This window comes from Streptomyces sp. NPDC047706 (genome assembly GCF_043204795.1).
Taxonomy (GTDB): Bacteria; Actinomycetota; Actinomycetes; order Streptomycetales; family Streptomycetaceae; genus Streptomyces.
This window is the reverse complement of sequence record NZ_JBIDCW010000001.1, coordinates 1-113136: the sequence shown is the minus strand read 5'-3', so window position 1 is coordinate 113136 and position 113136 is coordinate 1. Positions and strand designations below refer to the sequence as shown.

Here is a 113136-nt window from a genome sequence, read left to right as displayed (position 1 = left end):
ACCTGGAGGAGACCAAGTACGAGGGCCCGACGGGCATCGTCGGCGTCCTCCAGGAGGCGTGCACGCACGCGGGCGTACCGGCGGTGTCGCTCTGGGCGGCCGTGCCGCACTACGTCTCGCAGCCGCCCAACCCGAAGGCCACGCTGGCCCTGCTCAACCGCCTGGAGGACCTGATCGACGTCCGCATCCCGCTGGGCGAGCTGCCCGAGGACGCGCGTGCCTGGCAGGTGGGGGTGGACCAGCTGGCCGCCGAGGACAGCGAGGTGGCGGAGTACGTGCAGACCCTGGAGGAGGCCCGGGACACCGCGGAGCTGCCGGAGGCCTCCGGCGAGGCGATCGCCCGGGAGTTCGAGCGGTATCTGCGGCGCCGGGACGGCGGCGGCACCCCACCCGGCGGCCACGCCACCGACGGCGGGGACGGGCCGCCGTATCTGCGGGACAAACGGCCGCCGAAGGCCGGCAACGACGACGAGGACCCGTCCGAGGACTGAGCACGGCGGTGGGCCACTTCCTCCCGTGGGGGAAGCGGCCCACCTTCGTCTTCCTACAGGGCCACGCCGAGCAGGGCGTCCACGGCACGGCTGACGACGCCGGGGGCGCCCGGGTCCGTACCGCCGCGCTCCCGCTGCTCCGCGGCCCAGCGGTCCACGGCGGCCAGCGCGGCCGGGGAGTTCAGGTCGTCGGCGAGGGCCTCACGAAGCTCCCCGACGAGCCGGTCCGCGCCCGGCCCGTCGGGCCGGGAGACGGCGGCGCGCCAGCGGTCGAGCCGGTCCACCGCGTCCTGGAGCACCTGGTCGGTCCACTCCCAGTCGGCCCGGTAGTGGTGGGCGAGCAGGGCGAGCCGGATCGCGGCCGGGTCGACGCCGTCACGGCGCAGCTGGGAGACGAAGACCAGGTTGCCCTTGGACTTGGACATCTTCTCGCCGTGCAGCGCCACCATCCCGGCGTGCACATAGGCCTTGGCCATGGGGAACTCGCCGGTCAGCACCTGGGCGTGGGAGGCGCCCATCTCGTGGTGCGGGAAGGCGAGGTCGGAGCCGCCGCCCTGGACGTCGAAGCCCATCCCGAGGTGGTCGAGGGCGATGGCGACGCACTCGACGTGCCAGCCGGGCCGGCCACGGCCGAGCGAACCGCCGTCCCAGCTCGGCTCGCCCTCGCGGGCCGCCGTCCACAGCATCGGGTCGACGGGGTTCTTCTTGCCCGGACGGTCCGGGTCGCCGCCCCGCTCGGCGCAGAGCAGCCGCATCGCGGCGGCGTCCAGGTGGGACACCTGGCCGAAGTGGGGGTCGGCCTCGACGGAGAAGTAGATGTCGCCGTCGAGTTCGTAGGCCGCGCCGAGGTCGCGCAGCCGTTCCACCAGCGGCACGATGCCGGGTATCGCCTCGACGGCGCCGATGTAGTGCTTCGGGGGCAGCATCCGCAGGGCGGTCATGTCCTCGCGGAACAGCGCGGTCTCACGCTCGGCGAGCGCGACCCAGTCGATGCCGTCGCGGTCCGCCCGCTGCAGGAGCGGGTCGTCGACGTCCGTGACGTTCTGGACGTAATGGACCTGCCGCTTCGTGTCGAGCCACACGCGCTGCACGAGGTCGAACGCGTTGTAGGTCGCCGCGTGACCGATGTGGGTCGCGTCGTACGGGGTGATGCCGCAGACGTAGATACGGGCGACGGGACCGGGGTCGACGGTGACGAGGCCACCGGTCGCGGTGTCGTGGATCCTCAGGTCGCGGCCCTTGCCAGGCAGGGCGGGGACCTCGGAAGCGGGCCAGGCATGCATGTCATGAGCCTAACCGGACTGGAGTTCCGTATACGAACCGGAGCAGGCCGGATGGCCGGTAAGGCCCTCTTGCGCGAGGGGCCCCGGATGTGCCGCCCGTCACCTCGACGGCCGTGCCGTCACACCGGCGGCCACGGAATCGCCGGCCAGTCCCCGTTGGGCTCCGGGTGCACCCCCGCGGCCAGCAGTGCCCCGACTCGCGCGCGCGTGGCGTCGATCTCGGCGTCCGTGATCAGCGTGCCCAGGCGCTCGGCGAGCGCCCCGCCCGCCTTCAGCTCCCCCTGGATCCGTCGGAGGACCTCCACGGCCTCGGCGGTGAGCGGCTCGCCGGCCCAGCCCCACAGGAGCGTGCGCAGTTTGTTCTCGACGTTGAAGGTGACCCCGTGGTCGATGCCGTAGAGATGGCCGTCCGCGGTCGGGAGCAGGTGGCCGCCCTTGCGGTCGGCGTTGTTGATCACGGCGTCGAGCACGGCGAGCCGCCGCAGCCGCTCGTCGTCGGCGTGCACCAGCAGCGCGGTCCTGCCGTCGCCGACCTCGGCGAACCCGATCGCCTTCCAGCCCGGGGCGGGCTCCTCGGCGTCGACGAGGGCGAGCAACCCGGCGTCCGGGCGCGCCTCGATCCACAGCTGGCACATCCCCTCGCCGTACGGCCCCTCGCGCAGCACGGTGGGCGGGACCAGGCCCCAGCCGGTCGCCTCGGAGACCGCGTACGCGGCGACCTCGCGCCCGGCGAGCGTGCCGTCGGGGAAGTCCCACAGGGGCCGCTCCCCGGCGACGGGTTTGTAGACGCAGGTGGCCTCCTGGCCGTCGTGCGTGATCGTGCAGTACAGCGCCGCGTTGGAGGCGTCACGGATGCGTCCGCGCACGCTCAGCTCGCCGGTGGCGAGCAGTTCCCCGGAGGTCATGCTCCGCGGCGGTATCCGTTCTGGCGCGGGCATACGTGTCCTTCCGGGTCGAGCGGCAGACTGCACAGCGGGCACGGCGGCCGGCCGGCGTTGACGACGTCGAGGGCGCGCTTGGCGAAGGCGCGGGCCTGCGCGCCGGTGAGCCGGACCCGCAGCATCGGGGGCCCGTTCTCCTCGTCCTGAAGGAGCCGCTCCTCGGCCTCGGCGAGGTCCTCGTCGGTGTCGGCGTCGAGCTCCACCAGCGCCTGTGCCTCGACGATCATGCGCTGCTCCTCGCCGTCCCAGGCGAGAGCCATGGTGCCGACGCGGAACTCCTCCTCGATGGGGGTCTCCAGCGGGGCGCTGTCGGCGACCTCGCTGGGTGCCACGGCCGGTACGGCGGCGCTGCCGCCGCTGCGCCGCACCACTTCGTCGAGCAGTTCGTCCATGCGCTCGGCGAGCGCTGCGACCTGCGTCTTCTCCAGCGCCACGCTGGTCACCCGGGGGCCCGCGGTGGCCTGGAGGAAGAAGGTACGGCGCCCGGGCAGTCCGACCGTACCGGCCACGAAACGCTCCGGGGGGTCGTAGAGGAACACCTGACGGGACACGTCCTGTCTCCATTGATCGTGGGTCGACATCGACTTCGTTGACCGACCGGCCGCCGTGCGGTCGCTCGGCTGCGGACAAGTACGGCGTTACTGCGACCGCTTCACCCTACTGCGGGCGACGATCACGGTGCGCCCGCACCGCCTCCCACCGGGGCGTCCCCGCCCGGGGGCTCCTCGCGGGGCACCAGGGACGCGAAGTCGCCGGTGTCTCCGAGGCGTACGAGAAACGGCCTGAGACGGGTGTAACGGATCGCGGTGATGGAACACGGTTCTACGGAGATCCGCTGGAAGAGGTCGAGATGAAGTCCGAGTGCGTCGGCGACGAGAGACTTGATGACGTCCCCGTGCGAGCACATCAGGTACACGGCGCCGGCGCCGTGGTCGCGCTCGACGCGCGCGTTCCACTCCCGTACCGCCTCGGCGGCCCGGTGCTGCATCGCCCGCATCGACTCGCCGCCCGGGAAGGCGGCCGCCGTCGGGTGGGCCTGGACCACCTCCATCAAGGGCTCGTCCCTGAGTTCGGCGAGCTTGCGGCCGGACCAGTCGCCGTAGTCGCACTCGCCGATCCGCTCGTCGGTGTGCGCGCGCAGCCCGGGGCGGGCGTCGAGCAGCGGCCGGACGGTCTCCTGGCAGCGTTGCAGGGGGCTGGTGACGACCTCGGAGACCGGCAGTCCGGCGAGCCGGCCGGGCAGTGCGGCGGCCTGCGCGGTGCCGCGCTCGTCGAGGGCGACGCCGGGCGTCCAGCCGGCGAGCAGTCCCTCGGTGTTTGCGGTGGAACGTCCGTGCCGGACGAGGATCAGCGTGGGCATGCGGCCCAGGGTAGGCGCAGGCCCGGGTGCGACGTCCGTGCGGTGACGGGAGAACACGCTCTGTGATCGTCGACTGTGCCATCTACCGTGACGGACACCGGACGGAGGGACCCGAGGACCTCTCGGACGCCCTGGCCGGGGCACGGGCGGTCGGCGGATTCGTGTGGATCGGCCTGCACGAGCCGAGCGAGCGGGAGTTCGAGCTGGTCACCGAGGAGTTCGCGCTGCATCCGTTGTCCGTCGAGGACGCCCTCAAGGCGCACCAGCGGCCCAAGCTGGAGGTGTACGACGACTCGCTCTTCGTGGTCCTGAAGCCGGTCGTCTACGAGCCGGAGAGCGACGCCGTCACCACCGGGGAGGTCATGATCTTCCTCGGTGACGCCTTCGTGGTGACCGTCCGGCACGGTGTGGGCTCCCCGCTGGCCGCCGTGCGCCGACGACTGGAGCAGGAGCCGGAGCTGCTCGGGAAAGGCCCCACCTCGGTGCTGTACGCGATCGCCGACGCGACGGTGGACCACTACGTGGAGGTGTCGGCCGAGTTGCAGAACGACCTGGAGGAGCTGGAGGCGGACGTCTTCTCACCGGAGAGCGGAGGCTCGCGGCACTCGGCGTCCCGCGTCTACGGCTTCAAGCGGCAGATCATGGAGTTCCGCCGGGCCACCGGGCCGCTGGCGGTGCCGCTGACCCGGCTCGCCGGCGTGGGAACGCTCGGCGGTTCCGTGCCCTTCGTCGACGACAAGGCGCGGCCGTTCTTCCGCGACGTCCACGACCATCTCACGCGGGTGAACGAGTCGGTGGAGGGCCTGGACCGGCTGGTGTCGGATGTGCTGTCGGCGCATCTGGCGCAGATGAGCGTGCGGCAGAACGACGACATGCGGAAGATCTCCGCGTGGGCGGCCATGGCGGCCGTCCCGACGATGATCGCCGGGGTCTACGGCATGAACTTCGAGCACATGCCGGAGCTCCGCTGGGTGTGGGCCTATCCGGCGGTGCTCGCGGTCATGGCCGCCCTGGAGGTGGTGCTCTACCGGACGTTCAAGCGGCGGGGCTGGATGTGAGGGACTCGGTCGTCAGGCGAACTCGGGGGCGGTGCCGGCCGGGCCGCCGAGGGCGTCGCGGCGTTCCGGCATCTTCAGGCTCACCATGCGCCGCCAGCCGCCGAGCCGCTCGTAGCCGTACACGGCGTGGATCCCGAACGCGAGCACCGCGGCCTTCCGGCGGGACCAGCCGAGGATGCGGCCCATGCGTGCCATGACCGCGAGGCTCACGTCCCGGTGGACGCGGATCTCGGCGAGCGCGCACTCGCGCAGGGTGCGCCGGATGTCCCGGCCGTGCCCGGCGGCGGCCAGGCGCAGCAGCTCCTCGTGGGTGTACGCGAGATGGTCGTCCTCGTCCGCGGAGATCATCCGGACCGCCCTGCCGAGCACCGGGTGGTCCGTGAAGTGCTTCGTCAGCATCATCATCTGTTCGGCGGCGCGCTGTTCGGTGACGCGGCTGTGGGCGAGGTAGGTGATGATGTCCCGCACGGTGAGCGGCTGATCCGCCTTCAGCTTCTCGTGCGCCAGGCCGATGCCCCGCTTCTCGAGCAGCATCGTGTAGTCGGTCTCCGGCGGGACCTCGACGGGTTCGAGGCCGCGCTTCTTCAGCAGCGCGTTGAAGATCCGCCCGTGCTTGTCCTCGTCCGCCCCATGGCGGGTGATCTTGGGGGCGAGGGCGCGCTCGCTCGCGGGCACGAGCGCGGCGATGCGGGCGTTCTCCCAGCCGCCCTGCGCCTCACCGCTGGCCGCGATGGAGCAGAACAGCCTGAACGACTGGTCGTTGTCGAGGATCTCCTGGAACAGACTCCTGGCCGAAAGCATCTGAGAGCACCTCTCTGCAGAATTCCGCAAAGAACGAGTCAAATGCCCCTGCGGCCCCAGGGCAACAGCTTTGCCGGACAACTCCACCGAAAGACGGACCGACGGGCGGGCGTCGGGAGCGTAACCGCGCGTGGGCAGGCGCGTTGTTCCCCGTGACGGCCGTGGCGGGGAAGACCCCCGAGCCCCCACCACGGCCGTAGAGACGTCCCGCGCGGGTACGGCGCGTTACGCGAGTCCCGCCAGCTCCAGCGCCTCGGAACCCGCCCGCAGCGAGGCGAGCCGCTCCTCCAGGGTGAAGCCCGCGGGCGCCAGCGACAGCGTCGTGACCCCGGCCGCCGCGTAGGCCTTCATACGGTCGGCGATGCGCTCCACCGAGCCGAGCAGCGTGGTCTGGTCGATCAGTTCGTTCGGTACGGCGGCCGCGGCGCCCTGCTTGTCGCCGGAGAGGTACTTCTCCTGGATCTCGGCGGCCTGCCGCTCGTAGCCCATGCGCCGGGCGAGCTGGTTGTAGAAGTTCTGCTTGGGGCTGCCCATGCCGCCCACGTAGAGGGCGGTGTAGGGGCGGAAGGTGTCGGCGAGGGCGGTCACGTCCTTGTCGTCACCGACGGCGAGGGGGAGGGTCGGGCAGACGTCGAAGCCGTCCATGGTCCTGCCCGCCTTCTCACGCCCGGCGCGCAGGTGCCTGATCGCGGTGTCCTCCAGGTGCTCGGCGGACGGGAAGATCAGCAGGGCGCCGTCGGCGATCTCGCCGGTCTGCTCGAGGTTCTTGGGACCGATCGCGGCGATGTACAGCGGGATGTGCTCGCGCTGCGGGTGGACGGTGAGCTTGATCGGCTTGCCGGGGCCGCCGGGCAGGGGCAGCGTCCAGTGCACGCCGTCGTAGCTGAGCCGTTCGCGGGTCATGGCCTTGCGGACGATCTCGACGTACTCGCGCGTACGGGCCAGCGGCTTGTCGAACTCGACGCCGTACCAGCCCTCGGAGACCTGCGGGCCGGAGACGCCGAGGCCGAGGCGGAAGCGTCCGCCGGACAGCGAGTCCAGGGTCGCGGCGGTCATCGCGGTCATCGCGGGCTGGCGGGCCGGGATCTGGAAGATGGCCGAGCCGACGTCGATGCGCTCCGTCTGGGCGGCGACCCAGCTGAGCACGGTGGCGGCGTCGGAGCCGTAGGCCTCGGCCGCCCAGCAGACGGCGTACCCGAGGCGGTCGGCCTCCTGGGCCACGGCGAGATTGTCCGCGTCCATTCCGGCGCCCCAGTAGCCGAGGTTGATCCCGAGCTGCATGGCCTTCCCCTTACTCATCAGTAACGTCCCTTGTGGCGTCGACACTAGCGTGGGCGCGGGGGCTCGCCCAGGCCACGGGTGGAGTCACGGGCGCGCCGTCCGGGAACAGGGGCCCCGATCACGTGAATCGGTTGTCCACAGGCAACCCACGGCACCAGTTCTGGCCAGTAATCTCGGCGGACATGGAGCAGAGGCATCTCGGCCGTACCGGCCTGCGTGTGTCCCGGATCGGACTCGGCACCCTGACCTGGGGGCGGGACACCGACGAACATGATGCCGCGGACCTGCTGAAGACCTTCTGGGAGGCGGGCGGGACGCTCGTCGACACGGCGGACGTCTACGGGAACGGGGAGTCCGAGTATCTCCTCGGCCGGCTGATGGAAGGGCTCGTGCCGCGACGGGACCTGGTGCTGTCGACCAAGGCCGGAAGCGTGCCGGACCCGGACCGGCGGTTCGACGGGTCACGGGGGCATCTGCTGGCCGCGCTGGACGCCTCGCTCTCCCGGCTCGGCACGGACTACGTCGACCTGTGGCACATCCACGCCTTCGATCCGCAGACCCCGCTGGAGGAGACGCTCCAGGCGCTGGACCTCGCCGTGGGCAGCGGACGGGCACGGTACGCGGGCGTCTCCAACTTCTGCGGCTGGCAGCTCGCCAAGGCGGCCACCTGGCAGCTGGCGGCGCCCGGGACGCGCACCCGGCTGGCGAGTACGCAGATGGAGTACTCGCTGCTGCAGCGCGGCGTCGAGCGTGAGGTGCTGCCGGCCGCGCTGGACCTGGGCATAGGGCTGCTGCCGTCGTCGCCGCTGGGGCGTGGGGTGCTGACCGGGAAGTACCGGGGCAACGCCCTGCCGCCGGACTCCCGGGGCGGCTCGGACCATCTGGCGCCCTTCGTCGAGCCGTACCTCGACGACACCGCGAGCCGCATCGTGGACGCCGTGGCGACGGCGGCCGACGGGCTGGCGGTCACACCGCTCCAGGTCGCCCTCGCATGGGTGCGGGACCGGCCCGCGGTGGCCGCGCCGATCGTCGGCGCGCGCACCGCGCAGCAGCTCACGGCGGCGTTGTCGGTGGAGGCCCTTAGTCTTCCTGACGAGATCTGCCGGGCGCTGGACGATGTGTCGGCGCCCGTGCACCGCTATCCCGATCACGACTGGAGCACGCTGTGAGCACGGAGCCGGAGACCACCGGGGACGCCGAGCCGAGGAAGCCGGACGCCACGGAGACCGAGTCTGCGACGGCCGAGCCGGCGAAGGGCGAGGGCGGGCAGCCGTCCCGGACGGTGGAGGCCGGGGGCGGTGAGACCGCCGGGGCGTCGGGGGCCGGGGCCGGTGAGATGGCTGAGGCGGCGGGAGCCGGGGGCGGTGAGACCGCCGGGGCGTCGGGGGCCGACGGTGAGTCCCCTGAGGCGGCAGAGGCTGAGGCGGCGGGGGCCGGGGACGAGACTGCCGGAGCGGTGGAGACCGCGGCCGGTGACACCCCTGGGGCGGCGGGAGCCGGGGGGCGTGAGGTGGATGAGGCCGCGGCCGAGCTGGCTGCTCAGCGAGTGGAGCGGGAGCGGATCGAGCGGCGCAAGGCGGAGAAGCAGGCGCCCGTCGACGCGGGCGCGAAGCTCAGCGGGAAGGCGGCAGAACTGCTGGCGGCGGTGCGTGCGGTGGAGAGCGGGGCGAAGCCGCCCGCGACGGTGTTCCAGGAGCCGCCGCCGCGGCGCCAGACCCCGGAGCCGGTACGGCGGACGCAGCCGGTGGTGCCGGTCGCGGTGGGCGCGCCAGCGCCCGAGGCCGTCGAGGGCGTGCGGCGGGTGCTGAGCGACGGAGGTGCTCCTGAGACGCTCGCCGTGCAGGCAGCCGCCGTCCTGGGTGAGGGAGCGGACGAGCGGCTGCGCGCCGACCCCTGGCAGCTGCTGAGGGTCGCTGGGGTGCGGCCGGAGCAGGCCGACGGTTTCGCGCGGGCGCTGCTGGGGCCGGAGTGCGGGCCCGGCGACGAGCGGCGGGGGCGTGCGGTCACGGTGTGGCTCCTGCAGCAGGCGGCACTCGCCGGGCACACCGCGCTGGAGATGCCCGTACTGACCACGGCGCTGGCTCAGCGGGGGGTGCCGGATCCGGCGGAGGCGGTGCAGGGGGCGCTCGCCGAAGGAGACGCCCTCGCCTTCCAGGACGGGTTGGACGAGAACGAGGCCGAGGCGTCGGGCGAGGGCGACGGCGAACTGCAGGACGAGGACGGGAGCGAGGAGCGGCCTGTGCGCGTCCTCGTCGGGCTGGAGCGTTACGCGCTCGCCGAGGAGAGTCTGGCCGACGGTCTGGCCCGGCTGATCAACTCCGCGCCTGAGGAGCACGGTTCGGGCGAGGCCTGGGAGCGGGCGGCAGCCGGCGCCCGGGGGGCGGCCGCCGAACTCGTCCGGGCGGTCGCCGGCCACGGGCTGGTGCTGCACACCGGCGGGGAGGCCTCGTCGGCCGAGACGGCTGAGCTGGTGCGGGCGGCGCGTGGGCTCGGGCTGCGGGCCTGGGCCGCCGCACACGGTCCGGCCGGCAGGGGACGGTTCGCGGCTCTGGTGGAGGGACCGGAGACGGGCGTGACGACTGTCGCCGGACTGCTGGCCGGGGCCGAGGGGCCGGGGCGGGACTCCGACGGCGCGCTCGACCTCGATCTGCTCGTCGTCCTCGACGCACCCCAGCTCGACGTGGAGGCGGCGGCGCTGCTCGTCGAGTCACTGCCGGACGGGGCCCGGCTGGTGCTGGCGGGCGACCCGGGGGTGCTCTGGTCGATCGGTCCCGGGCGGGTCTTCGCCGATCTGCTGGCGGTGGGCAGGTGCCCGCACGTCGCCTCGCGGCGGCCGGATCCCGGTCCGCTCGGGGAGCTGGTGTCGGGCATCGGCGTGGGCGAGCTGCTCCAGGTCGAGGCGCCCGGCAAGGAGGTCGTGATCGTGCCGGTGCGGGACGCGGGAGAGGCGGTGCACCGGACCGTGCAGCTGGTCGCCGACTCGGTGCCGCGGGCGATCGGGGTGCCGGCTGACCAGACGGTGGTCGTCACGCCGGGGCACGGGGGCGCGGCGGGCACGCGGGTGCTGAACGCCGCGCTGAAGGAGCGGCTCAACCCCGGCCCGGGACGCTTCGGGGGCTTCGACCCCGGTGACCGCGTCGCCTACTCCCCCGCGCCGGGCCGTACGCTGCCGGGTCACGTGGTCGGGGCCGACGCCGAGGGACTGCGTCTGTCGTGCGCCGGGGACGCCGTGGTCGTACCGAAGGAGCGGGTGGAGCAGTCGGTGCGGCACGGCTGGGCCCTGACCGCGCACCAGGCCGTGGGCACCCGCTGGCCCGCGGTGGTCACGGTCCTGCCCGGCGACGCAGCCCAGGCGCTGAGCCGCCCCTGGGTCTACACGGCCTTCGGACGCGCGGAACGCCACCTGTCGGTGGTCCACGGAGTGGACCAGGCCCTGCCGAAGGCGGTGGCCGAAGTCCTGGCGAAGCCCCGCACGACCCGCCTGCCGGAACTGCTGGAGGCACAGGTTCCGGCGGAGGGCTGAGGCGGGCCGCGCGGGCTGACGGCGGCGAAGCGCCCTGCGCGACCGAGGGCCCGCGCGCCGCACGGCACCACGGGCCCCCGGCGGACCGGCGCGGCTCCCCCGCCGCCACCGACGGCGGGGGTCACGGCGCTCGGCGACCACCGGCGAGTCCCACGGGCAAACGGCCGGGACGACGTGGCGGCCGCGGGGTGCCCCCGTGGCCGCCGGTCAGTGTCTGTCTCTCGCGTTCCTGGTCAGCGGCGGTCCGCGTCCAGGGGTTCCAGGTCCTCGTCCTCATCCAGGTCCAGTTCGTCCTCAAGGTGCCCGGGGATGTCCTCGTCGTCGGGCTCGTCGTCGTCGAAGACGGCGCTGACGTCGAAGCGGCAGACCACGCTCTGCGGGTCGACTGCCTCGAACGGGGCCTCCAGCCACTCGCCGGGGTCGGCGGGCTCCTCCGCCGCCGTCACCCACATCGTGGAGTCGCCCTCCTCCAGACCGAACTCCTTGTGCCGGGAGGCGATCTCGTCCGGCTCGAACTCCCCGAAGAGGATGCCCAGCGCCCCGTGGATCGTGCTCGCGGCCTCCGCGTCCGTACTGTCCTCGTCCGCCGCCTCGATCCGCTGGGCCTGCGCCAGCAGCCGCTGTGGCTCCGCCACCGCGTAGTCGCGGCGGATCAGCACACTCAAGGCGTTCGGTTCCTCGGGCCCGGTGTACGGCGGCAGGGTGTCCTCGGCGCCGGGGATCTCGAAGGGCGTGACCTCGTCGTAACGGTCGTAGAGCAGCTCGTCGTACGCCTCTGCGGCCGCGGCCAGCTTGTTGAACGCCTCGTAGACGGCCGGGTCGTCCTCACCCGACCTGCGTTCGACCGCCGCGAGATGACGGTCGAGCGCGGTCTTGACCGCCTCGGCGGCGGCGCGTACCTCGGCAGCGGTGGGCTGCGCAGCATCAGACATAGAGCAGACGCTATCCGTACCGGGCCGTTGCCCGCACAATAGATGCGATGCCGGAATACGAATTTGTCGACGTGTACGTCCCGCGCGGGGTCTCCCGCAAGGACGCCACACGCCTGCTGACGGACCATGCGGAGTACGGACACTGGGAGTTGCACCGCCTGAGCCTGCTGCGCGACGGCAGCCGCAGGGTGCGGCTGCGCCGGCGGATCATCCGCCAGGTACGGGCCACGTGGTGAGCTGAGGCGGCGGAAACGGAGCGGAGCGGGCCCCGCGGGGTGCGGGGCCCGCTCCGGCTGCCGGTCACGGACGTGCGGGCGCGCCGGACGGGCTACGCCGAGGCGCGTGCCCTGCGGTAGAGCACGGCGCCCGCCAGCAGCGCCCCCGCGCCCAGCGAGGCGGCCGCGCCCATGGGCAGCTCGCTGCCGGTCTGTGCCAGCCGGCCGCCGCCGAGGTGGGTGACGGCCGCGGCGCCGGAGCGGTCGTCGTCCCGGGAGCCGGTGCCGTCCCCGGCGGAGCCGGTGCCGGAGCCGCTGTCGCCCCGGGTACCGGAGTCGGCGTCGACGCCCTTGTCGTCCGGCGTGCCGGGCTGTCCGGGCGTGCCCGGCTCACCGGGGTCTCCCGGGCCGCCCGGCGTCCCCGGCGGGGTCGTGCCGTCGCCCTCTCCCCCGGGCGGCGTGGTGTGGCCGTCGCCGCCGCCACCGTTCACACAGTCCTGGCCCACGGCTGCGTTGCCGACGCCGATGACGTCGACGCTGTTGCCGCAGACGTTGACCGGCACGTGGACCGGCACCTGGATGTGGTTCCCGGAGCCCACGCCGGGCGAGCCCTCGGCCTGCCCGTCCGCGTGCGCCCCTGTGCCGGAGGAGCCGTGGTCACCGGAGCCGCCGTGACCGTCGTCGCCGTAGCCGCCCGGCGTCCCGTGGTCTCCGCCCCGGTTGGCGCAGGAGTTGCCGACGGCCGGGTTCAGGATGCCGACGACGCTGATGGTGTTGCCGCAGACGTTGATCGGCACGTGCACCGGGACCTGCACGGTGTTGCCGGACAGCACGCCCGGTGATTTCGAACTGGAGCCGCTCGCGCCCGAGTCGGCGTGGGCGTGGCCGCTCGCGGCCGCGATCACGCCGGTTGCCGCCGCCACGGTCATCAATCCCTTGCGGGTGCCCTGTCGCATTGCTGAATTCCTGCCTTCCCCCTCTTGACCTACGTGAAAGACCGGTCGGTCCCGGAACGCATGGCGCGCGCTCCGGGACCGACGGCGTGGACGACCTCAGAAAGGGAGCGTCACTTGTTGATGCAGGTGTTGCCGAAGGCGGGGTTCAGCAGCCCGATCACCGAGATCGTGTTGCCGCAGACGTTCACGGGAACGTGCACGGGAACCTGAATCACGTTGCCGGACACGACACCCGGGGAACCCACGGCGGCACCCTGGGCACCGGAGTCGGCGACGGCGAGGCCCGCGCCCGCGAGAACCAGACCACCGGTGGCTGCCGCAGCGGCGACGACCTTCTTGATCATTATTCCTCCTTGTTGGCAATGCGATCACAAGTAGCTGATCGCATCACCAGTAACGAGGAGGAACTAATAGGGCTACGACCTGATGAGCGCATTCACTCCCCACGGTCACGCCGGGCACATGTGCGCGAATACTGCAGTGTCGTTTCAGTGGGCCAATTCAGGACGCGTCGATGAACCGGTCGAGCACGCGTACGCCGAACTGCAGCCCCTCCACCGGCACCCGCTCGTCGACGCCGTGGAACATCCCGGCGAAGTCCAGCTCCGGCGGCAGCTTCAGCGGCGCGAAGCCGAAGCAGCGGATGCCGAGATCGTCGAAGGACTTGGCGTCGGTGCCGCCGGAGAGCATGTACGGCACGGCCCGCGCGATCGGGTCCTCGGCGCTGAGCGCGCTCTGCATGGCGTCGACGAGCTTGCCGTCGAAGTCGGTCTCCAGCGCCTTGTCGGCGTGCACGTCCTCCCGCCTGACGCGGGGGCCGAGCAGCCGGTCGAGGTCGGCGAGGAACTCCTCCTCGTGGCCGGGCAGGAACCGCCCGTCGACGTGCGCGGTCGCCTGGCCGGGGATGACGTTGACCTTGTAGCCGGCGCCGAGCATGGTGGGCGCGGCCGAGTTGCGCAGGGTCGCGCCGATCATCTTGGCGATGCCGCCGAGCCTGGCGAGCGTCTCGTCCATGTTCTCGGGGTCGAGCTCGACCCCGAGGGCGTCGGAGAGCTCGTCGAGGAAGGACCGCACGGTCTTGGTGACCCGCACCGGCCACGTGTGCCGGCCGACCCGCCCCACCGCCTCGCAGAGCTCGGTGATCGCGTTGTCGGTGTTGGTCATCGAGCCGTGCCCTGCGGTGCCGTCCACGGTGAGCCGCATCCAGTGCATGCCCTTCTGGGCGGTCTCGACCAGGTAGAGCCGCAGCTGCTCGTTGACGGTGAAGGAGAAGCCGCCGACCTCGCCGATGCCCTCGCTCACGCCCTCGAACAGCTCGGGGTGCTTGTCGACCAGGTACCGCGCGCCCCAGGTGCCGCCCGCCTCCTCGTCGGCGAGGAAGGCGAGCACGATGTCGCGCGGGGGCCTGCGCCCGCTGCGCAGCCGCTCCCGGACGACGGCGAGGGTCATCGCGTCCATGTCCTTCATGTCGACGGCCCCGCGGCCCCAGACGCAGCCGTCCGCGATCTCGCCGGAGAAGGGGTGGTGGGTCCAGTCGGCCGCGTTGGCCGGCACCACGTCGAGATGGCCGTGGATGAGCAGCGCGGGCCGGGACGGGTCCTCGCCCTCGATCCGGGCCACGGTGGAGGCGCGGCCCTTGTGGGACTCGATGATCCGCGGTTCGAGGCCCACCTCGGCGAGCTTGCCGGCGACGTACTCGGCCGCCTCGCGCTCACCGGGCCCCGAGTGGTCGCCGTAGTTGCTGGTGTCGATCCGGATCAGCTCGCGGCAGAGGTCGACGACCTCGTCCTCGCCGGTGACGCCTTCGGCCGTGCCCGTGTCACTCACGCCGCTTCCTTCCGCAGTCGCCGCTGGTGGTCCCCCTCATCCTCCCCCCGAGCCCGCCCCCTCCCCAAGACCGCACCCGCCCGTCACAGGGCGTTCACGGCGATCCGGGCCGCGCGGGGGTGTGATCAGCCACCTGCGAAAGCCTGGTAATGTTTACGTCGTCGCCGCGGGGAACCCCAGCGCGACAGACACCTTGTCCGGGTGGCGGAATGGCAGACGCGCTAGCTTGAGGTGCTAGTGCCCTTTATCGGGCGTGGGGGTTCAAGTCCCCCCTCGGACACCAGCTCAGACCCCTGTTCACCAGGGGTCTTCTGCTTTTCCGGGAGGGCTCGCCCGGCGCCGTGTGGGCCATCTCTCGCCCACCGGGAGGATCCCGAGGTCAGGGCCCCCAATACCCCCTGCCGAGCGGCCCGAACGGCCTCTCCAGGTGGCCGCCGCACAACGACGAACCTAGCGTCGTACTAAAATTTCCGGCTTGTTACGGAGCTGGAGCCGGACAACCCCAGGCAGACCTGCGGGCCCGCCAGCGCCCCGGAGGCTTCCGGGATCGAGACGCGAGGACCCGATGGCAACCACACACGAGAGCAGCGCTCTCGGCCTGCTCGACGAAGAGATCCGCGAACAGTTCGGTGACAGGGCACGGTTCTCCGGGGGGACGGCGGCCTCCCCGCGCACGCTCGTGGACATCTTCGAGGCCTCCGTGCGGACGCATCCGGACGAACTCGCCCTGGACGACGGGGCGGTCCGGCTCAGCTACCGGGCGCTCGCCGTGGAGGTGGAGCGGCTGCGCGTGCGGCTCGCCGCCGCGGGGGTGGGGCTCGGGGACCGGGTGGGCGTCCGCGTCCCGTCGGGGACCAACGATCTGTACGTCGCGATTCTCGCCGTACTGGCGGCCGGCGCCGCCTATGTGCCCGTGGACGCCGAGGACCCCGACGAGCGGGCCGAATCGGTGTTCGGGGAGGCGGGGGTGCGGGCCGTCGTCGGGGCCGGGCACGAGGTGAGTGTCCTTGGGACGGGCGGCCCGGCCACCGGGCGGCCCGGGGAGGAGCACGACGCCTGGATCATCTTCACCTCCGGATCCACCGGGAAGCCCAAGGGCGTCGCCGTCAGCCACCGCAGTGCCGCCGCGTTCGTGGACGCCGAGGCCGCGCTCTTCCTGACCGAGGATCCGATCGGGCCCGGCGACCGGGTCATGGCGGGTCTCTCGGTCGCCTTCGACGCGTCCTGCGAGGAGATGTGGCTGGCCTGGCGGTACGGGGCCTGCCTGGTGCCGGTGCCACGGGCGCAGGTGCGCAGCGGGGCGGATCTGGGGCCCTGGCTGGTCGAGCAGGAGATCACGGTCGTGTCGACCGTGCCGACGCTGGCCGCGCTGTGGGAGCCGGAGACCCTCAACGACAAACGGCTGCTGATCTTCGGCGGTGAGGCCTGTCCGCCCGAGCTGGCGCAGCGGCTGGTGACCGAGGGGCGCGAGGTCTGGAACACCTACGGGCCCACCGAGGCGACCGTGGTGGCCTGTGCGTCGCTGATGGGCGGCGAGGAACCCGTGCGGATCGGGCTGCCGCTGCGGGGCTGGGAGCTGGCCGTCGTGGACGAGGCCGGGGAGCCCGTCGCGATGGGCGGCAGCGGCCAGTTGGTGATCGGGGGCGTGGGGCTCGCCCGCTACCTCGACGCCGAGAAGGACGCGCAGAAGTACGCGCCGCTTGGGTCACTGGGCTGGGAACGGGCGTACCGCAGCGGTGACGTGGTGCGGGCCGAGCCCGAGGGGCTGGTCTTCCTCGGGCGGGCCGACGAGCAGATCAAGCTGGGCGGGCGGCGGATCGAGCTGGGTGAGGTGGACGCCGCGTTGCAGGCGCTGCCGGGCGTCGCGGGCGCCGCCGCAGCCGTGCGGACGGCACGCAGCGGCAACCAATTGCTCGTGGGCTATGTCGTGACCCAGGAGGGCTGGGACGCGGGGGTGGCGGTGGAGCGGCTGCGGGCCGAGTTGCCGGCGGCGCTGGTACCGCTGCTGGCGCCGGTCGACGAGCTGCCGACGCGGACCTCCGGGAAGGTGGACCGCGATGCCCTGCCCTGGCCCCTGGAGGGGGTCGGGACGGGTGTCAGGGCCGAGCAGCTCCACGGCACCGAGGCCTGGCTCGCCGAGCAGTGGACCGAGGTGCTCGGGATTCCGGTGACGGCGCCGTCCGACGACTTCTTCGCGATCGGCGGGAGCAGTCTGGCCGCCGCCCAGCTGACCACGCGGCTGCGCACCCGCTACCCCGGCGCGGCCGTGCTGGACATCTACCAGCAGCCCACCTTGCGGAAGCTGGCGCGACGGCTCCAGGAGTCCGCGCGGGACGACGGCCCGCGGCGGACGGTCGCCCCGGTGCCCCGGCGTGCCCAGGTGATCCAGCTTCTCGCTCTCGTGCCGCTGTCCGCGCTGACCGGACTGCGGTGGATGGTGGTACTGGCCGCCCTCGGAAACGTGCTGAGCGGGTACGCCTGGCTGCCGACCGCCTCCTGGTGGGCCGTCGGAGCCGGGGCAGTGCTGCTGTTCACCCCGCCGGGGCGGCTCGCGCTCGCCGCCGGTGGGGCGCGGCTGCTGCTGCGTGGCGTGCGCCCGGGGCGTCATCCGCGCGGTGGAAACGTGCATCTGCGGCTGTGGGCGGCGGAGCGGCTGGCCGAGGCCACTGGCGCGACCTCGCTGACCGGGGCGTGGCTGGAGCGGTACGCGCGGGCACTCGGTGCCCGGGTCGGCCAGGACGTGGATCTGCATTCGCTGCCGCCGGTCACCGGCATGCTCAAGCTGGGCCGGGGCGCGGCCGTCGAGTCCGAGGTCGACCTGTCCGGGTACTGGCTGGACGGGGACCGGCTGGAGATCGGTCCGGTGAAGGTCGGCGCGCATGCCGTGGTCGGTACGCGCAGCATCCTTTTCCCGGGGGCGCGGGTCGGCAAGCGGGCCGAGGTCGCGCCGGGGTCGGCGGTCGCCCGGCAGGTCCCGACCGGGCAGCGGTGGGCGGGCGCGCCCGCGGTGAAGCTCGGCAAGGCCAAGCGCAACTGGCCGAAGGAGCGGCCGGGGCGTGGCCTGTTCTGGCGGATGATGTACGGGACCTCCGGGGTCGCGCTGTCGGCCCTGCCGGTGCTGGGCGCGGGTGCCGCCCTGCTGGTGGCGCGCCTGTTCGTCGCCCCTGCCGACGGCCTGGCGCAGGCCCTCGGTGGCGCCGCGCTCGCGCTGGTGCCGGCGACGCTCGCCTTCGGGGCGGCGTACGCGCTGCTGATCCTCGTCGGGGTGCGGCTGCTGAGCCTGGGGCTGCGGGAGGGGACCTACCCCACGCACAGCAGGACCGGGTGGCAGGCGTGGACCGTCACGCAGCTGATGGACCGGGCCCGGGACACGCTGTTTCCGCTGTACGCCGGGCTCGTCACGCCGGTGTGGCTGAGGCTGCTCGGGATGCGGATCGGGCGCGGGGCCGAGGTCTCGACCGTGCTCGCGCTGCCGACGCTGACGACGGTGGGGGACGGCGCCTTCCTGGCCGACGACACCCTGACCGCGCCGTACGAGCTCGGCGGCGGATGGATGCGGATCGGGCGCGCGGAGATCGGGCGGCGGGCGTTCCTCGGGAACTCCGGCATGACCGCGCCGGGGCGGAGCGTGCCGGACGGCGGGCTGGTGGGCGTGCTGTCGGCGACGCCCAAGAAGGCCAAGAAGGGCAGCTCCTACCTGGGGCTGCCGCCGGTGAAGCTGCCGCGCAGCGCGGCCGACGGCGACCGGAGCCGGACGTACGATCCGCCGGCCCGGCTGCTGTGGGCACGGGCACTGGTGGAGCTGTGCCGGATCGTGCCGGTGCTCTGCTCGGCGGGGCTGGCCCTGGTGACGGTGGCCGCGCTGTGCGCGCTGGGCGGCTGGGCCTGGCTGCTGGGCGGGGCCGTGCTGCTCGCGGGGGGCGTGCTCGCCGGTGCCGTGTCCGTGCTGGCCAAGTGGCTGCTGGTGGGCCGGCACCGCGGTGCGGAGCATCCGCTGTGGAGCGGGTTCGTATGGCGCAACGAACTGGCGGACACCTTCGTCGAGGTGCTGGCCGTGCCGTGGCTGGCGACCGCCCTGCCGGGTACGCCGGTGATGACGGCCTGGCTGCGTGGTCTCGGGGCACGGATCGGCCGGGGCACCTGGGTGGAGAGCTACTGGCTGCCGGAGGCGGACCTGGTCATCCTCGGGGACGCGAGCACCGTGAACCGGGGCTGTGTACTGCAGACCCACCTCTTCCACGACCGGATCTTGCGGACGGATACTGTGGTTCTCCGTGAGGGCGCGACGCTCGGCCCTGGCGGGATCGTCCTGCCCGGCAGCACCGTGGGGGCCCGCACCACACTGGGTCCCGCGTCGCTCGTGATGGCGGCGGAGTCCGTCCCGGACGACACCCGGTGGCTGGGCAACCCGATCGAGGCATGGCGCCGGTAGGCGCCTCGGCGGTGCCGGGGGGCGAGGGAGGTCGTACGAGCACGGCGCAGGGAGCAGACGCGGAAGTGGCGGTTCAGCAGGCGGCGGGTCCGGACCCGTACTTTCCGGCCAACGGCGATCACCGGTACCGGGTGCACCGCTACGAGATCGCGCTGGACTACCGGCCGGGGCCGAACCGGCTGGCGGGCACGGCCCGGATCAACGCCATCGCGGGGCGGGCCGCGCTCACCGAGTTCCAGCTCAACCTCGCGGACTTCAAGCTCGGGCGGGTCCGGGTGGACGGCCGGCCGGCGCACTACACGCACCGGGGTGGGCGCCTGCGGGTACGGCCGGGCAAGGCCGTGCGGGCCGGGGCCGCGTTCACCGTGGAGGTGCACTGGTCGGGCAACCCCAGGCCCGTGAACAGCCCGTGGGGCGGGATCGGCTGGGAGGAACTGGTCGACGGGGCGCTGGTGGCGAGCCAGCCGGTAGGGGCGCCGTCGTGGTACCCGTGCAACGACCGGCCGGCCGACAAGGCGGCGTACCAGATATCGGTCACCACGCCGTCCGCCTACACGGTGGTCGCCGGCGGGCGGCTGCTGACGCGTACCACGAAGGCCTCCACGACCACCTGGGTGTACGAGCAGCCCGCGCCGACGTCGAGCTATCTGGTGGGGCTGGCCATCGGGAAGTACCGGACGGTGCTGCTCGGCGACCCGGGCCCCGGCGGCGTGCCGCAGCACGGGCACATCCCGGCGCAGCTGCTGCCGGAGTTCTCGCGGGACTTCGCCCGGCAGCCGGCGATGATGGAGCTGTTCCAGGAGCTTTTCGGGCCCTACCCCTTCGAGGAGTACGCCGTCGTCGTGACGGAGGAGGAGCTCGATGTGCCGGTGGAGGCGCAGGGGCTGTCGCTCTTCGGCGCCAACCATGTGGACGGGGCCCGGGGCTGGGAGCGGCTGATCGCGCACGAGCTGGCGCATCAGTGGTTCGGCAACAGCGTGTCCCTCGCGGACTGGCGGCACATCTGGCTGAACGAGGGGTTCGCGAAGTACGCCGAGTGGCTGTGGTCGGAGCGCTCGGGCGGACCGACCGCGCAGCAGCACGCGGCGTCCGCCCACCGGTTGCTCGCGGGGCAGGCGCAGGATCTGAGACTCGCCGATCCCGGGCGCAAGTCGATGTTCGACGACCGGTTGTACCAGCGGGGTGGGCTCGTGGTGCACGCCGTGCGGTGTGCGCTGGGGGACGAGGCGTTCTACCGGATGCTGCGGGGCTGGGCGGGGCAGCACCGGGGAGGTGCGGTCACCACGGCGGCCTTCACCGCGCATGCCGCCCGGTTCGCGTCCGAGCCGCTGGACGAGCTGTTCCGGGCGTGGCTGCAGGAGCGGGCGCTGCCGCCGCTGCCGGAGCAGGACGTGCGCATTCCCGTCCGGCCCTCCTTCCCGCCCGGCGGCTGAGCGCCCGGCACCACGGTCTCGGCGGGTGGCTCCCCGTCCCCGGAGGGCGTGGAGCCACGGCCCTGCTCAGGAGTCCGGGACCTTCAGCTTGTCCCAGCTGGACTTGCCCGGGATGCCGTGCGCTTCCTTGCCGTTGAACTTGCCCTTGAAGCCGGGCTTGTGCTGCCAGGCCGGGTAGGAGCGGCGGTCGGCCTCGGTCACCTCGGGGCCGGGGCCCTCCTCGTCGCAGCCAGTTCTCGGCGACCGGGCGGCGGCCCATGTCCGCGGACATCCCGGACCGGCGCGCCAAGACCCCCTCTCATGGGCGGCGGTGCTCCGCGCACCGCATCAGTACCCCGTACACACGCCGTGGGGGCAGCACACGTGGGTGCAGCACAATGGGGCGCATGTCCCGACGCACCGGCAGATCCCGCAGCCCACACTCCGCCGCAGCGGCGCGCAACCCGGAATGTCCGTGCGGTCTCGCGGAGACCTACGAGAGGTGCTGCGGCCGATTCCATCGGGATGACGCCGAGGCCCCGACCGCCGAGGCTCTGATGCGCTCGCGCTACAGCGCCTTCGTCCGGCGCGACGAGGGGTATCTGCTGCGGACCTGGCATCCGCGCACGCGCCCGGCGCAGCTCGGCCTCGACGCCGGGACGCGCTGGACGGGGCTGGAGATTCTCGGCACGACCGGGGGGTCGGCGTTCCACAGCACGGGGACGGTGACGTTCCGGGCGTCCTTCACCGGCGGCTCGCTGCACGAGCGCAGCCGGTTCGAGCGGGCCGGCGGGGCGTGGACGTACGTCGACGGGGACTTCCTCGACTGAGCGGCGGCCGCCGCCGCGCACCGGCGACGGCCCTACGGCGCGAGGATGTCCAGTTCCTGGAGCGCGCCGACCGTGATCTCCCGGGTCAGCCCCTCCGCGCGTTCCGCGTCACCCTCACGCACCGCCTCCGCGACCTTGACATGCAGGGTGACGGCGGCCGGGTCGGGATCCTCGAACATCACGTCGTGATGGGTGCGGCCGGCCAGCACCTCGGCGACGACGTCACCGAGGCGGGCGAACATCTCGTTGCCGGAGGCGTTGAGGATCACGCGGTGGAAGGCCACGTCGTGGAGGAGATAGCCCTCCAGCTGGTGCCCGCGTGAGTGGGCGACCATGCCGAGCGCGCACTGGGTGAGCTCGGCGCACTGCTCGGCGGTGGCGTTCCGGGCGGCGAGTCCCGCCGCGACCGGTTCGACCGCGGAGCGCAGCACGGTCAGGGACCGCAGCTGGTGGGGGCGGTCGGCGCCGGCCAGCCGCCAGCGGATGACCTGAGGGTCGTACACGTTCCACTCGGTCCTGGCGCGGACCGTGACGCCCACCCGGCGGCGGGACTCGACGAGGTGCATCGACTCCAGAACCCGGACCGCCTCGCGCATCACCGAGCGTGAGACGTCGAAACGCTGCGCCAGTTCGTCCGTGCGCAGCACGCTGCCCGGGGGGTACTCACCCGCCGTGATCTCGGGGCCGAGGGTGTCCAGTACGCGGCCGTGCAGCCCCCGGCCCATCGTGCTCATGCACACAGCGTACGGGCCGGATCACGCCAACAAAAAGTCAGACTTATTCGTCACAGCCTCTTGAATTCGTCGTACCTAAAAGGTTTCATTTGGCCGACGTCGGATGCGACGTCGTATGTCGAGGAAGACAGCGAGGCAGTCATGCGTACCCCCCACGTCGTCGTGGTGATGGGCGTCTCGGGCACGGGCAAGACCACGATCGGTCCGCTGCTCGCCGCCCGGCTCGGCGTTCCCTACGCCGAGGGCGACGACTTCCACCCGCAGGCCAACATCGACAAGATGACGGCCGGCACCCCGCTCGACGACGCGGACCGGTGGCCGTGGCTGGACGCCATCGGAGCCTGGGCCCACGAGCGGACCGGGCTGGGCGGGGTGGTCAGCAGCTCGGCGCTGAAGCGGTCGTACCGCGACCGGCTCAGGGCCGCGGCTCCCGGAGTCGTGTTCGTGCACCTCACGGGCGACCGGGAGCTCATCGAGGACCGGATGACGCAGCGGCGGGGCCACTTCATGCCGGCCGCGCTGCTGGACTCCCAGTTCGCCACGTTGCAGCCGCTCCAGGCGGACGAGGCGGGAGTCGCGGTCGACGTCTCCGGCACCCCCGAGGAGATCACCGCGCGCGCCGTGGCCGCGCTGGACACCCTCGACTCCCCGTCGCCCTCGGCGCCGTAACCCCCTCCACCACCCCCGTACCTGCAAGGGAACCCCCGTGACCAGACTCAGCGTCGAGATGCTGGCGGCGGACCCCGTCGAGCCGATCACCTCGGCGGGACACGCTCAACTGGGCATCGCCGTACTGGCGGGCATCGCCGTCATCGTCGTGCTCATCACCAAGTTCAAGCTGCACGCCTTCCTGGCACTGACCATCGGCTCACTGGCGCTCGGAGCCTTCGCCGGGGCGCCCCTCGACAAGGTCATATCCAGCTTCACCACCGGACTGGGCACGACGGTCGCCGGCGTCGGCGTGCTGATCGCGCTGGGCGCCGTCCTCGGCAAGATGCTCGCCGACTCCGGCGGCGCGGACGAGATCGTCGACACCATCCTCGCGAAGACGGGCGGGCGTTCGATGCCCTGGGCGATGGTGCTCATCGCCTCGGTGATCGGCCTTCCCCTGTTCTTCGAGGTCGGCGTCGTGCTGCTGATCCCGGTCGTGCTCATGGTCGCCAAGCGGGGCAACTACTCGCTGATGCGGATCGGCATCCCCGCGCTCGCGGGCCTGTCCGTCATGCACGGCCTGGTCCCGCCGCACCCCGGTCCGCTGGTCGCGATCGACGCGCTCAAGGCCGACCTGGGCGTGACGCTGGCGCTCGGCGTGCTGGTCGCCATCCCCACGGTGATCATCGCGGGCCCGCTGTTCTCCCGGTACGCCGCCCGCTGGGTGGACGTCCCGGCACCGGAGCGGATGATCCCGCAGCGGGCGTCCGAGGAGCTGGAGCGGCGCCCCGGGTTCGGCGCCACCCTGCTCACCATCCTGCTGCCGGTCATCCTGATGCTGTCCAAGGCACTGGTCGACATCGTCGTGGACGACCCCGAGAACACCACCCAGCGCGTCTTCGACGTCGTCGGCTCCCCGCTCATCGCGCTGCTCGCCTCCGTGCTGCTGGGCATCTTCACGCTGCTGCGCCCCGCCGGGTTCGGCAAGGAGCGCGTCTCCGGACTCGTGGAGAAGGGCCTCGCGCCGATCGCCGGCATCCTGCTGATCGTCGGCGCGGGCGGCGGCTTCAAGCAGACGCTGATCGACACCGGCGTCGGCCAGATGATCCTGGACATCTCCAAGGACTGGTCGATTCCGGCGCTGCTGCTGGCCTGGCTGATCGCGGTGGCGATCCGGCTGGCGACGGGTTCGGCGACCGTGGCGACCGTCTCGGCGGCCGGTCTGGTCGCGCCGCTCGCCGCCGGCATGTCGACCGGTGAGACGGCCCTGCTGGTGCTGGCCATCGGCGCCGGTTCGCTCTTCTTCAGCCATGTCAACGACGCCGGTTTCTGGCTGGTGAAGGAGTACTTCGGGCTCACCGTCGGCCAGACGCTCAAGACCTGGTCGGTCATGGAGACGATCATCTCGGTGGTCGCGGGCGCCTTCGTCCTTCTGTTGTCCTTGTTCATGTAGGCGTTCACAGGCGAGGGCGGTTCATAGAGGTGAGGACGGCTCACCCCCCTCTTCGGCGCCGGCGGCGGGATCGCCCTGGCGTGACGTCGAAGGTGCGGGGGTGGCCTGGGGGTGGCCGCACCCGCCGGACACCGGCGGGTGCGGCGCGGCGGGATCGTCGTCCCGTCGGGCGGCGCCCTCAGTCCTCCGGGTGGCGCCACAGCGAGTGCTCCCGTCGCGCCCACTCCCGGCTCACCTCACCCGTGCGCATCCCCCGCCGGGCCTCGGGGTCCGCGAGCGCCATGCCGATGTGACCGGCGAGGACGATGCCGAGGGTGAGGGCCAGCCAGTCGTGGACGAACGTCGCGCCGGTCCGCCAGACCAAGGGGGTGAGGTCGGTGAACCACATGATCAGGCCCGTTCCCAGCATCACCAGCGTGGCCCCGGCGACCCAGGCGGCGTAGACCTTCTGCCCGGCGTTGAACTTCCCCGCCGGACGTGCCGAGTGCCGCTTGTCACGGCGCAGGGCGGCGTGCAGCCAGACCCGGTCGTGCGGACCGAAGCGGTTCAGCAGCCGCAGGTCGGAGCGGAAGGCGCGGGAGGCGAGGCCCAGCAGGACCGGCACCGGCAGGATCAGGCCCGCCCACTGGTGGACGGTGACGACGAGGGCGCGGCGGCCGACGAGCTGCGCGAGTTCGGGGACGTACAGGCATGCCGCCGTCAGGACGCACACCCCCATCAGGGCGGCGGACGCGCGGTGCACCCACCGTTCGGACCGGCTGAACCGATGGACGCGGGTGGCCCGGACGGGCGCGTCAGCTCGTAGGCTCATCGTCCCGTCCGTTCGAGCGTCCGACCCAGGCGTCGGTGTCGTAGCCGCGCTCCTCCCAGTAGCCCGGCTGCACCTCCTCGGTGACGGTGATGCCGGAGAGCCACTTCGCGGACTTGTAGAAGTACATCGGCGCCACGTAGAGGCGGACGGGACCGCCGTGGGCGTGGCTGACGTCCTCGTCCTGCATGCGCAGCGCCACCAGGACGTCGGCGCGGCGGGCCTGGTCGAGGGTGAGGCTCTCCGAGTAGGTGCCGTCGAAGCAGGTGAAGCGGACCGCCCTCGCGGTGCGGCGTACGCCGGCCGCGTCGAGCAGCCGGGACAGCCGGACGCCCTCGAAGGGGGTGTCGGGGACACGCCAGCCGGTGACGCACTGCACGTCCCGCACCAGGCGGGTCTGCGGCAGGGCGCGCAGTTCCGGCAGCGTGTAGGCGCGCGGCCGGTCCACCAGCCCGTCGACGGTGAGGCGGTAGGTGGTGGCGTTCTTGCGGGGGACGGATGCGGCGACGGAGTAGTAGCGGAAGCCGCCACCGTTCGGGAGCAGGCCGGTCAGGCCCGTGGGGTCCTTGTCGGCGGCGCCGCCGAGGAAGGACTCCAGTCCGCGTTGCAGGGTGGGCGCGGCGACCACGCCGAGGGCGCCCAGGCCGAGGGTGCCGAGCAGGACGCGGCGGCCGATCGGCCGGCCCTCCTGCTCGGGTTGTCCGGAGTTCACCCGTCCATTCGAGCACCGGTGGGGGCAGGCGGGCCAGGGATCGCCGGTGGCCGTCAGAATTCGGTAATCCCGGCCTGGACCGGGGGTGACGACACCCTGGCTTCCACCAGGGCTGAGGGCGACAGAGGCGAGGACGACGCGGTGAATTGCCCCGGGCAACGGTCCGGGGCCGTCAGATGCGTCACGGCAGCGCCGTGGCCGAAGCCTGTCGCCAAGGTTTGGAGCCACCCGGCCGAGGCCAACCTCGCAGGTCCGTCCTGGAGTTGACGCCCGCCGGCGGCGCGTGGATCACCCACCGGGCCGGTCAGTGTGACGTACGTCATAGCGCCTTGGCATGCGGCCCCTGACCATGGCGGGAACGTCACGCCCACGTTTCCGGCCCCCACGCCGGCCACCGTGACTCACGCGACCGCGACGACGCGGTGCGCCGCACCGCCCCTCGGCGGTGCCCACACCCCCACGCCCCATGATGATCATCGAGGTAGGCAGCTTGTCGGTCCTGGTCCTGGTTCTCGCCGTGAGTGCCGCCTGCTGCCTGGGCTTCGGTTTCGTCCTGCAGCAGAGCGCGGCCCAGCACGCGCCGCGCGCCGACTTCCTCTCCCCCCGCCTGCTGCTCGACCTGATGAAGGTGCCGAGCTGGCTCGGCGGCATCGCGCTGATGGTGGCCGGCATGGCCCTCGGTGCGGCGGCGCTCGGGCAGGGGCAGCTCTCCCTGGTGGAGCCGCTGCTGGCGACCAACCTGCTGTTCGCCCTCGGCCTGTCCCGCCGCCGGACGGGGCGGCCACTGGGCCGTCAGGGCTGGGCGGGCCTGGCGCTGCTGGCGGGTGGCGTGACCATGTTCATCGTGGCCGGTCAGCCCCGCGCCGGGACCGCGGTCTCGGATCCCCAGCGGATGTGGACGATCATCGGCGCGATGGTGGGCCTGGCGCTGCTGCTGACCCTGCGCGCCAAGCGTTCCCGGGTGAGCTCGGGCCCGGTCATGCTGGCCGTGGGGGCCGGCCTGCTGTACGGCGTGCAGGACGCGCTGACCCGGGTCACCGGCGACCGCTTCGCCGCGAGCGGCCTGGCCGGGCTCCTCACCTCCTGGCAGCCGTACGCCGTGCTGCTCATCGGCGTCACGGGGCTGATCCTGGTGCAGAGCGCGTTCGAGACCGGGTCGCTGTGCAAGTCGCTGCCCGCCCTGACCGCCGCGCAGCCGCTGGCCGGCATCATCTGCGGCGTCGGCTTCCTCGGCGACCGGCTCCGGATGGACGCCGGCGCGCTGGCCTGGCAGGCGACGGGACTGGCGGCCGTGGTGACGGGGATCGTGCTCCTCGGCATGCACCCGGCGATGCCCCGCGCGACGGTGGTGCGGGCGACCGTCCCGGCACCGGCGCTCCAGGGCGCGACGGCACGCTGACCCCGCCGGGCCGGCGCCGGGTCACCGCCCGCTCCACGCCTGCGGGCCGCTTCGCGCGCATCCAGGAGGCCAGGACCACGCGCCGCCCGGACTCACCCGGACACCGGCGGCCCGGCCTGCCCGGGTTCCCGCCGGCGACGCGTGACGCGGTGCCCCGGCGGGCCGCCGGTGCGGCGTATCCGGCGCCGGTCCCACACGAGCCGTGGCGACGCGGGCTGCTTGGATGGCCCCCATGAGCGCTGCAGACGAGATCCTCGACGTCGTCGACGAGCACGACCGCGTGGTCGGGCAGTTCCCGCGCGGGGAGGTGTACGCGCGCGGCCTGCCGCACCGATGCGTGTTCGTCCAGGCCCGGGACGCCGAGGGCAGGGTGTTCGTGCACCGCCGCACACCCACCAAGCTGCTCTTCCCCTCGCTGTACGACATGTTCGTCGGCGGCGTCGTCGGCGCGGGCGAGTCCTACGACGACGCGGCACTGCGCGAGGCCGAGGAGGAACTCGGCGTCAGCGGCCTGCCCCGCCCCTCGTTCCTCTTCAAGTTCCGCTACGACGACGGGGCCGGTCTGAGCTGGTGGTCCGCCGTGTACGAGGTCCGCTGCGAGCTCCCGGTCAGCCCGCAGGCCGAGGAGGTCGCCTGGCACGACTTCCTGCCCGAGGAGGAGGTACGGCGGCGGCTCGGCGAGTGGGAGTGGGTGCCGGACGGCCTGGCGGCGTACCACCGGCTGGAGGCGCACCGGCGCTGACCGCGCCGCGCGCGCCGCTCCCGATAGGGTCGTGCACGTGATCGAACTCGCGCGAAACGTCCGGCTCTGGTTCGGGCCCCAGCGGATCCGGGAGGAAGGCGACACGCCCGACTACCGGTTCTCGCTGGCGAACGAGCGCACGTTCCTGGCCTGGCTGCGCACCGCGCTCGCGCTGATCGGCGGCGGGTTCGCGGTGGACCAGTTCCTGCCGGACCTCAGATGGGGCTGGCGGGTCGGGCTCGCCCTCGCGCTGCTGGGGGCGGGCGTCCTGTGCTCGCTGCGCGCGGTCAACCACTGGATGCGCTGCGAGCGCGCGATGCGCCGGGGCGAGGATCTGCCGGTCTCCCGGTTCCCGGCGCTGCTGAGCGTCGTGGTGGCGGTGGTGGCGGTGGCGATGGTCGTCGTGGTGCTCGCGGGATGGGAGGGGTGAGTGCCGTCGGCACCCCGGAGCGCGACCCCGGGCTCCAGCCCGAGCGGACCCGGCTCGCGTGGCGGCGTACGACCCTTTCCGGCACCGTCGCCGCGGTGCTCGCGGCACGCACGACCCTGCACGGCGATCCTTCGGCGCTCCGGATCATCGCCTGCGCCCTGTGCTGCGTCCTGTGGCTGGGCTTCCTGCTGGTCGCCCACACCCGCATCCGCACCCTCGAGGCGTCCGGGCGTCCCCCGGCCCTGACTCCCCGCTACGCCGCCGCGGCGACCCTGTGCACGCTCGCGCTGGCGGTGTGCGCCTCGGCGCTGGTGTTCTGACGACCCCCCGCCTCCCCGACGCCACCGGCCACGGCCACCACCGGACGGCCCGCCTCCACCCCGGCACCGTGCCACGGGCCACCGCCACAGCCCCGGCACCACCGGCCACGGCCGCCACCCGACGGCACTGGACACGGCCCGTTCGTACCCGGCGGCACCGGACACAGCCCGCCCGCACCCGGCGGCACCGAACACGGCCCGCCCGCACCCGGCGGCACCGAACACAGCCCGCCCGCACCCGGCGGCACCGAACACGGCCCGCCCGCGGTGTGCGCCCCGGCGCTGGTGTTCCGGCGACCACCGGCCCCACCCGCCTTCCCACATCGCCGGCAGCTCGGCGGCGGCGGCGCCACCTCCGCGGCAGTGTCAGGGAGCCGGCCGGATCAGTCACCGGTTCCGGCCATCACCCCAGCCCCCACCACTGCCCCGAGCCCCCCAGGGAACTCGGACGCCACGAACGCCCGAATGCCCCGATATGCCCGTTTCTCATGACAGCCTTTCGGTCGTCCATCACCCGCATCGAAGGTGACCACCATGACCACTCAGCACCAGGAACACTCCACCCACCCGCACACCCACGGCCCGGCCTGTGGGCACGCCGAGGTTCCGCACGGCGATCACATCGACTACGCGCACGACGGCCACCTGCACCGCGCGCACGACGACCACTGGGACGAGTGCGAACCGTCGGGCCACACCGCCCACGAGGGCCACGACCACCGGCACGGCGAGAACTGCGGCCACATGCGGGTGCCGCACGGCGACCACATGGACTACCTCCACGACGGTCACCGGCACGCCGAGCACGACGGGCACTGGGACGACCACTGAGACCGGAGCGGTAGGGACTCCGAGGGCTTCCGGCAGCTCCCCGCCTCCCGCACGGGGAGCTGTCGGCCTATCGTGGCGCCGATCACGTTGGGCCGGCACTCTGGACGGCATACCGACCGGTCGGCATCATTGGTCGGGTCACGTTCACACGTCCGTAGGAGCGACGATGGCTTCCGACCACCCGCCAGGCCTCGACCCCGTACGACTGCGCGGCCTGCTCGACCGTGAGCGGCCCGGTCTGGTGCGCGGCCCGCTGACCGGCCGGCTGATCGAGGGCGGAAGGTCGAACCTCACCTACGCGGTCTCCGACGGCGAGTCCCGGTGGGTGGTGCGCCGGCCCCCGCTCGGTCACGTCCTCGCCACCGCCCACGACATGAGGCGCGAGCACCGGGTGATCAGCGCGCTGGGGCCGACCGGGGTGCCGGTGCCGGGCACGGTGCTGCTGTGCGAGGACGACGAGGTGCTCGGGGCGCCGTTCTACGTCATGGAGTTCGTGCCCGGCACGCCGTACCGCACCGCCGGCCAGCTCGCCCCGCTCGGTCCCGAGCGCACCCGCCAGGTGGTGCTGTCCCTGGTGGACACCCTGGTCGAACTGCACGCCGTGGACCCCGCGGAGGTCGGGCTCGCCGACTTCGGCCGCCCGGAGGGCTTCCTGGACCGCCAGCTGCGCCGCTGGGGCAAGCAGCTGGACGCGTCCCGCAACCGGGAACTGGCCGGCATCGACGAGCTGCACGCGGCCCTCGGCCGTGACCTGCCCGCCTCCCCCGCCCCGGCCGTCGTGCACGGCGACTTCCGCCTCGACAACGTCCTGGTCGGCGCCGACGACAGGATCACGGCCGTCCTCGACTGGGAGATGTCCACGCTCGGCGACCCGCTGACCGACCTGGGCCTGCTGGTGATGTACAGCATGCCGCTCGGCATGCCGAAGTCGCCGGTCTCCACCACCGCCGAGGCGCCGGGACATCCGAGCCCGGCCGAGCTGATCGAGCGGTACGCGGCCCGCTCCGGGCGCGATGCCGGAGCCGTCTCCTGGTACACGGCGTTCGCCTGGTTCAAGCTCGCCGTGATCCTGGAGGGCATCCACTACCGCTACACCCTGGGCCAGACGGTCGGCCCCGGCTTCGACCGCATCGGCGACCTCGTTCCCGTCTTCATCGAGCACGGTCTCACCACACTTCAGGAAGGCTGACCGGCATGGACTTCGCGTTCGACGCACGCACCGAGGAGCTGCGCGCCAGGCTGCTCGCCTTCATGGACGAGTACGTGTACCCGGCCGAGGCCGTGGCCGAGGAGCAGCGGGCCGCGCTCGCCTCCCCGTGGGACACCCCGGCGGTCGTCGAGGAGCTGAAGGCGGAGGCACGCCGCCAGGGGCTGTGGAACCTCTTCCTCCCGGACGCCGAGCACGGCGCGGGCCTCACCAACCTCCAGTACGCCCCGCTCGCCGAGATCACCGGCCGCTCCCCGCAGCTCGCGCCGACCGCGACGAACTGTGCCGCGCCGGACACCGGGAACATGGAGGTGCTCGCGCAGTTCGGCGACGACGCCCAGAAGAAGCAGTGGCTCGAACCGCTGCTCGCCGGTGAGATCCGGTCGGCCTTCGCGATGACGGAGCCCGACGTGGCCTCCTCGGACGCCACCAACATCACCACGCACATCGAGCGGGACGGCGACGACTACCTCGTCACCGGCCGCAAGTGGTACATCTCCGGGGCGATGAACCCGGACTGCAAGATCTTCATCGTGATGGGCAAGACCGACCCGGACGGCCCGGACCTCCGCCGCCAGCAGTCGATGGTCCTGGTCCCCCGCGACACCCCGGGGGTGACGGTCAAGCGGGCGATGCAGGTCTTCGGCTACGAGGACCACTCCCACGGCGGCCACGCCGAGGTCGTCTTCGACCACGCGCGCGTGCCGGTCTCCCACCTCGTCGGCGAGGAGGGCGGCGGGTTCGCCATCGCCCAGGCCCGGCTCGGCCCCGGCCGGATCCACCACTGCATGCGGCTGATCGGCATGGCGGAGCGGGCGATCGAGCTGATGTGCCGACGGGCCGTCTCCCGGAACGCCTTCGGCAAGGCGCTGGCCCAGCAGGGTGTGGTCCACAACTGGATCGCGGACGCCCGCGTCGCCGTGGAGCAGCTGCGGCTGCTGGTGCTGAAGACAGCGTGGATGATGGACACGGTCGGCAACAGGGGCGCCCACACGGAGATCCAGGCCATCAAGATCGCCACACCCCGCACCGTCGTCGGCATCCTCGACAAGGCGATCCAGCTGTACGGCGCGGGCGGCGTGAGCCAGGACTTCCCACTGGCCGAGCTGTACGCGGGCGCGCGCACGCTCATGATCGCGGACGGCCCGGACGAGGTGCACCAGCGCTCCCTGGCGCGGCGGGAGCTGAAGAAGTACCTGTGAGCTGGTGCGTGAGGGGGTGGTCGCCGTGCCGGCCGCCCCCTCACGCGAAGCGGCTCAGGGCCGCAGCGCCCGCAGCAGCAGGTCGGCCAGGTGGTCGGCGACCTGCTGCGGGCTGAGCGGGCCGTCGGGGCGGTACCAGGTGGACAGATGGTGGACGGAGCCGAAGTGGTAGTCGACCACGAGGTCGGCCGGGGTCGCCGTGGAGAACACGCCCGTCTGCTGGCCCTCCTCGATCAGCGCGCGGAAGCGCTCGTGGTAGCGCCGGCGCTCCGCACGGACCTGCTTGTTCTTCTCCGGGCTGAGGTGGTGCATGGAGCGGAAGAAGATCGACGCGTCGTCGAGGTTCTCGATGGTGGTCACCACCACGTCCGCCGCGGCGTCCCGCACCCGCTTCTCCACCGGCTCGTCGGCGTCCGCGAAGGCGTCAAGTCGTTCCTGCTGAACGCGCAGCACGCGCGCGTACACCTCGTGCAGCAGGTCGTCCTTGGAGCCGAAGTAGTGATACAGGGCTCCCTTGGTGACGCCCGCCGCCTCCACGATCTCCTGCACCGAGGTGCGGTCGTAGCCCTGCTCCGCGAAGAGCCGGGTGGCGGCGGCCAGCAGCCGCTGCGGCACAGGCGTCCCGTCCGTGTCCGTCGTCCTGGGCACTGCCGCCACCTGCCTTCCGTGATGTCCTACTGACCTTCTCGCGAACGGGAGCGCAACTCCCGACGGAGGATCTTCCCACTCGCCGTCTTCGGCAAGTCCGGCAGGATCTCCACCAGCCGCGGGTACTTGTACGCGGCCAGTCTCTCCCTGCAGTACGCCGCGAGTTCGCCCGGGCCCGGCGCGGCCCCCGGACGGAGGCTGATGCAGGCCTTGACGGTCTCTCCCCGGTAGCCGTCGGGCACCCCGACGACCGCGGCCTCGCGCACCGCCGGATGGGTGTACAGCACGTCCTCGACCTCGCGCGGCCAGACCTTGAAGCCGGACGCGTTGATCATGTCCTTCTTCCGGTCGACCACGTACAGCCATCCTTCGGCGTCCATGAACCCGATGTCCCCGGTGCGCAGCTCACCGCCGGGGAACGTCTCACCGGTGGCGCCGGGCCGCCGCCAGTAGCCGGGCACGACCTGCGGCCCACGGACGACGATCTCGCCCTGCATGCCGAACGGCACCTCCTCGTCCTCGTCGTCGACGATCCGCACGACGGTGTCGGGGCCGGGTACGCCCACGGCCAGGGTCCCCGAGGCCGGGTCCACGGGCGCCTCCAGGGTTTCGCGGCGTAGCGGGAGCCGGTCACGTGGCCGACTCCCACTTCTGCTGGATGTGGTTCATGCCGGTCAGCCAGCGGTCGGGGTGGGCGGCCCTGGCCTGGTAGTACCCGGCGACCTCGGGGTGGGGCAGGATCAGGAAGCGGTCCTCCTCGATCCCCTCGAACAGCGCGTCGGCCACGTCCGAGGGCTCGATCGCGGTCGGCACCAGCACCAGGTCGCCGGCGCTGCCGGTGGCGGCGAGCATGTCGGTGCGCACACCCTGCGGGCAGATGGCGTGCACCCGCACGCCCCGGTGGCGGTAGGTGAGGGACAGCCACTCGGCGAAGGCGTAGGCACCGTGCTTGGTGACGCTGTAGGGGGCGGCGCCGATCATGGTGAGCAGCCCGGCGGCCGACACGGTGGACACGAAGCGCCCGCTGCCGCGTTCCAGCCAGTCGGGGAGCAGGGCCTGGGCGGCGCGCACGTGCGCCATCACGTTGACGTCCCAGGCCAGCTGCCAGACCTCCTCGGGGGCCGCCTCGGAACCTCCGGAGCCGACTCCGGCGTTGGCGCAGTACACGTCCACGGCACCGCCGAGCGCGTCCTTGGCCTCGGCGACGATCGCGGAGGCGTCGCCGGGGACGGCGATGCCGCCGATCTCGTCGGCGACGCTCCTGGCCTTGTCCGCGTCGAGGTCGTTGACCACGACCCGCCCGCCCTCGGCGGCGAACCTCCGGGCCAGCGCGGCCCCGATCCCGCCTCCCGCTCCGGTGACGACCACTCCGGCACCCTGTACGGCTCCCACCATCGGTCTCCTTCGACGCGCCTCGGCTCAGCCCCGCGCGGTCAGACTAACCGGTCGGTATGTGGGGCGGAAGGGCGATGCCCCGGCCGAAGTCCGGCCCGGTTCGTTCCCGGGAGCGCCGACCGGCGCTAGCGTGCGTGAACATGACACCCACCGCCATGACACCCACCGCCATGACCTCCACCGCCATGACCTCCAAGGCGACCACGGAGGCCACCGTATGAAGCTGTCCCGGCGCAGCCTGCTCGCCACCACCACAGCGACGGTCGCGGCCACCGCGGCCGCCCCGGCGGCGGCTGCCGCGGGCGGCGGCCACCGGCTGCGCACCGGCTTCGAGTCTCTGGCCGCCGGAGGCTACCGCCTCCTCGACGGAGACCGCGTCGGCGTCGTCACCAACCCGACCGGCGTCACCCGGGACGTGCGCCACATCGTCGACGTGATGCACGCCGACGACCGGGTGAACCTCACCGCGGTCTTCGGTCCGGAGCACGGCTTCCGCGGCACCGCCCAGGCCGGCGGCTCCGAGGGCCGCCACGACGACCCCGCCACCGGCCTGCCGGTCTACGACACCTACCAGAAGAGCGGACAGCCCCTGGCCGACATCTTCACGGCCTCCGGCGTGGACACGATCGTCTTCGACATCCAGGACGTGGGTGCCCGCTTCTACACCTACATCTGGACGCTGTACGACTGCATGGAGGCGGCGGGGCTCGCCGGCAAGCGCGTCGTCGTGCTGGACCGGCCGAACCCGGTCGCCGGGGTGTCGGCCGAAGGGCCGGTGCTGCACAAGGAGTTCGCCACCTTCGTGGGACGGCAGCCCGTCTCGCAGTCCCACGGCATGACCGTCGCGGAGCTGGCGCTGCTGTTCAACGAGGAGTTCCTGGCCTCGCCGGTGCCCCTGGACGTCGTCCGTATGACCGGCTGGCGGCGGTCGGACTTCCACGACGCCTCGGGGCTGCCGTGGGTACCGCCGAGCCCCAACATGCCGACGCCCGACACCGCGCTCGTCTACGCGGGCACCTGTCTCTTCGAGGGCACGAACCTCTCCGAGGGCCGCGGCACCACACGCCCGTTCGAACTGCTCGGGGCGGAGGGGATCGACCGCCGGTGGGCGGCGGCGGCGAACGAACTCGGCCTGCCGGGGGTGCACTTCAGGGAGGCGTACTTCGCGCCCACCTTCTCCAAGTTCCAGGGCCGGACCATCGGTGGCGTCCAGCTGCACGTGCACGACCGGGCGGCGTTCGACCCCGTGCGCACCGGGATCGCCCTGCTGATCACCGCCAGGCGGACGTGGAGCGGCTTCGCCTGGCGCTCGGACAACTGGATCGACAAACTCACCGGCTCCACGCTCGTCCGCACGATGATCGACGCCGGGGCGGACACCGGCGACGTGGTGGCGGGCTGGGAGCAGGAGCTGGCGGCGTTCCGCAAGACGCGGCGGCAGTACCTCCTCTACCGCTGAGCGGCACCCGGGGTGACGACGTTCGCGACGGCGTAGGTCGAGGCGGCGCGGCGGCCTGCACGGCCGCGCCGCCCAGGCGCCGAGGGGACGCGGGGACAAAAGACCGGCAATCAGGACGCATACGCGAGCCGTCTTCAGGAACCCGTGAGATCTGTGCGGAGTTCTCAGTCTGTCCAGCGCGACACGCGGGTGCGCCGGCAGGGAGAACGAACGTGCGTCACTTTGCGGGTCGCAACGACCGTCCGCGAGTGGCAGTCGTCACGTGGAGGAAGACGGATGGAGCCGAATCGCCGGTCGATACGTCTATTCGTCGACGTCCGTACGACGACGCCGAAGTGACCGAAGTACAGGTGCAGGTGTGACGGAGGTGCAGGGCGATGGCCGGTTTCCGGAGTCTGGCGAGACAGGTACGCGACCCCCGATGCGATCTCGCGCTACGGCGCTACTCGCTGCGCAAGTGCCTTGAGCGGTTCGCCCCCTACGGGCACAGGGCGACCTGGGACCACTTGTGCACCCGGGCCGGCTTCGGCCCGGAGGACCGTTCTCCCGACCCTGCGCGGCTCGTGGCCGCGTTGGAGGAGCTGGAGGCGGCGCGGGCGGTGTGGCTGGCCTACGAGGTCGAGTTCGCCGAGCGACGCAAGAAGGAGAAGCACGACGGACTGCGCCGGCCGGGCACGGTGGACGACTGGCACAGGCTGACCTGGGGCGGTTTCGGGGTCGCCTGGTGCGACGACCCCGAGGTGCACCCGGGCGAGCCGCTGGCCGAGGTGCTGCGGCGGCTGATCGCCGCGCTGGAGCGCGAACCCGGAGCGGCGTGCCCCGTGTGTGACGGGGAGCGCCTGCAGTGGAAGTACGACCTGGATCACGAGCCCTCGTCGGGCCCGGTCTGCACGGACTGCGGAATCCTCGTCCCGCGCCCCGTGCTCACGCCCGAGGCCCTGGCGTATGCCAGGCGCGAACGACTGCTGATGTCCGCCTGAGACACCGCGAGTGCCACGGCCACGGGGGGAACGGGGGAACGCGCGGCGGCCAAGTGCCGTCCGCCGCGGGCCGGCCGGGGGTGCGAAGGGGATGCCGCACCCCCTGATCGACGAATGACTCGCCGCGCACGCGGGCGGCATGCGGGACCGGGGCGGTTGCCGGTGGTGGCTGCGACCATCGGAGCATGGTGAGCGTGCAGGTCTGTCTCAACGGGACGCGCGAGGCCGCCGACGGCGCCAGGGTGCCGTTGACGCCCGAGGCGATGGCCGAGGCCGCGGCGCGGGCGGTCGCGGCCGGGGCGGTCGACGTCCATGTCCATCCCAAGACGCCGTGCGGGCACGACTCCGTGTCCCCGCGCGTGGTGGCGGCGACGCTGGAGGCGATCCGCCGGCGGGTGCCCGTGCCGGTCGGGGTGACCACCGGCGCCTGGGCCGAGCCCGATCCGGCCGCCCGGCTGGAACGGGTGCGCGGCTGGACCGTGCTTCCCGACCACGCCTCGGTCAACTGGCACGAACCGGGCGCCGAGGAACTGGCCGCCGCCCTGATCGGGGCGGGCGTCGCCGTCGAGGCCGGCATCTGGTCCGGGACGGACGGGGCGGCACGGTTCGCGCGCTCGCCGCTCGGCCCGAAGGTGCTGCGGGTGCTCGCCGAGGTGACGGACCCGTCGCCGCAGACGGCAGAGGACGGCGCACGGGAACTGCTGGCCGGGCTCGGCACCGCGCACGGCCGTCCGGTGCTGCTGCACGGCACGGACGGGAGCGCATGGCCCGTGCTGAGGCTGGCGGGGCGGCTGGGACTGGCGACCCGCGTCGGCCTGGAGGACACGCTGGTCCTGCCGGACGGGCAACCCGCCCCGTCCAACGCGCGGCTGGTGGCGGAGGCGGTGCGGGCGTATGCCGGGGAGCGGGACAGCTGGTGAAGCGGTCGCACCAGCGGTTTCGGACCCCGGGAGTGGAGGGCGACCGGACACCGCCGGGGTCCAAGGGCTTCGGCTCGAGGTCGCCGCCGCTGAAGGAGGACCCACGCAACCTGTACTGGCGCGCGGTGCGCGGACACGGCGTCGCCGAGGCCACGGCACGTCTCGCGGGCCGGCTGGGCGCGTGGCGGGTCGGGATCTTCGGCGAGGTCCACGGCGCGGGAGTGCAGGACCTGACCTACGGCGCGGACGGCCGGCGCGACACGCTGGGCTACGCCGCCGTCGACGTGTCCGCGGAGATCGACGGTCAGGTGCGCCGGCCGGACGCGGAGCAACTGCTCGGCGACGAGATGCCGTTGGTGCCGCGGCTGTTGTCCGGCCCGTACGAGGTGGGGCGCGTACTTGCGCTCACCTCGGGCCGCGAGACGGTGTCCGGGCGTCAACTGCACCTGCGCGAAGGCGTGGTGATCCGCCCGGCCCTGGAGCGCTACAGCCCGGTGACGGGCGGCCGGGCGATCGCGAAGGCCGTGATCCAGGCGCATCTGACGCGCGAAGGCGGGACCGGGTACGAGTGACCGCCGGGCGGCCCAGGGGTGCTGTCGGGACAGCACCCCTAGCCGACCCCCTAGCCGCACCCCCCGGGCCGGTGTTCCCGGGCCCGGGGCGGGTGGCGGTGCGCGGCGTCCGGGCGTTCCACCAGCAGGCGGGAGCCGGAGAGGTGCTCGCCGGAGATGTCGTCGGGGTTGGACAGGACGCAGGTGGCCAGGGACAGGCAGCCGCAGCCGATGCAGTCGGTGAGGTGGTCGCGCAGCCGGTTGAGCTGCGTGATCCGCTGGTCGAGCTCCGCGCGCCACGCCTCGGACAGGCGAGCCCAGTCGTCCCGGGTGGGCGTGCGCTCGTCGGGCAGTTCGGCGAGCGCCTCGCGGATCGTGGCCAGCGGGATGCCGACGCGCTGGGCGGCGCGGACGAAGGCGACGCGGCGCAGCGTGTCACGGGTGTAGCGGCGCTGGTTGCCCGCAGTGCGTCGGCTGCTGATCAGTCCCTTGGCCTCGTAGAAGTGCAGGGCGGAGACGGCGGCGCCGCTGCGCGCGGCGAGCTGGCCGACCGTGAGCTCGTGGATCTTCTCCGGAATCTGGGGCACCTCTCGAAGCCTACCCATCCGGCAACAGCCGGGGTCCGTTGACAGCGGCCCTCGGCGGCACCATGCTAAGCAGTTGCTTAGACATTGCAGTCGTGCGTCAGGCGTGATGCAGCACGCGACGTCGCTACGCGAGAGGCCGGGACATGGCAGAGCCGAGGATCTTCACGTCAGCCGACGAGCTGAAGGCGGCGGTGGGCGAGCAACTGGGGTACACCGACTGGCTGGAGGTCGACCAGAAGCGCGTCGACCTGTTCGCCGAGGCCACCGGCGACCACCAGTGGATCCATGTCGACCCGGAGAAGGCCGCCTCCGGCCCCTTCGGCACGACGATCGCCCACGGCTACCTCACGCTCTCCCTGCTGCCCCTCTTCGGCCCGCAGCTGATCGGCGTCGAGGGCATGAAGATGGGCGTCAACTACGGCACCAACAAGGTCCGCTTCCCCTCCCCCGTCCCGGTCGGCTCCCGGCTCCGCGCCACCGCGAGGATCACCGGCGTCGAGGACGTCACCGGCGGCATCCAGGTGAGTGTCGCCTTCACGGTGGAGCGCGAGGGCGGGGACAAGCCGGCGTGCGTGGCCGAGTCGGTGTCGCGGTACTACCTCTGAGCCGCGGCAGCCGCCGAGCAGCGGGACCCCGTGGGAGCTACGCGGCCGGCGCCTTGCGCACCCCCACCATCCGCAGCACGAGGTCGGCGTAGAGCGCGCCGACCTCGTCGGGCGTCCAGGGCCCCGCGGTGCTGAACCAGCGGGCCACGTCGATGCAGAGCGACAGCACCGCGAGCGTCGTGCCCTGTACGTCGAGCACCTCGAACTCGCCCGCCGCGACGCCGTCCTCGATGATTCCGCGCACCTCGGCGTCGCACTGCCGGCGCAGCGCGACGATCTCCGCGCGGGCCTCGGCGCCGAGCGAGTCCAGCTCGTACTGCACCACTCGCGCGGTGGTGCGCCCCCCGGCGTGCCAGCGGACGAAGGAGCTCACCGCGTCGGCGAGCCGCTCGGTCGCGCCGCCCTCGCGCCGGGCCGCGGTCCGCAGGATGTCCAGGGCCCGCTCGTGGCCGATCCTGCTGATGCGGTGCAGCAGCTCTTCCTTGGTCTTGTAGTGGATGTAGAGCGCGGCCGGGCTCATCCCGGCGCGGCCCGCGATGTCACGGGTCGTCGTGGCGTGGTAGCCGCGTTCGGCGAAGGCCTCCACGGCCGCGACCAGCAGTCGCCGGGCCGCCTCGGGGGTGACCTCGGCCCACGGCTGTGTCTCGCCGCCGGCCGTCTCCTCCGCCGTAGTCATCGCTCGTTCGCCCCTCTCGCCGACCAGAGGCTCCACCATACCGCCGAAGCTGAGCGGGCGCTTAGCGAGGCGGGTCCCGGGGCGGGGAGCGGCTTCAGAGCTTCTCGAAGGGGTCGTGCTCGGCGAGCAGCCTGTCCAGCCGGGCCTGGTCCACCCGGCTCACGATCTGCCCGGCCTCCTGCCGGTCCCGGATGACCTTGGCGAGCGTGAAGGCGGATGTGACGAGGTAGAGGACGGCGATGGCGAGGAAGGCCCGCACCCACGGGTCGGCCTCCAACTGGAAGATGCCGACGGCGGTGGCGGCGAGGGCGACCGCGAACGACGCCACGGCCTGTCCGTAGAAGGCGGCCGTGCTCTGCTGCTTGACCGGTGTGTCACTCATGGGGAACAGGGTCGGCGAATGTGGCGACGGCCACATCCGCCGAAGTACTCAGATGGTACTCAGAACGCCGAAACGCCCGTGAGCGCCCGCCCGATGAGCAGCTTCTGGATCTGGCTCGTGCCCTCGTAGAGGGTCATCACCCGGGCGTCGCGCAGCAGCTTGCCCGCCGGGTACTCGTCGACGTAGCCGTAGCCGCCGTACACCTGGAGGGCGTTGCCGGCGGCGCGCACGGCCGCCTCGGAGGCGAACAGCTTGGCCTTGGACGCCTCGGTGGCGAACGGCAGCCCGCGGTCGATCAGGTCGGCGACCCGCCAGGTCAGCAGCCGGGCCGCGTCGACGTCCACGGCGATGTCGCTGATCAGCTCCTGGACGAGCTGGTGGTGGGCGATGGACTTGCCGAACTGCTCGCGCTCGCCCGCGTGACGGACCGCCGCGTCGAGCGCCGCCTGGGCGATGCCGACGCATCCGGCCGCGACCGACATCCGGCCCTTGGCGAGGGCCGACATGGCGACCGAGAAGCCCTTGCCCTCCTCGCCCAGCATGGCGGCGGCGGGCACGCGGACGTCCTCGAAGACCAGTTCGGCGGTGGCCTGCCCGCGCAGGCCGAGTTTGCCGTGGATGGTGCGGCGGGTCAGCCCCGGTGTGCCGGCCGGCACGAGGAACGCGGAGACACCCCTGTGGCCGGGCGCGCCGGTGGACCGGGCGAAGAGCAGGACGACGTCGGCCCAGGTGCCGTTGGTGATGAACATCTTGGTGCCGTTGATGACGTAGTCCCCGCCGTCGCGGACGGCGCGGGTGGTCAGGTTGCCGGCGTCGGAGCCGGTGCCCGGCTCGGTCAGGCCGAAGCAGCCGACGTACTCACCGGAGGTCAGGCCCGGCAGCCAGCGGCGCTTGTGCTCCTCGTCGCCCCAGGCGGCGACGGCCTTGGCGACCAGGCCGAGCGAGACGGAGACGATGCCGCGCACGGAGGAGTCACCGCGGCCGAGTTCCTCGGTGACCAGGCAGTACGAGAGGTGGTCACCTCCGCCGCCGCCGTACTCCTCGTCGACGGTCAGGCCGAGGAAGCCGACCTCGCCGAGCTTCTTGACGATCCCCCGGTCGACCTCCTCGGCGCGGTCCCAGGCGGTGGCGTGGGGGGTGATCTCGCGCTCCACGAAGTCCCGGGCGAGCTGCCGTACGGCGGCCTGCTCCTCGCTGAGCTCCAGGTTCATGACACGTCACCCCACAGGAAAGGCACACCTTGAAGGTCGTACGTTAAATTAGCAGTGCTAGTTTCTGGCTCAGCTTTACTATGTGCGCCATGGCCCGACCGCGCAAGCCCCTGCTCAGCACCGACCGGATCGTGGACGCGGCCCGGACGCTGGTGGACACGGAGGGCCTCGCGGCCGTCTCCACCCGGCGGCTCGCGGCGGAGCTGGGAGTGAGCGGGCCATCGCTGTACAACCACTTCCGCACCAAGGACGAGATCCTGGAGGCGGTCGCCGACTCGGTGAGCGCGCAGGTCGATCTGTCGATGCTCGAGGAGGGGCGGGACTGGCGGACCGCGCTGCACGACTGGGCGGTCTCCTACCGGGCCGCCCTGCGCGACCACCCGAACATCGTGCCGGTACTGGCCCGCGGCCCCGGCCGGCGCCCCGCCGCGCTGCGGCTCGCCGACGCCGTCTACGGCGCGATGGTCGAGGCAGGCTGGCCGCCGGCGCAGGCGACGTCCATCGGCGCGCTGATGCGGTACTTCATCATGGGCTCCGCGCTCGGCTCGTTCGCCGCGGGCTTCGTGACCGACGAGAGCGCGTACGACCCGGCCGACTACCCGCACCTCGGGCAGGCGCACCTCCTCGCCGAGCAGCAGGAGAAGATCGACGAGCGGGCCTTCGAGACGGGGCTCGGCGCGCTGCTGGACGGGCTTGCACTGCAGTACGAGCAGGTCGCGCGGCTCCCCTAGGCATATTTCGGGGAGCACCGAAGGATGCCGGTCCCATGCCGGACGCATGACCGGAGTGCCGGCCGAGGAACGGCAGGGCCGGCACCGGTACGTACGGCTGGCCGACGCTCGGATCGCGCAGCTCGTCGAGGTTCTGGCCGCGCAGGTCGCGCCGGGTGCCGTGGCCCGACGGGCGGGCGGGCCGCGCGAGGCGGGCGCCGGGTCGGCCACGGCCCGGGGCCGCACGCGCTACGACCATCTCGCCGGGCGGCTCGGCATCACGCTCACCGACGCGCTCACCGCGCGCGGACTGCTGTGGGCGGCGAGCGGGTCCAAGGAGAGCGCCGGCGCGGGGAGTTCGGCCGCCCCGGCCCCGGGCGGCCGGGCACGGGCGCGCCCCGGCACCGGCCGGCGCGGCCCGGAGGCGACGAGCGACGAGCGGAACGGTGGCTTCGCGCTCACGGAGGCGGGCCTGCGCCGGTTCGGCGAGACGGGCATCGCCCTGGACCGCACCGGCCGCCGCCCGCCGGCCCGCGCCTGCCTGGAGCGGACCGAGCGGCGCCCGCACCTCGCGGGCGCCGCGAGCGCCGCGCTGTGCCGGCACGCCCGCGACACGGGCTGGCGTGTGCGCATCGCTCGGAGCGGGCGGTGAAGGTGACCCCGGCCGGTGAGCAGGCGCTGTCCGCCCCGCTCGGCACCGGGGTGGCCGCGGTGCGCTGAGCGCCGGGCACCCCGTCCGAAATCCGCGAGCCCCCGTACCCCTGCCCCTCCTGACCTCGGGAACATGATGAACCTCGCCCCTCCCACCCAGCTGCTGGCCGCAGGCGCCGCCACCGTCACGGTGGTGCTGTGGGCCTCCGCCTTCGTCTCGATCCGCAGCGCGGGAGCCGCGTACTCGCCGGGCGCGCTGGCGCTCGGGCGGCTGCTCTCGGGAGCCCTCGTGCTGGGCGTGGTGCTTGTCGTACGAGGGGAGGGGTGGCCGCCGCGGGAGGCCTGGCGCGGAATCGCGATATCGGGCGTGCTGTTGTTCGGCTTCTACATGGTGGCCCTCAACTGGGGCGAACAGCAGGTCGACGCCGGCACGGCGGCCCTGGTCGTGAACGTCGGCCCGATCCTCATCGCCCTGCTCGGCGCCCGGCTGCTCGGCGATCCGATGCCGCCGCGGCTGCTGGCCGGGATGGCGGTGTCCTTCGCCGGCGCGGTGACGGTGGGTCTGTCGATGTCGGGCGAGGGCGGCTCGTCGGTGCTCGGGGTGGCGCTGTGCCTGCTGGCCGCGATCGCCTACGCGGGCGGCGTGGTGGCGCAGAAGCCGGCCCTGGGCCGGGCGAGCGTGTTACAGGTGACGGCGTTCGGTTGCCTGGTCGGGGCGGTGTGCTGTCTGCCGTTCTCCTGGCAGCTGGTGACGGAGGCGGCCGCCGCGCCGCCGACGGCCACCCTCAACATGGTGTATCTGGGTGTCTTCCCGACCGCGCTGGCCTTCACCACCTGGGCCTACGCCCTGTCCCGCACGACCGCGAGCCGGATGGGCGCGACGACGTACGCCGTCCCCGCCCTGGTCGTGCTGATGTCCTGGCTGGCGCTGGGCGAGGTGCCCGGACTGCTCACCATGGCGGGCGGCGCGCTGTGCCTGGCCGGCGTGGCGGTGTCGCGGTCCCGGCCGCGGTCCGCGGCACCGGCGACCGGGCCGGTGTCGCGGACCGAACGGGAGGCCTCGAGGTCAGCGTGAACGTGCCCGGTCCGCCAGGACCTTGATGGACAGCAGCGCGATCAGGGCGAGGCCGATGATGTAGGCGGACACCGCCATGGACGTGCCGGTCGCCTCCAGCAGCAGCACCATGACGAACGGGGCGAGCCCGCCACCGGCCACGGCCGCGATCTGGTAGCCGAGGGAGGCGCCGGTGTAGCGCATCTCGGGCGTGAACAGCTCGGCGAACAGGGCGGCCTGGGGGCCGTACATGATGCTGAGGAAGCAGCTGGCGACGAAGGTGCCCACCGCCAGCCACAGCAGGGAACCGGTGTCGATCAGCAGGAACAGCGGGACGGCCCACAGCGCGATGCCCGCCGCACCGAGCGCGTAGATCCTGATCCGGCCGACCCGGTCGGAGAGCGCGGCCGAGGCGGGGATCAGGATCAGCTGGGTGAGGCTGACGCAGAGGGAGACGGTGAGGACCGCGCCGCGGTTCATGTCCAGTTCGCGGGTGGTGTAGTCGAGGACGCCGGTGATGAGGATGTAGAACGTCGCGGTGTTCACGGCGAAGGAGCCGCCGGCGAGCAGCACCGTGCCGAGATGGTGGCGCAGGACGGTGCGCAGCGGGCTGCTCTGCTCCGACTTCTCCCGCTCGGCCAGCGCCTTCTCCGCCTCCCGGAACTCGGGGGTCTCCTCGACGCGGGTGTGGATGTACCAGGCGAGTGCGAGCACGAGGACGCCGACCAGGAACGGCAGCCGCCAGCCCCAGGACTCGAACGCCGGCTCCGAGGTGAGCGCGCCGGCCAGCAGGAAGACCGTGTTGGCGGTCACCACGCCGATGGGGACGCCGAGTTGGACGACGCTGCCGTAGACGCCTCGCTTGCCCTCGGGGGCGTACTCGGTGGCCAGCAGCATCGCGCCGCCCCACTGGGCGCCCACCGCGACGCCCTGCGCCACGCGGAGCAGGACGAGGAGGACGGGAGCGGCGACGCCGATCGTCTCGTACGTCGGCAGCAGGCCGATGCCGGTGGTGGCGACGCCCATCAGCGTGAGCGCGAGGACCAGCATCGGCTTGCGGCCGCGCTTGTCACCGAGGTGGCCGGCGACGATGCCGCCGAGGGGGCGGGCGAGGAAGCCGACGGCGAAGGTGGCGAAGGCGGCGAGTACACCGGCGGTGGGACTGCCCGCGGGGAAGTACAGGTCGCCGAGGATCAGGGCGGCGGCGATGCCGAAGACGAAGTAGTCGTACCACTCGACGGCGGAGGCGAGGGCGGCGGCGGTGGCGACCCGGCGGCGGTCGGGGGTGACCGGCGTGGTGGTGAGCGGCTGGGCGGAAGGTGGGGTGTCCATGTGTGCACACTCCGGTGGGTGCGGTGGGGACGTTCCCGGGGAACATACTGACCGGACGGTATGGGGTCAACGGTCGTGCGTGAAGTCACCGAGGGGGCCTGGGGAGAAAGGGGGGACCCGGGCAGCGCCCGGGTCCCCCGAGGTCAGAACTCGCAGACGGCCGGGGTCAGAAGACCACCAGCGCCCGGCCGCCCTTGCCCGCCAGCATGTTCTCGAACGCCGCCGGGATGCCGTCCAGGGCGATCCGTTCGGTCACCAGCGCCGACAGGTCCAGCCGGCCCGCGCGGACGTGCTCGGCCAGGACCGGCAGATCCCGCTCCGGGTCGGAGTTGCCGTAGACGCAGCCGGACAGGGTGCGGCCCCAGTGGAAGATCTCCAGGGCGTTGAAGGTGACCTGCTGGTCCTTGCCTCCGATGCCGACCACCGTGGTGCGGCCGCCGCGGCGGGTCGACTCCCAGGCCGTGCGGATGGTGACCGCGCGCCCCACGCACTCCACGGCCACGTCCACGCCCTGCTTACCGGTCAGGGCGCGGATCTCCCGGGCGGTGGTGTCGGAGGCGACGACGTAGTCGGTGGCACCGGCCGCACGGGCCAGTTCCTCCTTCTCCGGCGAGACGTCCACCGCGACGATCCGTGCGGCGCCCGCGATCCGCGCCGACTGGATCGCCGCCAGGCCCACCCCGCCGGCGCCGAACACCGCGACCGTCTCGCCCGGCCGGACCTGCGCGCAGTGGTGCACGGCGCCGTAACCCGTGAGGACCGCGCAGCCCAGCAGCGCCGCGTCGGTCAGCGGGACACCCCGCGGTGCGGGCAGCGCGCAGGACGTCGGCACCACCGTCTCCTCCGCGAACGCGGCCACGTTCAGCCCGGGGTGCAACCGGGCGCCGTCGGAGGTGCGGTGGGCGTGGACGTCGGCGGAGCCGTTGAGGGCGTTGGCGCAGAGCCACACCTCGCCGCGCGCGCAGGCGGGGCAGTCGCCGCACGACGGGGCCCAGTTGAGGACGACGCCGTCGCCCGGCGCGAGATGCGTGACCCCTTCGCCGACGGCGACGACCGTGCCCGCGCCCTCGTGGCCGAGGACGGCCGGGACCGGGACGCGCATGGTGCCGTTGGACAGGGACAGATCGGAGTGGCACACCCCGGCCGCGGCGAGGCGGACCCGGATCCGGCCGGGGCCGGGCTCGGGGAGGTCGATCTCCGTGACCTCCAGCGGGGCACCGACAGCCGGAAGGACGGCGGCACGAACGGCCATGACAATGATCTCCTCTAGAACTGGAGGGACTTGGTCTGGAGGTACTCGGCCAGGCCGTGCACGCCGAGTTCCCGGCCCACGCCCGACTGCTTGTAGCCGCCGAAGGGTGCGAGCGGGTTGAAGCGGCCGCCGTTGATGTCGACCTGACCCGTCTCCATCCGGCGGGCGAAGGCCACCGCCTCCGCCTCCTCGCCCGCCCAGACCGCGCCGGCGAGGCCGTAGACCGTGCCGTTCGCGATGCGCAGGGCGTCCGCCTCGTCCTCGTAGCGGAGGATCGACAGGACCGGCCCGAAGATCTCCTCCTGCGCGACGGTCATCTCCGGCGTGACGTCCGCGAGGACGGTGGGGCTGACGAAGTAGCCGCGCTCACGCGGTGCCTCGACGCCACCCGCGACCAGGCGGGCACCCTCGGCCACGCCCTTGTCGATGTAGCCGCGCACGCGGTCCCGCTGCCGGGCGTTCACTAGGGGCCCGATGCGCTCGCCGTACCTGGCGGCCGCGGCGACGGCCAGTTCGACGGCGGCGGTGTACTGCGAGGAGTGCACCAGCATCCGGGTCCACGCGCTGCACGTCTGCCCCGAGTTGGACATCACGTTGGCGACGCCGACGTTGACCGCCTTGGCGAGGTCGGCGCTCGGCAGGATGACGTTGGCGGACTTCCCGCCCAGTTCCAGGGCCACCTTCTTCACCGCGGCACCCGCCGTGGCGGCGATCCGCCTGCCGACGGCCGTGGAGCCGGTGAAGGAGACCAGGTCGACGCCCGGGTGCTCGGCGAGCGCCTGCCCGGCGACCGGGCCGAGGCCGGTGACCAGGTTGAAGACACCGGCCGGGACGCCCGCCTCGTCGACCGCCTCCGCGAAGGCCTGTGCGGTCAGCGGGGTGTCCTCGGCGGGCTTCAGCACGACCGTGCAGCCCGCGGCGAGGGCCGGGGCGACCTTGGCGACGATCTGGTGCAGGGGGTAGTTCCACGGCGTGATCGCACCGACGACGCCGATCGGCTCCTGGTAGACGGTCGAGTTGCCGACCTTCTCCTCGAAGGGGTGGGTCGCGGCCAGTCCGGCGTACGAACCTGCCACCGCGATCGGTGCGCCCAGGTGCACCGCCTGCGAGAACGGCAGCGGCGAACCCAGCTCGGCGGTGATCGTCTCCGCGATCTCGTCCTTGCGGGCCGCCAGCACGTCGCGCAGGGCGGCCAGCCGCGCGGCCCGTTCGGCGGGGGGCGTCGCGGACCAGGCCGGCAGCGCGGCGCGGGCGGCGCGCACGGCCCGGTCCACGTCCTCGGCGGTGCCCGCCGGGACCCGGCCGATGATCTCCTCGTCGGCCGGGTTCACGACCTCGATCAGGTCCCGGCCTGCGGCGGGGCGCCAGGTGCCGTCGATGTACATCCCGTCCCGGGCCTTCATGGCCTACCTCCCGAACCGCGGTGTCGTCGGCACCCAAACTAGCGGCGATAGTTTTCCCGCGCCAGGGCCCGCCGAGAGGGTACGGCAACGCCGCCGAGCGGCTCAGAAGCCGACCCGCACCTGATCGTCCACGCGCCCGACCGCCTCCTGACCGAAGGCCTTCTCGTAGTCCCGCCGGATCTCCTCGATCTTCCGGTCACTGACCGCCGCCGCACCCACCGGATACAGCAGGATCAGCTCGTACGACCGCTCCTTCCCGATCGTGCCGCTGGCGTCCCGCCACTGCCAGCCGGTCGGGCGCGGATCCGTCAGATGATGCCGAACAGGATTCCGGCGCCGAGAATCACCAGGCAGGTCACGGCCGCCCACTTCACCACGAACCGCGTGTGGTCGCCGAACTCGACCTTCGCCATGCCGACCAGCACGTACACGGCCGGGACCAGCGGGCTGGACATGTGCAGCGGCTGGCCGACCAGCGAGGCGCGGGCCATCTCCAGCGGCGTGACGCCGTGCGCCGCGCCCGCCTCGGCGAGGACCGGCAGGACACCGAAGTAGAAGCCGTCGTTGGACATGAAGTAGGTGAGCGGGAGGCTCAGCACGCCCGTGACCAGGGCCATGTGCGGGCCCATACTGCCGGGGATGACGTCGACCAGCCAGGTGGCCATGCTGTCGACCATGCCGGTGCCCTGCAGGACGCCGGTGAAGACGGCGGCGGCGAAGACCATTCCGGAGACGTTGAGGACGTTGTCGGCGTGCGCGGCGAGGCGGGCCTTCTGGTCCGGGATCTTGGGGAAGTTGACGGTGAGCGCGAGGGCGGCGCCGATCAGGAACAGCACCGGGATCGGCAGCAGCTCCATGATCATGGCGGTGAGCAGGCCGACCGTGAGCAGCGCGTTGAACCAGAGCAGTTTGGGGCGCAGGGTGGGGCGGTCGGGGTCGAGGCCCTGGAAGTCGTCGTCCTCGCAGGGGGCTTCGGCGTCGGTGCCGGAGCCGCCGGTGGCGGTGGAGCCGTTGCCCTTGTCGAGGCGGACCTTGCCGGTGGCGGCACCGGAGCCGTTGCCCACGAGGACCGTCTGCCTCTCCTCGTCCGGCTCCTCCTCCAGCACCTCGTCCAGCGTCAGCACACCGAGCCGGCGGCGCTCGCGCAGACCCAGGAAGTACGACAGGGCGATGACGAAGGCCAGGCCGACGGCGAGGGCCGGGATCATCGGGACGAAGATGTCGCCGGCGTCCAGCTTCAGGGCGGTGGCGGCGCGGGCGGTCGGGCCTCCCCACGGCAGGGTGTTCATCACGCCGTTGGCGGTCGCGGCAACACCGGTCATGACGACCAGGCTCATCTTCAGCCGCTTGTACAGCGGGTACATCGCCGAGACCGTGATCATGAAGGTGGTCGAGCCGTCGCCGTCCAGCGAGACGATCGCGGCGAGCAGGGCCGTACCGACGACGATGCGCATCGGGTCGGCCTTGCAGAACTTCAGGATGCCGCGGACGATCGGGTCGAACAGACCGACGTCGATCATCACCCCGAAGTAGACGATCGCGAACATCAGCATCGCCGCGGTGGGGGCGAGGGTGGAGACTCCGTCGATGACGTAGTCGCCGAGGTGGGCGCCCTTGCCCACGACCACGCAGAACAGCGCGGGGATGAGCACGAGCGCCGCGATCGGCGACATCTTCTTCAGCATGATCAGGACCAGGAAGGTCGCGATCATGGCGAAGCCGAGGATGGTCAGCATGAGTGGATACCTAACGTTCGCCCTTGAACTCCCACCAGGGCCGGCGGTGCGACGACGTTAGGTCCCGTCAAACAGCGTTAACAAGACGTTGACCTGCGAGCAATAAGCGCAAAACTCCTGGTCACAGCTTTGCTCAGGTCAGCGCGGTGAGCTTGCCGGGCACCGGCGCCACTTCCACGGGCACGCCGTTGAGCACCGCGTTGCCGGACAGCGGGTCGAGCAGGCTGCCGTCGAGGAGCTGGTTGACGTTGACGCCGGGGTCGGTGGCGGCGTGCGTGAGGCGGGTGCCGGGACGGTCGTGCCCCCAGCCGTGCGGCAGGCTGACCACGCCGGGACGGACGGCGTCGGTGATCTCGGCGGGGGCGGTCACCTCTCCCCCGGCTCCCTTGATCCGCACCGGCGCCGCGCTGCGCACGCCGAGCCGTTCGGCGTCCTCGGGGTGGATGTGCAGGGTGCAGCGGTTGGTGCCGCCGGTCAGGGCGGGGACGTTGTGCATCCAGCTGTTGTTGGACCGCAGATGGCGGCGGCCGACGAGGACGAGGCCGTCGGCGCGCTCTTCCATGGCCCGCCGCAGCCGCGGCAGATCGCCGGCGATGGGGCGCGGCAGCAGCTCGACCCTCCCGCTCGCCGTCTTCAGCGGCTGCGGCAGGCGGGGCCGGAGAGGGCCGAGGTCCACGCCGTGCGGATGGGCGAGCAGCTTCTCCAGGGTCAGCCCGTCCGGGCGTACGCCGAAACCGTCGCCGTAGGGGCCGAGGCGCAGCATCATGTCCAGCCGCCGCTCGGGGCCGTTGTCGCCGGTGAGCTGGGCCGCGAGGTCGCGCGGTTCCCGGCCGTGCACCGGTGAGTGGGCCTCGTTGACCGCCTTGCCGAGGGTCTGGTCGATGACCGTCGCGTCGACGGCTCCGGGGTCGGCGCCGTGCATCCCGGAGGCGGCCAGGACCAGCCGGGCGAGGATCTCGGTCTCGGCCATCCGCCCGGGTTCGAGCGGGACGGCGGGGCGGGTGTAGCGGACCTGGTTGCGCACGGAGAGGGTGTTGAAGGCGAAGTCGTGGTGGGCGCTGCGGGACGGCGGAGGCGGCGGCAGCACGACGTGGGCGTGGCGGGAGGTCTCGTTGAGGTAGGGGTCGACGCTGACCATGAAGTCGAGCGAGTCGAGGGCCTTGTCGAGCCGGTCGCCGTCGGGCGCGGACAGCACCGGGTTGGCGGCGATGGCGATCAGCGCCCGGATCGGCTCGCCCTCCTCGGTGGCGGTGTCGATCTCCTCGGCGAGCGCGGAGAGCGGCAACTCGCCCTTCGCCTCCGGGTGCTTGCTCACCCGGGAGCGCCAGCGCCCGAGCGTGAAGCCGCGGCCGGGTCCGGCCGGGCGGGGTGTCCGGTCGGTGGCGGCCTGCGGGAAGAGGACGCCGCCCGGCCGGTCGAGGTTGCCGGTGAGGATGTTGAGGACGTCCACGAGCCAGCTGGCGAGGGTGCCGTGCGGGACCGTGCAGCTGCCGATGCGGCCGTAGACGGCGGCGGTGGGGGCGGCGGCCAGTTCCCGGGCGAGGGCGCGCGTCACATCGGGTTCGACGTCGCAGGCGCCGGCGACGGCCTCGGGCGTGAAGTCCCCTATCGCCTCGCGGAGTTCGGGGAGGGCCTCGACGTGCGACGCGAGGTCGCCGAGCGCGACCAGATCTTCCTCGAAGAGCACCCGCGCCATCGCCGCGAGCAGCAGGGCGTCCGTGCCGGGCCGGATGGCGATGTGGCGGTCGGCGAGTTTGGCGGTGCGGGTGCGGCGCGGATCGATCACGGTGAGGGTGCCGCCACGCGCCTTGAGAGCCTTCAGCTTGCCGGGGAAGTCGGGCGCGGTGCACAGACTGCCGTTGGACTCCAGGGGGTTGGCCCCGATGAGCAGCAGATGGTCGGTGCGGTCGAGGTCGGGCACGGGGATGGCGTTGGCGTCCCCGTAGAGCAGCCCGCTGGAGACGTGCTTGGGCATCTGGTCGACCGTCGACGCGGTGAACACGCTCCTGGTGCCGAGGGCGCCGAGCAGGACGGGCGGATAGAGCGCGCCGGCCATGGTGTGCACGTTGGGGTTGCCGAGGACCACGCCGACGGAGTTCGCCCCGTACCGCTCGACGACCGGCCTGATCCCGGCCGCCACGGCGTCGAACGCCTCCTGCCAGGTGGCCTCCCGCAACTCCCCGTCCTTGCGTACGAGCGGGCCCGGCAACCGGTCGGGGTCGCCGTCGACGGCTGCGAAGGAGGCACCCTTGGGGCAGATGAACCCCTGGCTGAACACGTCGTCGCGGTCACCGCGGGCCCCGGTGACGCGGGTTCCCTCGATGGTGAGCGTCAGCCCGCAGGTGGCCTCGCACAGGGGGCAGATTCGCAGGGCGGTGCGGGACACGGGTCCTCCCGGGGTCTGGCGGCTACGGCGACGCTCGGACGTGTCGAGCATACCGACCGGTATGCACGGAGGGGAGCCCCCCCGCACCCGGAAAGGAGCGCGTGCGCCGCCGGGACGGCCTCTCAGTCCAGCACCCGCCCCAGATACGCCCGCAGCATCTCCCGCATCTCCGCGATGACGTCCGCGTCCCCCTCCGGATCGACCCGGAACGCCAGCTGCACCAGGGCGTCCGCGGTCTCCACGGCGATCAGGAAGATGCGGCGCAGCTCGGCGTCGGGTTCGCGGGAGAGATGGCCCCCGAGGAGGTCGGTGAGCCGGTCGGCGACATGGTGATTGGGTTCGGCCCGGCGGCTGCCGACCGGGATCTGGTTGCCGAAGTCGACGAGGGAGAAGCCGGGCGCGGTGCGCTTCATGACGAGGTACTCGTCGAGCACGGCATCCATGGCGGCCCGCCAGTCGCCGGGTTCGGCGCCCTTCATGCGCGCGGTGACGCGCTCGGCGTAGCGCTCCAGGTTGCGCTGGGCGAGCGCGCAGGCCATCTGCCGCTTGTTGCCGAAGAAGCGGTAGACCGAGCCGATGGGCACACCGGCGCGCTGGGCCACCGCGCGGGTGCTCAGGTCGTCGTAGCCGACCTCGTCGAGGAGGTCGGCGCAGGCGTCGAGGATGCGGGTCAGGCGTTCGGCGCTGCGCCGCTGGACGGGCGCACGACGCAGCGTGTTCGGATGGGGCACGGGCTTCATGATGCCTTTCCGCCGGGGTCCGGTGAACCTCCGCCCCCGGTACGCCCATCCGCGCCCGGTGTGCTCGTCGCGGCCGCCGGCTCGCTCCCGGACGCGGTGAGGTCCGCCGTGCACTCGACGGGCTCGCCGTCCACCGCCCACACGGTGCCGTCGTCGGCGTACAGCCGCGCGGTCACCTGGTGCGTGCCACGCGGGACCAGGCCGGCGGACAGGCGGTGCTCGGGGTCGCGGAGTTCGGCGACGGGGTGGCCGTCCACGAAGAGGCGGGCGACGCCCCGGCCGGGCAGCGCCCTGGGCGCCGTACCGGCCGGCGAGAGGCCGAAGTCACGCAGGCGCAGCCGTACGTCCCACCCGGCGCCGGAGGCGTCGGGCTGCACCTCGATGCCGACCTCGGGCGCCGCGCCCTCGCGCACCTCGCGGTAGGGGCGGCCCGCCTCGTCGGTGCCGTCGAGCAGCCGGCCCGGCGCGGGCGGCGACTCACCGATCCCGCGCTCCCCGGCATCGCCGGTGCCACAGCCCGCGGCCGCGGCCACCGACAGGGCGCAGACCGCGAGCACGGCACGGGATCGGCGCGTCCACGACATGCGGGCGAGCGTAGAACACCGGTACGACACCGCGAATCACCCTGGAGTCCGGTTCCCGGCCCCCGCGTGGTCCGCCGAGAGGAGGCCGGACATCCCCCTTGCGCCGGAGCAACCGCAATCCTACGGTTGACCATAGGAATCGGCGGGCAAGGGAGCAGCGATCATGAGCGACGGGGATACCTCCAGCGTGAGCGTGTTCGAGCGCGGGGAATCGCGCAAGACCGCCGAAGGGCTGGCCTACCTCTCCGGATTCGGCAACGAGCACAGCTCCGAGGCCGTCCCGGGCGCCCTGCCCGAGGGCCGGAACTCACCCCAGCGCGCCCCTCTCGGCCTGTACGCCGAGCAGCTCAGCGGTACGGCGTTCACCGAACCCCGCGCCCACAACCGCCGTTCCTGGCTCTACCGCATCCGCCCCTCGGCCGCGCACCCGGCGTTCACCCGCACCGGAAACGGCGCGCTGCGCACGGCCCCCTTCACCGAGACCGTGCCCGACCCGAACCGCCTGCGCTGGAACCCGCTGCCCGAACCGCCGCCCGGCACCGACTTCCTGGCCGGCCTGTGGACCCTGGGCGGCAACGGCGACGCCACCCAGCGCACCGGCATGGCCGTGCATCTCTACCACGCCGACGCCGACATGGACCGGGTCTTCAGCGACGCGGACGGCGAGCTGCTGATCGTGCCGGAGCGCGGCGGGCTGCTGTTGCGCACGGAGTTCGGGCTGCTGGCGGTGGAGCCGGGCCATGTCGCGCTCGTCCCGCGCGGGGTCCGCTTCAGGGTGGAACTGCTCGACGAGTCGGCGCGCGGTTACGTCTGCGAGAACTACGGCGCCCCCTTCCGCCTCCCCGACCTCGGCCCGATCGGCGCCAACGGCCTCGCCAACCCCCGGGACTTCCGGGCCCCGACCGCCGCCTACGAGGAGGTGGAGGGGCCGGTGGAGGTGGTCACCAAGTACTGCGGGAACCTCTGGACCGCGACGTACGACCACTCACCGCTCGACGTCGTCGCCTGGCACGGCAACCATGTGCCGTACGTCTACGACCTGCGCCGCTTCAACGTGATCGGCACCATCTCCTACGACCACCCGGACCCGTCGGTCTTCACGGTCCTCACCTCCCCGTCGGACACCCCAGGACTCGCGGGCGTCGACTTCGTGGTCTTCGCGCCGCGCTGGCTGGTCGGCGAGGACACGTTCCGGCCCCCCTACTTCCACCGCAACGTCATGTCCGAGTATATGGGGCTCGTGGAGGGCGCCTACGACGCGAAGGCCGAGGGCTTCGTGCCCGGCGGCGGCTCGCTGCACAACATGATGTCGGCGCACGGCCCGGACCGGGAGACGTTCGACCGGGCGAGCGCGGCCGAGCTGCGGCCGCAGAAGGTCGACGACGGGCTGGCGTTCATGTTCGAGACGCGCTGGCCGATGACCCTGACGCCGCAGGCGGAGCAGGCGGACCATCTGCAACAGCGCTACGACGACGTGTGGCAGGGCATGGAGCGGCACTTCCGCCCCTTGCACTGACTCGATCCTGCCGGTACGGATGGGCCCGTGACCTCCTTCGCCCCCGATTCGATCGTCCTGAACCGCAAGCTGCCGCTGTGGTACCAGGTCTCGCAGTCGCTGCGCGCCTCGATACTCGGCCGCTCGCCCCGGGACCCGCTGCGCCTGCCGACCGAGGAGCAGCTGGCGGGACACTACGGGGTGAGCGTGCTGACCATGCGGCAGGCGCTGAAGGAGCTGGAGGACGAGGGCCTGATCACCCGGCACCGCAGGCGCGGCACGTTCATCGAGCCCAGCGCGCGGCGGGGCGCCCCGGTGCGGCTGCTGGGCTCGGTGGACGCGATCGTCGCCCAGCAGTCCGGCATGACCGCCGAACTGCTCGACCACGGGCACGCCCCGGTACCCGCCGAACTCGCCGCGTACTTCCCCGACCTCGGCGAGGTGGCGACGTACCACCGGCTGCGCAGCGACGAGAAGACGGGCGAGCCGACCAACCACGCCCACAACTACGTCCGCCCCGAGGTGGCCGCCCGGATCGAGCTCGACGACCTGGGCCGCCGGCCGATGACCAAGGTGCTGCGGGACGTGGCCGGGGCGGACATCAGCCGCATCACTGACACCGTGGAGGCGCGGCTCGCGGACCCGGAGACGGCACGGCTGCTCGACGTTCCGCTGCTGAGCCCGATCCTGCATTACACGGGGGTGACGTACGACGGGGACGGCCGGGTGCTGGACGTGGCCGTCATCCACTACCGCGGCGACCGCTTCTCCTTCACGGTGACGCTGGACGCCACCTGACCCGCGTGCCGTACCCGCGTCGTACGATGCCCGGCGTGACGCACGACGACGCTCCGCCGCTCGCGGACCTCATGCCGTGGTCCGTCGCACCGCCGCGACTCGGCCGGGGGTGGCCGGCGGCCCCCGACCCGGCCTCCCTCAAGGCCCGCTGGGACGCGCTGATGAAGGCCGAGGGAGCGGACCGCGAGGCCCTGTTCGAGCCGACGCGCTGGCGCACCCTGCACTCGGCGGTCGGGCAACTGCCGGGCCGGTCCACCGGCACGGAGAGACTGCTGCGCGCGCAGGGCCCCAGCCCGGAGCCGGTCCGGGTGCTGGCGGCGCCCTTCGACGAGCAGTGGCTGATCCCGGACCACCGGCTGATCGACGCGGCGCGGCCCCAGTTGTGGCGGGTCGCCGACGAACGGCAGGTGTTCGTGGTGGAGAGCCCGCAGGGCGGCGGCCCGCGCCTGCTGGCCACGTCCCTGTTCCCGCTGCTGCGCACCGGCCGGGTCCGGCCCCTGTACCGCCGCCCCGGCGGCGCCGAGCCGAACCTGGCGCCGGGCCTGCTGGAACACCTGGCCGACCGTCTCGGGCAGGCCCCCGGCCCGGTCGACGTCCTGGCCTGGATCCTGGCCGCGGTACGGCCCGACCTCACGGTGCCGCTCACCGACGACCCCACCCTCTGGTCGCAGGGCGTCGCGACGGGCCGCCGCATGCTGTGGCTGCTGCGCCGCGACGGCGACCGCCCCAAGCTGCCCGGCGGCCGCCGCCCCTACGTCCGCGCCCCGCTCCCCGCCCGGCCGCGCACACTCGACTACGACCCCGACGAGGAGACCCTGCACCTCGACGAGGGCCGCATCTCCCCCGTGCCGTGCGAGGCCTGGGACTTCGAGGCGGGCGGCGTCCGCGTCCTGGAGCAGTGGTTCACCTCCCGGACGGCCGACGCCGGGCCTGGCACGCTCCTCGCGCTCCGCCCGGCGGCCTGGCCCCAGGCGTGGACCTCGGAACTGCTGGAGCTGATCACGGTCCTCACACTGCTGGCCGAACTCCCCGCGCTGTCCCCGGAACCGACCCTCACCGCGACCGGCCTGCGCACCGCCGGAGTCCTGCCCGCCCCCGACTCCGCCCGCCGCCCCGCGTCGGTCCTGGACGCCGCCGAGGAGGGCCCGGAGGGGCAGTTGACACTTCTCTAGCTGGAGCAGGACGGAACAAAGGACGGCTGGACGGCCCCCTGGAACCCGCCCAGCACCCGCTGCAGCGCCCGCTCGAACACCGCCTCCAGGTCGATCGGCCCGGGATCCTCCGCGAAGGCCGCCGCCAGCCGCGGACAGTCGCCCGTCGCGATCCGGCCGCCCAGGCGAGGACTGACGCCCGCCCCCGCTGACAAACCAGCCGGTCCCGGGACATGATCCACCCCATGGACCGTCTCCCCCTGCCCCTGGAGGGCATCACCGTCGTCGCCGTCGAGCAGGCCGTCGCCGCCCCCTTCGCCACCCGGCAGCTCGCCGATCTCGGTGCTCGGGTGATCAAGGTCGAACGGGTCGACGGCGGCGACTTCGCGCGCGGCTACGACACCGCGGCCCGCGGACTCGCCTCGCACTTCGTGTGGTGCAACCGCGGCAAGGAGTCCGTCGCGCTGGACCTGAAGGATCCGCGCGGACTGGACGCCGTACGGCGGCTGGTGGCGGAGGCGGACGTGTTCGTGCAGAACCTCGCGCGGGGGGCGGCGGCGCGGCTCGGGCTGGACGCGGCCACGCTGTGCGCCGCGCACCCGAGGCTGATCGCCGTGGACATCTCTGGATACGGGGCGGCGGGGCCGTACGCGGACAAGCGGGCGTACGACATGCTCGTGCAGTGCGAGGCGGGGCTCGTGTCGGTGACGGGGACTGCGGAGCAGCCGGTGAAGGCAGGCATCCCGGCGGCGGACATCGCGGCGGCCATGTACGCCTTCTCGGGTGTGCTGGCGGCGCTGGTGCGGCGCGGCACCACGGGACGCGGCGGGCCGGTGGAGGTGTCGATGCTGGAGGCGCTCGCGGAGTGGATGGGCCATCCGCTGCACCATGTGATGCACGACGGCACTCCACCGGCGCGCACGGGCCTCGCGCACGCCGTCATCGCGCCCTACGACGCCTACGCCACGGCGGACGGCGGGCGGGTGCTGCTGTCGGTGCAGAACGACCGGGAGTGGCGGCGACTGGCCGAACAGGTCATCGGGCGACCCGAGTTGGGCACTGATCCGGCGTTCGCTACGAACGCGGCGCGGGTGGCCCACCGGAAACGTACGGACGAGCAGGTCGCTCGGGCGCTGGGCACACTGAGCGCCGACGAGGCGCAGGCCCGGCTGGAGGCCGCGGGCATCGCCTGCGCCCGGCTGCGGGACGTACGGGAGGTGGCGGACCATCCGCAACTGGCGGCGCGGGAGCGGTGGCGGAAGGTGGGTTCGCCCGCCGGGCCGCTGAGGGCGCTGCTGCCGCCGATCACCTGGCCGGGTGGGGAGCCGGCGCGGAGCGGGGACGTACCCGCGCTCGGACAGCACACCGAAGCAGTGCTGCGGGCCGTGGGGATGACGGACGGCGAGATCGCAGCGCTGCGCCGGGACGGTGTGGCTGCCTGAGCGCGGGCCTTCGAAGAGCGCGTCGGGGGACGCCCGTGCGGGTCAGCGGCCGCCGAACAGGGAACGGCGCAGGCGGCGCAGCGGGGCGAAGAGTGAGACCCGGCTCACCCGCGAGACCCGGTCGCTGCGCTCGTGCACGGTGTCACGTGCGGTTATCTCACGCATCAACGAGGTCGCCTCGGCCGCCTCGCGCTGCGGGACGGCGGGGCCGGCCAGCACCGAGAGATGGCGGTCGAGGCGCGAGCTGGTCGCGCTGCTCCCGCAGGTGATCGCAGGGACTCTCGCCCTGCTGCGCACTGTTATCTGTTCCATGTCACTCCCCACCCGTACGAGTCCACCCGGCCCGGGCAGGGTAACCCTATCTCCCCGCGCGGGCACCCGTGTATCGCGGTCACAGGATTCACCTTCCCCGTAAGGGCGTTGACCATCCCTCTTCGATCACTCTCCGAATCCAACAGATTCCAGGGCGAGTTGGACAACCGGCTGCGTGGTGGGCCGGACCGACCCCCCGTCGGGCTCGACGGTTACGGCGAGTGACGTCGCCGCCCTGTCCAGGCCGTTCGCGACGAAGGGCGTGTCGCCGTCCAGGAGGCCCAGGGAGCGCGGTTGCGCCTGGGGGCGCATGACCCACAGCTGGTGCACGCGGTCGCCCGGCAGCTTGTCGTACCCGTTCAGGGTGACCACCGCGCGCCCCTCGGAAACGGAAGCGATCACTCCGATCGTTCGCCCCTCGGCATCCCGTCCGGTGGCCGCACGCGCGTCCGGAGCGGCCAGGACGTGGGCGATCTCACGTGACCGGTCCCGCTCGGCGGCCAGTTGGTCCCCGGTCCGGTCCGCCTGGACGGCGAAGAGGGCGGCGACGACGAGGGCCGCGGCGGCCGTCGCGGTGGCGAACGGCACGAACATGGGGCGCGTGCGCGGTGTCCGGGCGCGAGCCGGCGGCGGCTGCGCACCCCATACGTGCGGCGGCAGCACGACCTCACGCGCACGCGGCGGTTCCTGCGCAGTGGTGCGTACGGCGGTCAGTACCCGCTCGCGCAGGGCGGCCGGCGCGGGGGCGGCCGTGGACCAGGCGAGCCGCACGGCGTCCTCGCAGAGCTCCCGTACCTCCCGTGCGCAGCGCTCGCAGCCCGCCAGGTGCTTCTCGAAGCGGATGCGCTCGTCCGGTTCCAGGGCGTCGAGCGCGTAGGGCGCGGCGAGGCCGTGCAGGTCCGCACGGCCGCGCAGACGGTCGAGCAGGCTCATGCCCCACCCCCTCGGCGCTCGGGGTGCGGACGGTCCAGGAAGCTCACGCGACTCCTCCGAGGCACTCGCGCAGCCGGGTCAGTCCGTCGCGCATCCGGGTCTTGACCGTGCCGAGCGGCAGCGAGAGCCGTTCGGCCACTTCACGGTAGGTGTAGCCGTCGTAGTAGGCGAGGGTGACGGACTCCCGCTGAAGGGCGGTGAGCCTCTCCAGGCACCGGCGCACCCACTCGCGTTCGAGCCCCGCCTCCACCTCCTCGGCGACCTGGTCGAAGGCGGGCGTCCCGGCACGCAGCGCCTCGCGCTGCTCCCGTTCGCCGGCCGCGCGGGCGCTGCGCACCCGGTCGACGGCCCGGCGGTGGGCGAGCGTGAGGATCCAGGACAGGGCGCTGCCGCGGGCGGGGTCGAAGCGCGCGGCGGAGCGCCACAGTTCGAGAAGCACCTCCTGGGCCACCTCCTCGGACTGCGCCGGATCCCGCACCACTCGCCTGACCAGCCCGAACACCGGCCCGGACACCAGTGCGTAGAGCTCCTCGAACGCCGACTGGTCCCCGCCCGCGACGCGGACCAGCAGTCTGTCCGCCTCCACGCGCTCCCCCTTTCCACGGCCGCACCCCGGCCGCCCCGACACACCAGACACTCGCAACGCACGCACCTCCGGATGGGGTTACGGATCAGCGTGCCGAAAACGCGGGCCGGACAGGCGGGAATTGAATTTCCCGTTCGACCAATCCGGTCCGCCGCCCGCTTCGAATCCCCCGGCGTTCAGGAAAGTCGGCACTGAGGACGGACGGCATGACAGCAAACTCCAAGCGCGGCGCGGGACTCAGGGGCGTCGCCACCCTCGTCTGTGGTGCGCTGGCCGCCGCAGGGCTCGCGGCCGCAGGCGTGACCGCTCTGGAACCGGGGGCGGCCGCCGCCTCCAGCCACCGGGAGGCCCCGCTGATATCGGGGACCCCGCAGTACGACAACACCGACGTGTACGCGTTCGTCAGCCCGGACAAGCCGGACACGACGACGATCATCGCCAACTGGATCCCGTTCGAGGAGCCGGCCGGCGGACCGAACTTCTTCACGTTCGCCGAGGACGCCCAGTACGACCTCCACATCGACAACAACGGCGACGGACAGGGCGAGCTGCTGTTTCGCTACACCTTCCGGACGCACGTCAAGAACAAGAAGACGTTCCTCTACAACACCGGTCCCGTCGAGACCCTGGACGACAAGGACCTCAACGTCACGCAGACCTACGACATCGAGCTGCTGCGGCTGAAGAAGCAGCGGCTGGTGTCCCGCACGAAGATCGCGGACGACGTCCCGGTCGCGCCGTCGAACGTCGGCAAGGCGTCCATGCCCGACTACGCGGCGCTGCGCAAGGAGGCCGTACACGAACTGGCGGGCGGCTCCACGACGTTCGCCGGTCAGGCCGACGACCCGTTCTTCCTGGACCTGCGGGTCTTCGACCTCCTCTACGGCGGGAACCTCTCCGAGGTCGGCAACGACACTCTCAAGGGCTACAACGTCAACTCCATCGCCCTTCAGGTGCCCAACCACCTGATCCAGGAGTCCGCCCACCAGCCCGTCGTCGGCATCTGGTCGACGACCCAGCGCAAGAACGCCCAAGGTCACTTCCGGCAGGTCTCGCGCCTCGGCAACCCGCTGGTCAACGAGGTCGTCAACCCGATCGAGGACAAGGACACGTTCAACGCGTCCGGGCCGTGGGACGACGCCCAGTTCCTGGAGAACGTCACCCACCCCGAGCTGCCGAAGCTCATCGAGGCCATCTACAAGATCCCGGCGCCCGACGAGCCCCGCAACGACCTGGTGGACGTCTTCCTCAAGGGCGTGCCGGACCTCAACCAGCCGCCGCACGTGACGCCGTCCGAGATGCTGCGGCTGAACACGTCCGTCAAGCCCACCGCCGCCCCGAAGCGGCTCGGCGTCCTGGACGGCGACAACGCGGGCTTCCCCAACGGCCGCCGCCTCACCGACGACGTCATCGACGCCTCCCTCCAGGTCGTCGAGGGTGAACTGCTCGGCGCCAAGAGCGACCTGGGCGACGCGGTGGACAAGAACGACAAGGAGTTCGAGAAGACCTTCCCGTACGTCGCCCTGCCGACGGAGGGCTCGCGCGGCCCGCTGGCCAAGGGCACCTCGGGCGGCAACGACGTCCGCAGCCAGATCGGCGACGCCCTGCAGCCGGCCGGCTCGGACGACACGACCCTGATCGCCGCCTCCGCGGGCGCGGGTGCGGGCGGAATCCTGCTGATCGGCGCCGCCCTGCTGTGGTGGCGCCGCATGCGGGGCCGCGCGTACTGACGCCCCCACCGAACGGCGCGGCCCGCACCCCTCCCATCCCCCACGGCGCGGGCCGCGCCTCCCCACCGACACGTCCGACCCGCAGGCGCACCGAGGAGAGGCATGGTCCCGCGTACCAACGACGAAGACCCGAAGGGCGAGAACGGCCGTGCGCCGGACGCCGGGGGTGACGGGGCGGTGGAGGACCGCACCGCCGCGGAACCGGCCGGTGGCGCACCGCCCGGCGCGGTGGGCGCCGGCGAGCGGGTGGCCGCGCTGCCGCGGGTCCCGGCAGCCGCCCGGCGCCGGCGCCGGGCGCAGGTCGCCGGCTGTGCCGTGCTGCTGGCCGTGGCGCTCACCGGAGCGTCCGTCGCGGTCGGCAACACGCGGGCCGGCGACGCACGTGCCCCGGCCACGACGGGCGGCGGGGTGGATCCCGCCGCCCTGCTCGGCGGCGACCTGGACGCGGCGGTCTCCGCACTGCAGGCCCACCTCCGCGCCCAGCCCCGCGACTTCGGCGCCTGGGCCTCCCTCGGGCTCGCCTACGTCGAACAGGCCAGGGTCGACGGCGACCCCTCGCGCTACCCGCAGGCCGGCAAGGCACTGGAGCGCTCCCTCGCGCTCCGTCCCCGCAACGACCAGGCGCTGGCGGGCCGGGCCGCCCTCGCCGCCGCCCGCCACGACTTCGCCGCGGCCCTGGACCAGGCGGGCAGGGCCCTGGAGCAGAACCCCTACAACGAACGCGCCCTGTGCAGCCGTATCGACGCCCTGCTCGAACTCGGCCGTTACGAACAGGCGGCGAAGGCCGCCGACGAAGCAGACTCCCGGCGGCCGGGCATCCCCGTCTTCACGCGGTACGCGTACGTGCGGGAGCTGCGCGGCGACGTCCGCACCGCCCGCCGGGTCCTGGAGCAGGCCCAGGACGCCGCCGTCACACCCGCGGACAGGGCGTACGTCGCCACCGCGCTCGGCCAACTCGCCTGGAACCAGGGCGACCACGTGAGCGCCCTGCGGCACTACGCCCGCGCCCTGGCCGCCGACGACGGCTACCTCCCCGCGCTGGAGGGACGGGCCCGCGCCCAGGCGGCGGGCGGTGACCGCGCCGAGGCGGTGCGCGGCATGACGGCGGTCGTCGCAGCCGCCCCCCTGCCCGGCGCGCTGGTCGCGCTCGGCGAGCTGTACGAGGCGGGCGGCGACCGGGCCAAGGCCCGTGAGCAGTACGCCCTCGTCCACGCCTGGACCGCCCTCGCGCGCGCGGGCGGCGTCAACGCCGACCTCGACACCGCGCTGGCCGCCGCCGACCACGGCGACAAGAAGCTGGCCCTGCGGGCCGCGCGCGCCGAGTGGGACCGGCGCCGGACCGTGCACACCGCGGACGCCCTCGCCTGGGCGCTGCACGTCAACGGCCGGGCCGAGGAGGCCCGGCCGTACGCGCGCCGGGCCACCGCCACCGGCTACCGCAACGCCGCCTTCCTGTACCACCGCGGCATGATCGAGCGCGCCACGGGCCGCGCGAAGGAGGCCCGCGCCTCCCTGACCAGGGCCCTGGAGCTCAACTCCGGCTTCTCCCCGCTGGGCGCCCGCGAGGCCCGCACGGCGCTGAAGTCCCTGGAGGCGGCGAGGTGAAACTCTCTCGCGCACTCGCCGTCCTGACCGCCACCGCCGCCCTGCTGCTCGTCCCCGCCGGTACCGCCTCCGCGCACCCGCTCGGCAACTTCACCGTCAACTACTACGACGGCCTGATCGCCGCGCCCGGCGAACTCCGCGTCCTGCACGTCGAGGACCTCGCCGAGATCCCCGCGACCCAGGCCGCGCCCGACGTCCGACGGCTCGGCCTGAACGGGTGGGCGAAGCAGCGGTGCGCCGCGGCCGCCCGGGACAGCGAGGTCACCGTCGACGGACGGGCGGTCCCCCTCGAAGTCCCCGGCGGCCACGCGCGCGTGCTCCCCGGTCAGGCGGGGCTCGACACACTCCGCCTGGAGTGCCGGCTGACCGCCGCCCTCCCCGAGGGCGCCCCGGCAACCGTCGGCTTCCGCGGCGCCGGTGCCGGGTCGGGCCCCGGCTGGCGGGAGATCACCGCACGCGGGGACCGGACGACGCTCACCGCGTCTGACGTGCCGGAACGGTCGTCGTCCCGCGAACTGACCTACTACCCCGAGGAGTTGCTGTCGTCCCCGGCCGACATCGGCTCCGCCTCCCTGCGGGTCGGGCCCGGCGGTCCCGCGCTGGCCGAGGAACGGGGCGACGCGCCCGCCGCGTCCGTGCTGCCGCGTGGCGCCGATCGCTGGACCAGGGCCCTGGACTCCCTGGTCGCCCGCCAGGACCTCACCGCGGGCTTCGCCGCCCTCGCCCTGCTCGTCGCGATCGGCCTGGGCGCCCTGCACGCCCTCGCACCGGGGCACGGCAAGACACTGATGGCGGCCACCGCGGCGGCCCACGGCGGCCGGGCCCGCATGAAGGACGTCCTGCCCCTGGCCGCCTCCGTCACGGTCACCCACACCCTCGGGGTGGTCGCCCTCGGCCTGCTGGTCACGGCCGGCTCCGCGGCGGCGCCCTCGGTGGTCGCCTGGCTGGGCATCGCGAGCGGCGTCCTGGTGACGCTGGCGGGAGCGGGCCTGGTCCGGCGGGCGGTCCGCGGCCGGGGGCACGGCGATCCCCGACTCCCCGGGCGCAAAAAGGCACACGTACACGCGCACGACCACGGCAAGGCACACGAGCACGAGCACGAGCACGACAAGGAGAACGGCAGGGCCCACGTGACCGTGCACGAGCGCGACCCGGAGCACGGCCGGTACGGCCACGAGCACACCCACGCCGACGACCCCCGCGACCACGCGCACGACCGGCACGACCGCGACCACGCGCACGACCACGCGGCACCCGACGACCCGCACCCCCACCCCCACCCCCACCAACACGACCACCCCCGCACCCACGCCCACACCCACGGCGGCCACACCCACTCGCACCCCGTCGCCCCCACGCTCCGCGACACGGTCCTCATGGGCTTCGCCGGCGGGATGGTGCCCAGCCCCTCCGCCGTCGTCGTACTCGTGGGCGCCGCCGCCCTCGGGCACGCCTGGTTCGGCCTGCTGCTCGTCGTCGCGTACGGCGCCGGTCTGGCCCTCACCCTGACCGCCGCCGGTTTCGCCGTCGTGAAGTTCGGGGCCGGTGTGACCCGTGCGCTGGGCCGGCGGCCACGCTGGGCGGCCGGTCCGCTGACGTCGCTGGTCCGCCGCGTCGCGCCGGTGGGTTCCGCGTTCGTCGTCGTGGCCCTGGGTGCCGGACTGGTGCTCAGGGGGGCGGCATCGGCATTCGGGTGAGCTACTTTTGGGGAGAAATCACACGACACATCACTCGCGGCTGCGAAGGGGGGCGCCCGTGTCCGTGCAACCGGGAAGTGAACGCGTGATCGCCGGCCGGTACCGGCTGCTGTCCCCGCTCGGCGAGGGCGGGATGGGGACCGTGTGGCGCGCCCGCGACGAGGTGCTGAGCCGCGAGGTCGCCGTCAAGGAGGTACGCGCCCCGGCCGGGCTCCCCGCCTCCGACGTGGAGCGGCTGTACGTGCGTCTGGAACGTGAGGCCTGGGCGGCGGCGCGGGTCGCCAACCGCAACGTCGTCACGGTGTACGACGTGGCCACCGAGGAGGGCAGGCCCTGGATCGTGATGGAGCTGGTCCGCGGCATCTCGCTGGCGGATCTGCTGGACGCCGAGGGCCCGCTGCCGCCGCGGCGCGCGGCGCAGATCGGCGCCGAGGTGCTGTCCGCGCTGCGCGCCGCGCACGAGGCCGGGGTGCTGCACCGGGACGTGAAGCCGGCCAACGTCCTGCTGTCGAACGACGGCCGGGCCGTCCTCACCGACTTCGGCATCGCGACGGTCGAGGGCAGCTCCGCGCTGACCATGACCGGCGAGGTCGTCGGCTCGCCCGAGTTCCTCGCCCCGGAGCGGGCCCTCGGCCGCACGCCCGGCCCGGAGTCCGACCTGTGGTCGCTCGGCGTGCTGCTGTACGCGGCCGTCGAGGGCCACTCCCCCTTCCGGCACGACACCCCGCTCAGCCCCTGCGCGCGATCGTGGACGAGGAACTGCCGCCGCCGCGCCGGGCCGGCCCCCTCACCCCCGTCATCGAGGGGCTGCTGCGCAAGGACCCGGCCGAGCGGCTGTCGCCCGAACGGGCCGAGCGGGACCTGCGGCTGGCCGGCGCCGGCGGCACCCCCGCAGCGGGATACCTGCCGCGCGCGGACACCGCGCCGACGACGCCGTACACCCCGTACCCCCGGGCGATCGCCGAGCACCGTCAGCCGCGCTCCCCCACCCCGCCGCGGCCGGGCCCGGCCACCACGGCGACCACCGAGCCGCGCCGTGACCGTCGCGCCGTCGCCGCGCTGGTGGCGGGCGTCGCGGCGCTGGCGCTCGCCGCCGGCGGGCTGACGTACGCGCTGCTCGACGACGACAACGGCGAAGGCGGCGTTGGCGGAACGGCGGGGGACACCGGCACGTCCGCCCCGGAAACGGCGGGACCGGCGGAGCCGGCCCCGCCGGAGGAGCCGGCCCCGCCGGAGGAGACCACCACCGGCGGCGGGGCCACGACGCCGACGCCGAGCGACAGCCCCTCGTCGGCTCCCGCGCCCCAGACGGTGACCGTGGGCCTCTCCGGCTCCCGCACCGACTACACCGGCCCCTGCCCGCCCGCGAACGACCGGGCGCCCGCCTTCACGGCGACCTTCACGGTGGGCCGGCTGCCGGCCGAGGTGGACTACCGGTGGGTGACCCGGGACGGCGAGGTGACCGACCCGGGCTGGCGCACGCTGTCCTTCCCGGAGGGCGGACAGCGGACCCGGCAGGACCGGGTCGTCGTGACGACGTACGAGGAGAGCGGGACGTACGAGAACGAACTCGGCGTCGAGGTCAGGGATCCGGTGCGCGTGACGTCCAACGCGGTGGCGTTCTCGGTGACCTGTGTGACGGAGACCCCGACGGGCGGGGCCTCCCCTTCCTCCTCGCCCGCTCCGTGAGGGTCAGGCGGTGCTGTCGAACACCGGCAGATAGCCGCCTGACTGCCCGCCGGCGGTCGGGTGGTACGACTCGCCGATGTTGAACCAGTTGACGCTGTGCAGCCAGGAGGCGCCGGAGCAGATCTCGTGGCCGGTGAAGGTGGTGCGGACGTCTCCGAAGGCGAAGCCGTGGTTCCGGGCGCGCTTCTCGATGGCGGTGTTCAGGTGGTCGGAGGCGTCGTTGATGGCCTTGCGCTTGGTCTCGGACAGGCCCAGGCAGGCCTGTCCGAGCTTGTAGAAGCGGGGATAGCCGATGACGACGACCTGGGCCGAGGGTGCCTTGCCGCGGATCGCCGCGTACACGTTGTCGAGCTTGCCGGGGAGCGTGGTGTCGACGTACGCACGCGCGGTGTTGATGCGGGAGACGCAGGCGCTGTCGGACTGGAGTACGCACGTCGTCATGACGTCCGCGAAGCCGGCGTCGTTGCCGCCGACGGTGAGCGAGACCAGGCCGGTGCTCGCGTTGAGGGGCGCCAGCTGACCGGCGAGAACTTCATCCGTTCGGGCGCCCGAGCAGGCGGTGAAGTGGAAGGACGAGGGTGAGTTGGCGGCGGCCCAGAGGTACGGGTACGCGCGCGTGCTGCGCTTGCAGTCGCCGCTGGAGCTGATGTAGCTGCCGGCGCCGACGCCGGAGGAGTAGGAGTCGCCGAGCGCCACATAGCCGGTGGCGGCGGCTTCCGACGCCTGCGCCGAGGCGGCGCCGGTGAGGGCGGCCGTGACGGCGAGGAGGAGTGAGCCGAGGAGCACGACAAGTCGGGAACGTCTCATGGAACCTCCCTTTAGCAGGATCTCTGCCTCAACCGTCGTACCAACTACGCGTGTTGAATGGAAGTGTCCATGCCAAAACTCTTCACCGTTCCCGGGCGGGAGTCCGCGAGTTCACCACGGGTTCGCCCGTGACACCCGTGAGCCTGATGTGACGGATCATCACCCGAGCGCGGACCGCCGCGCGCGGCGAACGTTGTTTCGGGTCGTGGAGAGCGCATTCCGCGTCTTGACGGCCCCCCGAGGGCTGCGCGACATTGAAGCCCGGCATCCGGCGCTTCGGGGGGCAAAGTCGCCAATGCAGACCATCCGCGCGAAGACAGACGCGTCCGGCGCACCGGACGGCGCCGAGCGGGCAGAGCCCGGTCCGGGGAGGGACCTGAGGTTCGCCCCAGCGGGCGCCGCGACAGCCGCCGGCGGGCTCGGCGCCTGGCTCGCGCTCATCGAGTCGGACTCGCCGCTGCGCGGCCCGTTCACGCTGTTCTTCCTGCTGGCGGCGCCGGCCGCGGCGATCGCCGCCGCGCTCGGCGCAGTGGATCCGCTCGGCCGCGCCATCGTGGCGCTGGCGGGCGCCATCGCCGTCGACATGCTGGTGGCCCAGACCCTGCTGGCCCTGCACCTGTGGTCGGTGCGGGGCGGCATCGTGACCGTGACCGTTCTCAGCGCCCTCACTCTGCTGCTGGTTCTGGTACGGCGCCTCGGCGGCCGTACCGCGAGAAGACAGGGCCCCTGACGTGGACATCAGTGTGTACCGCCCCGGCGAGCTGACCGCCGCCGACCGGGCGGCCTGGACGGCGATGCAGGCCAAGGCTCATCTGCACGGCTCGCCCGAGCTGGCGAACCCGTTCCTGTCCCCGGAGTTCGCCCTGGCCGTGGGCCGGTGCGGACGCGGCGTACGGATCGCGGTGGCCCGCGAGAAGGGCGAGCCCGCCGCGTTCCTCCCGTTCCGGAGAACCGCCGCAGGGGTCGGCCGGGCCATCGGGCTCGGCGTCTCCGACGCGCAGGGTGTGGTGCACCGCCCCGGGTTCACCTGGGACGCCCGGGAACTGCTGCGCGCCTGCGGGCTCGCCGTATGGGAGTTCGACCACCTGGTGGAAGGACAGCGGCCGTTCGAGGCGCACGCCACCGGCAGCTTCCCGTCCCCCGTCATCGACGTCGACCAGGGGTTCGAGGCGTATCTGGCCCAGCTGCGCGACCGGTCGCCGAAGTTCACCAGGACCACCCTCGCCAAGGACCGCAAGCTGGGCCGTGACACCGGCGAGGTCGTCTACGTCCACGACGAGCGGGACCCCGCCGCGCTGCGCACGCTGATGGAGTGGAAGTCCGCGCAGTACCGCAGGACGGGGCGCAGCGACCGCTTCGCGCACGAGTGGATCACGCGGCTGGTGGAGCACCTGTTCCACACCCGCTCCGAGCCGTTCGCCGGGATCCTGTCGGTGCTGTACGCGGGCGGCAGGCCGGTCGCCGCCCACTTCGGGCTGCGCACCGAGCGGGTGCTCGCCTGCTGGTTCCCGGCGTACGACCCGGCGTACGCGAAGTACTCCCCCGGGCTGGTGCTGCATCTGCGTATGGCGGAGGCTGCCGCCGCCGGCGGAATCGCCTATCTGGATCTCGGGCGGGGACAGAAGGAATACAAGGATTCCCTGAAGACGCGGGAAATTCTCGTGTCCGAAGGGTGGGTGACGCGACGTCATCCTGTCGCGTTCGGGCATCGGGCCCGGCGCGCGCCGGTGCGCGCACTGCGCAATGTCGTGGTGAAGCGACCGGAACTGTTCGAGCCGGCGGACAGACTGCTGAAGCAATGGGGCAAGGTCCGGTCAGCTCGACGGTAACGGCCATACCGACGGAAAGGTGAGACCAAGTCGCAGGTCTTGCCATAAGGAGTGATACGTCAATACCGTCATACATCTCATCCGCACCGGACTGCCATCACTGCGGACCCAGGGGAGGGCTCAGGGGCCGTGATGGTGTGCCGGGGCGGCGCGCGGTGGGGGGTGCCGTGTTCGGTCACACGTGAGGTGGGGCCGAGCCGTCCGCGCAACCGGTTGCCTTTCGGGCGCTGGTGAGCTGTGCCAGTACAAACCCCCCTTTCGCACCGGACAAAGAGCCGGGCCGCCCGGGGGTGGGCGGTCCACCGGACGAGAGGGAAAGCCACTCATGAGCTCTGTTCTGGGCTCGGCGACAACCGACCAGAATCCGTCGACGGCCGGCGCCTTCCGGCCCATATCCACGCACCTGGCGATCACACCGCCGGTGAGCGTGGTGATTCCCGCCATGAACGAGGCGGAGAATCTTCCGTACGTCTTCAAGACCCTTCCGGACTGGATCCACGAAGTGGTTCTGGTGGACGGCAATTCCACCGACGGCACCGTCGAGGTCGCCCGGGAGCTGTGGCCGGAGGTGAAAGTCGTCGAACAGCGCGGAAAGGGCAAGGGTGACGCGCTGATCACCGGGTTCGCCGCGTGCACCGGCGACATCGTCGTGATGGTCGACGCGGACGGCTCGGCCGACGGCAACGAGATCGTCAGCTATGTCTCCGCGCTGGTCTCCGGCGCGGACTTCGCCAAGGGGTCCCGGTTCGCCAACGGCGGCGGCACCGACGACATGACCTTCATCCGCAAGATGGGCAACCGCACGCTGTGCGCGGTCGTCAACCGCAAGTTCGGCGCCCGCTACACCGACCTGTGCTACGGCTACAACGCCTTCTGGCGGCACTGCCTGGACAAGATCGACCTCGACTGCACGGGCTTCGAGGTCGAGACGCTGATGAACATCCGCGTGGTCAAGGCCGGGCTGAAGGTCCAGGAGATCCCCAGCCACGAGTACCTCCGCATCCACGGCACCAGCAACCTCAGCGCGGTGCGCGACGGGCTGCGGGTGCTGCGGGTGATCCTGCGGGAGCGGTCCAACCGGCGGGCGCTGCGCCGCCGTGGCCACCCCTCACCGGTGCTCGGCACGGTCCGGGGAGAGGTCTCTTGAGCGATCCCGGCATCTCCGTCGTGATCTGCGCCTACACCGAGGACCGCTGGGAGGACATCCTCGCGGCGGTCGCCTCGGTGCGGGCGCAGTCCCGGCCGGCCCTGGAGACGCTCCTGGTCGTGGACCACAACCAGGCGCTCCTGGACCGCCTCCGCCGGGAGTACAAGGAGTGCGGGGAAGGCGCCGTCGTGCGGGTCCTCGCCAACGCGGGCCCGCGCGGCCTGTCCGCGGGCCGCAACACCGGCATCGCCGCCGCGCACGGCGGCGTGATCGCCTTCCTCGACGACGACGCCGTCGCCGAACGTGACTGGCTGCGCCACTTCGCCGCGTCGTACGCCGACCCGCGCGTGATGGCGGTCGGCGGCCGTACGGTGCCCGTCTGGGCGTCGGGGCGCCGGCCCGACTGGTTCCCGGAGGAGTTCGACTGGGTGGTCGGCTGCACCTATCGGGGCCTGCCGCGCGGCCTGGTCCGGGTCCGCAACGTGCTGGGCGGCAACGCGTCGTTCCGCCGCACGGCGTTCGACGCGGCGGGCGGCTTCGCCACCGGCATCGGACGGGACGGCGACAGGCGTCCGCTGGGCTGCGAGGAGACGGAGCTGTGCATCCGCCTGACCCGCGCCCTGCCCGAGGCGGTCCTGCTGATCGACGACCGCGCGGTGATCCACCACCGGGTGCCGCCGGGACGCGAGCGGTTCGGCTACTTCCGCACCCGGGCATACGCCGAGGGCCTGTCGAAGGCGCTGGTCGCCCGGAGCGTGGGGGCACAGAAGGGGCTGGAGTCCGAACGCCGGTACGCGACCCGGGTGCTGCCGGCCGGGGTGGCGCGCGGACTGCGCGACGCGGTGCTGGCCCGTCCGGGCGGTGCGGGCAGAGCCGGGGCGATCGTCGCGGGCGTGTGCGCGGCGGCCGGCGGTTACGTCGTGGGCAGCGTACGGGCACGCAGGAACGGCACGGCGTTCCCGACGGCGTCGATCGGAGGCAGCGGACATGACTGACACCCGCGTTCCGATTCTGATGTACCACGCGGTCGCGTCCGAGCCGAACGACGCGACCCGCGCCCTGTCGGTCACCCCGGAGGCGTTCGCACGGCAGATGGAGGTCATCGCCGGCCGGGGACTCACCCCGGTCACCACGGCCGATCTCGCGGGGCGCTGGCGCTGCGGCCGTCCGCTGCCGCCGCGCCCGGTCCTCATCACCTTCGACGACGGCTACGAGGGGGTCCACGGCCACGCCCTGCCGGTGCTCGCCAAGCACGGCTTCCCGGCCACCCTGTTCGTCTCCACCGGCTGGATCAAGGGCGTCCACGACACCGGGGGCGGCCTGGACCGCATGCTCGACTGGGACCAGGTGCGCGAACTGGCCGGGTCCGGCGTCGAGATCGGCGGTCACAGCCACAGCCACCCGCAGCTCGACCAGCTCGGCGACGCCGCCCTGCGTCTCGAGCTGAGCCGCTGCCGGGACGTGGTCGCCGGTGAAGTGGGCGCCCGGCCCCAGTCGTTCGCCTACCCCTACGGCTACTCCAGCCGCCGGGTCCGCCAGCAGGTGCGGGCGGCGGGGTTCGGTCAGGCGCTCGCCGTCGGCAACGACCTCGCCCGCCGTGCCCAGGGGCCGTACGCCCTGCGCCGGGTCACCGTGCGCCGCGGCACCGGGATCGAGGAGTTCGAGCGGCTCGTCGAGGGCCGCGCGCTCATCCGCACCTTTGCCAGGGACCGCGCCCTCACCAAGGGGTACGCGATGGTCCGCAGAGCACGTCAGGTTCGCCGGAAGGCCACCCGTACCCGTGTCTGACACGACCACCACAGCACAGGCCGAACCGACCCGGAAGGAGATCACCGAGGAGCCCCGGCGCAGGCTGGGACTGCCGGGGCTCGGCCGGTCGCCGGGCGGTGGCCAGCTGCTGCGCAACGCCTACGCGCTGATGCTGAACACCGGCATCAGCGCCGTGCTCGGCCTCGGCTACTGGCTGCTCGCCGCCCGCCACTACTCCGAGGCGGCGGTCGGCCAGGGCTCCGCGGCGATCGCCGCGATGAAGCTCCTCGCCGGACTGACCGCGGTGACGCTCACCGGCGCCCTCGCCCGGTTCATACCGGTCGCCGGCCGGGGCACCGGGCGGCTGATCCTGCGGACGTACGCGGGCAGTTCGCTCGTGGTGGCGCTGGCCGCGGGCGTCTTCCTGCTGACGCTGGACGCGTGGGGACCGTCGTACCGCTTCCTGCACGCGCCGCTGGCCGCCGCCGGATTCGTGGTGGCCGTCGTCGCCTGGAACCTGCTCACCCTCCAGGACGGTGTGCTCACCGGCCTGCGCAACGCGCTGTGGGTGCCGGTCGGGAACACCGTGTTCTCGGCGGTGAAGCTGGGGCTGCTGGTCGCGTTCGCGGTGGTGATCCCGATGACCGGGGTCTTCGTCTCCTGGGTCGCGGCAATCGCCACGTCGGTGCTGCCGCTGGGCTGGCTGGTGTTCCGGCGGCTGGTGCCCCGGCATGTGGCGCAGACCGGGGAGCACGCGCGGCCGCCGACGCTGAGGGAGGCCGGGCGGTTCCTCGCGGGGGACTGCACCGGGTCGTTGTTCTCGCTCGCCGTGGTCTATCTGGTGCCGGTGATCGTGGCCGCGCAGGTCGGCGCCGAGGACAACGCGTACTTCTACATCACCGCCACCATCGGCGGCACGGTGAACCTGCTCGCCGTCAACATGGGCGCCTCACTGACCGTCGAGGGCTCGCACGAGCCGGGCAGGCTCGCCGCCGACACCCGGGCCGCGCTGCGGCGGATGGCCCGGATCATGCTGCCGGTCGCCGCCGTGCTGTTCTTCGGCGCGCCCTGGATCCTCGGCGTGTTCGGCACGGGATACGCGGAGGCGGCGACGCCGCTGCTGCGCTGGTTCGCCCTCGGGGCGGTGCTGCGAGTCGTCATGGAGACGTACTTCGCGGTGCTGCGCGCCCGGAGCCGCACCTCGGAACTGGCCTGGCTGCAGGGCCTGCTGTGCGCGCTGGTGCTCGGTCTGACGCTGGTGCTGCTGCCACGGATGGGGCTGGCCGGGGCAGGCGTCGCCGAGATCGCCAGTCTCTCGGTGATCGTGGCGATCGCGGCGCCCCGGCTGTACCGCACCGTCCGGGGTGCCGCGTCCGACGTCCCGCCGGGCGTGGCACCCGACGGGGACCTCGCCGACCTGGGGACGCGCGAGGTCCCGGCGAAGCCCGGCCCGGCGCGCGGGGGCGGACCGGCCTGGGCGCTCGACGGCGACACCCTCGCGCTCGGCCTCCCGGCCGGCTTCGACCATCAGGAACGGCGTCCGGACGTCCGGCCGGGACCGGGAACGCCGCCCACGGGGGTACCGGCCTTCGCGGCGGAGAAGCCGGAGCCCGTGGCGGACGGGGCGGCGCGGGACGCGCGCCCCGGGGTCCCCTGGCGACAGCGGCTGAGGCCGACCCGCGTCGGTGCGGTCCTCGGCTCCGCGCTGGTCGCCGCGCTGCTGCTCTACTGGGTCCCGGCGTCCCGCCTCGGCGAGTCGGACCTGGACCGCATGAGCGGGCTGGGCCTGGTCTCCGTGCTGCCGGTCCCGACACTGATCGGCGCCGCGCTCCTGGTAGCGGTGTTCGCCGCGCTCCTCGGGCCCGCGGTCGAGCACCGCACGCTGCTGCTGGTCACACTGCTGGCGACGGTCGTGTCGCTGCACGCGCTGCCCGCCGTGATCGAGTCCGAGCCCCGGTTCGCCACGGCCTGGCAGCACCTCGGCTTCCTCGACCACATCGACCGCACGGGCACGGCGGTACCGGACCTGGACGCGCGCTGGAGCTGGCCCGGCTTCTTCGCGGTGGCCGCCTTCGTCGCCCAGGCCTGTGGGGTCGGCGACTTCACCGAGGTCATCCGCTGGTGGCCGCTGACCGTCCAACTGCTCTACCTGCCACCGCTGTTCCTGCTGACCCGTGCGCTCCGGGCGAGCTGGCGCGCCCGGTGGGCCGGCGTCTGGATCTTCGCGCTGAGCGGCTGGGTCGGTCAGGACTACTTCTCCCCGCAGGGCTTCACCTATCTGCTGTACCTCGTCCTGGTGGCCGTCCTGCTGGTCTGGTTCCGCGCCCCGCGTGTGATCTGGACGAGGTTCCGCCCCGGCGAGGCGGAGGTGGAGCCGGCCGGCCGGCGGCAGCGGGCGGCGCTGCTGCTCGTCGTGATCGCGCTGTTCGCGGCCACCGTCCCGGCCCACCAGCTCACGCCGTTCGTGATGCTGGGCGTGCTCACCGTCCTCGTCCTGGTCGGCGGAATCGAACTGCGCGGGCTGCCCCTGCTGTTCGGGGTGATGGTCGTGGCCTGGATCGGTTTCATGGCCGAGCCCTACTGGTCGGGGCACTTCGACGAGCTGTTCGGCGGGATGGGGGGCGTCGGCGGCAATGTCTCGTCCTCGGTGTCCGGTCGCATCGAGGGCGGCGACGCGATCCACAAGCTCGTGCTGTACGCGCGCGTGGCGCTCGCCGGGGGTGTGCTGGCCCTCGCCTGCTTCGGCTGGTGGCGGCGGCGCGCGCACAACTACCGTGAGCGGTCGCTGGTGGTGCTGACCTTCGTGCCGTTCCTCGGCTTCGGCATGCAGTCGTACGGCGGCGAGATGGCGCTGCGTGTCTTCCTGTTCGCGCTGCCCGGCGCCGCCCTGCTGGCGGGGCTCGCGCTCTTCCCGCGCACCGACGTCAGCGCCGCGCGAGGGGACGGCAACCGGACGCGCCTCGCCCCACTGGCCGCGCTGCTGGCGGGGCTGGTGCTGATGGGCGGGTTCCTGGTGGCGCGCTGGGGCAACGAGCCGTTCGAACGGGTACGGCCGGGCGAGGTCGCCGCCATGGAGTTCGTCTACGCGCACGACGACCCGAGCGTGCGGCTGCTGTGGCTCAGCGACGACCCGCTTCAGACCGTGACACCCGCGATGCCGTGGGGCGCGCGGGACATGGAGAAGGTGCAGTACCTGCCGACGCAGGCACCGGCCGACCCGGCGCTGGTGGCGGGTCTGGTCAAGGCGTTGCAGGACGCCGGTCCGCACTCGTATCTGATGGTCAACAGCGGTCAGCTCACCTCTCTGCGCATGGACGCCGGCTACCCGGAGTCCTGGGGGACCCGGCTGCTCCGGAACCTGGACGGGCGGCCGGAGCTGCGGAAGGTCTTCGCCGACGCGGACGCCGCGGTCTACGCCCTCGCCCGGCAGCCCGCCGGCCCCGTCCCCGAAGCCGGCCCCGGCCCGCCGGGGCCGCTGGTGACCTGGACGCCCTGGTCCGTGGTGGGTGCCCTCGCGGCCGTCGCGCTGATCGTGCTGCTGTCGGCACGGGAGGTGGTCCGGGTGGCGGCGCGGCCGGGCGTGCGGCAACTGCGGTGGCTCCAGGGCAGCTTCTGGTTCTCGCTGCCGCTGCTGACGGTGGTGTGCGCGGCGCTGGTCCAGCGGTTCCTGACGATGAGGTGACGCGCTACCGCCTCACCCACTTCACCTCGTAGGCCCGCAGGCCGAGGCGCCTGCCGTCGACCTCCGCGCCGATCGCCCGGTCGCGGGTGTTGACGACGAGGAGCGTGCTGTCGGTGGCGAGGACGCGGACGCCGGCCGGGGCAGTCACGCTCTCGTACGCCGTCCCGGGCGGGAACTCCGCGCCGAAGCGGGCGAGCAGGTCGTACATGGGCAGCGTGCCGCCCCCGTCCCGGGTGCCGGTCGGTGACCACAGGCAGCCAGGGCAGCCGGGGCCGGTCTCCTCCTGCGGGTTCCAGTAGAAGCCGGAGGACGCGCCGCCCCGGACCATGGCGATCATGGCGGCGGCCTGGACCGCGCGGCGGTGGGGTTCGGACCAGCCGTGCCGGTCGTCGTCGCCGTCGGCGGGCTCGACGTAGTACTCGGCCCACCACAGCGGCAGCCCGCCGCCGGTCTGCCGCCGCACCCACCGGCCGACGGCCGTGAACTTCTCCGTCGCGGCGAACTCGTCCGGCAGCAGCTCGTCGTCCCTGGTGTAGCTGGAGCCGTCCACGACGACGAAGTCGGCGCCCGTCTTGTGCTCGTTCCAGTAGGCGAAGGCGTCGAGGACCCGCTGGTCCAGGGCGCCCCAGGGGCCCTGGAGTGCGGTGGAGGCGATCTCCGCCCGTGGGTCGACGCTGTCCATCACCAGGTAGGGCCCGCCCACCCTGATGTCCTGGTCGACCGCCTTCAGCGCCTTGTGGACCAGGTTGTACAGCTCGGTGTAGCCCTCGTGGTCCCAGCGCTGCTCGGCGTCGTTCCAGAAACCCTTGAACTCGTTCCAGACGATGAAGTGGCGTACGTCGGGATAGCGCCGGGCGACGGTCGCCGCGAGGGCCGCGAAGTCGGCGTAGTGCTCGGGCCGCGGTGCGGTCTCCAGGGCCTCCTGGCTCCAGTCCGTGTTGCCGGCGCCGGCCTCCCCGCCCTTCATCCAGTCCGGGGCGCAGCACAGCGTGATCACCGGCGTGCCGCCGGAGGCGCGGACGAAGTCGACCCGGCGGTCGAGGGCGGCGAAGTCGTAACGGCCCTTCACCGGCTCGGGGTTGTCGGCGCCCCAGCCCATGATGTGCTGGTTCTGCGGCAGCCCCGACCGTTCGAGGCTGCCGCTGATCCGCGCCACCGCCGCTGCCGCGCCCTCGTCGGCGCTGAACTGGGTGTGGGTGAAGCCCCAGCCGACGTCGGACCGCGGCTCGCCGGGCGGGGTGACGGGCGTGCCGTGCGCCTTGTCGCCGTCGGGCGTGGTGCCGGCGGTGCTCGCGCGGTCGCCGGGGAGCGTGCTGAGCAGGGTCACCACCAGCGCCACGACGACCGCCGACACGCCGAGCAGCGCGGTGAGCCGCCACCGCCGTGCCCCCGTGTGCCACTCATGACGTCCCATCGGGGGCAACAGTATCCGCGGGGGCGGGGGCCGGGGCAGATGTCGCACATGTACGACCCGGGAGGCGGACGTACCGGGGCACGGGCGGCGGAGGGGCACGGTACCGACACTCCGCGCGCACCTCGGAAAGCGGGTGCACGGGGCGCCCGTGTGCCCGATCATGGCGGCATGTCTGCGAACCCACACGACGCTCTGCCGATCCGGCTCCACGTCGACGACAGCGACTCGCCGTCCGACGTCGTCGACGCGCTGTTCCTCGGCCGCTTCGCGACGGGCGAGCAGCCGTACTCGCACGCGGTGAACATCGACCGGGTCCGCTCCGGGGCGACGCTGCTGCCGCCCGGCGCGCGCGTGCTGCGCGTGGCCCGCGACGACGACCGCAGCGCCACGCTCGCCGAGGGCGACGGCTGGACGCTGCTGGTCTCCCGCTGGAACCGGGGCGCGGACGTCACGGTGACCGCGACCAGCGCCGACCTGGCCAAGAAGGTCCTCGACCAGGCGACGGACGGCGCGGCGGACGAACCCGAGCCGCAGCCGGAGAACGTGACGATGGGCTTCTGGTACGTCTCCCCCAGGCGCGGCCCGCACCGCACGACCCGGCAGATCTCGGCCGGAACGTGGGAGGAGGTGCGCCCCAACTACACCGCGCCGGTCGCGGACGCCATGGACCGGCTGATGAAGACGACGCCGGAGGACATCGCGGGCCGGCTGTTGCTTCTGCACGGCCCGCCGGGCACCGGCAAGACGTCGGCGCTGCGCACGCTGGCCCGCTCGTGGCGGGACTGGTGCCAGGTGGACTGCGTCCTGGACCCGGAGCGGCTGTTCAGCGACGTCGGCTATCTGATGGACATCGCGATCGGCGAGGAGGACGCGGCGGGCAAGGGCCGCTGGCGGCTGCTGCTGCTGGAGGACTGCGACGAGCTGATCCGCGGCGAGGCCAAGCACACGGCGGGGCAGGCGCTGTCGCGGCTGCTGAACCTGACGGACGGACTGCTGGGCCAGGGCCGCAACGTGCTGGTCGGGGTCACGACCAACGAGGACCTGGAACGGCTGCACCCGGCCGTCGTCCGCCCCGGCCGCTGTCTGGCCCGGATCGAGGTGGGGCCGCTGACCCGGCGGGAGGCGGTCACCTGGCTGGGCACCGAGGAGGGGGTCGCCCGGGAGGGGGCGACGCTGGCCGAGCTGTACGCGCTGCGCCGGGGCACGTCCCCGACGGCGCTGCCGGAGCCGCGGGGCGGGTCGGAGGCGGGGCTGTACCTGTAGTCGTCGCTGCGCGGAGGCCGTTCGGCCGCGGCCGGTGCTTTGATGGACGCATGACCCTGTTCGTCGGCACGTCGGGCTGGCAGTACAAGGACTGGCGGGGGCTGCTGTACCCGGAGGGCTGCCCCCTGCGGCTGTGGCTGGAGGAGTACGCCGAGGGCTTCGCCACGGTCGAGATCAACAACGCGTTCTACCGGCTGCCGACGCGGGAGAACTTCGCGGCGTGGCGGGACCGGGTGCCGCCGGACTTCGTGGTGGCGGTCAAGGCCAGCCGTTATCTGACGCACATCAAACGTCTGAAGGACCCCGAGGAGCCGGTACGGCGCCTGATGACCCACGCGTCCGGGCTCGCCGGGCGCCTCGGCCCGGTGCTGCTCCAGCTCCCGCCGAACCTGCGCGCGGATCCCGGGCTGCTGGACGCCTGCCTGGCCTGTTTCCCCTCCGGGACGCGGATCGCGGTCGAACCCCGGCACGACTCCTGGTGGACGCCGGAGGTGGAGGAGGTGCTGCGCTCGCGTGGGGCGGCGCTGTGCTGGGCCGACGTCCGCTCCCGGCCCGCGACACCGCTCTGGCGCACCACCGGGTGGGGCTACGTCCGCTTCCACCAGGGCCGCGCCCAGCCCTGGCCCCACTACGGCCGGCAGGCCCTGCGGACCTGGCTCCAGCGCATCACGGCCACGTTTCCCGACGACCACGACGTCTACGTGTACTTCAACAACGATCCGGGCGGGGCCGCGGTGGAGGACGCGGTGACGTTCGCGGAGCTGGCGGGGCGGGAGGGGCGGCAGGTGACACGGACGCCGGAGCGCCTGCACAGCCGTGCCTGAGCTGCCGGAGACCTCCGGGTCTCGCCGCCCGCCCCGTACACCGCCCACGGCCACCCCACGCCCCGCGCACACCACGGGCGCGGACATCCTCCGTGCGTGGCGGGCGCGGACATCCCCAGGCGCGTGACGGCCACGGCCGTCCCCGCAGGCCGCCGCGGCTATTCCCCGCAGGCCGCCGCGGCTATTCCCCGTAGGCCGCCCGCAACGCGTCCCGTACGGCGTCCAGTGCCGCCTCCTCGCCGAGTCCCAGCCGGCGCACCCGCTCGGCATAGGCCTGTGCCGCCCCGGCCGCCTCGCGCTCCGCCGCCGGGCCCGCCGCGGCGACGAACGTCCCGTTGCGACCGCGCGTCTCGATCACTCCGTCCGTCTCCAGCGCCCGGTACGCCTTCGCCACCGTGTTCGCGGCCAGCCCCAGCGTCTCGGCCAGCCCCCGGACCGTCGGCAGCCGGTACCCCACCGGCAGCGCCCCCGAGCGTGCCTGCGCGGAAATCTGCGCCCGCACCTGCTCGTACGGCGCCTCCGCGGCGCCCTCATCAATGTGGATCTTCAAGGTCACGGCCCGATTCTCCCGTACCCGCCGGAAAATGAGAGGCATCCGTCCCCTCCCCACGCGTAGCGTGCGCCCCCATGGCAGTGATCGTGCGCGACCTCCACCCCGACGACCCGGCCGACACCGAGGGCTTCGCCCGGGTCCGCCGGCTGGCCCTGCCGTTCATCCTGGTCACGCCGGAGTCCGTCGTCCATCACGTCACACGCAGCCACCCGGACGCCCACTTCCGTTCCCTCGTCGCGGAGGTGGACGGCGAGGTGGTCGGAACCGCGCAGGTCCGCCTGGCGTACGACAGCCCGGAGCCGGGCCAGGGCTCCCTGAACGTCTATGTGCGCCCGGACCGGACCGGCCACGGTGCCGGATCGCTGCTGGTGCGCACGGCCGAGGAACACCTGGCGGCCCACGGCGCGACCAAGCTCTTCAGCTGGGTCCTGGACGAGCCCGCCCACCGCGCCTTCGCCGAACGCCACGGCTACCGCGCGAGCCGCTCCGCGCACTTCCTCCGCATGGACCTCGCGCACGGCACCCTGCCGCCGCTCCAGGACCCGCCTCCCGGAGTCGAGCTGCGCACCGCCGCCGACTACGCCGACGACCCGCGTCCGGTTTTCGCGCTGGACGCCGAGACGACGTCCGACGAACCCAGCGACGTCGAAACGGAGTTCACCGACTACGAGGCGTGGAGGGAGGAGACCTGGAAGCACCCGCTCCTCAACCTCGGCCTCACCTCGGTCGTGGTCGTCGACGGCCGCCCGGCCGCCTTCAGCGTCGCCTACACCGACGGCACCCTCCCCCATTCCCGAACGCGCTCGAGCGGGGGGACCTCCATCAGCACCGCGATGACCGGCACCGCCCGCGCCTTCCGGGGCCGGGGCCTGGCCAAGCTCGCCAAGAACGCCTGCCTGCACCGCGCCCGCGCGGCCGGGTACACGGAGGCGTTCACGGGCAACGACACCGGGAACGGACCGATGCTCGCCATCAACAAGTGGCTCGGATACGACATCTGCGCTACGGAGGTGCGTCATGTCAGGCAGCTCGGCTGAACCGCGGGCGGAGCGGGACACCACGGTGGACGTGGTGCTGCTCAAGGCCGGCCGGACGAAGATCCGCTACCCGGCCCGGGTGCTCCAGGACGACGGCACCCGGATCGTGGTCCGGGCCCCCTTCGCGGGCGGCGTCGTGCGCGACTTCGGCTTCGTGCGCTTCGAGCCCGGGGACGTCCTCACCGAGTACTACTGGCGAAACCGCTGGTACGCGGTGATGGAGGTGCGCGGCCCGTCCGGCGTGCTCAAGGGCTGGTACTGCGACATCGCCCGCCCGGCGGTGCTGTCCGGCACGGAACTGGTCGTCGAGGACCTCGACCTGGACCTGTGGCGCTCGGCCGACGGCACGGACGTACGCCGCCTGGACGAGGACGAGTTCGCGCGGAGCGGCCTCACCGCGACGGACCCGCAGGCGGCCGCCGCGGCCGTGGCCGCGCTGGACGCGCTGGAGGCACTGGCACACGGCGACGGCTTCGAGGCGCTGCTCGCCGGCTGAACGTCACGCCTGGGCGACGACCGCGTACCGCTCGTCGTCCACGGCCCTCCCCCACAGCGCCGCGTCCCCCGAGAGCCGCTCCACCCGCACCGCCCAGGCGACCGGCCCGAGCAGCTCGCACAGCCGGCCGGCGGTGACGCCCACGGGCGTCACGGTCCCCCAGACACCCTCGACCAGCACCAGCCGCCCTCCCGGTCGCAGCAGCCCCCGCCAGTGCCGCAGCGCCCCGCCCGGATCCGGCAGCGCCCACAGCACGTGCCGTGCGAGCGCGACGTCGAACCGCCGCTGCCCCACCGGCGGTGCCGCCGCGTCACCGACGAGGAACACGGCGTCACGCCCGGCGGACTTCGCGCGGGCCCGTTCCACCATGGCCGGGGAGAGATCGACTCCGGTGACGCGGTGCCCCTGCTCGGCCGCGAGGAGCGACAGGCTGCCGGTGCCGCAGCCGAGGTCGAGGACGTCGCAGGGGGCGCCGGGGAGCCAGGAGCGCAGCCGCCGCGCCCAGGCGTCGCGCACGCCGGGATCGCGCAGCCCGTGATCCGGCTCGTCGTCGAAGGCGGCGGCCCGCGCGTCCCAGTCCACGCCGTCGACCGAGGTCAGCCCGCCCTCGTGATCCGCACCTCGATCCGCGCTGTGATCAGCACTGTGATCCGTCATGGCACTCAGGGTGACAGCAGCCACTGACAGTCGATTCGTGACGGCCGCCACAGACAATACCGGCAGCGATGAGGAAGTCTCCCGAAATGGGTCTACCTCCGTGAGAACACGGAACACGGAACCCGGTAGGCACTGAAGGAGGCAGCCATGCGCCGAGTCACAGTGCACAAGCACCCGCGGAAGACGGACTCCCGAAGACTCCGCGAGGAGACCGACGAGCCCACCTACGAACGCCGGCCCGAGGTGCGCAAGGACATCGCACGCACCTGGTGGCCGGCCAACTGATCCGTGACCGGGCGCACGCGGGCGCCCGCCTACGGCACCTGCCTCAGCGCAGTCTGAGCGGTCCCTTAAAGGGACCATAAGGATCTCCTTCCACCGCCCTCAGCAGGCGATTTCGCGGTCTCTTCGGGCTAGCTTCTGAACCGCCCCCACGGGATCCCTTCCGGGACCACCCCGGGATCCGCCCCCAGTGACCGCACGAGGAGTTCCCCCATGCCCGCACGCCGCAAGGCCGCCGCCGTCGCCGCCGTCGGCATCGCCCCGCTCGCCCTGACCGCGCTGGCCACCGCGCCCGCGTCCGCGCACGGCTCGATGGGCGACCCCGTCAGCCGCGTCTCCCAGTGCTACGCGGAGGGACCGGAGAGTCCCAGGTCGGACGCGTGCAAGGCGGCGGTCGCGGCGGGCGGCACCCAGGCCCTGTACGACTGGAACGGCGTCCGCATCGGCAACGCGGCCGGGCAGCACGAGGCGCTCATCCCGGACGGCAAGCTGTGCAGCGCGAACAACGAGGCGTTCAAAGGCCTCGACCTGGCTCGCGCCGACTGGCCCGCGACGTCGGTGAGCAGCGGGTCGTACACCTTCAAGTACCGCGTGACCGCCCCGCACAAGGGCACCTTCACGGTCTATGTCACCAAGCCCGGTTTCGACCCCGCCAAGGCGCTCGGCTGGGACGACCTGGATCTGGCGAACCCGGTGGCCACGGTCACGGACCCGGCCGCGTCGGGCGGTTTCTACACCTTCTCCGGCAACCTGCCGGAGCGCTCCGGCAGGCACGTCCTGTACGCCCTCTGGCAGCGTTCGGACAGCCCGGAGGCCTTCTACTCCTGCTCGGACGTCACCTTCGGCGGCGACGGCGGCACCGATGCGGGTGCCGGTGCCGGTGCCGGTGACAACAGCCAGGGCGGCCAGAGCGGCGGCGACGGCTCCGCGGAGGCGCCCGCCCCGAGCGCCTCCGCGCCCACCGACGAGCAGATCGAGGCGGGCACCGAGCACTCCACCGTGGAGAACCACGGCCACGGCGACGACGACCCCGCGACCTCCGCGGAGCCGGCCGTCGGGGACGCCGCCCCGAAGGCGCCCACGGCCAACCAGCCCAAGGCGGCGTCCGCCGGGACCTCCGAGAACCTCGCCGAGACCGGCGGCGACAGCGGCACCACGTACATCGCCGTCGGCGGCGCGGCCGCGCTCGCGCTCGGCTCCGCGGCCCTGTTCGCGTCGGTCCGCCGACGGGCGGCGGGCGGCGGGCGGCACGGCCGCTGATCGCGTGCGCCGGGGCCTGACCGGCGGCTCAGGCCGGTCAGGCCCCGGCGTCGCGGCGCGGGCGGTCAGCTGAACACGGAGGCGCAGGTGGTCGGCTTGGCCCGCGCCGGATCCAGGGCGTTGGCCACCTCGTGGAAGGCGATCCGGTCGAACAGCCCGATCGCCAGGTGCTCGGAGAGGTCGACCGGGCACAGGTCCTGGAGCAGTACGTTGCGTACGTCCGGCCCGTTCAGGAACTGGCTGCGGTACGGCGTGACCACCTGGTCGTACTTGGTGGCGATGACCGTGTACCGCACGCCGGGCACGGTGTCGCCGCCCGCGTTGAGCTTGGTGAGGAAGGCGGAGCCGGCGATCTGGTCGGCGAGGGCCGGAGTGGCGGAGGAGAGCAGGTCCTCGGCGCCGGGGAAGTAGGGCAGCAGCTGGGTGAGGCCGGACAGGGTCGTGCCGTGGTTGTCGGGGGCGATGCCGACGAGGGCGTTCACCTCGGCCGCTCCGCCGAGGAACTTGAGGTAGTGGCGGGGCATCATGCCGCCCTGCGAGTGCCCGACGAGGTCGGCCTCGGCGGCGCCGGTCGCGGCGAGCACCTTGTCGACGAACGCGTCGAGCTGTTCGGCCGACTTCTCGATGGGGCCGAGGCCGTGGAAGAACGGCACGCCGGGCAGCTGGCCGTAGTCGAGGGAGAAGACGCAGTAGCCGCGCTTCATCAGGTACGGGGCGAGTCCCAGCCAGTTGTCGACGGAGTTGCCGAACGTGCCGTGGACCAGGACGACGGGGCGGGGGTGGGCGGCGGAGGGCTTGCAGGAGTAGTCGTTCCAGCCCCGGCTGGAAGCGGCGGTGGTGGTGGCGCCGGCGGTGGTGGCCGCGCTGGCGGTGGTGGCGGCGGGGAGGGTGGCGACCGCGGCGGTCAGCAGCAGCGCGACCACGGGTCTGAGCACTCGTTTCCAGGGCAGCATCGGGTGATCTCCTTGCGGCTCAAGGGAGGTGCGATGGCCTTACGCCCTGTGATCCGGATCACGAGGATGCTGTTCACCCGTCAAGTTACGGGTGAGTAGTTCAAGGGGGAAGTTACGCGTCAGTAAAAACTTCCAGTGATAGCCGGTCACCAGGAAGGGCGAGTGATAGCCGGTCACCAGGAAGGGCGCACGGGCCCGTTGGGCGCGATGCGCAGCAGATGCCGCCCGAGCGCCCGGACCTCCCGCTCGCCGAGCAGCTCCCCCCACGCACGCACCGCCTCCGCGGCCGCCTCCTCCGCGGCCCGCGCACACTCCCGGCCCCGCCCGGTCAGCACCACGAGCCGCGCCCGCGCGTCATCCGGATGCGGCCGGCGTGCGACGCGGGCCCTTCGCACGCGGGGAGCAGAACGGCGAGATCGGTGACGGCCCGTCATCCGCACGTCCGAAGCCGTCACCCACGACCTGCACGGCGCCCGCTTCGTTACGTACGCCACCCCTCGCACCGGCAGCCGGGCACTCTGCGCCTGGCGCGGCGAGATCCCCGCGGGCACCCGGGCCCCCCCACACGGTGACCCGCGAGGAGATCCTCCGTCTGCTCACCGGCGACCTGCTGGTCGCCCTCGACGGCGAGTCCACCCGGATCACCGCGGGCGACACGGTGATCATCGACCCGGGCGCCACCTTCGCCGTCGAGAACCCGGACCGGCCCGCCGTCACCGGGGTCACCACCTCCGTCGGCCTCCGGGCGGAGCTGGCCGACGGCACCCGCATCGCACTCCCGTGGCACTCCCGTGGCCAAGTGAGAGCGGGAGTTACGCCGCGAGCGACCCCGGCATCACCGCCCGTGGACCGAACTTCGCTCGCGCGCGGTCCGCGACCTCCTCGATCCGGCGGACCTTCTCGTCCACGGGGTCGAAGGTCAGCTGGTGGGAGGCCTGCTCGACGGACATGAGCCCCTCCGCGCGCAGGGCGACCGCGCGGAGGCGGGCGCGCTGGAGACCGAGCGCCTCGTACATCCCGTACGCCGCGCGTGCCAGCGCGGGCGAGTGCGCGGTGGGTTCCTGGAGGGTGCGGGTGCGGGTGGTCGAGGAGCGGTCCGCGTAGCGGACGGTGAGGGTCAGGTTGCGGCACACCTCCTCCACGGCACGCAGCCGGGTGCCGAGTTCCTCGGTCGCCGACATCAGCGCACGGCGGTGCCGCTCGGGATCCAGTTCGTCGCGCGGGAAGGACCGCTCGGCGGCGAGCGAACGCGACACGGCGTTCGGGACCACCCGCCCGCGGTCGATGCCGTTCGCCTTCCCGTGCAGGTCACGGCCCGCTTTCGCGCCGATCAGCCGCTGGAGCGTGGACAGCGGCGCACCGGCGACCCGGCCGAGGGTGTCGAGGCCGTACTCGCACAGCGTGCGGGCGGTCGCGGTCCCGACGCCGGGCAGCACGGCGACGGGCTTGCCGGCGAGGAACTCCGCGATGGCGTCCGGCTCCTCGGGCACCGCACAGGTCTTCCCGGGTTCGGCGTACCGCAGAGCCACGCGGGCCAGCATCGGGCCGGGCCCGGCGCCGATCACGCAGTCGACCCCGTGATGGGCGAGTGCCCGGACCCGGATCACCGACGCGAGCTCCACGGCGCCCCGCCCGAAGTACCGCTCGGCGCCCCGCAGATCGGCCAGTGCCCCGTCCGGCGGCAACGCCTCGACGACCGGCGTGAACTCCTCCAGCAGCCCCAGCAGCCGGGGCAGGGCCGCCTCGGACATCGGCGGCAGCTGGAAACGTACGCAGAGGATGGTCATCCCGCACTCCCCGGACTCTGGTGCCACAACTTCCTTCCCACCGCGGGCCCTTCGCCCGCGGGGCGCAGATCTGCCCAGGGGTGCATCTCGTACCCCGTGGGCATCCGGATCTTCCGGTCCCCCGCCCCCTCCTGGCCCCCCGTGCTCTCCCGGTCCCCCGTCTCCCCCGGCCCCTCCGTCCTCCGCCGGCCGTTCCCGTTCCTGCGGCCCTCCATCGGGTCACGGGCCGCGGAGCCGGCGGGCGCGGGCAGCCCGTCGGAGCCGGCGAGCCGGCGGCGCGCCGGGCCGTCGCCGTCTCCGCCGGCGGATCCGGGACCGGCGCCGCCCGCGTCCGCGAGCCGGGCCGCGACGCCCTCCAGGCCCTCCTCCCGGCGCACTTCCAGCAGCTCGGCGAGGTTCCAGGCGGCGGCCCCCACCACGCTGAGGCTGCGCGGCCCGCGCCGCTGCACCACCCCGCGCACCAGCAGCAGCCAGGAGTGGAAGACGGTGTGCGCGCAGGCGTCGTGCGAGTCGTCGAAGAAGGCGAGGTCGACCAGGCCCGTGCCGTCGTCCAGGGTGCTGAAGATGACCCGCTTGCCGGACCGGATCGGCGGCGTCTGCGTGGCCGCCTTGGCGCCCGCGACCAGCACCGTCTCGCCGTGCCGGGCGTCGCGCAGCCGCCGCGCCGGCACCACGCCCAGCTCGTCGAGGAACTGGCGGTGGTCGTCCATCAGGTTGCGCGAGGCGTCCATGGACAGCACCCCCAGCTCTGCGCTGAGCCGCTCCGCCGCGGACAGGTCGGGCAGCCCGGCTGGCGCGGTCTTCCGCCCGCCCGCTGGGGGCACCTCCCACACGTTGAGCAGGGGGGGAGGGAGCTGGGCCCCGCCCCGGCTCCGGGCGGCCCGGTGCAGCTCCGTCAGATGCAGTTGCAGGTCGCGGCGGTTGGCTCCGAAGGAGTCCAGGGCACCGACCTGGGCGAGCCGTCGCGCCAGCGGCCGGCTGGGCCGCGCCCGCTCCCAGAAGTCCACCAGTGAGGCGTACGGCTGCCCGTCCGCGACCCGCGCCGCCTCGGCCGCGCTGATGCCGTGCACGTCGGAGAGGGCCAACCGGAGCCCCCACACTCCCGATTCAGACACCAGTTCGATCCTGTGTGCGACCCCGGACTTGTTCACGTCCAGCGGGAGGATCGGCACCCCCCGCCGCCGCGCGTCCGCCAGCAGCAGCCGCTTCGGGTACATCCCGGGGTCGTGCGTGAGCAGCCCCGCGTAGAAGGCGGCGGGGTGATGCGCCTTCAGCCACGCCGACTGGTACGTCGGTACGGCGAAGGCGACCGCGTGCGCCTTGCAGAAGCCGTACGAACCGAACGCCTCGACGATCTCCCAGGTCCGCTGGATCGTTTCCGCGTCGTAACCGCGCCCCGCGGCGTGCTGGGCGAACCACACCTTGATCCGCCCCTGCGACTCCGGGTCGGACAGCCCGCGCCGCACCCGGTCCGCCTCGTCGCGCCCGCAGCCGGTCATGATGTCGACGATGTGGATGATCTGCTCGTGGAAGACGACGACCCCGTACGTCTCCTTCAGCGGGCCCTCCAGATCGGGGTGCGGATAGCGGATCGGCGCCCGCCCGTGCCGCGCCTCGATGAACGGCCGCACCATGTCGGCCGCGACCGGCCCGGGCCGGAAGAGCGAGATGTCGACGACCAGGTCGTGGAAGGTGGCCGGCTGGAGCCGTCCGACCAGGTCCCGCTGCCCCGGCGACTCGATCTGGAAGCAGCCCAGCGTCTCGGCGGTGCGGATCAGGCCGTACGTCGCCGAATCGCCGTCGCGGACCGCGTCGAGGTCGATCCGCTCCCCCGTCGCCCGCTTCACCTCGGCGACCGCGTGGGCCATCGCCGACTGCATCCGCACCCCGAGCACGTCCAGCTTGAGCAGCCCCAGGTCCTCGACGTCGTCCTTGTCGAACTGCGACATGGGCAGGCCCTCGCCGCTGGTCGGCATGACCGGCGTACGGGAGAGCAGGGAGGCGTCGGACAGCAGCACCCCGCACGGGTGCATCGCGACCCCGCGCGGGAGGGCGTCCAGCGCCTCGACCAGCTCCCACAGCTTGCCGTGGCGCTCCTTCTCCCCCGCCAGCCGCCTGAGTTCGGGCAGTTCGCCGAGGGCGGCACGGGCGTCCCGCGCGCGGATGTGCGGGAAGGACTTGGCGATGCGGTCGATGTCGGCGGGGTCCATGGACAGGGCCGCGCCCACGTCACGGATGGCGTGCCGGACGCGGTACGTCTCCGGCATCGCGACCGTCGTGACCCGCTCGGCGCCGAACCGGCCGATGATCGCCCGGTAGACCTCCAGGCGGCGGGCGGACTCCACGTCGATGTCGATGTCGGGCAGCACCGGGCGGCGCTTGGACAGGAAGCGCTCCATCAGCAGCCCGTGCTCGACCGGGTCGGCGTGGGCGATGCCGAGCAGGTGGTTGACGAGGGAGCCGGCACCGGAGCCGCGCGCGGCGACCCGGATGCCCATCCCCTTCACGTCGTCGACGACCTGCGCGACGGTCAGGAAGTAGGAGGCGAAGCCGTGGTGGGCGATGATGTCCAGCTCGTCGTGCATCCGCTCCCAGTACGCCCGCCGGCCGGCGTAGCCGTGCACCACCATCCCCGCCGCCGCCCGGGAGGCGAGCACCCGCTGGGCGCTGCGCCGGCCCGCGCCGACCAGATGCGGCTCGGGGAAGTGGACGGTGCCGATGCCGAGGTCGTCCTCGGGGTCGACCAGGCACTCGGCGGCGGTCGCCTGCGTCTGCTCCAGCAGCCGGTGTGCGGTGTCCCGCCGGAAGCCCGCGGCCTCGACGACCCGCTCCGCCACGCCGAGCATGGCATCCGCGTTCTTCAGCCAGGCCTCGCCGGAGTCCAGCTCCTTGGTGGGGTCGATCGGCACCAGGCGGCGGGCGGCGTCCAGCACGTCGGCGACGGGGCCCATGCCGGGGTCGGCGTACCGGACGGCGTTGCTGAGCACGGGCCGCACACGCTGCTCGGCGGCGAAACCGACGGTACGGGCGGCCAGGCGCAGGGAGCCGGGGCCGGTGCCCGTGCGGCCGTGCCAGACGGCTTCCAGGCGCAGGGCGTCGCCGTAGACATCCCGCCAGGGGACGAGGAGCTTCGCGGCACGGTCCGGGCGGCCGGCGGCCAGGGCGCGGCCGACATCGGAGTCGGGGCCGAGCAGGACGGTGAGGCCGTCGGCGTGGTTGGCGGTCCAGGGCAGCAGGGGCGTGCCCTCGCCCTGCTGCGCCGCGGTGACGATTCTGCACAGCTCGGCCCAGCCGCGGGCGCCGTCCCGGGCGAGGAAGGTGACGCGAGGGGTCGACTCGTCGACGAAGGCACCGCCGCGCACCGGGGTGCGCCGTCGCCGGTCCTGCCGCACACGGTCGGGCTCGGGCTCCGCCACCGCCAGCTCCACCCCGAACAGCGGACGGACACCGGCCTTCGCGCAGGCCTTGGCGAAGCGGACGGAGCCGGCGAGCGTGTCGCGGTCGGTGAGCGCGAGGGCGTCCATACCCCGCTCGCAGGCGCGCTCGGCAAGCCGCTCCGGGTGCGAGGCGCCGTGGCGCAGGGAGAACCCGGAGACGGTGCGCAGATGCGTGAAGCCCGGCACACGCACCTCCCGCACTCGCGAGCCCGAACGAGCTCTCGAACATCAGTTCCCAACTCTCCCACCCCCACCATAGACCAATTCCCGAACGTCTGTGCGACATCCGTTCGAGCGCGCCCCACCTGCGAAAACGTCTGCCGACCGCACGGTGGGGACATGACAGGAGCGGGCGTTGTCAGACCCGTCTGCCAGCCTGAAGGCATGATCCGCACTCTCGCCGTCGAGAACTACCGGTCCCTGCGCCGCCTGATCGTGCCCGTGGACAGACTGAACGTGATCACGGGCGCGAACGGCACGGTCAGGACGCGCGTACGGCAACTGACGTGCGCCCCTTACACCTTGGACCGGCTTGACTGTGCACGGTCAGCACTGGGCTCTTCGCAGTGCAAACACTACGCGCGAGTAACCGGTATGCGGTCAGTGAGGTCTAGTCCTGTCTTGAAATCGCCCCGCAGACCGGATCCAGCCGGGCTCCGGACAAGCGAGAGCCCCCGCACGAGAGTCTCGTGCGGGGGCTCGGGGTGGTGATGCCGTTCGCGCCGGCTCCCCTCACGGAGCACGGGGAACCGCGCGAAAGGTCACGGACGATCGCAGCCGTCCACGGCCTTCACCGGCGGGGCGCTGCTCAGTACACGTTCACGCCGTAGGCGCTCAGCGCCTCGGTGACCGGCTGGAAGAACGTCGTACCGCCGGAGGAGCAGTTGCCGCTGCCGCCGGAGGTCAGACCGTACGCGGTGCCGTTGCTGCCGTAGAGCGGGCCGCCGGAGTCGCCGGGCTCGGCGCAGACCGTGGTCTGGATGAGACCCGAGACGATGTCGCCGCCACCGTAGTTCACGGTCGCGTTGAGCGCGGTGACCCGGCCGCTGTGCGTACCCGTGGTGGAACCGTCACGGATGACGGTGGTGCCCACGCTCGGGGTGGCGGCACGGGTGATGTCGACACCGTTGGCGGTGCCCGGCCGGCTCACGGAACCGGTGTAGCGCACGATGCCGTAGTCGTTGCCGGGGAAGCTGGAGCCGGCGGTCGAGCCGATGACCGTGGTGCGGCCCGAGTTGGAGTACCAGGTACCCGCGCCGTCGGTGCAGTGACCGGCCGTCAGGAAGTACTCCGTGCCGCTGGAGGAGCGGACGTTGAAGCCGAGGGAGCAGCGCCAGCTACTCGCATAGATGGCGTCGCCGCCCTGGATGAGCTTGCTGAACGTGCCCGGGGTGCGCTTGATCGTCAGCGCGCCGGCGTCGTCACCGGCCTGCCGCTTGATCTCGGCGATCTCGGCCTGCGAGACCGTGCTGTCGACGGTGACGAGGACCCGGTTGGTCTTGCTGTCGACGGCCCAGGCGGTGCCCGGGACGTCGGCCTTCAGCACCGAGCCGCTGACGCCCTTGAGCTCGGCGGCGCTGAAGGTGGTGGGGGTGTCGGACGCGTTCGCGCTGGGGACTGTGAACGCGGCTGCGGCCACGAGGCCGGCGGAAACGGCGATCAGCCGGGTCCGTCTCGTGATTCCGCTGCGGGGGGTGGTGCGCTTGATCCTCACTTCTCGTTCCTCCACATGGGAAGTAGGGGGCCCGCGTGGGGTCGGGGCCCGGTGAGGCGCAGTCAGCGGCATCGGTGTCCGGATTCCGGACCCGTCGTGCCCCTGACAAGCGCTGAGGGGGAGTATTCGGCCGCACGGCCGACGGGCGCAAGGGCGCCTTTCGGCCGTCAACATTTGAACGACGGATCAGAACGGCTCCCCTGTCGCCCCGTCAGATCGCCTTCCGCTGCGGGCGTCCGGGCCCGGTCCCCCGCCGGTGCCCGCCGCCGCACCCGGCACGCACGGTGCGAGGGCCGGCGCCCGGGGTGCGGCACCCCGGCACCGACCAGCGCGGATCGTACGACGTGGCCGCGTCGCCCGGTGACCGCCGCCGCACCCCGGGCGGCGGATCGAAGCCTGTTGCGCCCCAGGCCCTTTCACGGGTCAGGGCGGCCGGTCCGCCCTCCCCGGACGCCACCCGGCCGCACGTCGCCCCACGATCCGGGGTGTCCGGAAGTCGCCCCTCCGGATGGCCGTCCAGCCGGTGGGCGGCCATGAGCGCGAGCGGCCCTCGGGGCCCGGACACCGTCTGTGTGCGGGACCGCGGCCCCGAGGGACACCCGGGTCAGCAGTTGCAGTTGCAGTCGCAGCAGCAGCCGTCGCAACAGTTCCCGCAGCAGTCACAGCCCTCGCAGCAGTCGGAGCAGTCGGAGCAGCGATGGCAGAGGCCCTCCTTGGGCTCCCGCGTCCACGGATCCTCGTACTCGCCGCAGCACATCTGACACGTGCACGCGAGGCCCGCCCAGACGAGGCACCCCGCGAGCAGCCCCCGCCGGTCGCGGCGCGGCGGCCCGGGCGGCACCGGCCCGCCCGGTCCGCCGGGCGGGGCGTAGGGACCGGCCAGTTCGGGCCGGTGCCCGCACGAGGCGGTGCCGAAGGCACGGCCGACCGAGGCGGGCAGCTCGTGCACGAGCAGCCGGTGCGCCAGCCGCCCGTCGGAGAACTCCACCTCGCGCAGCGCGAGCCGGATCCCGTGCACGGCGTCGTCGGCGAGCCGCCGGGCCTCGGTGAGCGAGGTGCGCGTCGCGGTGAGCGGGTTCCAGGCACCCGACGCGGCGTCAGTTTCCAGGTCCTCCACGGCGTCCAGCAGATGCGCCAGCCGTCCGAAGAGCCGGCCGGCCTCGGCGAGCGGTTCGGCGTTGCCCGGCCGTCCGGCCAGGAGCGCGGTGTGCGCGAAGGCCGCGGCGGTCGCGGTCTCCGTCGGCTCGGTGACCGCCAGTACGGGTGTCCCTGGCCCGGCGAGCGCCTCGACGCCGGCCTGCCGGTCCACGGCGTCGACCAGCACCGCCGTGTCGAAGCCGACGACCGCTCCGCCACGGGCCCCGGCACGCCCCCACCGGTCCGCCACCCGGCGTGCGGCGAGCGCCACGGGCCGCCGGGCCGCCAGCCCGTCCCCGTCGGCGACATGGTCACGCACCTTGGCCGAGGCGAGCACCAGCGAGACGGCGGCGGCCAGCCGTGCCCCCTCACCCCGGGCGACGGACGCGGTCCGCATCCCGCGCAACGGACAGGGCCCGGCCGTACGCCGCAGCAGACCGACCTCGGGAGCGAGCGACTGAGCCTCCGTCAGAACGGAGACCAGCAGCCCGTCGTAATTGGTCACCACCCGTGCGAACTGCCCGTGGTCGCTGCGCAGTGCGAGACACAGCCCGCACAAATGCGCCATCCACTCGGTCTTGAGCCGCTCCCCCAGCCGAGGCCGGCACGGCCTGACGATTCCGAACACGATGATCCCCCGTGATACGCGCGATGTTGAGAGGCGGCATCGTATCGACGCCGAGCCACTTCTTCGTATCGGCCGATTTTCACATCGGTTCGACCACTCCGGTTCACCCGTACGCCCCGTCGCTCACCCATACGCCACCAAGAATCATATTTCACTCACAGTCAGCAGCTGTGTATGACAACACCCTTGGGGTATCCGGCCTCTCGACGTATCCGCCGTGCACCAGTACCGTCACAAACCCCCCGCGCGGCGTCTATCCACTTGGCGCGCCGTCCGCATCATGGATGACCATAGGGATGCGGAAAGCAAGAAGGATTGCTGTGAGAGGAGGCGTCCATGGGATCGGTGCGCAAGGCGAGTGCGTGGCTCGGCCTCGTCGACGACAACGATGACGAGCGTTACTACGACGACGAGTACTCCGAGGGGACCGAGTCCGGCGACGCCTGGGTCACGGACCCGCGGGTGAAGGTGGCCGCGGACACGGCCGAGCAGAAGGACCGCCGGATCGCCACGGTGAGCCCGGACAGCTTCCGGGACGCCCGTGCCATCGGCGAGCTGTTCCGGGAGGGCGTCCCGGTCATCATGAACCTGACGGCGATGGAACCCGCCGACGCCAAGCGCGTGGTGGACTTCGCGGCCGGCCTGATCTTCGGGCTGCGTGGATCGATCGACCGCGTGTCCAACCGGGTGTTCCTGCTGACCCCCTCCGACACGGAGATCGTCAGCGGGGACCCGGCCGCCCACCGGGCGGACGGGTTCTTCAACCAGAGCTGAGGCAAGGCCGCTCACCGGAGCCGCCCCCGCGGGGGTCAGCGGAAGGCATCGAGTCCGGTGAGCGCCTTGCCCAGCACGAGCTGGTGCATCTCGACGGTGCCCTCATAGGTGAGCACCGACTCCAGATTCGTCGCGTGCCGCATCACCGGGTACTCCAGGGAGATCCCGTTGGCGCCGAGGATCGTCCGGGCCGTCCGGCAGATGTCGATGGCCTCCCGCACGTTGTTGAGCTTGCCGAAGCTGACCTGTTCCGGCCGCAGCCGCCCCGCGTCCATCCGCCGCCCGAGGTGATGGGCGAGCAGGATCCCCTTGTGCAGTTCGACCGCCATGTCGGCGAGCTTGGCCTGGGTGAGCTGGAACCCCCCGATGGGCCGCCCGAACTGCTCCCGGCTCTTCGCGTAGTCGACGGCGGCCTCGAAACTGGCCCGCGCCGCCCCCATGGCCCCCCACACGATCCCGTACCGCGCATGCGACAGACAGCTGAGCGGTCCGCGCAGCCCGGACACCTCCGGCAGCACGGCATCGGCGGGCAACCGCACGTCGTCGAGGACCAGTTCGCTCGTGACGCTGGCCCGCAGCGACCACTTGTGCTTGATCTCGGGCGCCGAGAACCCGGGCACGTCCGTGGGCACGGCGAACCCGCGGATCCCGTCCTCGGTCTGCGCCCACACCACGGCCACCCCGGCGACGGACCCGTTGGTGATCCACATCTTCCGCCCGTTGAGCACCCAGTCGGCGCCGTCCCGCTTGGCGTACGTCCGCATGGAGGCCGGGTCCGATCCGTGGTCGGGCTCGGTCAGCCCGAAGCACCCGATGATGTCACCGGCGGCCATGTCCGGAAGCCAGCGCTGCTTCTGCTCCTCGGAGCCGAACCGGTGGATGGCGTACATGGCCAGCGATCCCTGCACGGACACCAGCGAGCGGATCCCGGAGTCGGCGGCCTCCAGCTCCAGGCAGGCGAGCCCGTACTGCACGGCGCTGGCCCCCGCGCACCCGTACCCGCCGAGCGACATCCCGAGGGCGCCGATCTCTCCGAGCTCCTTGGCCAGCTCCCGGATGCCGGGCAGTTCCCCCGCCTCGTACCACTCGGCGACGTGGGGCAGCACACGATCCGCGGCCCAGCTGCGCACGGTGTCCCGGACGGCCAGGTCCTCCGGCTCCAGCAAGTCGTCGATCCCGAGCGGATCCGACGCGTCGAAAGGGGGGAGTTTCGGGGACACGGGCATCCTCCGGGCAGCTCAAACTAGCAGCGCTAGTCACGGACTGGGAGTGACGTTACGACGCGGGGAGTCGCGGGGCAACCACCCGCAGACCCCCGGCTGCGATCACCCGCACGCCACCCCTCAACGGACGCGCACAGGCGGTGCGTGGGTGGCGGACCCGGCCTCGGCACGCGGCGACGGCACCTCCACGGCGACATCGGCATCACACTGCATCACCCGCGGCAACCGCAACGCCATCACCGCCCCGAGCAGCAGCAGCCCCGCGCTCACCAGCAACGTCACATGCAGTCCGTGCACGAAGCTGTCCCGGGCCGCGCGCCGCAGTGCCTGTCCGGCCGAGCCCCCGAGCTCGCCCGCCACGTCGTACGCCTCGCCCAGCGAACGCCCCGCGGCGGCCGACGCCGCCGCCGGAACGCCCGGCACGGAGGACAACCCGGGTGCGTACGCCGCGTTCATCACCGTCCCGAGCAGCGCGATGCCGATCCCCGCCCCGAGTTGGTACGACGTCTCCCCTATCGCCGCGGCGCCGCCCGCCTGCTCCGCCGGCGCCTCGCTCAGCATGGACTCGTACGCCCCGAACAGGGTCGTCTCCAGACCGAACCCCAGCAGTACGAACCCGGTGAGCAGCAACGGCGCCTGGTCCTGCCGCCCCATCGCGGTGAGCAGCACGACCGCCAGCGCGGTCAGGCAGAACCCCGCACAGACCATCCGCCGGGGCCCGAACAGCCGCAGCATCCGCGCCCCGAACAGCCCCGCCGCCATCGCCGCCACGGTCAGCGGCAGCAGCCTCAGCCCCGTCTCCAGCGGCGACAGCCCGAGCACGAGTTGCAGATACTGCGCCGCGATCAGCTCCAGCCCCACCAGGGCGAGCATCGCCAGCACGATGCACCCGACCGAAGTGCTGAACGCCGGCCGCGTGAACATCCGCAGATCCACCAGGGGATGCTTGCGCCGCCGCTGTCGCCGTACGAACAGCGCGAGCAGCGCCGCACCCACGAGCAGCGGCATCACGGTGAGCAGGCTGCCGGCCGGCTCCCCGCCGCCCAGGCGCTTGATCCCGAGAACCACCCCGAACAGGCCGGCCGCCGCCATCAGCGCGCCCGCCACGTCCCAGGGCCCGTCCTCGCCGCCCGTCGACTCGGGCAGCAGAAGCCTCCCGACCGGGAGGCTGACCAGCATCAACGGGATGTTGACGAGGAACACCGAGCCCCACCAGAAGTGCTCCAGGAGGAAGCCGCCGAGCAGCGGCCCGACCGCCGCGCCGACCGCGGCCACCGCACTCCAGACGCCGATGGCGAGCGCCCGTTCGCGCCGGTCGGGGAAGACCTGCCGCAGGATCGACAGCGTCGCCGGCATGATCATCGCGCCGCCGACGCCGAGCAGCGCCCGGGCCAGGATCAGCGCCTGCGGGTCGTGGGCGACGGCCGCCATCGCGGAGGCGACGCCGAACAGGGCGTATCCGAGCAGCAGGATCCGTCTGCGGCCCACCCGGTCACCGAGGGTGCCGAAGAGGATCAGCAGCGAGGCGCAGACGAGCGGGTAGGTGTCGACGATCCAGAGCAGCTCCATCGCGCTCGGCCGCAGGTCCTCGGTGACGGCGGGCACCGCCACGTGCAGCACGGTCGCGTCGACGGCGACCAGCAGCAGGCTGGTGCAGAGGACCACGAGAACGACCCAGCGGTTGGCACCGGCCCCGGCCGCCCGACCGCGCGGCCCGACGGCAGCCGTGGTCGTCCCGGACATGTACGTACCTCCCAGATGTTCCCTCGCCTCGGCGGGCTCACGGGGGGCGGGGACCTCCCGCGACTCGGCCGGAGAGGAGCGGTGGTCTCCGGCCCGCGCAACGAATGGCGAGTGGCACGTCAGCGTACGCGAGTTCGTGACGGGGTCACGTGGCGGAGCTCTCATACAGATGGCGGAACGGTGTGGCGTGCGCCACTACCCTCCCCCTCCATCACGCCAGGTCCGGCGGGCCGGTTCCGGCCGCCGTCGATAATCGAGCCCGTGACCGATCTTGAGACACGCGTGGCACCCCGGGCACTCGGGGCGGCGGCTGCGGCCCTGCTCGGGTACGCGGCCGTCCGCGCCCTCGGCCTGCTCGTACTCGCCGTCTGGAGTGCCGCCCGCGACAAGAGCGCGTACACACTGCTGACCGCCCGCTGGGACTCCCTCTGGTACACCCGGGTCGCGGAGCTGGGGTACGGCTACGAGGTGCGGCTGCCGAACGGCGACGTCCACTCCAACCTCGCCTTCTTCCCGCTGCTGCCCTGGCTGGAGCGGCTGCTGCACGCGACGACCCCGCTGTCGTACGCGGGCGCCGGCTTCGTCGTCGGCCTGTTCGCCTCACTCGCGGCGGCCGGGGGGATCTTCGCGGTCGCCGCCCAGGTGTACGGCCGCCGGGCAGGCCTGTACGCCGTGCTGCTGTGGGCGGTACTTCCGGTGGGGATCGTGCAGTCCATGGCGTACAGCGAGTCGCTGTTCACCGCGCTCGCCGCCTGGTCGCTGTACGCGGTCCTCACCGGCCGCTGGCTCACCGCGGGCACCCTGGCCCTGCTGGCGGGTCTTACCCGGCCCGTGGGGCTCGCGGTGGTCGCGGCGGTCTGGGCCGCGGGCATCGCCGCCTTCCTCCGGGAGCGTGCCGGCACTGCTCCATCCGCGCACCACCGGAGCACGGCGCCCATCAACGGCGCGCACCCGGACGAACCCGCCCCCTCCCCCGCCCGTCACCTGCCCCCGGACGGCGCACCGGCCTGGCGGCGCGCCCTCGGCATGCTCCTCGCGCCCCTCGGAACCGCCGGGTACGTGCTCTGGGTCGGCCACCGCACCGGCAGCGGCCCGCTCGGCTATCTCGACGTCCAGGCGGGCTGGCGCAACGGCTTCGACGGCGGCTACGCCTTCGCCCGCTTCATCGCCGAGAAGTTCACATCGTTCCCCTCGGCCCTGGCCGGTCTGGCGCTGATCGCCGGGGTGGCCCTGCTCGTCCGGCTCTACCTCGTGTGCGTCCGGCAGCGTCAGCCGCTTCCCCTCCTGGTGTACGCGGGGGTCGTCACCGCCCTCGCCCTGGGCGCGTCGAGCTACTTCGGCTCGAAGCCGCGCCTGCTGCTCCCGGCGTTCCCCCTGCTGCTGCCGCTCGCCCTCGCCCTGGCCCGGCTGAGCACCCGGGGTCGCGCCCTGGCCGTCGGCGGCGCCGCGGTGGCCTCGGCGGTGTACGGAGCGTTCTGGCTGAACGGCTCCGGACCGCCGTGAGGCGCCCGCGCGGCCGGTGAGCCCGAGGGGAATTCCTGCGGATGATCGGGTGAACGATTACACAGGCGGCCTAATACAGCCCCACCGGAATGATCAAAGGAAATCAAGGGAAGGAGACCTGCCTATTACCGGATTCCCTTGAAATAGACCCGTTCCTGAGAGCAATCCCACATCACATCGTCATTACAACCCCGGTGATTCGTCGGGGAACACAGCTCACTCGCTGTAACGTCGATTGGGTGCGTACCGAACCAAAGCTGACCCGGCTCGACCGGATCTTCGCCCGGCTGGACCGCGAACCCGTGCGGCCGGTCCTCGAGGTGCCGCGTATGACGCGGCACCGGGTGGTGCTCTTCGGCGCGACTCTCGCCTTCTACCTCACGATCGTCCTGGCCGTGGTGACCACCTCGTGGCTGGTCCGGTTCGACTGGCAGGCGATGCTCTTCCGGCCGTACCAGCAGTGGCCGGAGATCCACGCCTTCCTGGACTACTGGGTGGTCCTCGGCCAGCGCGGCCCGACCGCCGTGATGGTCGCCGCCTGGCTCGGCTGGCGCTCCTGGCGGCAGCACACGGTGCGTCCGCTGCTCGCCTTCGGCGCGGCGCTGCTGCTGCTGAACGTGTCGGTCGGCGCCGTGAAGTACGGCCTGGGCCGCTCGGGTCCGCACTACGCGACCGAGGTCGGCTCCAACGAGATGTGGCACTGGTTCCAAGCGGGCAGTGACATATTTCCCTCGGGTCACACCGCGAACGCCGTCGTGACCTGGGGCATCCTCGCCTATCTGGCCACCTCGCCACGGGCCCGGCGCTGGCTGTCGGCCCTGTCGGCCGTCCTGTCGCTCAGCGTCGGCCTGACCACCGTCTACCTCGGTACGCACTGGCTGAGCGATGTGCTGCTGGGCTGGGCCGCGGGGCTGCTGATCCTGCTGGGACTGCCGTGGTTCGAGCCGCCCATCGCCCAGGCCGAGGCCTGGCTGCTGGAGCTGCGCGACCGGCTGCTGGCCGGCGCGCGCCGTACGGCGCCGCGGCCCGCTCCGGTGCCGGCCGCGGCAGCGGTCGCGGCCGGCACGCTCACGGCCGCCGTGGAGGAGGCGCCGCCGCGCGAGATCTCCCCGACGACGGCCCGCGCCCCGCGGGCGCCCATCTTCCTGGCGCCGGGGCCGCACACCGCCCGCTCGGAGCGCACGCCGGTCACCCCGACCGGCAGCCGCCGCCCGCAGCACCCCGAGCGTGTGGCACGCGGCTCGACACCGGCGGCCCGCCCGCTCACGGGCGGCTGACCGGCCCGGACGGACATACGCCGAAGGCCCCGGTCCCCACCTCGGGAACCGGGGCTTCGCCATGTCCCGTCAGCCCTTCCAGGCCCGCGCCACGCTGCCGTCCTTGACCTCGAAGTTCAGCCGGCCGGCCCGGTACTCCATCGTGATGATCGTCCCTGGTGCCAGCGAGCGCACCGTGGTCCAGCCGCGCCCACGCGCGCGTTCCTCGGCGTCCGGCTGGGTGAGGCCGACGTAGGTCTCGGGATCGTCATCGGGTTCGGATGTCGAGAACGGTGCCATGACGCCACGCTAGGCGCTGCGCCACGGGCGGGGAAGTGCGAGGCCTGCACCGAGGGTCACCGATCCCCCTCCGGTCACACTTCTGTCACAGGATCACGACATGCGTTTCGGTGTCGCTTCGTCACACGGAAGGGCGGTTCCGTACGCCTTACGCATGTATTCGAACGCAATTCCCGTGTGTCCGCGCGGCACTCCGAATAGCGGCGGAAAGCTCGTTCGAAGAGTGTCCCTGGACGGTCCGGCGACGCCTTTCCTTTTCGGCAGCGGGCCGGTCCGCCGAATGGCGGAACAGCACAGGAAACACACGCATTCGGCACAGGATCCCCGTATACCCCGGCTCCGCCCGCGGCGGCGCGAGCATCATGGCGGGTGCTCGCGGCGTTCTCCAGCCCGGCTCGGGCGGTCCCGGGCGGCCGTGACGGCCTCGCTCAGCTCGGCCGGCCGGAGCACCTCGGACCCGAGGCCCCGCAGCATCACGGTCGTGGGCGAGGCAGGCGAAGCGCGGCCGTTCGGCGTCCCGGCACAGCCCCGCCGGTTCGGTCAGGAGCGCCGGGTCGACGACGGCCCGGGTGCGCCGCCGGACATCGGCACGGTGAAGGCGTTGAGCGCGCCCCCGCTGCGACGCAGCCGGCTCGACAGCACCTGCTCCAATTCGGCGAGCGCCCCTACGGGGGTCTCGCCGATGCGCTCGACGCCCTGCCCGGCGGCCGTGCGCAGGCCGACGGCGACCGGATGGCCGAGCTCGCGCAGCCGGTCGACGTCCCGGCGCACCGTGCGCGGGGTGACACCGAGGCGTTCGGCGAGCTCGGCTCCGGATCAGTCACGGTGGGCCTGGAGGAGGGAGAGCAGGCGCAGCAGACGGGCGGAGGTTTCCAGCGGGGGCAAGTGTCACGCACCCGGTGTCTCACGCACCCGGGCGCCGGCTCAGGTCCTCTCCGTAGAGCTCCAGCAGGTAGTCCTCCACCACCGGGGTGAGCGCCTCGACATAGCCGTCCGCCAGGTGCCCGAAGTCGCGGTAGACCATGGTGTTGCCGACCACGGTCGGGCAGGTGCCGGACGGGGCGCAGATCCAGTCGTAGGGGTCGAGGACCGTCACGTCCTCGGCGGCGGCCGCCTCCCGGATGGCCTGCGTGACCTCGGGCTTGCGGTCGGCCTGCGAACGGTGCCGGGCGCAGTCGCTCAGGCTGTCCGGATGCGCCACGGCGCAGTCCACCGCGTTGTTCTTCGGCCAGGGGTTGTCCAGCACGGTGAGCACCCGGGTGCCGCCCTCCTGGAGCATCCGGTACGTCTCGGCCTGGCCCTTGCCCCAGACCTCGGCCATGTCGCCCTCGCCGTACAGCTTCGCCGAGTTGGAGCTCGACGTGATGACGAGTTCGGGCTTCATCTTGCGGATCTTCTCGATGGTGACCGCCCGCCAGTCGTCACAGGTCGAGTACGGGCCGCCGTTCCACTCGATGGTGATGTGGGAGATCTTGCAGGCGTTCTTGGTGAACGAGTACAGCTTCCAGTGGTGCTTGCGGGCGATCGCGTCGAGCGCCGGGAACCACTGCGCGACGTGCGAGTCGCCGAACAGGACCACGCTGCGTTCGGCGTCCTTGTCGCCGTACAGGCAGGGCTGCGTCTGCACCGTCCCGGTCATGGTCAGCGCGCAGCCGTCGGTGTAGACCGCGGACCGCTCGTACGCCGTGTCCCGCATGCTCGGCGTGAGGTTGGACGGCAGCTTCTCCACCGGCTGCCGCAGCAGTTCGGTCAGCGCGGCGCGCGGGTCGGACGCGGTGGCGAGGGTCTCCTTGGTGTCCGGCCGGGCCGCGCCCTCGTTCAGGGCCGGCGGGAACTGCGCGGCGAGCACCGCGGCCGCGGCCGCCACGGCCGACAGGCCGAGACCCGCCGACAGGCCCCTGCGGGCCCGGGCCTTGAACGCGCGGTGGAAGCGCATGGGATTCTCCACCAGGTGGAGGGTGGCCCAGGCGAGGACGATGCCGCCGAGCGCCGCGATCAGCCGCAGCGGTCCGTCCTTCTCGCCGAATCCGGCCGCGGCCGGGACGATGATGATGAGCGGCCAGTGCCACAGGTACCAGGCGTAGGAGACCCCGCCGATCCAGACGGCGGGGCGCAGGGAGAGGACCGCTCCGGCGCCCCAGCGGCCGGCCGCGGCACCTCCGGCGAGGACGGCGGCGGCACCGGCGACGGGGATCACGGCGTTGTAGCCGGGGAAGGGGGTGCTCTCGTCGAAGGCGACGGCCGCGTAGGCGATGGCGGCCAGGCCGGCCCAGCTGACGACGGCCGCGACGGGGCGGGGGATGTCGTCCAGGCGGTGTGCCGCGAGGGCCAGCAGGGCGCCCACCGCGAGCTCCCAGATCCGCGCCTGCGAGCCGAAGTAGGCCCAGGACGGGGAGGTTTCGGTGAGGTGCAGGCTCAGCGCGAAGGAGGCGACGGCCAGCGTGAGCAGGGGGATGGCGAGCAGCACCCGGCGCCGGAACAGCTTGAGCCCGACGATCAGGACGATGGGCCAGATCAGATAGAACTGCTCCTCCACCGCCAGCGACCAGAAGTGCTGGAACGGCGAGGGCGGCACGTCCGTGTTGAAGTAGTCCGTCCCGGACTCGGCCAGCCGGAAGTTGACGACGTACCAGGCGGAGGCGATGGCGTCCTTGGCGTAGTCCGCGAAGCGCAGCGGCCCCAGGAACAGCCAGGAGCCCGCCAGCGTCGCCACGACGACGAGGGTGGACGCCGGCAGCAGGCGCAGCGCCCGGCGGGCGTAGAAGCGGCCCAGCGAGATCCGGCCGTCGCGGCGCCATTCGCGCAGCATCAGCGAGGTGATGAGGAACCCGGATATCACGAAGAAGACGTCGACGCCGACGAATCCGCCGGCGACCGAGGACACTCCGGAGTGGCCGAGCACCACGAGGGTGACCGCCACCGCGCGCAGGCCCTGGATGTCGAGCCTGAGTCCCGCGCCGCCCGCCGCCGGAGCTGACGGCTTGCCGTGGTCCCCGGGAGCACCGTCCCGTGGTTCCGGAACGGACGGGACATCTTCGGAAGTGGGCCGCGGGGGATGTACGAGGCGGCGGACGGGCACCGTGTTGATCTCCTTGCTCGTGGGACGTCACCCGGCCGGCGCTGGTGGTCGCCCCGGAGCCGGACGATCGAACTTACCCTCGACCGGGTCCGCGAGTCATGACGTTGCCATCACATCAGCGTAACGAGCAGGTGAACCGGGTTTGAATCGAAACCGACGGCGTGAACACCTTAGGCCGTGCGGGCGAGGTGAAGCACGTCCGCGGTGCGCCGCACGGCGACCAGGGCTTCGAACCGGTCCATTTCATCGCACGGGAAGCGGCGGGCCGAACACCGCGGGGGCGTGCTGGGTACGGGCCGCACTGCCCGGGATGATCAGTGTGATGCCGGTCCCGATCCGCCCGGGACTGGGCCCGATCGTCTGCCTGTTGGCGTCGTAGAGGGCCTTCCAGCCGCCCCCGATCCGGTACGCGCGGGCGATGGAGGCCAGCGTGTCCCCGCGCTTGACGGTGTACCAGCGTCCCTTGAGGCCGTATCGCTGCGCGCAGACCGGCCAGGCCCCCCACCCCTGCTCGGCGACCACTTCCCGCGCGACGGCGATCTGCTCCGCCCGGGTGGCCAGGTCCGCGCGCGGGGCGTACTTCAGGCCGCCGTACGCCTTCCAGGTGGGCTGCGAGAACTGCAGGCCGCCGTAGTAGCCGTTCCCGGTGTTGAGGCTCCAGCGGCCGCCGCTCTCGCACTTGGCGACGCAGCCCCAGGGCCACTGGTCGTCGGCGCACGCGAAGGCCGAGCGCACGGTGGACGGGCCGGTCGCGGGGGACGCCGGGGGTGCCGCCTGGGCGGCGACGGGGGCGAGGACGGTGAGCACGGTCGCGGCGAGGCCGAGTGTGAGTGATTTTCTGTTCATCGGATCACGCTAGGCAGCGCGCCCCCCGCGCCGGCCGAGCCGCGCCCGGCGGGTGCCGGTGCCCCACCCGGTCGGCGGACCGGGCGGGGCACCGCGCCGCGTTCAGCAGGGCGCGGCCCGGAGGGCGCGGCTCAGAGTGCGAGGCGCTGCCCGGGCACGATCACATCGGGATCACCGCCGATGACGGCCTTGTTGGCGGCGAAGAGGCGCTGCCAGGTGGTGCCGTTGCGGGCCGCGATGCCGCTCAGCGTCTCGCCCTGGCGGACGGTGTGGTCGCCGCGGGACGCGTCCCGGTCGGTGTGCCCCCACTCGCGCGCCTGCGCGGGCTGCGACGACCGCTGCTGCGCCGGGGCCGGCTGCCGCGCAGGGGCCGAGTTCCCCGCGGACGCCTCCGGTGCGGCCGGCGCGCCGCCGTACGCCCCGGCGCGCGTCGAGCAGACGGGCCAGGCGCCCCAGCCCTGGGCCCGCTGCACCTGGGTGGCGACGGCGATCTGCTGCTCCCTGGACGCCTGGTCGGCGGTCGGGGCGTAGGCGGTGCCGCCGTACGCGCGCCAGGTGCCGGCGGAGAACTGGAGTCCGCCGTAGTAGCCGTTGCCGGTGTTGATGTGCCAGTCGCCGCCGCTCTCGCACTGGGCGATGCGGTCCCACACTCCGCCGTCCGCCGCGGTGGCGGTACCGCCGGCTGCCAGCAGGCCGAGCGGGGCGAGCAGGGCCGCCCCGGTGAGGACCGCCGTCGTACGCGCCTTACGGACGCTGTCGCGGGTGGTATCGGCACATTCGGACATGTGATTCCCTCTCCGCCTACCCGGGGTCCCCCAGGCCTGGCGCGGTCCCCACGCGGGGGCGTGGTCGTCGCGCCGGCCCCGTCCCGCCGGAGGTGGTGAAGTGGACCGGCCTGCCGCGGCCGGCCCGGGCCGGTGGACGAAACCCGAGCGGTGCTCGTTGCACACGGCGCAGGAATGTACGGAGCATCACGAGGCCGGATCAACCAACTGCCCGTCACCCCAGGCCAGTTCACTGTTACCTGAGGTAGCAGAAATTTCCGGCCACCCATTTCATTCGCCGATTTCGGTATTTGTCGACCACTCCCTCCTTTATGCTGTGACCCACCTCACCGACTCAAATCCCTTACGGTGACGCTCACTTGACGCAGTGTGTTCGATTTCATGCCAGTCGTGACCGTGTGCGGTGGACGGTTCGATTCCGTGCGCCGGGCAGCGTGACTACCGCCACAGCTCGGCCGTTGTCTTCTTCATGAGCCGGGGACGCACCCCGGCCCACAGGCCGGGAGCCACCCGGCCTCGCCACGCATCGCATCCCGAGGGAGCCACCCGTGCCGCGCATGCTCGACGTCAGCGACGAGGTACGCGCCGAGATCGGCGACGAAGAAGCCGACCGGCTGCTCGCCGGAGACAACGCCCCGGGCAGTTATGACTGCACGTCCTGCCGCACCCCGGGCGACTCCGAGCGCGAACGGACCAGCACCGTCCTGTTCATCGGCGACGAGACCGCCGTGCTCGCCTTCGCCCACGCCGGCTGCCTGCCCTCGCAGGTCGTCCAGGTCACCGAGGAACAGCTCCAGGGCGCGGTGAGGTCCATCAGTGGCAACTCCGTGGACCTGGAGCCCGCGAAGGTGACGCCCGAGCAGGCCGTGCTCGGCGTGACCAGCGGACTCGTCCTGATCGCCGGGGAGTTGCACCCGGCACTGGTCGTCGAGCCCACCGGCCCGATCGTGCGCCCCGGTTCCACCGGCGCCGGGGACGACTTCCTGCCGCTGCTGATCGAGCAGGGCTTCATGCCGGTGACCGAGCTGAACTCCGTCCCGCCGGTGCTGCACGGCTGGTCCGTGCTGCTCGCCATGGGGCAGCTGCACGCGGTGCTCCAGCCGGGGATGAACGGCGGGCAGCCGGTGGCCTGGTGGCAGGCGCACCAGCCGTTGCAGGTGACGGACGGCTGGCGGGCGGCCGCGAACAAGCACCAGCAGGTGCTCATGTTCGCCGCGCCGGTCGGGTCCATCGGCCGGCAGCCCCGGGAGGACCTGCTGCGGGACGCGCTGGACAAGGCCGCGGCGGGCGGCAAGCTGGTCGCGAGCGTGCTGCCGCTCGCGGGAACGTGACGCACGCCGGCGTCCGGGTGGGCAGGAGCCCCGGCGGGCACGGGGCGTCGCTGGCCGGCCGCGCCGTGCGCCGCACCCCTTGAGGCGTTCCCGCGACCGCATCCCTTCCCGCTCGGGGTCGTTTGGACATACGTGCACGCATACGACGTTCCCCGCCGCCAGTCCTTGCAGCCGATCCCGTCCGCTCGGTCCGGTCAGGATCATTCCGGCGGGCAATCGGCCACGCCGATCTACGACGCGCTCTACGCCGAGTACGTCAAGTCCTTCCGTGCGCTGCCGGGCGACCGGCGCGGCGAGGAGGATCTGGGGTTCACGGCGTTCGGCAACCTGGGGCACGGCTCTGGTTCGCACAACGGCTCGTACGGCGCCTACAGCGCGGGCGCCCAGAGCACCCGGCACGGTGGCGGGCAGCAGCCGACCTGGCAGCGGGTCGGGACCATCGGGCAGCAGCACGCCACCGGGATGCACCACATCCCCGCACTGCCACCCGGCCCCCGCCGGGGAATCTGAGAGGGCGGCCCCCACCGGGGCCGCCCTCTTTGCTGTCGCTACTTCTTCTTGGCGCCGCGCTTCTCGCGCACCCGCACCGAGATGTGGATCGGCGTCCCCTCGAAGCCGAACTCCTCGCGCAGCCGGCGCTCGATGAAGCGCCGGTAGCCCGCCTCGATGAAGCCGGAGGCGAAGAGCACGAACCGCGGCGGCTTCGTGCCCGCCTGGGTGCCGAACAGGATGCGTGGCTGCTTGCCGCCCCGGACCGGGTGCGGATGGGCGGAGACCAGCTCGCCCAGGAAGGCGTTCAGCCGGCCCGTCGGGACGCGCGTCTCCCAGCCCGCGAGCGCCGTCTCGATCGCCGGGACCAGCTTCTCCATGTGCCGCCCGGTGCGCGCCGAGACATTGACGCGAGGCGCCCAGGAGACCTGGCCCATCTCGGTCTCGATCTCCCGCTCCAGGTAGTAGCGGCGCTCCTCGTCGAGGGTGTCCCACTTGTTGTACGCGAGGACGAGCGCGCGGCCCGCCTCCACGGCCATGGTGACGATCCGCTGGTCCTGCACCGAGATGGAGTCGGCGCCGTCGATGAGGACGACGGCCACCTCGGCCTTCTCGACGGCGGCCGCGGTGCGCAGCGAGGCGTAGTAGTCGGCGCCCTGCTGGAGGTGGACGCGCTTGCGGATGCCCGCCGTGTCGACGAACTTCCAGGTCCTGCCGCCGAGTTCGATCAGCTCGTCGACCGGATCACGGGTGGTGCCGGCGAGTTCGTTGACGACGACGCGCTCCTCGCCCGCCACCTTGTTCAGCAGCGAGGACTTGCCGACGTTCGGGCGGCCGATCAGGGCGACGCGGCGCGGTCCGCCGACGCCGGCCCCGCCGAAGCCCTCGCGCGGTGCCTCGGGCAGCGCCTCCAGGACCGCGTCCAGCATGTCGCCGGTGCCGCGGCCGTGCAGCGCCGACACGGGGTGGGGCTCGCCGAGGCCGAGGGACCACAGGTAGGAGGCGTCGGCCTCGCCGCTCGGGCCGTCCACCTTGTTGGCGCACAGCACGACGGGCTTGCCGGCCTTGCGCAGCAGGCGTACGACCGCCTCGTCGGTGTCGGTGGCGCCCACCTTGGCGTCGACCACGAAGACGACCGCGTCGGCCGCCTCGATGGCGAACTCGGCCTGCGCGGCCACGGAGGCGTCGATGCCGAAGACGTCCTGCTCCCAGCCGCCGGTGTCGACGACCTTGAAGCGGCGGCCCGCCCACTCGGCCTCGTAGGTGACGCGGTCGCGGGTGACGCCCGGCTTGTCCTCGACGACGGCCTCGCGGCGGCCGATGATGCGGTTCACCAGGGTCGACTTGCCGACATTCGGGCGGCCGACGACGGCGAGGACGGGCAGCGGTCCGTGACCGGCCTCCTCGATCGCGCCCTCGACCTCCTCCGGGTCGAAGCCCTCTTCGGCGGCGAGCTCCATGAACTCCGCGTACTCGACGTCGCCGAGCGCCCCGTGATCGTGCTCGAACGCGTCCGAGCCGTCGGGCTGGGTCTGGTCGTTCATGAAGTCCGTACCTCGTCGTTCATCGTGGTGATCGGTGGATTGCCCCTGTTCGGGGTGATCCACTACTCAGTGTCGCCCAGCGCCCGTCCGGGCGCCTGGCGTTTTTCCGGTCCGGCCGCGGGCCTCAGGCCCGGCCGCCGGGGCCGGACAGCCTGCCGGTGAGCCGTCTGGCCTGCGCCAGGTGCTCGGTGAGCTGCTTCTGGATGCGCTCGGTCGCCTCGTCCAGCGCCGTGCGCGTACGCCGTCCGCTGCCGTCGCCCGCCTCGAACGGTTCGCCGAAGACGACGTCGATCCGGTGCCGCAGCGGGGGCAGCGCCTTCACCAACCGTCCTCGCCGCTCGGAACTTCCCAGTACGGCGACCGGGACGACCGGGGCACCGCTGCGCACGGCGAAGTAGGCGAGCCCGGCGCGCAGCGAGGCGAAGTCGCCCTCACCCCGGGTGCCCTCCGGGAATATCCCCAGCACACCGCCGGCCGACAGCACGTCCAGCGCCCGGGTGACCGCCGTACGGTCGGTGCTCTGCCGGTCCACCTTGACCTGGCCGATGCCGGTCAGGAAGGGTTCGAGCGGGCCGACGAACACCTCCTTCTTGATCAGGAAGTGCACCGGCCGGGGCGCGACGCCCATCACCATCGGGCCGTCGACGTTGTGCGAGTGGTTCACGGCGAGGATCGCCGGGCCGCTCGCCGGAACCTTCCAGGCGCCGAGCACCCGGGGCCGCCACAGCGCGTGCATCAGCGGGAGGCCGATGCGCCGGCCGACCTCCGCGCCCCGCAGGGACCGTGCCTCGGTCACTTCGCCGCCCGCTTCTCCTCGACGAGGGTGACGACGCACTCGATGACCTGCGGCAGCGTGAGGTCGGTGGTGTCCACCTCGACCGCGTCGCCCGCCTTCGCGAGCGGCGAGGCCTTGCGGCTGGAGTCGGCGGCGTCCCGCTTGATCAGGGCCTCGCGGGTGGCGTTCACGTCCGCGTCCTTCAGCTCACCGCTGCGCCGGGCGGCGCGGGCCTCCGGGGAGGCGGTGAGGAAGATCTTCAGGTCGGCGTCGGGCAGCACCGTCGTGCCGATGTCACGGCCCTCGACGACGATGCCCCGCTCCGCTTCGGTGGCGATCGAGCGCTGCAGCTCGGTGATCCGGGCGCGCACCTCGGGTACGGCGCTGACCGCGCTGACCTTGGAGGTGACCTCCTGGGTGCGGATCGGTCCGGCGACGTCCACGCCGTCGACCGTGATCGTCGGGTTGGCCGGGTCGGTGCCCGAGACGATGTCCGGCTTGCCCGCCACGGCGGCGATCTCCGACGGGTCGGCGACGTCGATCCCGTTGGTCACCATCCACCAGGTGATCGCCCGGTACTGGGCACCGGTGTCCAGGTAGCTCAGGCCGAGCTGCGCGGCCACCGCCTTCGACGTGCTGGACTTGCCCGTGCCGGAGGGGCCGTCGATGGCGACAATCACTGCCGGGACGCTTTCCACTGTGGGGACCTTCCTGGGCCGGGGTGGCGATCTGGGGCGGGACGGTGCCCCGCACAAGGTTACTGGGTGCGGGTCACTCGTCCGGCCCACCCGCCCGGCGCGGAGGCGCTCCCCCACCGGCGGATCGCCTACTGGCGGATCGCCCAGCCCCGCTCCTGCAGCGCCGCCGACAGCACGGGCACCGCCTTCGGCTCGACCATCAGCTGCACGAGACCGGCCTGCTGCCCCGTCGCGTGCTCGATCCGCACGTCCTCGATGTTGACCCCGGCCTGACCGGCGTCGGCGAAGATGCGGGCCAGCTGGCCCGGCTGGTCGTCGATGAGCACCGCGACGACCTCGTACACGCGCGGCGCGGAGCCGTGCTTGCCGGGCACCCGGATCTGCCCGGCGTTGCCCCGCCGCAGCACGTCCTCGATGCCACCGGTCCCCTGACGGCGTTTGGCCTCGTCGGAGGACTGCAGGGCGCGCAGCGCCCGGACGGTCTCGTCGAGGTCGGCGGAGAGGTCGCCGAGCAGGTCGGCGACCGGGCCGGGGTTGGCGGAGAGGATGTCGATCCACATCCGCGGGTCGGAGGCGGCGATCCGGGTCACGTCCCGGATGCCCTGCCCGCACAGCCGTACGGCCGCCTCCTCGGCGTGCTCCAGGCGGGCGGCGACCATGCTGGAGACCAGGTGGGGCATGTGCGAGACGAGCGCCACGGCCCGGTCGTGGGCGTCGGCGTCCATGACGACCGGCACGGCACGGCAGTGCGAGACCAGCTCCAGGGCGAGGTTCAGCACCTCGGTGTCGGTGTCCCTGGTGGGGGTGAGCACCCAGGGGCGGCCCTCGAAGAGGTCGCCGGTCGCCGCCAGCGGGCCGGACTTCTCCCGGCCCGACATGGGGTGCGTGCCCAGGTACCGGGTCAGGTCGAGCCCGAGCGCCTCCAGCTCGCGGCGCGGGCCGCCCTTGACGCTGGCCACGTCCAGGTAGCCGCGCGCCAGGCCGCGCCGCATGGCGTCGGCGAGCACCGCGGCGACGTGCGCGGGCGGGGCGGCGACGATCGCCAGGTCGACGGGCCCGTCGGGCGCCTCGTCCGTACCGGCGCCGAGCGCGGTCGCCGTGCGGGCCTGCTCGGGGTCGTGGTCGTCGAGGTGGACGACGACGCCGCGCTGGGCGAGGGCCAGGGCGGCGGAGGTCCCGATGAGTCCGGTGCCGATGACGAGTGCGGTTCTCACTGGGCGATGTCCTTGCGCAGAGCGGCGGCGGCGCCCAGGTACACGTGGTTGATCCCGGCCCGCGGCCGGTCGGACTCGATGTGCGCGAGCACCCGGACGACGCGGGGCATGGCGCCCTCGATGTCCAGTTCCTGGGCGCAGATCAGCGGCACGTCCAGGATGCCGAGCTTGCGGGCGGCCGCGGCCGGGAAGTCGCTGTGCAGATCGGGCGTGGCCGTGAACCAGATGCTGATCAGGTCGTCGGTGGTCAGCCCGTTCCGCTCCAGGACGGCGGTGAGCAGGGCCCCGACCTGCTCGTCCATGTGGCCGGCCTCGTCCCGCTCGAGTTGGACGGCGCCCCGGACCGCTCGTACCGCCACGGCTGCTCCTTGCTGGTGTGCGACATCGGCTCTACGTCCGTCAAGCCTAGTCAGCCCGGTGCGGACGGGTGCGGGGCGCTCGCCCGCTGAGACGGGCGGGCCGGCGTCTCAGAGATCCCAGAGGGCGCCGAGCGTCACCAGTTCACTCCGGTACTCGATCCGGTCCGCCCACTCGGCGGGCCAGGCCTCGGCGCCGAGGTACGCGCCCGCGAAAGCCCCGGCCAGGCACGCGATGGAGTCGGAGTCGCCGGAGGTGCACGCGGCCCGGCGCAGGGCGGTCAGGGGCTCGTCCACGAACTGCAGGAAGCACAGCAGCCCGGTGGCGAGCGCCTCCTCGGCGATCCAGCCCTCCCCCGTGGCGAGGCAGGGGTCGTTCTCCGGGGAGAAGGTCCGCACGGCGTCCCGCAGCCGGTCGAGCACCCCCAGGCACTCGTCCCACCCGCGCGCGATGAACTGCTCCGGCGTGGCGTCCCCGGCCCGCGTCCACAGGTCGCCGAGCCACCGCTCGTGGTAGCGGTCGCGGTTCTCGTAGGCGTACGACCGCAGCAGCCCGACGAGCCCGGTCGGCTCCGCGCCGTGCGCGAGCAGCCGTACGGCGTGCGCGGTGAGGTCGGAGGCGGCCAGTGCCGTGGGATGCCCGTGTGTGAGGGCGGCCTGCAACTGGGCGGCGCCCGCGCGCTGTTCGTCGCTCAGCCCGGGGACGAGGCCGATCGGCGCGACGCGCATGTTGGCGCCGCATCCCTTGGAGTGGATCTGGCTGGCGTCCTGCCAGGGCCGCTCAGGCTGCTCCAGCAGGACACAGGCCCGGATGCAGGTGTTGCCGGGAGCCCGGTCGTTCTCCGGGGAGCGGTTCCAGTCGATGAACTCCTGCCGCACGGGCCCGGCCAGTTCGCCCGGTCCGAGCACCCCACGGTCCGTCGCGGTGCGCAGGCCGCGCCCCAGCGCCAGTGTCATCTGCGTGTCGTCCGTGACGACGGCGGGCGCCGGCAGTTCCATCTCCCGCCAGGGCCCGAACTTGGCGAGTATCGACGGCACGTTGCTGAACTCGGTCGGGAAACCGAGCGCGTCCCCGAGGGCGAGGCCGATCAGGGAGCCGGTGGCGGCGCGCTTGCGGACGGTGGTGGAGGTCATGCGGGGCGTCCTTCCCGGGACGGGCGGAGGAGGGGCGGGTGCAGGGCGGCGGCGTCGCCCGCGCGGTAGAGGGCGGCGGGTTTGCCGCGGCCTCCGGTCAGGCGCGCGGCGCCGGGGACCGGTGTGACGAAGCCGGGGGTGGCGAGCACCTTGCGCCGGAAGTTGGGCCGGTCGAGCGGGGTGCCCCACACGGCCTCGTAGACCTGCTGGAGCTCGCCGAGGGTGAACTCGGGCGGGCAGAAGGCGGTGGCGAGACCGGTGTACTCGAACCTGGCCCCGACCCTCTCGTGCGCGTCGGCCAGGATCCGGTCGTGGTCGAACGCCAGCGGCCGGGCCGTGTCGTACGGCACCCAGCGGGCCTGCGTGGCGTCGCCGCCGCCGTACGGCTCGGGCGGATCGGGCAGCAGCGCGGTGAAGGCCACCGAGACGACCCGCATCCGGGGATCGCGGTCCGGCTCGCTGTAGGTGCGCAGTTGCTCCAGGTGCAGCCCGGAGACGTCGGACAGGCCGGTCTCCTCGGCGAGTTCACGCCGCGCCGCCACCTCCGCGGACTCGTCCGGCAGCACGAAGCCACCGGGCAGGGCCCAGCGGCCGGCGTACGGCTCCTGTCCGCGCTCGACGAGCAGGACGTGCAGCGCGCCGGCACGGATGGTGAGGACGGCCAGGTCGACGGTGACCGCGAAGGGTTCGTACGCGTACTTGTCGTAGCCCCGCACGCACCATCACCCCCTTAATAGTCACACTGACTATAAAGGGGGTGGTGGTCACTCGCAAGGGGCCGGCCGCACCTGCTGCTTCTAGAGGCAATGCCGCTGACTTTGGGGTGAGTTGCTTGTAGCTTGTGGCCGGGAGGGATGCTGGTGCCACGGGCTGGGCAGGTGAAGCCGCCGGTTGAGGAG

102 protein-coding genes, 1 tRNA gene and 6 pseudogenes (1 of these 109 only partly in view) are annotated in these 113136 nt (G+C 72.8%); 52 read left to right on the top strand and 57 right to left on the bottom strand.

Annotated features, from left to right (window positions below; translation table 11 throughout):
- Window positions 1–491, top strand: partial view of a PAC2 family protein gene (locus ACGF8A_RS00545; protein ID WP_393102692.1) — the 3' portion only. It extends 463 nt beyond the left edge of the window; 491 of the gene's 954 nt are visible here — the last part of the coding sequence; its start codon lies beyond the left edge, outside the window; its stop codon occupies window positions 489–491.
- A 53-nt stretch (window positions 492–544) separates the two neighbouring features.
- On the opposite strand, the gene mshC is transcribed toward ACGF8A_RS00545, so the two are convergent.
- From mshC to ACGF8A_RS00525, 4 genes are all read right to left on the bottom strand, one after another.
- Complete coding sequence (gene mshC, locus ACGF8A_RS00540) at window positions 545–1774, bottom strand: cysteine--1-D-myo-inosityl 2-amino-2-deoxy-alpha-D-glucopyranoside ligase (protein ID WP_393102690.1); 1230 nt, start codon at window positions 1772–1774, stop codon at window positions 545–547.
- Window positions 1775–1893: 119 nt separating this feature from the next.
- On the bottom strand, window positions 1894–2712 hold the full coding sequence (locus tag ACGF8A_RS00535; RefSeq protein ID WP_393102688.1) for an SCO1664 family protein: 819 nt from the start codon (window positions 2710–2712) through the stop codon (window positions 1894–1896).
- Entirely contained in the window at window positions 2676–3266 is a 591-nt protein-coding gene (locus ACGF8A_RS00530; RefSeq protein ID WP_393102686.1) for a DUF3090 domain-containing protein, read from the bottom strand. Before ACGF8A_RS00530 ends, ACGF8A_RS00535 begins: the two co-directional genes overlap by 37 nt.
- Window positions 3267–3388: 122 nt before the next feature.
- Window positions 3389–4075, bottom strand: a complete 687-nt coding sequence (locus ACGF8A_RS00525) for a histidine phosphatase family protein (protein WP_393102684.1) — start codon at window positions 4073–4075, stop codon at window positions 3389–3391.
- Between the two features lie 62 nt (window positions 4076–4137).
- Between ACGF8A_RS00525 and corA the strand changes: the two genes are divergently transcribed.
- Window positions 4138–5133 carry a magnesium/cobalt transporter CorA gene (gene corA, locus ACGF8A_RS00520; RefSeq protein WP_393102682.1) on the top strand — a complete coding sequence of 332 codons (996 nt, stop codon included), beginning with the start codon at window positions 4138–4140 and terminating at the stop codon, window positions 5131–5133.
- 12 nt (window positions 5134–5145) lie between these two features.
- Here corA and ACGF8A_RS00515 read toward each other — a convergent pair whose 3' ends face one another.
- Window positions 5146–5934: a ferritin-like domain-containing protein gene (locus tag ACGF8A_RS00515; protein ID WP_393102680.1), complete on the bottom strand. Its 789-nt coding sequence runs from the start codon at window positions 5932–5934 to the stop codon at window positions 5146–5148.
- Window positions 5935–6159: 225 nt separating this feature from the next.
- Window positions 6160–7215: an LLM class F420-dependent oxidoreductase gene (locus ACGF8A_RS00510; protein ID WP_393103159.1), complete on the bottom strand. Its 1056-nt coding sequence runs from the start codon at window positions 7213–7215 to the stop codon at window positions 6160–6162.
- A 182-nt stretch (window positions 7216–7397) separates the two neighbouring features.
- Here ACGF8A_RS00510 and ACGF8A_RS00505 point away from each other — a divergent pair, with 182 nt between their 5' ends.
- Both ACGF8A_RS00505 and ACGF8A_RS00500 read left to right on the top strand, forming a co-directional pair.
- Complete coding sequence (locus tag ACGF8A_RS00505; protein ID WP_393102678.1) at window positions 7398–8384, top strand: aldo/keto reductase; 987 nt, start codon at window positions 7398–7400, stop codon at window positions 8382–8384.
- Entirely contained in the window at window positions 8381–10738 is a 2358-nt protein-coding gene (locus ACGF8A_RS00500) for a helix-hairpin-helix domain-containing protein (protein WP_393102676.1), read from the top strand. Before ACGF8A_RS00505 ends, ACGF8A_RS00500 begins: the two co-directional genes overlap by 4 nt.
- Window positions 10739–10971: 233 nt before the next feature.
- Here the strand turns inward: ACGF8A_RS00500 and ACGF8A_RS00495 are convergent, their stop codons facing one another.
- Window positions 10972–11670, bottom strand: a complete 699-nt coding sequence (locus tag ACGF8A_RS00495) for a hypothetical protein (RefSeq protein ID WP_393102674.1) — start codon at window positions 11668–11670, stop codon at window positions 10972–10974.
- A 47-nt stretch (window positions 11671–11717) separates the two neighbouring features.
- Between ACGF8A_RS00495 and ACGF8A_RS00490 the strand changes: the two genes are divergently transcribed.
- Window positions 11718–11906, top strand: coding sequence for a DUF5703 family protein (locus ACGF8A_RS00490; RefSeq protein ID WP_043499282.1), 189 nt, complete (start codon window positions 11718–11720; stop codon window positions 11904–11906).
- A 92-nt stretch (window positions 11907–11998) separates the two neighbouring features.
- Here ACGF8A_RS00490 and ACGF8A_RS00485 read toward each other — a convergent pair whose 3' ends face one another.
- From ACGF8A_RS00485 to ACGF8A_RS00475, 3 genes are all read right to left on the bottom strand, one after another.
- Complete coding sequence (locus ACGF8A_RS00485; RefSeq protein WP_393102671.1) at window positions 11999–12841, bottom strand: chaplin; 843 nt, start codon at window positions 12839–12841, stop codon at window positions 11999–12001.
- A 110-nt stretch (window positions 12842–12951) separates the two neighbouring features.
- Window positions 12952–13185, bottom strand: a complete 234-nt coding sequence (chpH, locus tag ACGF8A_RS00480; RefSeq protein WP_187750569.1) for a chaplin ChpH — start codon at window positions 13183–13185, stop codon at window positions 12952–12954.
- Window positions 13186–13342: 157 nt separating this feature from the next.
- The gene (locus ACGF8A_RS00475; RefSeq protein ID WP_393102669.1) at window positions 13343–14668 is read right to left on the bottom strand and encodes a M20/M25/M40 family metallo-hydrolase; all 1326 of its coding nucleotides are present in this window, start codon (window positions 14666–14668) and stop codon (window positions 13343–13345) included.
- A gap of 195 nt (window positions 14669–14863) precedes the next feature.
- On the opposite strand from ACGF8A_RS00475, the gene ACGF8A_RS00470 reads away from it, so the two are divergent.
- The 3 genes from ACGF8A_RS00470 (at window position 14864) to ACGF8A_RS00460 (ending at window position 20533) form a co-directional block, all read left to right on the top strand.
- Window positions 14864–14951, top strand: a tRNA-Leu gene (locus ACGF8A_RS00470).
- A gap of 282 nt (window positions 14952–15233) precedes the next feature.
- The gene (locus tag ACGF8A_RS00465; protein ID WP_393102667.1) at window positions 15234–19100 is read left to right on the top strand and encodes a Pls/PosA family non-ribosomal peptide synthetase; all 3867 of its coding nucleotides are present in this window, start codon (window positions 15234–15236) and stop codon (window positions 19098–19100) included.
- Window positions 19101–19165: 65 nt separating this feature from the next.
- A complete protein-coding gene (locus ACGF8A_RS00460) occupies window positions 19166–20533 on the top strand; it encodes a M1 family metallopeptidase (protein WP_393102665.1) in 1368 nt (455 codons plus the stop codon).
- Window positions 20534–20599: 66 nt separating this feature from the next.
- Here ACGF8A_RS00460 and ACGF8A_RS00455 read toward each other — a convergent pair whose 3' ends face one another.
- On the bottom strand, window positions 20600–20734 hold the full coding sequence (locus tag ACGF8A_RS00455) for a hypothetical protein (RefSeq protein ID WP_393102663.1): 135 nt from the start codon (window positions 20732–20734) through the stop codon (window positions 20600–20602).
- A gap of 185 nt (window positions 20735–20919) precedes the next feature.
- Between ACGF8A_RS00455 and ACGF8A_RS00450 the strand changes: the two genes are divergently transcribed.
- Complete coding sequence (locus ACGF8A_RS00450) at window positions 20920–21342, top strand: YchJ family protein (RefSeq protein ID WP_393102661.1); 423 nt, start codon at window positions 20920–20922, stop codon at window positions 21340–21342.
- A gap of 32 nt (window positions 21343–21374) precedes the next feature.
- Here ACGF8A_RS00450 and ACGF8A_RS00445 read toward each other — a convergent pair whose 3' ends face one another.
- Window positions 21375–22076, bottom strand: a complete 702-nt coding sequence (locus tag ACGF8A_RS00445) for a FadR/GntR family transcriptional regulator (protein WP_393102659.1) — start codon at window positions 22074–22076, stop codon at window positions 21375–21377.
- Between the two features lie 141 nt (window positions 22077–22217).
- Here ACGF8A_RS00445 and ACGF8A_RS00440 point away from each other — a divergent pair, with 141 nt between their 5' ends.
- Together ACGF8A_RS00440 and ACGF8A_RS00435 are read left to right on the top strand one after the other, a co-directional pair.
- Window positions 22218–22745 carry a gluconokinase gene (locus ACGF8A_RS00440; protein WP_393102657.1) on the top strand — a complete coding sequence of 176 codons (528 nt, stop codon included), beginning with the start codon at window positions 22218–22220 and terminating at the stop codon, window positions 22743–22745.
- 37 nt (window positions 22746–22782) lie between these two features.
- Window positions 22783–24180 carry a GntP family permease gene (locus ACGF8A_RS00435; RefSeq protein ID WP_393102655.1) on the top strand — a complete coding sequence of 466 codons (1398 nt, stop codon included), beginning with the start codon at window positions 22783–22785 and terminating at the stop codon, window positions 24178–24180.
- 178 nt (window positions 24181–24358) lie between these two features.
- On the opposite strand, the gene ACGF8A_RS00430 is transcribed toward ACGF8A_RS00435, so the two are convergent.
- Window positions 24359–24991 carry a cytochrome b/b6 domain-containing protein gene (locus ACGF8A_RS00430; protein ID WP_393102653.1) on the bottom strand — a complete coding sequence of 211 codons (633 nt, stop codon included), beginning with the start codon at window positions 24989–24991 and terminating at the stop codon, window positions 24359–24361.
- Window positions 24975–25700, bottom strand: a complete 726-nt coding sequence (locus tag ACGF8A_RS00425) for a molybdopterin-dependent oxidoreductase (RefSeq protein WP_393102651.1) — start codon at window positions 25698–25700, stop codon at window positions 24975–24977. Before ACGF8A_RS00425 ends, ACGF8A_RS00430 begins: the two co-directional genes overlap by 17 nt.
- A 490-nt stretch (window positions 25701–26190) precedes the next feature.
- Between ACGF8A_RS00425 and ACGF8A_RS00420 the strand changes: the two genes are divergently transcribed.
- The 7 genes from ACGF8A_RS00420 (at window position 26191) to ACGF8A_RS00390 (ending at window position 31831) form a co-directional block, all read left to right on the top strand.
- Complete coding sequence (locus tag ACGF8A_RS00420; RefSeq protein ID WP_393103157.1) at window positions 26191–27099, top strand: DMT family transporter; 909 nt, start codon at window positions 26191–26193, stop codon at window positions 27097–27099.
- A gap of 232 nt (window positions 27100–27331) precedes the next feature.
- Window positions 27332–27841, top strand: coding sequence for an NUDIX hydrolase (locus tag ACGF8A_RS00415; protein ID WP_393102649.1), 510 nt, complete (start codon window positions 27332–27334; stop codon window positions 27839–27841).
- A gap of 37 nt (window positions 27842–27878) precedes the next feature.
- The gene (locus ACGF8A_RS00410) at window positions 27879–28271 is read left to right on the top strand and encodes a YidH family protein (protein ID WP_393102647.1); all 393 of its coding nucleotides are present in this window, start codon (window positions 27879–27881) and stop codon (window positions 28269–28271) included.
- Window positions 28259–28591, top strand: a complete 333-nt coding sequence (locus ACGF8A_RS00405) for a DUF202 domain-containing protein (RefSeq protein ID WP_393102645.1) — start codon at window positions 28259–28261, stop codon at window positions 28589–28591. Before ACGF8A_RS00410 ends, ACGF8A_RS00405 begins: the two co-directional genes overlap by 13 nt.
- 534 nt (window positions 28592–29125) lie before the next feature.
- Complete coding sequence (locus ACGF8A_RS00400; RefSeq protein ID WP_393102643.1) at window positions 29126–29422, top strand: hypothetical protein; 297 nt, start codon at window positions 29126–29128, stop codon at window positions 29420–29422.
- 166 nt (window positions 29423–29588) lie between these two features.
- Entirely contained in the window at window positions 29589–30611 is a 1023-nt protein-coding gene (locus tag ACGF8A_RS00395) for a phosphotransferase family protein (protein WP_393102641.1), read from the top strand.
- A 5-nt stretch (window positions 30612–30616) separates the two neighbouring features.
- Window positions 30617–31831, top strand: coding sequence for an acyl-CoA dehydrogenase family protein (locus ACGF8A_RS00390; protein ID WP_393102639.1), 1215 nt, complete (start codon window positions 30617–30619; stop codon window positions 31829–31831).
- 54 nt (window positions 31832–31885) lie between these two features.
- On the opposite strand, the gene ACGF8A_RS00385 is transcribed toward ACGF8A_RS00390, so the two are convergent.
- From ACGF8A_RS00385 to ACGF8A_RS00375, 3 genes and pseudogenes are all read right to left on the bottom strand, one after another.
- The gene (locus ACGF8A_RS00385; RefSeq protein ID WP_393102637.1) at window positions 31886–32479 is read right to left on the bottom strand and encodes a TetR/AcrR family transcriptional regulator; all 594 of its coding nucleotides are present in this window, start codon (window positions 32477–32479) and stop codon (window positions 31886–31888) included.
- 26 nt (window positions 32480–32505) lie between these two features.
- A pseudogene (locus tag ACGF8A_RS00380) lies at window positions 32506–33084 on the bottom strand (AMP-binding protein); the annotation flags it as partial.
- A gap of 25 nt (window positions 33085–33109) precedes the next feature.
- On the bottom strand, window positions 33110–33874 hold the full coding sequence (locus ACGF8A_RS00375; protein ID WP_393102635.1) for an SDR family oxidoreductase: 765 nt from the start codon (window positions 33872–33874) through the stop codon (window positions 33110–33112).
- A gap of 217 nt (window positions 33875–34091) precedes the next feature.
- On the opposite strand from ACGF8A_RS00375, the gene ACGF8A_RS00370 reads away from it, so the two are divergent.
- From ACGF8A_RS00370 to ACGF8A_RS00355, 4 genes and pseudogenes are all read left to right on the top strand, one after another.
- Window positions 34092–35333: an exo-beta-N-acetylmuramidase NamZ domain-containing protein gene (locus tag ACGF8A_RS00370; RefSeq protein WP_393102633.1), complete on the top strand. Its 1242-nt coding sequence runs from the start codon at window positions 34092–34094 to the stop codon at window positions 35331–35333.
- A gap of 377 nt (window positions 35334–35710) precedes the next feature.
- Window positions 35711–36313 carry a hypothetical protein gene (locus tag ACGF8A_RS00365; protein ID WP_393102631.1) on the top strand — a complete coding sequence of 201 codons (603 nt, stop codon included), beginning with the start codon at window positions 35711–35713 and terminating at the stop codon, window positions 36311–36313.
- A gap of 185 nt (window positions 36314–36498) precedes the next feature.
- Window positions 36499–37233, top strand: a complete 735-nt coding sequence (locus tag ACGF8A_RS00360) for a 3-keto-5-aminohexanoate cleavage protein (protein WP_393102629.1) — start codon at window positions 36499–36501, stop codon at window positions 37231–37233.
- Between the two features lie 41 nt (window positions 37234–37274).
- Window positions 37275–37805 (top strand): annotated as a pseudogene (locus tag ACGF8A_RS00355) (RNA ligase (ATP)); the annotation flags it as partial.
- A 50-nt stretch (window positions 37806–37855) separates the two neighbouring features.
- Here the strand turns inward: ACGF8A_RS00355 and soxR are convergent.
- Window positions 37856–38371 carry a redox-sensitive transcriptional activator SoxR gene (gene soxR, locus ACGF8A_RS00350; protein WP_393102627.1) on the bottom strand — a complete coding sequence of 172 codons (516 nt, stop codon included), beginning with the start codon at window positions 38369–38371 and terminating at the stop codon, window positions 37856–37858.
- A gap of 143 nt (window positions 38372–38514) precedes the next feature.
- On the opposite strand from soxR, the gene ACGF8A_RS00345 reads away from it, so the two are divergent.
- Window positions 38515–38976, top strand: coding sequence for a MaoC family dehydratase (locus ACGF8A_RS00345; protein ID WP_393102625.1), 462 nt, complete (start codon window positions 38515–38517; stop codon window positions 38974–38976).
- Window positions 38977–39013: 37 nt separating this feature from the next.
- Here the strand turns inward: ACGF8A_RS00345 and ACGF8A_RS00340 are convergent, their stop codons facing one another.
- The 3 genes from ACGF8A_RS00340 to ACGF8A_RS00330 all read right to left on the bottom strand — a co-directional run bounded on the left by ACGF8A_RS00340 (window position 39014) and on the right by ACGF8A_RS00330 (window position 41245).
- A complete protein-coding gene (locus ACGF8A_RS00340; protein WP_393102623.1) occupies window positions 39014–39652 on the bottom strand; it encodes a TetR/AcrR family transcriptional regulator in 639 nt (212 codons plus the stop codon).
- Between the two features lie 94 nt (window positions 39653–39746).
- On the bottom strand, window positions 39747–40034 hold the full coding sequence (locus ACGF8A_RS00335; RefSeq protein ID WP_393102621.1) for a YiaA/YiaB family inner membrane protein: 288 nt from the start codon (window positions 40032–40034) through the stop codon (window positions 39747–39749).
- Between the two features lie 59 nt (window positions 40035–40093).
- Window positions 40094–41245, bottom strand: coding sequence for an acyl-CoA dehydrogenase family protein (locus ACGF8A_RS00330; protein WP_393102619.1), 1152 nt, complete (start codon window positions 41243–41245; stop codon window positions 40094–40096).
- A gap of 89 nt (window positions 41246–41334) precedes the next feature.
- On the opposite strand from ACGF8A_RS00330, the gene ACGF8A_RS00325 reads away from it, so the two are divergent.
- The 3 genes from ACGF8A_RS00325 (at window position 41335) to ACGF8A_RS00315 (ending at window position 43681) form a co-directional block, all read left to right on the top strand.
- Entirely contained in the window at window positions 41335–41976 is a 642-nt protein-coding gene (locus ACGF8A_RS00325) for a TetR/AcrR family transcriptional regulator (RefSeq protein ID WP_393102617.1), read from the top strand.
- A 46-nt stretch (window positions 41977–42022) separates the two neighbouring features.
- Window positions 42023–42607: a hypothetical protein gene (locus ACGF8A_RS00320; RefSeq protein ID WP_393102615.1), complete on the top strand. Its 585-nt coding sequence runs from the start codon at window positions 42023–42025 to the stop codon at window positions 42605–42607.
- 132 nt (window positions 42608–42739) lie between these two features.
- Window positions 42740–43681, top strand: coding sequence for a DMT family transporter (locus ACGF8A_RS00315; RefSeq protein ID WP_393102613.1), 942 nt, complete (start codon window positions 42740–42742; stop codon window positions 43679–43681).
- Here the strand turns inward: ACGF8A_RS00315 and ACGF8A_RS00310 are convergent.
- From ACGF8A_RS00310 to ACGF8A_RS00275, 8 genes and pseudogenes are all read right to left on the bottom strand, one after another.
- Window positions 43673–44992 (bottom strand): MFS transporter, encoded by a 1320-nt coding sequence (locus ACGF8A_RS00310; protein ID WP_393102611.1) that lies wholly within the window; start codon window positions 44990–44992, stop codon window positions 43673–43675. The genes ACGF8A_RS00315 and ACGF8A_RS00310 overlap by 9 nt on opposite strands.
- Window positions 44993–45158: 166 nt before the next feature.
- The gene (locus ACGF8A_RS00305; protein ID WP_393102609.1) at window positions 45159–46244 is read right to left on the bottom strand and encodes a Zn-dependent alcohol dehydrogenase; all 1086 of its coding nucleotides are present in this window, start codon (window positions 46242–46244) and stop codon (window positions 45159–45161) included.
- A 14-nt stretch (window positions 46245–46258) separates the two neighbouring features.
- Entirely contained in the window at window positions 46259–47647 is a 1389-nt protein-coding gene (locus tag ACGF8A_RS00300; RefSeq protein WP_393102607.1) for an aldehyde dehydrogenase family protein, read from the bottom strand.
- 102 nt (window positions 47648–47749) lie between these two features.
- A pseudogene (locus ACGF8A_RS00295) lies at window positions 47750–47932 on the bottom strand (DUF3574 domain-containing protein); the annotation flags it as partial.
- 23 nt (window positions 47933–47955) lie between these two features.
- Window positions 47956–49383, bottom strand: coding sequence for a CitMHS family transporter (locus ACGF8A_RS00290; RefSeq protein WP_393102605.1), 1428 nt, complete (start codon window positions 49381–49383; stop codon window positions 47956–47958).
- A gap of 133 nt (window positions 49384–49516) precedes the next feature.
- Window positions 49517–51769: a molybdopterin oxidoreductase family protein gene (locus tag ACGF8A_RS00285; protein WP_393102603.1), complete on the bottom strand. Its 2253-nt coding sequence runs from the start codon at window positions 51767–51769 to the stop codon at window positions 49517–49519.
- Window positions 51770–51891: 122 nt separating this feature from the next.
- On the bottom strand, window positions 51892–52509 hold the full coding sequence (locus ACGF8A_RS00280) for a TetR family transcriptional regulator (RefSeq protein WP_393102601.1): 618 nt from the start codon (window positions 52507–52509) through the stop codon (window positions 51892–51894).
- The gene (locus ACGF8A_RS00275) at window positions 52506–53093 is read right to left on the bottom strand and encodes a hypothetical protein (protein ID WP_393102599.1); all 588 of its coding nucleotides are present in this window, start codon (window positions 53091–53093) and stop codon (window positions 52506–52508) included. Before ACGF8A_RS00275 ends, ACGF8A_RS00280 begins: the two co-directional genes overlap by 4 nt.
- Window positions 53094–53256: 163 nt before the next feature.
- Here ACGF8A_RS00275 and hmgA point away from each other — a divergent pair, with 163 nt between their 5' ends.
- Genes hmgA through ACGF8A_RS00260 form a run of 3 tightly spaced genes read left to right on the top strand, consistent with a single transcriptional unit; the run spans window position 53257 to window position 56558 of the window.
- Window positions 53257–54609, top strand: a complete 1353-nt coding sequence (hmgA, locus tag ACGF8A_RS00270) for a homogentisate 1,2-dioxygenase (protein WP_393102597.1) — start codon at window positions 53257–53259, stop codon at window positions 54607–54609.
- Between the two features lie 27 nt (window positions 54610–54636).
- Window positions 54637–55386, top strand: coding sequence for a GntR family transcriptional regulator (locus ACGF8A_RS00265; protein ID WP_393102595.1), 750 nt, complete (start codon window positions 54637–54639; stop codon window positions 55384–55386).
- A 26-nt stretch (window positions 55387–55412) separates the two neighbouring features.
- The gene (locus tag ACGF8A_RS00260) at window positions 55413–56558 is read left to right on the top strand and encodes a type ISP restriction/modification enzyme (RefSeq protein ID WP_393102593.1); all 1146 of its coding nucleotides are present in this window, start codon (window positions 55413–55415) and stop codon (window positions 56556–56558) included.
- Here the strand turns inward: ACGF8A_RS00260 and ACGF8A_RS00255 are convergent.
- A complete protein-coding gene (locus ACGF8A_RS00255) occupies window positions 56555–56779 on the bottom strand; it encodes a hypothetical protein (protein WP_393103181.1) in 225 nt (74 codons plus the stop codon). The two genes, ACGF8A_RS00260 and ACGF8A_RS00255, sit on opposite strands and share 4 nt — an antisense overlap.
- Before the next feature lie 3 nt (window positions 56780–56782).
- Here ACGF8A_RS00255 and ACGF8A_RS00250 point away from each other — a divergent pair, with 3 nt between their 5' ends.
- Window positions 56783–57979 carry a CaiB/BaiF CoA transferase family protein gene (locus tag ACGF8A_RS00250; protein WP_393102591.1) on the top strand — a complete coding sequence of 399 codons (1197 nt, stop codon included), beginning with the start codon at window positions 56783–56785 and terminating at the stop codon, window positions 57977–57979.
- A gap of 42 nt (window positions 57980–58021) precedes the next feature.
- Here ACGF8A_RS00250 and ACGF8A_RS00245 read toward each other — a convergent pair whose 3' ends face one another.
- The 3 genes from ACGF8A_RS00245 to ACGF8A_RS00235 all read right to left on the bottom strand — a co-directional run bounded on the left by ACGF8A_RS00245 (window position 58022) and on the right by ACGF8A_RS00235 (window position 59810).
- Complete coding sequence (locus ACGF8A_RS00245) at window positions 58022–58291, bottom strand: hypothetical protein (RefSeq protein ID WP_393102589.1); 270 nt, start codon at window positions 58289–58291, stop codon at window positions 58022–58024.
- Between the two features lie 126 nt (window positions 58292–58417).
- A complete protein-coding gene (locus ACGF8A_RS00240) occupies window positions 58418–59224 on the bottom strand; it encodes an anti-sigma factor domain-containing protein (RefSeq protein ID WP_393102587.1) in 807 nt (268 codons plus the stop codon).
- Window positions 59225–59267: 43 nt separating this feature from the next.
- Complete coding sequence (locus tag ACGF8A_RS00235) at window positions 59268–59810, bottom strand: sigma-70 family RNA polymerase sigma factor (RefSeq protein ID WP_393102585.1); 543 nt, start codon at window positions 59808–59810, stop codon at window positions 59268–59270.
- 206 nt (window positions 59811–60016) lie between these two features.
- On the opposite strand from ACGF8A_RS00235, the gene ACGF8A_RS00230 reads away from it, so the two are divergent.
- The 4 genes and pseudogenes from ACGF8A_RS00230 (at window position 60017) to ACGF8A_RS00215 (ending at window position 66531) form a co-directional block, all read left to right on the top strand.
- Window positions 60017–61540, top strand: coding sequence for a DUF4331 domain-containing protein (locus ACGF8A_RS00230; RefSeq protein WP_393102583.1), 1524 nt, complete (start codon window positions 60017–60019; stop codon window positions 61538–61540).
- Window positions 61541–61642: 102 nt separating this feature from the next.
- Entirely contained in the window at window positions 61643–63145 is a 1503-nt protein-coding gene (locus ACGF8A_RS00225; RefSeq protein ID WP_393102581.1) for a tetratricopeptide repeat protein, read from the top strand.
- Window positions 63142–64842: a nickel transporter gene (locus ACGF8A_RS00220; RefSeq protein WP_393102579.1), complete on the top strand. Its 1701-nt coding sequence runs from the start codon at window positions 63142–63144 to the stop codon at window positions 64840–64842. Before ACGF8A_RS00225 ends, ACGF8A_RS00220 begins: the two co-directional genes overlap by 4 nt.
- 58 nt (window positions 64843–64900) lie before the next feature.
- Window positions 64901–66531 (top strand): annotated as a pseudogene (locus ACGF8A_RS00215) (serine/threonine-protein kinase).
- Window positions 66532–66534: 3 nt separating this feature from the next.
- Here ACGF8A_RS00215 and ACGF8A_RS00210 read toward each other — a convergent pair.
- On the bottom strand, window positions 66535–67338 hold the full coding sequence (locus tag ACGF8A_RS00210; RefSeq protein ID WP_393102577.1) for an SGNH/GDSL hydrolase family protein: 804 nt from the start codon (window positions 67336–67338) through the stop codon (window positions 66535–66537).
- A gap of 295 nt (window positions 67339–67633) precedes the next feature.
- Here ACGF8A_RS00210 and ACGF8A_RS00205 point away from each other — a divergent pair, with 295 nt between their 5' ends.
- From ACGF8A_RS00205 to ACGF8A_RS00180, 6 genes are all read left to right on the top strand, one after another.
- Window positions 67634–68068, top strand: coding sequence for a hypothetical protein (locus ACGF8A_RS00205; protein WP_393102576.1), 435 nt, complete (start codon window positions 67634–67636; stop codon window positions 68066–68068).
- Between the two features lies 1 nt (window position 68069).
- Window positions 68070–69167 carry a GNAT family N-acetyltransferase gene (locus ACGF8A_RS00200; protein ID WP_393102574.1) on the top strand — a complete coding sequence of 366 codons (1098 nt, stop codon included), beginning with the start codon at window positions 68070–68072 and terminating at the stop codon, window positions 69165–69167.
- A gap of 325 nt (window positions 69168–69492) precedes the next feature.
- Window positions 69493–70314 (top strand): glycosyltransferase family 2 protein, encoded by an 822-nt coding sequence (locus ACGF8A_RS00195; RefSeq protein ID WP_393102572.1) that lies wholly within the window; start codon window positions 69493–69495, stop codon window positions 70312–70314.
- Window positions 70311–71309, top strand: coding sequence for a glycosyltransferase family 2 protein (locus ACGF8A_RS00190; protein WP_393102570.1), 999 nt, complete (start codon window positions 70311–70313; stop codon window positions 71307–71309). Before ACGF8A_RS00195 ends, ACGF8A_RS00190 begins: the two co-directional genes overlap by 4 nt.
- Window positions 71302–72102 carry a polysaccharide deacetylase family protein gene (locus ACGF8A_RS00185; RefSeq protein WP_393102568.1) on the top strand — a complete coding sequence of 267 codons (801 nt, stop codon included), beginning with the start codon at window positions 71302–71304 and terminating at the stop codon, window positions 72100–72102. Before ACGF8A_RS00190 ends, ACGF8A_RS00185 begins: the two co-directional genes overlap by 8 nt.
- Entirely contained in the window at window positions 72095–75745 is a 3651-nt protein-coding gene (locus ACGF8A_RS00180) for a lipopolysaccharide biosynthesis protein (protein WP_393102566.1), read from the top strand. The genes ACGF8A_RS00185 and ACGF8A_RS00180 overlap by 8 nt, the downstream gene beginning before the upstream one ends.
- Window positions 75746–75749: 4 nt before the next feature.
- Here the strand turns inward: ACGF8A_RS00180 and ACGF8A_RS00175 are convergent, their stop codons facing one another.
- The gene (locus ACGF8A_RS00175) at window positions 75750–77159 is read right to left on the bottom strand and encodes a xylan 1,4-beta-xylosidase (protein ID WP_393102564.1); all 1410 of its coding nucleotides are present in this window, start codon (window positions 77157–77159) and stop codon (window positions 75750–75752) included.
- A 168-nt stretch (window positions 77160–77327) separates the two neighbouring features.
- Between ACGF8A_RS00175 and ACGF8A_RS00170 the strand changes: the two genes are divergently transcribed.
- Together ACGF8A_RS00170 and ACGF8A_RS00165 are read left to right on the top strand one after the other, a co-directional pair.
- Window positions 77328–78422: a DUF5925 domain-containing protein gene (locus tag ACGF8A_RS00170; RefSeq protein ID WP_393102562.1), complete on the top strand. Its 1095-nt coding sequence runs from the start codon at window positions 77328–77330 to the stop codon at window positions 78420–78422.
- 50 nt (window positions 78423–78472) lie between these two features.
- Window positions 78473–79246: a DUF72 domain-containing protein gene (locus ACGF8A_RS00165; protein ID WP_393102560.1), complete on the top strand. Its 774-nt coding sequence runs from the start codon at window positions 78473–78475 to the stop codon at window positions 79244–79246.
- Window positions 79247–79427: 181 nt separating this feature from the next.
- Here ACGF8A_RS00165 and ACGF8A_RS00160 read toward each other — a convergent pair whose 3' ends face one another.
- A complete protein-coding gene (locus ACGF8A_RS00160; RefSeq protein WP_393102558.1) occupies window positions 79428–79802 on the bottom strand; it encodes a GntR family transcriptional regulator in 375 nt (124 codons plus the stop codon).
- 71 nt (window positions 79803–79873) lie between these two features.
- Between ACGF8A_RS00160 and ACGF8A_RS00155 the strand changes: the two genes are divergently transcribed.
- Together ACGF8A_RS00155 and ACGF8A_RS00150 are read left to right on the top strand one after the other, a co-directional pair.
- Complete coding sequence (locus tag ACGF8A_RS00155) at window positions 79874–80836, top strand: GNAT family N-acetyltransferase (protein ID WP_393102556.1); 963 nt, start codon at window positions 79874–79876, stop codon at window positions 80834–80836.
- Window positions 80817–81332: a DUF402 domain-containing protein gene (locus ACGF8A_RS00150; protein ID WP_393102554.1), complete on the top strand. Its 516-nt coding sequence runs from the start codon at window positions 80817–80819 to the stop codon at window positions 81330–81332. Before ACGF8A_RS00155 ends, ACGF8A_RS00150 begins: the two co-directional genes overlap by 20 nt.
- 3 nt (window positions 81333–81335) lie before the next feature.
- Here the strand turns inward: ACGF8A_RS00150 and ACGF8A_RS00145 are convergent, their stop codons facing one another.
- On the bottom strand, window positions 81336–81989 hold the full coding sequence (locus ACGF8A_RS00145) for a class I SAM-dependent methyltransferase (RefSeq protein WP_393102552.1): 654 nt from the start codon (window positions 81987–81989) through the stop codon (window positions 81336–81338).
- A 147-nt stretch (window positions 81990–82136) separates the two neighbouring features.
- On the opposite strand from ACGF8A_RS00145, the gene ACGF8A_RS00140 reads away from it, so the two are divergent.
- Together ACGF8A_RS00140 and ACGF8A_RS00135 are read left to right on the top strand one after the other, a co-directional pair.
- Window positions 82137–82274: a hypothetical protein gene (locus ACGF8A_RS00140; RefSeq protein ID WP_393102550.1), complete on the top strand. Its 138-nt coding sequence runs from the start codon at window positions 82137–82139 to the stop codon at window positions 82272–82274.
- Window positions 82275–82484: 210 nt separating this feature from the next.
- Complete coding sequence (locus ACGF8A_RS00135; RefSeq protein WP_393102548.1) at window positions 82485–83531, top strand: lytic polysaccharide monooxygenase; 1047 nt, start codon at window positions 82485–82487, stop codon at window positions 83529–83531.
- A gap of 65 nt (window positions 83532–83596) precedes the next feature.
- Here the strand turns inward: ACGF8A_RS00135 and ACGF8A_RS00130 are convergent, their stop codons facing one another.
- Window positions 83597–84484, bottom strand: coding sequence for an esterase/lipase family protein (locus ACGF8A_RS00130; protein ID WP_393102546.1), 888 nt, complete (start codon window positions 84482–84484; stop codon window positions 83597–83599).
- Between the two features lie 173 nt (window positions 84485–84657).
- The gene (locus tag ACGF8A_RS00125) at window positions 84658–84879 is read right to left on the bottom strand and encodes a hypothetical protein (protein ID WP_393102544.1); all 222 of its coding nucleotides are present in this window, start codon (window positions 84877–84879) and stop codon (window positions 84658–84660) included.
- A gap of 37 nt (window positions 84880–84916) precedes the next feature.
- Between ACGF8A_RS00125 and ACGF8A_RS00120 the strand changes: the two are divergent.
- A pseudogene (locus ACGF8A_RS00120) lies at window positions 84917–85268 on the top strand (cupin domain-containing protein); the annotation flags it as partial.
- A gap of 28 nt (window positions 85269–85296) precedes the next feature.
- On the opposite strand, the gene ACGF8A_RS00115 reads toward ACGF8A_RS00120, so the two are convergent.
- From ACGF8A_RS00115 to ACGF8A_RS00100, 4 genes are all read right to left on the bottom strand, one after another.
- Window positions 85297–86271, bottom strand: a complete 975-nt coding sequence (locus tag ACGF8A_RS00115; protein ID WP_393102542.1) for a hypothetical protein — start codon at window positions 86269–86271, stop codon at window positions 85297–85299.
- Window positions 86268–89894 carry a DNA polymerase III subunit alpha gene (locus ACGF8A_RS00110; protein WP_393102540.1) on the bottom strand — a complete coding sequence of 1209 codons (3627 nt, stop codon included), beginning with the start codon at window positions 89892–89894 and terminating at the stop codon, window positions 86268–86270. Before ACGF8A_RS00110 ends, ACGF8A_RS00115 begins: the two co-directional genes overlap by 4 nt.
- Before the next feature lie 622 nt (window positions 89895–90516).
- Window positions 90517–91422 carry a S1 family peptidase gene (locus ACGF8A_RS00105; protein WP_393102538.1) on the bottom strand — a complete coding sequence of 302 codons (906 nt, stop codon included), beginning with the start codon at window positions 91420–91422 and terminating at the stop codon, window positions 90517–90519.
- A 604-nt stretch (window positions 91423–92026) separates the two neighbouring features.
- On the bottom strand, window positions 92027–93187 hold the full coding sequence (locus ACGF8A_RS00100) for a DUF5685 family protein (RefSeq protein WP_393102536.1): 1161 nt from the start codon (window positions 93185–93187) through the stop codon (window positions 92027–92029).
- Between the two features lie 336 nt (window positions 93188–93523).
- Here ACGF8A_RS00100 and ACGF8A_RS00095 point away from each other — a divergent pair, with 336 nt between their 5' ends.
- Window positions 93524–93961 (top strand): cell division protein SepF, encoded by a 438-nt coding sequence (locus tag ACGF8A_RS00095; RefSeq protein WP_393102534.1) that lies wholly within the window; start codon window positions 93524–93526, stop codon window positions 93959–93961.
- A gap of 35 nt (window positions 93962–93996) precedes the next feature.
- Here the strand turns inward: ACGF8A_RS00095 and ACGF8A_RS00090 are convergent, their stop codons facing one another.
- The gene (locus ACGF8A_RS00090; RefSeq protein ID WP_393102532.1) at window positions 93997–95187 is read right to left on the bottom strand and encodes an acyl-CoA dehydrogenase family protein; all 1191 of its coding nucleotides are present in this window, start codon (window positions 95185–95187) and stop codon (window positions 93997–93999) included.
- 117 nt (window positions 95188–95304) lie between these two features.
- Window positions 95305–96927, bottom strand: a complete 1623-nt coding sequence (locus ACGF8A_RS00085) for an MFS transporter (RefSeq protein WP_393102530.1) — start codon at window positions 96925–96927, stop codon at window positions 95305–95307.
- A 261-nt stretch (window positions 96928–97188) separates the two neighbouring features.
- Between ACGF8A_RS00085 and ACGF8A_RS00080 the strand changes: the two genes are divergently transcribed.
- Together ACGF8A_RS00080 and ACGF8A_RS00075 are read left to right on the top strand one after the other, a co-directional pair.
- A complete protein-coding gene (locus ACGF8A_RS00080) occupies window positions 97189–98430 on the top strand; it encodes a mannosyltransferase family protein (RefSeq protein WP_393102528.1) in 1242 nt (413 codons plus the stop codon).
- 239 nt (window positions 98431–98669) lie between these two features.
- Complete coding sequence (locus ACGF8A_RS00075) at window positions 98670–99707, top strand: phosphatase PAP2 family protein (protein WP_393102526.1); 1038 nt, start codon at window positions 98670–98672, stop codon at window positions 99705–99707.
- 69 nt (window positions 99708–99776) lie between these two features.
- On the opposite strand, the gene ACGF8A_RS00070 is transcribed toward ACGF8A_RS00075, so the two are convergent.
- From ACGF8A_RS00070 to ACGF8A_RS00050, 5 genes and pseudogenes are all read right to left on the bottom strand, one after another.
- Window positions 99777–99986 (bottom strand): I78 family peptidase inhibitor, encoded by a 210-nt coding sequence (locus tag ACGF8A_RS00070; RefSeq protein WP_393102524.1) that lies wholly within the window; start codon window positions 99984–99986, stop codon window positions 99777–99779.
- 478 nt (window positions 99987–100464) lie between these two features.
- Window positions 100465–100862: pseudogene (locus ACGF8A_RS00065) on the bottom strand (HTH domain-containing protein); the annotation flags it as partial.
- A gap of 28 nt (window positions 100863–100890) precedes the next feature.
- Entirely contained in the window at window positions 100891–103065 is a 2175-nt protein-coding gene (locus ACGF8A_RS00060) for an acyltransferase family protein (RefSeq protein WP_393102522.1), read from the bottom strand.
- A 243-nt stretch (window positions 103066–103308) separates the two neighbouring features.
- The gene (locus ACGF8A_RS00055) at window positions 103309–103911 is read right to left on the bottom strand and encodes a transglycosylase family protein (protein ID WP_393102520.1); all 603 of its coding nucleotides are present in this window, start codon (window positions 103909–103911) and stop codon (window positions 103309–103311) included.
- A 131-nt stretch (window positions 103912–104042) separates the two neighbouring features.
- Window positions 104043–104696, bottom strand: coding sequence for a transglycosylase family protein (locus ACGF8A_RS00050; protein WP_393102518.1), 654 nt, complete (start codon window positions 104694–104696; stop codon window positions 104043–104045).
- A gap of 548 nt (window positions 104697–105244) precedes the next feature.
- On the opposite strand from ACGF8A_RS00050, the gene ACGF8A_RS00045 reads away from it, so the two are divergent.
- Both ACGF8A_RS00045 and ACGF8A_RS00040 read left to right on the top strand, forming a co-directional pair.
- Window positions 105245–106027, top strand: coding sequence for a hypothetical protein (locus ACGF8A_RS00045; protein WP_393102516.1), 783 nt, complete (start codon window positions 105245–105247; stop codon window positions 106025–106027).
- A 132-nt stretch (window positions 106028–106159) separates the two neighbouring features.
- A complete protein-coding gene (locus ACGF8A_RS00040) occupies window positions 106160–106537 on the top strand; it encodes a hypothetical protein (protein ID WP_393102514.1) in 378 nt (125 codons plus the stop codon).
- Window positions 106538–106575: 38 nt separating this feature from the next.
- Here ACGF8A_RS00040 and der read toward each other — a convergent pair whose 3' ends face one another.
- From der to ACGF8A_RS00005, 7 genes are all read right to left on the bottom strand, one after another.
- Window positions 106576–108060, bottom strand: a complete 1485-nt coding sequence (gene der / locus ACGF8A_RS00035; protein WP_393102512.1) for a ribosome biogenesis GTPase Der — start codon at window positions 108058–108060, stop codon at window positions 106576–106578.
- A 124-nt stretch (window positions 108061–108184) separates the two neighbouring features.
- Window positions 108185–108895, bottom strand: a complete 711-nt coding sequence (locus tag ACGF8A_RS00030; protein WP_393102510.1) for a lysophospholipid acyltransferase family protein — start codon at window positions 108893–108895, stop codon at window positions 108185–108187.
- On the bottom strand, window positions 108853–109533 hold the full coding sequence (cmk, locus tag ACGF8A_RS00025; RefSeq protein WP_393102508.1) for a (d)CMP kinase: 681 nt from the start codon (window positions 109531–109533) through the stop codon (window positions 108853–108855). Before cmk ends, ACGF8A_RS00030 begins: the two co-directional genes overlap by 43 nt.
- 128 nt (window positions 109534–109661) lie before the next feature.
- Complete coding sequence (locus ACGF8A_RS00020; protein ID WP_393102506.1) at window positions 109662–110747, bottom strand: prephenate dehydrogenase; 1086 nt, start codon at window positions 110745–110747, stop codon at window positions 109662–109664.
- The gene (gene aroH / locus ACGF8A_RS00015) at window positions 110744–111106 is read right to left on the bottom strand and encodes a chorismate mutase (RefSeq protein ID WP_393102504.1); all 363 of its coding nucleotides are present in this window, start codon (window positions 111104–111106) and stop codon (window positions 110744–110746) included. Before aroH ends, ACGF8A_RS00020 begins: the two co-directional genes overlap by 4 nt.
- A 108-nt stretch (window positions 111107–111214) precedes the next feature.
- Window positions 111215–112237 carry an ADP-ribosylglycohydrolase family protein gene (locus ACGF8A_RS00010; protein ID WP_393102502.1) on the bottom strand — a complete coding sequence of 341 codons (1023 nt, stop codon included), beginning with the start codon at window positions 112235–112237 and terminating at the stop codon, window positions 111215–111217.
- Window positions 112234–112953, bottom strand: a complete 720-nt coding sequence (locus ACGF8A_RS00005) for an NUDIX domain-containing protein (protein WP_393102500.1) — start codon at window positions 112951–112953, stop codon at window positions 112234–112236. The genes ACGF8A_RS00010 and ACGF8A_RS00005 overlap by 4 nt, the downstream gene beginning before the upstream one ends.
- Between the last annotated feature and the right edge of the window lie 183 nt (window positions 112954–113136).

Coding starts and splice junctions, on each gene's coding strand:
- mshC (WP_393102690.1), bottom strand. CDS start 1,774: ATGCATGCCTGGCCCGCTTCCGAGGTCCCCGCCCTGCCTGGCAAGGGC.
- ACGF8A_RS00535 (WP_393102688.1), bottom strand. CDS start 2,712: ATGCCCGCGCCAGAACGGATACCGCCGCGGAGCATGACCTCCGGGGAA.
- ACGF8A_RS00525 (WP_393102684.1), bottom strand. CDS start 4,075: ATGCCCACGCTGATCCTCGTCCGGCACGGACGTTCCACCGCAAACACC.
- ACGF8A_RS00515 (WP_393102680.1), bottom strand. CDS start 5,934: ATGCTTTCGGCCAGGAGTCTGTTCCAGGAGATCCTCGACAACGACCAG.
- ACGF8A_RS00510 (WP_393103159.1), bottom strand. CDS start 7,215: ATGCAGCTCGGGATCAACCTCGGCTACTGGGGCGCCGGAATGGACGCG.
- ACGF8A_RS00505 (WP_393102678.1), top strand. CDS start 7,398: ATGGAGCAGAGGCATCTCGGCCGTACCGGCCTGCGTGTGTCCCGGATC.
- ACGF8A_RS00495 (WP_393102674.1), bottom strand. CDS start 11,670: ATGTCTGATGCTGCGCAGCCCACCGCTGCCGAGGTACGCGCCGCCGCC.
- ACGF8A_RS00490 (WP_043499282.1), top strand. CDS start 11,718: ATGCCGGAATACGAATTTGTCGACGTGTACGTCCCGCGCGGGGTCTCC.
- ACGF8A_RS00485 (WP_393102671.1), bottom strand. CDS start 12,841: ATGCGACAGGGCACCCGCAAGGGATTGATGACCGTGGCGGCGGCAACC.
- chpH (WP_187750569.1), bottom strand. CDS start 13,185: ATGATCAAGAAGGTCGTCGCCGCTGCGGCAGCCACCGGTGGTCTGGTT.
- ACGF8A_RS00465 (WP_393102667.1), top strand. CDS start 15,234: ATGGCAACCACACACGAGAGCAGCGCTCTCGGCCTGCTCGACGAAGAG.
- ACGF8A_RS00450 (WP_393102661.1), top strand. CDS start 20,920: ATGTCCCGACGCACCGGCAGATCCCGCAGCCCACACTCCGCCGCAGCG.
- ACGF8A_RS00445 (WP_393102659.1), bottom strand. CDS start 22,076: ATGAGCACGATGGGCCGGGGGCTGCACGGCCGCGTACTGGACACCCTC.
- ACGF8A_RS00440 (WP_393102657.1), top strand. CDS start 22,218: ATGCGTACCCCCCACGTCGTCGTGGTGATGGGCGTCTCGGGCACGGGC.
- ACGF8A_RS00430 (WP_393102653.1), bottom strand. CDS start 24,991: ATGAGCCTACGAGCTGACGCGCCCGTCCGGGCCACCCGCGTCCATCGG.
- ACGF8A_RS00415 (WP_393102649.1), top strand. CDS start 27,332: ATGAGCGCTGCAGACGAGATCCTCGACGTCGTCGACGAGCACGACCGC.
- ACGF8A_RS00405 (WP_393102645.1), top strand. CDS start 28,259: ATGGGAGGGGTGAGTGCCGTCGGCACCCCGGAGCGCGACCCCGGGCTC.
- ACGF8A_RS00400 (WP_393102643.1), top strand. CDS start 29,126: ATGACCACTCAGCACCAGGAACACTCCACCCACCCGCACACCCACGGC.
- ACGF8A_RS00395 (WP_393102641.1), top strand. CDS start 29,589: ATGGCTTCCGACCACCCGCCAGGCCTCGACCCCGTACGACTGCGCGGC.
- ACGF8A_RS00390 (WP_393102639.1), top strand. CDS start 30,617: ATGGACTTCGCGTTCGACGCACGCACCGAGGAGCTGCGCGCCAGGCTG.
- ACGF8A_RS00375 (WP_393102635.1), bottom strand. CDS start 33,874: ATGGTGGGAGCCGTACAGGGTGCCGGAGTGGTCGTCACCGGAGCGGGA.
- ACGF8A_RS00370 (WP_393102633.1), top strand. CDS start 34,092: ATGAAGCTGTCCCGGCGCAGCCTGCTCGCCACCACCACAGCGACGGTC.
- ACGF8A_RS00365 (WP_393102631.1), top strand. CDS start 35,711: ATGGCCGGTTTCCGGAGTCTGGCGAGACAGGTACGCGACCCCCGATGC.
- ACGF8A_RS00360 (WP_393102629.1), top strand. CDS start 36,499: ATGGTGAGCGTGCAGGTCTGTCTCAACGGGACGCGCGAGGCCGCCGAC.
- ACGF8A_RS00345 (WP_393102625.1), top strand. CDS start 38,515: ATGGCAGAGCCGAGGATCTTCACGTCAGCCGACGAGCTGAAGGCGGCG.
- ACGF8A_RS00340 (WP_393102623.1), bottom strand. CDS start 39,652: ATGACTACGGCGGAGGAGACGGCCGGCGGCGAGACACAGCCGTGGGCC.
- ACGF8A_RS00335 (WP_393102621.1), bottom strand. CDS start 40,034: ATGAGTGACACACCGGTCAAGCAGCAGAGCACGGCCGCCTTCTACGGA.
- ACGF8A_RS00330 (WP_393102619.1), bottom strand. CDS start 41,245: ATGAACCTGGAGCTCAGCGAGGAGCAGGCCGCCGTACGGCAGCTCGCC.
- ACGF8A_RS00325 (WP_393102617.1), top strand. CDS start 41,335: ATGGCCCGACCGCGCAAGCCCCTGCTCAGCACCGACCGGATCGTGGAC.
- ACGF8A_RS00320 (WP_393102615.1), top strand. CDS start 42,023: ATGACCGGAGTGCCGGCCGAGGAACGGCAGGGCCGGCACCGGTACGTA.
- ACGF8A_RS00315 (WP_393102613.1), top strand. CDS start 42,740: ATGATGAACCTCGCCCCTCCCACCCAGCTGCTGGCCGCAGGCGCCGCC.
- ACGF8A_RS00310 (WP_393102611.1), bottom strand. CDS start 44,992: ATGGACACCCCACCTTCCGCCCAGCCGCTCACCACCACGCCGGTCACC.
- ACGF8A_RS00305 (WP_393102609.1), bottom strand. CDS start 46,244: ATGGCCGTTCGTGCCGCCGTCCTTCCGGCTGTCGGTGCCCCGCTGGAG.
- ACGF8A_RS00300 (WP_393102607.1), bottom strand. CDS start 47,647: ATGAAGGCCCGGGACGGGATGTACATCGACGGCACCTGGCGCCCCGCC.
- ACGF8A_RS00290 (WP_393102605.1), bottom strand. CDS start 49,383: ATGCTGACCATCCTCGGCTTCGCCATGATCGCGACCTTCCTGGTCCTG.
- ACGF8A_RS00280 (WP_393102601.1), bottom strand. CDS start 52,509: ATGAAGCCCGTGCCCCATCCGAACACGCTGCGTCGTGCGCCCGTCCAG.
- ACGF8A_RS00275 (WP_393102599.1), bottom strand. CDS start 53,093: ATGTCGTGGACGCGCCGATCCCGTGCCGTGCTCGCGGTCTGCGCCCTG.
- hmgA (WP_393102597.1), top strand. CDS start 53,257: ATGAGCGACGGGGATACCTCCAGCGTGAGCGTGTTCGAGCGCGGGGAA.
- ACGF8A_RS00260 (WP_393102593.1), top strand. CDS start 55,413: ATGCCCGGCGTGACGCACGACGACGCTCCGCCGCTCGCGGACCTCATG.
- ACGF8A_RS00250 (WP_393102591.1), top strand. CDS start 56,783: ATGGACCGTCTCCCCCTGCCCCTGGAGGGCATCACCGTCGTCGCCGTC.
- ACGF8A_RS00245 (WP_393102589.1), bottom strand. CDS start 58,291: ATGGAACAGATAACAGTGCGCAGCAGGGCGAGAGTCCCTGCGATCACC.
- ACGF8A_RS00240 (WP_393102587.1), bottom strand. CDS start 59,224: ATGAGCCTGCTCGACCGTCTGCGCGGCCGTGCGGACCTGCACGGCCTC.
- ACGF8A_RS00230 (WP_393102583.1), top strand. CDS start 60,017: ATGACAGCAAACTCCAAGCGCGGCGCGGGACTCAGGGGCGTCGCCACC.
- ACGF8A_RS00225 (WP_393102581.1), top strand. CDS start 61,643: ATGGTCCCGCGTACCAACGACGAAGACCCGAAGGGCGAGAACGGCCGT.
- ACGF8A_RS00210 (WP_393102577.1), bottom strand. CDS start 67,338: ATGAGACGTTCCCGACTTGTCGTGCTCCTCGGCTCACTCCTCCTCGCC.
- ACGF8A_RS00205 (WP_393102576.1), top strand. CDS start 67,634: ATGCAGACCATCCGCGCGAAGACAGACGCGTCCGGCGCACCGGACGGC.
- ACGF8A_RS00195 (WP_393102572.1), top strand. CDS start 69,493: ATGAGCTCTGTTCTGGGCTCGGCGACAACCGACCAGAATCCGTCGACG.
- ACGF8A_RS00185 (WP_393102568.1), top strand. CDS start 71,302: ATGACTGACACCCGCGTTCCGATTCTGATGTACCACGCGGTCGCGTCC.
- ACGF8A_RS00175 (WP_393102564.1), bottom strand. CDS start 77,159: ATGGGACGTCATGAGTGGCACACGGGGGCACGGCGGTGGCGGCTCACC.
- ACGF8A_RS00170 (WP_393102562.1), top strand. CDS start 77,328: ATGTCTGCGAACCCACACGACGCTCTGCCGATCCGGCTCCACGTCGAC.
- ACGF8A_RS00165 (WP_393102560.1), top strand. CDS start 78,473: ATGACCCTGTTCGTCGGCACGTCGGGCTGGCAGTACAAGGACTGGCGG.
- ACGF8A_RS00155 (WP_393102556.1), top strand. CDS start 79,874: ATGGCAGTGATCGTGCGCGACCTCCACCCCGACGACCCGGCCGACACC.
- ACGF8A_RS00150 (WP_393102554.1), top strand. CDS start 80,817: ATGTCAGGCAGCTCGGCTGAACCGCGGGCGGAGCGGGACACCACGGTG.
- ACGF8A_RS00145 (WP_393102552.1), bottom strand. CDS start 81,989: ATGACGGATCACAGTGCTGATCACAGCGCGGATCGAGGTGCGGATCAC.
- ACGF8A_RS00140 (WP_393102550.1), top strand. CDS start 82,137: ATGCGCCGAGTCACAGTGCACAAGCACCCGCGGAAGACGGACTCCCGA.
- ACGF8A_RS00135 (WP_393102548.1), top strand. CDS start 82,485: ATGCCCGCACGCCGCAAGGCCGCCGCCGTCGCCGCCGTCGGCATCGCC.
- ACGF8A_RS00130 (WP_393102546.1), bottom strand. CDS start 84,484: ATGCTGCCCTGGAAACGAGTGCTCAGACCCGTGGTCGCGCTGCTGCTG.
- ACGF8A_RS00115 (WP_393102542.1), bottom strand. CDS start 86,271: ATGACCATCCTCTGCGTACGTTTCCAGCTGCCGCCGATGTCCGAGGCG.
- ACGF8A_RS00095 (WP_393102534.1), top strand. CDS start 93,524: ATGGGATCGGTGCGCAAGGCGAGTGCGTGGCTCGGCCTCGTCGACGAC.
- ACGF8A_RS00090 (WP_393102532.1), bottom strand. CDS start 95,187: ATGCCCGTGTCCCCGAAACTCCCCCCTTTCGACGCGTCGGATCCGCTC.
- ACGF8A_RS00085 (WP_393102530.1), bottom strand. CDS start 96,927: ATGTCCGGGACGACCACGGCTGCCGTCGGGCCGCGCGGTCGGGCGGCC.
- ACGF8A_RS00070 (WP_393102524.1), bottom strand. CDS start 99,986: ATGGCACCGTTCTCGACATCCGAACCCGATGACGATCCCGAGACCTAC.
- ACGF8A_RS00055 (WP_393102520.1), bottom strand. CDS start 103,911: ATGAACAGAAAATCACTCACACTCGGCCTCGCCGCGACCGTGCTCACC.
- ACGF8A_RS00050 (WP_393102518.1), bottom strand. CDS start 104,696: ATGTCCGAATGTGCCGATACCACCCGCGACAGCGTCCGTAAGGCGCGT.
- der (WP_393102512.1), bottom strand. CDS start 108,060: ATGAACGACCAGACCCAGCCCGACGGCTCGGACGCGTTCGAGCACGAT.
- ACGF8A_RS00010 (WP_393102502.1), bottom strand. CDS start 112,237: ATGACCTCCACCACCGTCCGCAAGCGCGCCGCCACCGGCTCCCTGATC.